The sequence below is a fragment of the Herbiconiux flava genome, assembly GCF_013409865.1.
Classification (GTDB): domain Bacteria; phylum Actinomycetota; class Actinomycetes; order Actinomycetales; family Microbacteriaceae; genus Herbiconiux; species Herbiconiux flava.
Genome location: NZ_JACCBM010000001.1, coordinates 787,298 through 899,551 on the forward strand (window position 1 = coordinate 787,298; position 112,254 = coordinate 899,551).

A 112,254-nucleotide genomic window follows, 5' to 3' on the forward strand; every position below is an offset into this window, starting at 1 on the left:
GTATGTGGGACACGACGTTGACAGGCCCCGGCTGCCACGCCGCCTCAAACAGCGTTTGCTGATCGAGACTTTTCATTTCTCTCGACGCGGTTTTGAGCACTTTTCACACGAAGGCGTGATGTCACCCAGCAGACTATTCGGTCGCGTCGCCTACGCAACCGTCATTGAACCAAAACTTGCCGGGCTTTTGAACGAGCGAATTAGCGCCGGGCACAAGGTTCGCCCGCCATCGGAGAGTCCCTAAGGCACGCTCAGTATGCGGCTGATCGGGAAACGAACAGCAGCAATTCGGCGGTACGAGTTGCTGGCGCGGATCCTCGCTAGTCCGATGACAGCCTTCACCTTGAGCCCGTGATGCGAAGGTTCAAACCCGATGCACAATTCTTGCTCCGGCACACTCAGGCCGGGGGCATGTCCGCGAAGCGGGAGAAGTGGCCGTGGAAGCCGACCGTGATGGTGGCGGTGGGGCCGTTGCGGTGCTTGGCGACGATGAAGTCGGCCTCGCCGGCGCGGGGGTTGTCCTTCTCGTAGGCGCCCTCGCGGTGCAGCAGGATGACCATGTCGGCGTCCTGCTCCAGTGAGCCCGACTCGCGGAGGTCGGAGATGGCCGGCTTCTTGTCGGCGCGCTGCTCGGGGCCACGGTTGAGCTGGGAGAGCGCGATGACCGGCACCTGCAGCTCCTTGGCCATCAGCTTCAGGGCCCGGGAGAACTCCGAGACCTCCTGCTGGCGGCTCTCGACCTTCTTGCCGCTCGTCATGAGCTGCAGGTAGTCGATGACGACCAGCTTGAGGCCGACCTTCTGTTTCAGCCGGCGGCACTTCGCGCGGATCTCGACGAGGGTCATGTTCGGGCTGTCGTCGATGTAGAACGGCGCGTCGTTGATGCGGCCGCGGGTCGAGGCCAGTGTCGTCCAGTCCCGGCCCTCGATGCGGCCCTTGCGCATGCTCTGCAGGGGAACGGAGGCCTCGGCCGAGAGCAGGCGCATGGCGATCTCGGAGCGGCCCATCTCGAGCGAGAAGAAGATCGACGGCATGTCGTTCTTGATCGAGGCGGCGCGGCAGAAGTCGAGCGCGAGCGTCGACTTGCCGAGCGCGGGGCGGGCGGCAACGATGATCATCTGGCCCGGGTGGAAGCCGTTCGTGAGGTTGTCGAGGTCGGCGAAGCCGGTGGGCACACCGGTCATCGAGCCGTCTTTGCCCGCGGCCGCCTCGATCTCGTCGATGGCCGCCGTGACCGCGACGGTGAGCGGCACGTAGTCTTCCGCCTCGACGCCGCCGTTGACCGCGTAGACCTCGGCCTGGGCGTTGTTGACGAGGTCGGTGACCTCGCCCTCGCTGGCGTAGCCCATCTGAACGATGCGGGTGCCGGCCTCGACGAGGCGGCGCAGCACGGCCTTCTCGGAGACGATCTGGGCGTAGTAGCCGGCGTTGGCGGCCGTGGGCACCAGGCCGGTGAGCGTGTGCAGGTAGTCGGCTCCGCCGGCCCGGCTCAGCTCGCCGCTCTTGGTGAGCTCGTCGGTGACCGCGATGACGTCGGTGGGCTCGCCGTGGGAGTAGAGGTTGAGGATCGCATCGAAGATGACCTCGTGCTTGGGGATGTAGAAGTCGACGGCCCGCATGACCTCGACCACGTCGGCCACGGCGTCCTTCGACAGCAGCATGCCGCCGAGCGCGCTCTGCTCGGCGAGCAGGTCGTGCGGCGGGGTGCGGTCGCCGGCGCGGGGTGCGCCCTGGCGCTCTTCACCCGCGAGACCGAGATGGGCGATCGACAAGGTCTGCTCCGCTTCTGCCGCCGGGGCGGCTCTGTTCACTTCTAGCGCCCACCACCGACATCGGCGGTGGTGAGGGGCGCCGGCCCAGACTACGAACGGGCCCTTTGCACAATCAAACCGGCCTGTGGATAAGTCTGTGGAGGATCTGCGCGAAACGCCGACGCCTGTGTGCACAAGGTGTGCACTTCCCTGTGGAGAGTCCGAGCATCCTGAGGGGCAAATGTGGCTTGACCGGGAGTTTCGACATTCCACAGAGTGTGGGTTCGCAGATCCTTCGACCGACACTTGAACCTTCCCCGACACGCCGGTTCCTGTGTACAGATCTGGGGAGAATCCGGGCATGGAAAAGGGGTGTCAGAGCCCGGAAGCTCGTGACACCCCTTCTCGGGTACGGCTACTTGGCCGCGACCACCTGGAGCGAGATCGTCGCCGAGAGGTCATCGCGCAGACGCACGGTCGCCTCGTGGTTGCCCGTCGCCTTGATGGCGTTCGGGATCTCGATCTTGCGCTTGTCGAGCGAGCCGATGCCGGCCTCCTGCACCGCGTCGGCGATGTCGGAGGTCTTCACCGAGCCGAACAGACGTCCGCCCTGGCCCGCCTTGACGGTGAGCTTGACGACGGCGTTCTCGAGCGACTGCTTGAGGTGCTGCGCCTCTTCGATGGTGGCGAGCTCGCGAGCGGAGCGGGCAGCCTTGATCTGCTCGACCTGCTTCTCGCCGCCACGGCTCCACGACACCGCGAAGCCCTTGGGGATGAGGTAGTTACGGGCGAAGCCGTTCTTGACCTCGACGACGTCGCCGGCAGAACCGAGACCGGTCACCTCGTGGGTGAGAATGAGTTTCGACATGCTGCTGCTCCTTAACGGCCTGAGCCGGCGTAGGGCAGAAGTGCCATCTCGCGGGCGTTCTTGACGGCACGGGCGATGAGGCGCTGCTCCTGGACGGAGACTCCCGTGATACGGCGGGCGCGGATCTTTCCACGCTCCGAGATGAACTTGCGAAGGGTCGCGACGTCTTTGTAGTCGATGACTCCGACGCGGATGGACTTCGCCGGGGCCGCGTTCTTCGCGCCCTTGGCGCCGCGGAGCGGCTTGCGGCGGTCGCCGCTTGACTTTCCAGCCATGGTTGATTCCTGTTCTGAAAGAAGAGAAGTTTAGAAGGGGGTGTCGTCGGCGTAGCTGCCGGGCGTGTTCCAGACGTCGTTCCCGCCGCCTCCGTTGGAGGAGGAGGTCGAGGGGGCGCTGGCCGCCCAGGGCTCCTCGACGGCCGACTGGCCGCCGCGCTGACCGCCACCGTTGAAGCTCCCGCCGCCGCCACCGGCACCGCCGCTGGAGGCACGGGTCACCTGAGCGGTGGCGTAGCGGAGCGAGGGACCGATCTCGTCGACCTCGAGCTCGATCGAGGTGCGCTTCTCGCCCTCTTTCGTCTCGTAGGAGCGCTGACGCAGGCGACCGGTCGCGACGACGCGGCTGCCCTTCGTGAGCGACCCGGCGACGTGCTCGGCGAACTCACGCCAGACCGACGCCCGGAGGAACAGCGCTTCGCCGTCCTTCCAGTCGTTCGACGCGCGGTCGAAGGTGCGAGGCGTCGAGGCGATCGTGAAGTTCGCGACCGCGAGCCCGTTCTGCGTGTAGCGCAGCTCAGGATCGGCGGTGAGGTTGCCCACCACGGTGATGACGGTTTCGCCGGCCATGACGGACTACTCGCCGGCCTCGGCCTTGACGGCGGGCTTCGCGGGAGCGGCAGCCTTGCGGGCGGCCTTCTCTGCGGCCAGCTTCGACGCGGCGGCGACCTGGGCCATGCCCTCTTCGGCCCGCAGCACCTTGGTGCGCATGACGGCCTCGGACAGCTTCAGCTGACGGTCGAGCTCCTTGGTCGCGTCGGCCGACGCGGTCAGGTTGACGACGGCGTAGATGCCTTCGGACTTCTTGTTGATCTCGTAGGCCAGGCGACGGCGGCCCCAGATGTCGACCTTGTCCACGGTGCCACCATCCGTGCGGATGACGTTGAGGAACTTGTCGAGGCTCGGTGCCACGGTGCGCTCGTCGATCTCGGGATCGAGGATGACCATGAGTTCGTACTGATGCGTCACAAACCCACCTCCTTCGGACTAGAACGGCCACAGAATCTCTGTGACAGGAGGGTTATGCATCTGTCTCGCACCCGCGTGGAGAGTTCCACTGGGCGCAGGACAACTTCCACACCCTACCAGAAGCACCCATCCGAGCGCTCCTGTGTCAGGGTCGGACGGTGGAAGAAAACCGCCGCATCGCCTTGGTATCGCTGCACACCTCCCCGCTCGACGCTCCGGGCACCGGCGACGCGGGCGGCATGAACGTGGTGGTCGTCGGTCTCGCCGACGCCCTCACCGCCGCCGGCCACGACGTCGAGCTGCTCACCCGTGCCCGATCAGCGGCCGAGACCGAGGGCCGCACGGCGGGCGGCACACTCGTGCGCTTCCTCGAGGCAGGGCCCCGCGCATCCGTCGCCAAGGGCGAGCTGCCGGCGCATCTCGGCCAGTTCGGCGAGCGGATGCGCGAGCTCGAGCCCTTCGACCTCGTGCACTCCCACTACTGGCTCTCGGGCGCCGCCGCCCTGCCGGTCGCCGAGGAGTGGGGCGTGCCGCACGTGCAGAGCCTGCACACCGTCGCCGCCCTGAAGAACGCGCACCTCGCGCCCGGCGATCGACCCGAACCGGCGTCGCGCGTGGCTGCAGAGCGGATGCTCGTGCACGCCTCCGAGCTCACCCTCGCCCTGAGCGCCGCCGAGCGCGCGGCGGTGCTCGACGCCTACGCTCCGCCCGGCGAGCGGGTGCGCGTGCTCGCGCCGGGTGCGGACACCTCCCTCTTCCACCCTGGGACGGCGGCCCCCGCCGCCCGCCCCACCCTGCTCGTGCTGGCGCGCATCCAGCCGCTGAAGGGCGTCGATCTGGTGGTCGAAACACTCGCCCTGCTCCCCGCACCGCGCCCGCGCCTCGTGATCGCGGGCGGAATCAGCCCCGGCCACGACGACTACGCGGCGACGCTGCGGCGGCGGGTGCACGAGCTGGGGCTCGACGACGACGTGACCTTCCTGCCGGCGCAGACGCGGCCCGAGGCGGCCGAGCTGCTGCGCGAGGCGACCCTGCTGCTCGTCCCCTCCTTTTCGGAGACCTTCGGGCTGGTCGCGCTGGAAGCCGCGGCGAGCGGGACGCCGGTCGTCACCACGGGCGCCGGGGGACTGGCCGAATCGGTGGTCGACGGTGTCAGCGGCGTGCACGTAGGCAGCCGCCGGCCCGAGGACTGGGCCGAGGCGCTCGGCCGTCTTCTGTCAGACGAGGCGCGGCTCGGGAGGCTCGGGGCGACAGCGCTGCAGCACGGCCGGGCACGGGACTGGGCGGCCGTCGCCACCGAGCTGCTGGTCGAGGTCGAGGTCGATTCGCTCGAGCCCGACCCGACCGCCGTGTTCGGCGACCGACCGCTCTTCCTGCACGCCCACCCCGACGACGAGTCGATCTCCACCGGCGGAACCCTCGCCGCCCTCGTGGCGGCCGGCCGCCACCCCGTGCTCCTCACCGGCACCCGCGGCGAGCGCGGGGAGGTCGTACCCGGCGAGCTGCACCACCTCGAGGGCACGCCGGAGCTGGCACCGCACCGTGAGGGCGAGCTGGAGCGAGCGCTGCTGGAGCTCGGCGGAGTGCCGCAAGCCTTCCTCGGCACGTATTCCGATTCGGGCATGGAGTGGGGGGACGACGGCTTCGCCCGGGCCGCCGACGACGCTCCGGCTGCGGCGCTGAGCCTGGCCCCCCTCGAGACGGTCGTCGACGCCGTGATCACCGGCGCCGAGAGGCTGGCCGGGGGCGCGCCGACGAGCGTCGTCAGCTACGACGGGCTGGGCGGGTACGGGCATCCGGATCATGTGCGCATGCACGACGCCGCACGCGAGGTCGCGCGCCACTACGGCGTGCCGTTCTTCGCGATCGTCGAACCGCGGGTCGACGGCTCCGCGATCGCCGACATCGCCGTCCCGCTGCGCGGGGTGTCCCTTCGCCGGAAGGTGGCCGCGATGGCCGCCCACGCGACGCAGCTCACCGTCGCCGGAGATCCGCCGCGCTTCACCCTGAGCGGTGGCCAGACCCACGAGGTCGCCGACGTGGAGCGGTACCGGTTCGTCGGCTGACGGGCGGCCCGGTGCGCTGCGGGGCCCCGCGCATCCGTCACTCAGCTGATCAGGCATAGGATCGTGGAGTTTTGACACAACGGAAAAGGGCTGACGGAATGAGCATCAAGGTCGCGATCGCGGGCGTCGGTAACTGCGCGAACTCTCTGATCCAGGGGGTGACGTACTACAAGCACGCCGACGAGACCGAGTCGGTGCCCGGCCTGATGCACGTGCGCTTCGGTCAGTACCACGTGGGGGACATCGAGTTCGTGGCGGCGTTCGACGTCGACGCGGCCAAGGTGGGGGCCGACCTGGCCGACGCCATCTGGGCCAGCGAGAACAACACGCTCAAGTTCGCCGACGTCGCGCCCACCGGTGTCACCGTGCAGCGCGGACCGACCCTCGACGGGCTCGGCGAGTACTACGTCGAGATGATCGACGAGTCGGAGGCGTCGCCGGTCGACGTCGTGGCCGCCCTCCGCGAGTCGGGCGCCGACGTGCTCGTCTGCTACCTGCCCGTCGGTTCGGAGGAGGCCGCGAAGTTCTACGCGCAGGCCGCGCTCGATGCGGGCGTGGGCTTCGTGAACGCCATCCCCGTGTTCATCGCCTCCGACCCGGAGTGGGCCGCGAAGTTCGTGGCCGCCGGGCTGCCGATCGTCGGCGACGACATCAAGAGCCAGGTCGGCGCGACCATCACGCACCGCGTGCTGGCCCGCCTGCTGGAGAGCCGCGGCATCCAGCTCGACCACACGTACCAGCTGAACGTCGGCGGCAACATGGACTTCAAGAACATGCTCGAGCGCCGCCGCCTCAACTCGAAGAAGATCTCCAAGACGCAGTCGGTCACCTCGAACATCGACATCGACCTGCCCGCCGGCGACGTGCACATCGGCCCGAGCGACCACGTGCCGTGGCTCGACGACCGCAAGTTCGCCTTCGTGCGCCTCGAGGGCCACGGCTTCGGCGGCGCCCCGATGAGCCTGGAGTACAAGCTCGAGGTGTGGGACTCACCCAACTCGGCCGGCGTCATCATCGACGCCGTGCGCGCCGCGAAGGTGGCGCTGGATGCCGGCCTCGGCGGCCCGGTCGAGCCCGCTGCCGCCTACTTCATGAAGTCGCCGCCGGTGCAGATGCCCGACGACGTGGCGCGCGCCGAGCTCGAGGCGTTCATCGCGAAGAACACGCCGGCTTCTTAGCGGGAACTGACTGAGCGCAGCTCAGTCAGCACTGGCGTCGCGGGATTGCGATGCAATCCCCCTAGCTCCAGCGTGCCACCAGGTCTCGAGCCGGCGGGTGGCCTCCTCCTCGCCGAGGGGGCCCTCGTCGAGCCGCAGTTCGAGCAGGAACGCCCGCGCCTCGCCGACCTCACGCCCCGGCTTCAGGTTCAGGATGCGCATGATCTGCTCCCCGTCGAGATCCGGTCGCACCGAGTCGATCTCCTCCTGCGCGGCGAGAGTCGCGATGCGCGCCTCGAGGTCGTCGTAGGCGAAGGCCAGCTGATCGGCCTTGCGCCGGTTGCGCGTGGTCACGTCGGCGCGGGTCAGGATGTGCAGGCGCTCGAGCTGGTCGCCCGCATCGCGCACGTAGCGTCGCACGGCGGAGTCGGTCCACGCCCCGTCGGTGTAGCCGAAGAAGCGCAGGTGCAGCTCGATCAGCCGGGACACCGCGGCGATGGTGTCGTTGTCGAAGCGCAGCGCCCGCAGCCGCTTGCGCGCCAGCTTCGCCCCGACCACGTCGTGGTGGTGGAACGACACCTGCCCGCCCGGCTCGTTGCGCTTGGTCGCGGGCTTGCCGATGTCATGCAGCAGCGCGGCCAGACGCACCACGAGGTCGGGGGAGGAGAGACGTCCGCGCGACTTCTCGAGGTCGATGGCCTGCTCGAGCACGGTGAGGCTGTGCTGGTAGACGTCCTTGTGGTGATGGTGCTCGTCGCTCTCGAGCTGCAGCGCGGGCACCTCGGGCAGCACGATCTCGGCGAGGCCGCTCTCGACCAGCAGCTCGACGCCACGCCTGGGCGCATCCGTCTTCAGCAGCTTCGAGAGCTCGTCGTTCACCCGCTCCACCGAGACGATGCCGATGGAGTCCTTCATCTCGGTGATCGCGACGGCGGTGTCGACCGCGACCGTGAAGCCGAGCTGCGCGGTGAAGCGGATGGCCCGGAGCATGCGCAGCGGATCGTCGCCGAACGAGACCTCGGGGGTGCCCGGCGTGCGGAGCACACCGGCGATGAGGTCCTCCATGCCGCCCGAGGGGTCGATCAGGGTCAGCGACGGAAGGCGCAGCGCCATCGCGTTCACCGTGAAGTCGCGCCGCAGGAGGTCGCCCTCGAGGGAGTCGCCGAACTCGACGGCGGGCTTCCGGGTGGTGTGGTCGTACTCGTCGGAGCGGTAGGTCGTGATCTCGACGCTCTCGCCGTCGATCCGGGCGGCGATGGTGCCGAAGGCGCGACCGACGTCCCACTGCGCCTGCGAGATGGGGGTCACGATCGCCAGGATCTCGTCGGGATGCGCATCCGTCGTGAAGTCGAGGTCGGTGATCGGCCGGCCGAGGAACGCGTCGCGCACCGGCCCGCCGACGAGGGCGAGCTCGTGACCGGCGGCACTGAAGGCGGCGGCGAGCTTCGCCACGGGGCCCTCGCCCGCGAGCGTCGCGAGGAATTCCAGGGACTGCTGAACGGACTGCACCGAGCCATTTTAGCCGCGCGCCCCGCCCGGCCCCGGCGGTTCCCCGATCTCCCAGGCCGATCCTCCTAGAATCGGTCTACGGATGCGGGTGCCCCTGGTGCGCCCGCCACGGCCTATGACATCACCTGCGCGTCGACTGATTCGAGTTGCGCCCGCGATCGCAGCCAGCGCGCTGATCGCCGGTGCCGTGTTCGCGACCCCGTTCGGTGCGGCCGCGACGACACCGCCGCCGACCCCCTCGACGAGCGTCCCGACTCCGGCGCCGACCACGGCGACCGACGACTCCTCGACGCCAGTGGCGCTCTCCCTGGCCGCTGCCGGCACCGGTGTCGTCGCACCGGGCGCCGATCTCACGGTGACGGTGGAGGTGACCGGCCCTTCATCGGGCGGCACCATCTCGCTCGCCCTCGACGACAGCGCACTGCGCAGCTCCTCGTCGCTCATCAGCTGGCTCGACGGCGGCGAGGCGGGCTCGCTGGTCACCGTGGCCACCGCGCCCGCGCCGACCGGCGGCGGAACCGTGTCCATCACCGTGCCGGCCGCCCAGCTGCCCGGCGGGCTCGGGGGAGCGCACGGGCTGCAGGCCACTCTCGACGGTGCCGGGTCCGCTGCGGTCTCGGCGCGCGGCACCGTCGTCGTCGACGACGGCATCTCCTCCCGAGCCGACGTCACGGTGATCGCCCCGATCACCTCGGTCGCCAGCGCGACCGGCCTCATCCAGCCCGCCGCGCTCGAGGCGTTCACGAACGACACCGGCGTGCTCACCCGTGAGCTCGACTCGGTCATCGGCCGACCGGTCACGATCGCCGTCGACCCGCGCATCATCGTGTCGATCAGGGCCCTCGGCTCCACCGCCCCCGAGTCGGCCGTCGCCTGGCTGCAGCGCCTCGAGTCGGCGTCGAACCCGGTCATCCCGCTGAGCTACGGCGACTCCGACCTCTCCGGCGAGCGCCAGGCCGGCGCGACTTCGGCCCTCCAGCCCACCTCGTTCGACTACGCCCTCGACCCGGCCGACTTCACCGACGTCGACCCGCTGATCGAGCCGACCGCCACCCCCACCTCGGATTCGCCCACCCCCAGCGCCTCGCCGACGCCTGCCGCCCCTTCGGTGCCGACCCTCGAGCAGCTCACCGACTGGGACTACGCCTCGACGACCATCGCCTGGCCGCGCGCCGGCTCGGTGACCGCGGCCGACCTGCCCTTCTTCGCCGCATCCGGCTACTCGGCCAGCATCATCGACTCGCAGCAGCTCACCCCCGCCTCGGGCGACGCCGGCGAAGCCCTGCAGGCCGTGGCGACCACAGGGGAGCAGACCGTGCTGGCCGCCGACCACGCGGTCTCGCAGGCGGTTCAGGATGCGGTGGCCGCCTCGACCGACACCTCACGCGGCCAGGCGGTCGGCGAGCTCAGTGCGGCACTCGCCCTCGCCGCCGAGACCGGCGGCGGCACCCCCGAGAACCCCACCCCCGTGCTCGCGGTGCTCGACCGGGCCGCGATGAACCTGAACAGCATCGACCAGGTCGTCTCGACCGTTCAGGCGCTGCCGTGGAGCGCCCCGGGATCGCTCTCGGAGCTGCTGCAGATCACGCCCACCCAGACGGTGTCGCTCGTCGACGCCCCGCAGCCTGACGAGCGGGTCACCCGGATCGCCAACCTGCTGCTCGGTGGGCAGCAGATCGACTCCTACTCCTCGGTGCTGTCGAACCCGCAGCTGCTCTCGGGCCGGCACCGCGCCGATCTTCTCACCCTCCTGTCGAACGCCTGGGTCGCCAACGAGGGCGGCTGGAGCGTGGCGACCGATGCGTTCAACGAGGAGACCGCCACGACGCTCCGGAGCGTTCAGATCGTCGAGGGCTCGGACATCAACCTGCTGTCGAGCTCGGCGCCATTGCCCCTCACCATCAGCAACGAACTGCCGTACCCGGTGTCGGTGATCGTGCACGTCACCGCGTCGAACGGCCGGCTGCTGATCGACCAGAACGACGTCGGCGTGGTGGTGGAGGCGAACTCGCGGAAGAGCGCGCAGATCCCCGTGACGGCGGTGGCGAACGGTTCGGTGGTGCTGAGCTTCCAGCTCACGAGCGCGACCGGCGTGCTGATCGCGAACCCGTCGCCGGTGGCGGTGAACGTGAGCGCCGACTGGGAGACGTGGGGGACCGTGATCTTCGTCGTGGCGCTGGTGCTGTTGTTCGGCGGCGGGTTGGCGCGGAACATCCTGCGGCGGCGCAAGGAGCGGCGTGCTGCGCCCGACGCGGCTGTTGCGCCTCCTGCGCCTGAGACGGCTGCTGCGCCTGAGGTGACCTCGTGAGCCCGACCAGCATCGGTCGCGCCAGCGCCTTCCTCGCGTCGGGCACGATCGTCTCCCGCATCATGGGCTTCGTCCGGGCCATCATCCTGGCTCAGACCATCGGCGTCATCGGCAGTGCCAGCGGTGACGCCTTCGCCATCGCGAACCAGCTGCCGAACAACATCTATGCGATCATCGCGGGCGGCACGCTCTCGGCCGTGCTCGTGCCGCAGATCGTGCGCGCGATGCTGCACCAGGACGGCGGCCGCGGCTACATCAACAAGCTGCTGACGATCTCCATGGTGATCCTCGGCGGAACCACGCTCGTCGCGACACTGCTCGCACCCGTGCTCGTGACGATCTCGGCGCCGGGCTTCACCGGCGAGCAGCGTGCCCTCGCCATCGCCTTCGCGTACTGGTGCCTGCCTCAGATCTTCTTCTACGGCCTCTACACGGTGCTCGGCGAGGTGCTCAACGCGAAGGGCGTGTTCGGGCCGTTCACCTGGGCGCCGGTCGTGAACAACGTCGTGTCGATCCTGGGTCTGGTCGCCTTCATGGTGCTCTTCGGCGTCGACCCCGAAGGGGAGCGGCTGGTCACTGAGTGGGCCCCCGACAAGATCTCGCTGCTCGCCGGCTCGACGACGGCTGCCGTGGCGGCCCAGGCACTCGTGCTGTTCCTGTTCTGGCGGCGGGCGGGCATCCGGTACCGACCCGACTTCGCCTGGCGCGGTGTGGGCCTCGGTGCTGCCGGCAAGCTCGCGGGCTGGACCTTCGGCATGCTCCTGGTGAGTCAGGCGGCCGGGCTCGTGGAGACCGCGGTCGCGTCGACCGCCTCGGGCGGGGACAACGCATCGGTGTTCGCCCTGCAGAACGCCTGGCTGATCTTCATGCTGCCGCACTCGCTCATCACGGTCTCGCTGGTGACCGCGTACTTCACGAAGATGAGCGGCCACGCGAACCGGGGTGAGACCGCCGACCTCCGGCGCGACGTCTCCTCGGCCCTTCGGATCACCCTGCTCTTCATGGTGCTGGGCACGATCGTGCTGATCGTCGCGGCATATCCCTTTGCGAGCATATTCACCGAGACCTATGCGCAGGCCGTCGCGATGGGCGACGTGCTGATCGGATTCCTCGTCGGACTGGTGCCGTTCAGCGTGCTGTTCGTGCTGCAGCGGGTGTTCTACTCACTCAGCGACACGAAGACCCCGTTCTTCCTGCAGGTGCTGCAGGCGTCGATCTTCGTCGTGCTCGTGCTCTCGTGCCTGCTTCTCCCGGATGCCCTCGTGGCGGTCGGCATCGCGGTGTCGCTCTCGCTCGCGACGGGCGTGCAGGTCATCGCCGCCGCCGTGATCATCCGGCGCCGACTGGGAGGCACCGGGGGAGGGCGGATCGTCCGCAGCTTCGTCCGCTTCCTGGTGGCGGCGATCCCGGCGGCGGCAGTCGGCGTGCTCGTCTACCTCGGCATTGAGTCGCTCCTCGGCGTCGAGTTCCTCACCTCGGGCTACCTCACGCCGCTCCTCTCGATGGCCGTCATCGGTGTGGTCATGCTGGGGGTCTACCTGGGCGCTCTGGCCCTCGTGCGATCGCCCGAGCTGGCGGATGCGCTGGGCCCCGTCCGGGCTCGGCTGAACCGCGCGCGCTGACCTCTCCGCGCCCCTCGGATGGCGCCGGCGGCCGCTCCTGGCATCCCCGCTGGGAGCCCGCTCAGCGCCCGGTTCCCGCGGAATACCGCGTGGATAGGATGTGTTGTACCGGTCAGCGCCGCACGCCACCGGTGTGCCACGCGACCATCCTCCGAGGAGACAGACCACATGCGCGAGATCATCATCATCGGCTCCGGACCCGCCGGATTCACGGCTGCGATCTACGCCGCCCGAGCGGGCCTCAAGCCCCTCCTCCTCGCCTCGAGCGTCGAGGCCGGCGGCGAGCTGATGAACACCACCGAGGTCGAGAACTTCCCCGGCTTCCCCGAAGGCATCCAGGGCCCCGAGCTCATGCTGAAGCTGCAGGAGCAGGCCGAGAAGTTCGGCACCGAGGTCGTGCTCGACGACGTCACCGCCGTGCACCTCACCGGCGACGTGAAGTCGGTCGAGACCGGCTACAGCGGCACCTTCGAGGCGCGCTCGCTGATCTTCGCGACCGGATCCGCCTACCGCAAGCTCGGGCTGCATGACGAGGAGCGGCTGTCCGGCCGCGGCGTCTCGTGGTGCGCCACCTGCGACGGCTTCTTCTTCAAGACCAAGACCATCGCGGTCGTCGGTGGCGGCGACTCGGCGATGGAGGAGGCCACCTTCCTCACCCGGTTCGCCGAGAAGGTCTACGTGGTGCACCGCAAGGACAGCCTGCGCGCCTCGAAGATCATGCAGGAGCGCGCCTTCACCAACGACAAGATCGAGTTCGTCTGGAACTCCGAGGTCGTCGGCATCTCGGGCGAGAACGCGGTCGACGGCCTGCAGCTGCGCAACACGGTCGACGGCTCCACCTCGGAGCTGCCGGTGCAGGGGCTGTTCGTCGCGATCGGCAACGACCCGCGCGTGCACCTGGTGCACGGCCAGCTCGACCTGACCGCCGAGGGAACGATCGCCGTCAAGGGCCGCTCCTCCGAGACCAACCTGGCCGGAGTCTTCGCCGCTGGCGACGTCATCGACCCGCACTACCGCCAGGCGGTCACCGCCGCGGCGTCCGGAACGGTCGCGGCGCTCGACGCCGAGGCGTTCCTCGCCGCCCTCGACCAGGCCGAGGCCGAGGCGAGCGATCTCGTCACCGCTTCCTAGCATCCGACTCGTGCTCGCCGCCCCCGTGGCCGGCACCCCCCACTCCCGAACCTCACGAAAGAAGGAACAATGTCCAACGCCAAGGCCGTCTCCGACGCCAGCTTCGAGGCCGACGTCATCAACTCCGAGAAGACGATCCTCGTCGACTTCTGGGCCGAGTGGTGCGGCCCCTGTCGCGCCGTCGCCCCGATCCTCGACCAGATCGCCGCGGAGCACGGCGACAAGATCGAGATCGTGAAGCTGAACGTCGACGACAACCCGCAGACCGCCATGAAGTACCAGATCACCTCGATCCCGGCGCTGAAGGTCTACAAGGGCGGCGAGGTCGTGAAGACCATCATCGGTGCCAAGCCGAAGGCGGCCCTCGAGGCCGACCTGGCCGCGTTCATCTGATCGCGTCCCCCCTACTGGGGCGGCTGTAACCAGTTCGTCCCGAGTGGCCCGCCGCGAATACGCGGCGGGCCACTTTTGCATGTCATACGATTGAGATTCGGTCAACGTCGGGATGGACGTCAGTGAAAAGCCAGAACCCCTCACAGCCATCGGGTAACAACCTCGACCCGTGGTACTTCAACTACGCCGCGCGCACCGCCGGCCTCGCCGCCTCCGAGGTGCGGGCCCTGTTCGCCGTGGCGTCCCGACCCGAGGTGGTGTCACTCGCCGGAGGCATGCCGGCCGTCTCGGCCCTCCCGCAGGAGCTCATCATCGAGTCGATGAACCGCGTGATGCGCGACCAGGGCTCCGTGGCCCTGCAGTACGGCTCGGGGCAGGGCGTGCCGAAGCTGCGCGAGCAGATCTTGGACGTCATGGCCATGGAGGGCATCAAGGCGAGCGCCGACGACGTGGTCGTCACCACCGGTTCTCAGCACGCGCTCGAATTGGTGTCGAAGCTCTTCCTCGACCCCGGAGACGTGGTGCTCGCCGAAGGTCCGAGCTACGTCACCGCCGTGGTGATCTTCAAGTCGTTCCAGGCGCAGACGCACCACGTCGCCATGGACGAGCACGGCATGATCCCCGAGTCCCTCCGGGAGAACATCGCCCGGCTCCGCGCCGAGGGCAAGACGATCAAGTTCCTCTACACGATCCCGTCCTTCCAGAACCCGGCCGGTGTCACGCTGAGCTGGGAGCGGCGGCTGGAGATCCTCCAGATCGCGAAGGAGAACAGCATCCTCGTGCTGGAGGACAACCCCTACGGTCTGCTGCACTTCGACACCCCGCCCCCACCTGCGCTCCGCTCCATCGAGCAGGAGGGCGTGATCTACCTCGGCACCTTCTCGAAGACGCTGGCGCCCGGTTTCCGTGTGGGATGGGCGCTCGCACCGCACGCGATCCGCGAGAAGCTGATCCTCGCCAACGAGGCGGCCGTGCTGTCGCCGAGCTCGTTCAGCCAGCTGATCGTGTCTGAGTACCTCGACAACATCGACTGGCGCGCTCAGGTCGATCGCTTCCGCGGCGTGTACAAGGAACGAAAAGAGGCGATGATCGAGGCTTTGAACGACTATCTCCCGAGCCTTTCCTGGACCGATCCGAAGGGTGGCTTCTACGTCTGGCTGACGCTGCCGCCCTACCTCGACTCGAAGCAGATGCTTCCTCGGGCCGTGAAGGAGCTCGTCGCGTACACGCCGGGCACCGCGTTCTACGCGGACGGGAACGGCCACAGCAACATCCGCCTCTCGTTCTGCTACCCCACGCCCGAGGCGATCCGCACGGGCATCCGTCGTCTGCAGACCGTCATCAGCGGCGAGACCGACCTGGTCGAGACCTTCTCGAAGACCGGCCCGCTCGGCACCGTCCGCGACCGCAACTTCTCAGCACCGCCCCCGAACCTGAATTGAGCTCATGAGCGAAGCAACCCCCCTCACCGTCGTCGTGCTGGCCGGCGGCATCTCCCACGAGCGCGACGTGTCGCTGCGCTCGGGGCGACGCGTCGCCGACAGCCTCGCGGAGCGTGGACACACGGTCATCCTGCGCGACCCTGACGCGAGCCTGCTGCAGTTCCTCGACGAGACCCGACCCGATGTCGTGTGGCCCGCCCTGCATGGCGCCAGCGGCGAGGACGGGGCGCTGAGGGCGCTCCTCGACGCCCTCGACATCCCTTACGTCGGATCCAGCCCCGACCCCTCGCGTCTGGCCTGGAACAAGCCGACCGCGAAGGTGCTGGTGTCGCGCGCCGGACTGCAGACCCCTCGCTCCATCACTCTCCCGCGCGACACGTTTCGCGAGCTCGGCGCCACCGAAGTGCTCGCCCGGGTCTCCGCCTCGCTCGGCTCCGACCTGGTGGTCAAGCCCGCCCAGGGCGGCTCGGCCCTCGGCGTCGGCATCATCGACTCGGCCGACGACCTTCCGCGGGCTGTCGTGGACGCCTACACGTACGGCGAGGTCGCTCTGATCGAGCAGCGGGTGCGTGGCGTAGAAGTCTCCGTGGGCATCCTGGACCTGGGGGAGGGGCCGTTCGCTCTCCCAGGCGTCGAGATCGAGCCGCGCTCGGGTGTCTACAGCTTCGAGGCGCGCTACAACGCGGGGGAGACGCGCTTCTTCGTGCCGGCCCGCCTCGACGACGAGACCTCGCGCCTCGCGGGCGAGACGGCGCTGCGTATCCACGAGACGATCGGGCTGCGCCACATCTCGCGCATCGACCTGATCATCGACGAGGCCGGGGTGCCGTGGTTCCTCGAGGCGAACGTGCTGCCGGGCCTGACGGAGACGTCGATGGTGCCGCAGGGCATCCTTGCGACGGGACGGTCGCTGGGGGAGGTCTACAGCACGCTCAGCGAGGTGGCGATCGCGGAGGCGGCTGCGGGTCGCTGACGGATGTTTCACGTGAAACGCTCGTCGCCTTCGGGCGGCGGGCGTTCTTCGTGCACGCGTACGATCGCGTCCATCTCGGCCTCGACCGGCAGCGGCTGCTGCCGCCTCGCGGACTATATGCACCCCGGTGCGCACCACTTCTCTGGCGACCACACCTTCGCTGACTGAAGTGACCCCAGCTCGGTGCCTCATCTCAGCTGAGGAGTCGAGTCCGTCCTTGGGCTTGGGCTACACCTCGCGCCGGGGGTGTACCCCGCCGCGTAGGTCAGACGAAGTGCGGGCCCTGGGGCTTCACCGTGCCGAAACCCTCTTCACCCAGCTCGGAGAGGATGCGGTTCAGATCCTGGATCGTGGCGAAATCGATCACGATCTGCCCCTTCGATCGGCCGAGGCTCACGCGAACACGCGTATTCAGCCGATCGCCCAGACGCTCCCCGATCTCATCGAGATGCCCGCGCTTCTGCCCGGCGGTGGTCTTCGCCCGCGACTGCTTCGGCGCAGAGGACGCCAACGCCTCGGCGGCCCGCACCGAAAGATCTTCGTTCACGATCTTGTCGGCCAGCTTGTTCATCGCCTCGACATCACCCACGGCGAGAACCGCGCGTGCATGTCCAGCGCTCAGGACACCCGAAGCAACGCGGTTCTGCACCGCCGCCGGCAGACGCAGCAGCCGCAGCGTGTTCGTGATCTGCGGACGCGACCGACCGATGCGTTCCGCCAACTGATCCTGCGTAATACCGAAGTCCTCGATCATCTGCTGGTAGGCCGAGGCCTCCTCCAGGGGGTTGAGCTGCGAGCGATGGAGGTTCTCCAGGAGCGCATCCCGCAGCATGTCCTCGTCTGCGGTGTTCTTGACCACCGCCGGAATCGCGTCGAGACCGGCTTCCTTCGTAGCCCGCAGACGCCGCTCACCCATGACGAGCTCGTAGAGCTGCTCGCCGTCACCCTCCCGGGGCAGCTCGCGGACCACGATCGGCTGGAGCACGCCGATCTCTTTGATCGAGTGCACCAGCTCCGCGAGATCCGCCGGGTCGAAGACGCTGCGCGGCTGCTTGGGGTTCGGGACGATCGACGCCGGATCGAGCTGCGCCAGACGGGCGCCCGGAACGGCGACGAGCTGCGGAGCATCCGACGCCTCATCGCGCCGGGGAGCGTCGAAGAACACGTCCACCGGACGCGAACCCTCGACTCGAGGTTCGTCGGTGGGGATCAAGGCGCCGATGCCGCGTCCGAGGCCGGTTCTCTTCTTAGTTGCCACGGTTCGGGGCTCCTCTTTCTGCGATTTCTGCGGCTGCCTCGAGGTACGAGATGGAGCCGGGCGATCCTCGATCGAAGCCGATGACGGTCTGGCCGTAGCTCGGCGCCTCGGAGATGCGGACAGAACGGGGGATGACCGCCGCAAGCGTCTGCTCGGGGAAATGGGTACGGACGTCTTCGGCGACCTGGAAGGCGAGCCGAGTGCGTCCGTCGTACATGGTGAGGAGGATAGTCGACACCGCGAGGGTCGGGTTGAGGTGACGCTCGATGAGGCTGATGTTGTTCAGCAGCTGACTCAGGCCCTCGAGCGCGTAGTACTCACACTGGATCGGAATGAGAACCTCGCGCGCAGCGACGAATGCGTTGATCGTGAGGAGCCCTAGGGACGGTGGACAGTCGATGAGGACGTAGTGAAACATCTCGCCGGCCTCGGTCTCTTCGGCGAGGAACCGGTCGAGCGCGCCCCTCAGCCGCTGCTCGCGCGCGACCATCGGAACGAGCTCGATCTCAGCCCCCGCGAGGTGGATCGTCGCGGGAAGGCAGAAGAGATTCGGCGATTCCGGGCTCTGCTGAATGATTTCGGATATGGAGCCATCGCGAATGAGGACGTCGTACACGCTCGGCTGGTCGCCGCGGTGATCGACGCCGAGGGCGGTAGACGCGTTACCTTGCGGATCGAGATCGACCACGAGGACCCGCGCGCCTTCGCTCGCCAGCGCTGCCGCGAGATTCACCGTGGTTGTGGTCTTGCCGACGCCGCCCTTCTGGTTCGCGACTGTGAGGATGCGCGTCTGAGTCGGGAGCGGGAACGCGCGCACGGCTAGCGCCCGCTTTCGCTGCGACAGGTTCGCGAGTTCTCGAGCCAGTGGAGTCGACGCATCGAAGGCGGTGGGATCACTGGTCATGCAAACAAATCCTGTCGGTATGTTTCACGTGAAACATGGGCGAGCGAGAAGCCCGAACGGACGACTTCGATCGTACCGAACATCACTGACAGTGGAGACCAGGCTGGACCCACTGCGGCGATCGGCTACCCGTCTAATCGGGCCCGGCGGCCGTTACCAGCGAGATCCACCCACTGCGCCCACGTCACGCCCCGCGGTGAGGCGGTGAACACCCACGGTCTCCGCTGCGGGGGAGGGGTTCGATTAGGGAATCGTGTGGTGGCCGCCGAAGAACGGTCGCCTCCTCGTGCGCTGGTGGCATCGACTTCCAGAAATCGCCACTTCCGGTACGGCCCATCAACGTCGCCCGTCGAATCGGAAGTCCGTAGTTGGCGGGACGTCGGGCGCCTGAGTGAGACCACCGACCTCCACCGACCTGCGAGCGACCTGGCTTCGACCCCGTGAGAAATCGGCGTTCTCTTCCTGCCTCGGATGCGACACGGACAGACGCGCATCTGGTCGATGTTTCACGTGAAACCGATCCGATCGACGCGCAACGCGCCTTTTGACTGACCGAGCAGTATCTCCGGCCAGTGCTACGCGAGGTCTGCACCGGCCCATCAGCCGTCAGCCCGTCATGGAGACATGCGGTGACGCCGATTGCGCACCATCATGGACTTCCGACCCACCCGCCGCCTCAGCGCGATTGAGTCGCGGCAAGTGGTCGCAGAATGGGCCCGATTCGCGGCAAACTGCTGCGATTCAGCGCGACTCAGCAGATGTGCGGAGATACTTGCCTCGTGGGCGGGCGACCGCGGCGCGGTCAGCTGCCGTGTCGCAGACGAGACCCTGTGGCTGCGCCCAGAGCGCCCGCGGGGCCAGGGGCGTGGCCGTCATGCGACGCGCGGCACCCGGGTCGGGATTACACGGGCCCGCTTCCCACACGGCGGATGGCGATTGGGGTCCGATGGGTCGAGAGGGTTCAGGGCACTCGAGCGCGGATGACGCGAGTCGTCTCGACCCCGAGGTCGGCGCCGAGCTCCATGACCTGGACGTCGGTGAGCTTGTACTTGCGGATCGCCTTTTCGGCGGCGGCGATCTCGGCAGCGGCCGAGGCGCCCTTCATCAGGACGAGTTCGCCGCCCGAGCGGACCAGGGGAGCGGCCATCGGGATCAGCTTGCTGAAGGCGCTGACTGCGCGGGCCGTGAGCTGGTCGAGTTGGCCCTTGGGGTACTCCTGTGCCCGCTCGCGCACGACGGTCACGTTCGTGAGGGCGAGGTTCTGCTTCTGCTCGTTCAGCCAGGCGATGCGGCGCTCCATGGGCTCGATCAGCACGAAGTCCACGTCGGGGCGGGCGATAGCTAGGACGATACCCGGCAGGCCGGCTCCGCTTCCGATGTCGCCTACGACTCCCGGCCGGAGGAGGGGAGCGATCACACCGCAGTTGATGATGTGACGGCTCCACAGGCGGGGGAGTTCCTGCGGACCGATGAGGCCGAGTTCCTCGCCGCGCGCGACGAGATCGGCGGCGTAGGCACGAGCGAGCTCAACGCGGTCGCCGAAGACGAGCGAAGCAGCAGCCGGTTCGGCCTCCGGTTGCGCCACCGGATCAGGGGAGCCGTCGAGGTTCGGCCCTGCCGTCGAGGAGAGAGACGCCGACGGGCCCACTGGGTCAACCACGCGATCCACGTTTCACGTGAAACATCAGCCCCGCGAGACGACCGTGTGCCGGTCGCGGCCTTCGCCCTCGGACTCCGAGGTGAGACCACGCGCAGCCACGATGTCATGCACGAGCTTGCGCTCGTAGGACGACATGGGCTCGAGGTGAGCAGCGTCGGAGCCCGCGTCCAGCTGGGCGACGGCGTCGTCGACGAGCTTCTCGAGCTCGCGCTGACGCTGTTCGCGGCTGCCACCGACGTCCAAGATCAGGCGCGAGAACTCGCCGGTCTTGGTCTGGACGGCGAGGCGGGTGAGCTCCTGCAGCGCGGCGACGGTGTCGGGCCGGGACAGGATACGAAGGTTGCTGTCGCCTGAGGCGTTCACCGAGATGTAGGCGCGGCCGTCGATGACCTCGATGTCGATATCGCCGTCGAGGTCGCAGATGTCGAGGAGCTCCTCGATGTAGTCGGCTGCAACGTCGCCTTCGTCATCCAGGGACGACGCCGAAGGTGCGGGCGCGCCGGCCGAGGCAGTGACGTTGGACTGCGCGGCAGAGTCGTCACCCGTGGGAGCAGGCACGGCGGGCATCGCTGCGAAGGCGGCCGCAGCGGCGGGGGAGGGTGCCGCCGGTGCGGGCACCGTGGATGCCGCCCCAGCCTCGGCAGGCGCGTCGTGCGACGGAGACGAGGATTCCAACGTGGGGGAGTCAGCAGCCGAATCGGCTGGCTCCTCGGCGAGCGGCGCGGCCGCGGTCGTGGTCTCGGTCACATCGCTCATTTCTTGTCACCCTGCTTCTTGGCCCGGTTCTTGTTGACGGGCTGCTGTCGTTGCGTGGTCTTGGGGGCCTCGGGGATGGTCTCGATCGCCGGCGCACCCTTGGTGGGCTCCAGCTTGCCCTTCTTCGCGAGACGGGCCTCACGGGCCTTGGCGGCCTCCGAGCCGGGCGTCGGCATGTTGCGGATGACCAGGAACTGCTGACCCATGGTCCAGAAGTTCGAGGTGAGCCAGTAGAACATGACGCCGAGCGGGAAGGCGACACCCGAGAAGACGAACACCAGCGGGAGGATGTAGAGCAGGATGCGCTGCTGGCGGTACATCGGGCTGGCCTTGGCCTCGGGGGACTGGTTCTTCGCCATGATCTGCAGCTGCGTGTAGAACTGCGAGGCGGTCATCAGCACGACCATCAGGCCGGCGATGAGCATGACCTGCCACGGGCCGCCGGCGTTGAAGGAGCCGATGAAGGTGTCGTGCAGGGGAGCGACGCCGAACAGGGTGGCGTCACCGAACTGCTTGCCGAGCGCCGCGTCGAGCGGGCCGACGCCGGCCTGGCCCTTCTGGGCGTTGTTCAGCACCGAGAACAGGCTGAAGAAGATGGGCATCTGAAGCAGCAGCGGCAGACAGGATGCGAGCGGGTTGGTACCCGTCTTGCGGTAGAGCTCCATGGTCTCGCGCGACATCGCCTCCCGCGAGAACTGGTCCTTCTTGCCGCGGTACTTGTCCTGGATCTTCTTCAGCTGCGGGGCGACCTCCAGCATCTTGCGCTGACTCTTGATCTGGCGCACGAAGATGGGGATGAGGGCGGCTCGCACGACCAGCACCAGACCCACGATCGACAGCACCCAGGTCAGGCCGGCTGCGGGGTCGAGGCCGAAGAACGTCCAGACGTAGTGCCATGCGACCAGGATCAGCTCCACGACCCATTTGATGGGCCAGAGGATCGTATCGATGAACGGGATTTCCATGGGGTGGGGTCAGCCCTTTCCGTGGCTAGCTGGTATGACGAAACCGAACGGCGTGAGCCGGTATCTCTGCCGGCGCACAGGCGGCACGTCGTCGACGCCGCCCCTCGCCCACGGGTGACAGCGAGCGATGCGGTAGACGCCCATCGCCGAACCGACGACGACACCCCGCTGCTGGATGGCCTGGAGAGTGTAGGAGGAGCACGAGGGGTAGTAGCGGCAGACGTCTCCGTAGAGAGGAGAGATCACCGCGCGGTAGCCGCGGAGCAGCAGCACCGCCAGATTGCGGGGGAGCAGTACGATCGCCGTCACCACTGACATCATGCGAGTACTGATCCTTTGGTGAGAGAACGCGACAGTTCTTCGAAGAGTACGCCGTAAGGCTGTGATGCAGCTTCGGGCAGAGCGCGCACCACCACGTCGGTGCCGGGTGCCAGAGACGGGAGCAACGCGTAGCTCGCCGCCTTCAGACGGCGGCGCACGCGGTTGCGAACGACGGCCACGCCGACGGATTTCGCCACGATGAATCCGAAACGCGCATCCGACGACGAATCATCGGATGCGCGAATGTAGGTGACGGTGCTGGGACCGACGTACTTCTTGCCGCGACGCACGGTGCCGCGATAGTCGGCTCCCTGCGTGATGCGGTTGGGTTTGGCCAGCACCGCGGATCAGAGACCTACGCGGAGAGTTCGGTGCGACCCTTGCGGCGGCGAGCCGAGAGGATCGAGCGGCCGGCACGGGTGCGCATGCGCAGACGGAAGCCGTGCACCTTGGCGCGGCGACGGTTGTTCGGCTGGAAGGTTCGCTTGCTCATTTTGATCTCCGGTGGGGCAGGCCTTCAGGGTGAACGCCCGGCTTAAGTAAGAGGTGTGGCTAGAAACCACACAAGTCAACTGATTAAACCTACGGCCTGAAGCGCCCGGGGTCAAACCCGGCCGGCCAAAGGATCAATTATCCACATGCTGTGGACAAAATCTGTGCATGACACGCAGCCCGTCAATACAGCGAACTTGCCCTGCGTCATGGCAGTCATTAGCTTAGATGCCTACAGTTACTAACAGCCGTCCCGGGGGCAGGGACGACGGCGGGTCGAACGGAACGGTTCGGCGAGTATGAGCGCGTTCGACAGGAGTTCCATTGGCAGACGGTGCCGCTTCGACGGAGGAAAACTGGCGAACGGTCCTCCAGGTGCTGTCGACGGATGAACGGATCACCCCGCAGCTGAAGGGCTTCCTCGGCCTGGTGGTTCCGAAGGGCATCCTGGGCGGTTCCTTCTACCTCGAGGTGCCGAACGACTTCACCCGCGACATGCTCGAGCAGAGGGTGCGCCCCTCGCTCCTCTCGGCGCTCGGCACCCTCGACGACGCCCTCGCCGTCTCGAACTTCTCGGTGGTCGTGAATCCCGACATCGACGACTACGACAGAAGCACCGACAGCAGCGCCCCGGTCGTCGCGCCCGCAGCTCGCGACGAGCTCACGCAGCCGGCCGTCACCTCGGGCTACGCCGAGTCGATCCCGCACGCGCAGGAGACCGTCGGCCCGGCCCGCAACAACGACACCCGGCTCAACCCCAAGTACAGCTTCGACAACTTCGTCATCGGCGGCTCGAACCGCTTCGCCCATGCCGCGGCCGTGGCGGTGGCCGAGGCGCCGGCGAAGGCCTACAACCCGCTCTTCATCTATGGCGACTCGGGGCTGGGCAAGACCCATCTCCTGCACGCGATCGGCCACTACGCCATCTCCCTCTATCCCGGGGTACGGGTGCGGTACGTCAGCTCCGAGGAGTTCACGAACGACTTCATCAACTCGATCGCCAACAACCGCGGCGCCGCCTTCCACAGCCGCTACCGCGACATCGACCTGCTGCTGATCGACGACATCCAGTTCCTGCAGGGCAAGGCCGAGACGCAGGAGGCCTTCTTCCACACCTTCAACACCCTGCACGACCACAACAAGCAGGTGGTCATCACCTCCGACCTGCCGCCGAAGCACCTCACCGGCTTCGAAGACCGGATGCGCACCCGCTTCGAGTGGGGCCTGATCACCGATGTGCAGACCCCCGACCTCGAGACCCGTATCGCGATCCTCCGCAAGAAGGCGCAGAGCGAGCGCCTCCGGGTGCCCGACGACATCCTCGAGTTCATGGCGTCGAAGGTGTCCAGCAACGTGCGGGAGCTCGAAGGGACGCTCATCCGCGTCACGGCCTTCGCCAGCCTCAACCGCACGCCGGTCGACATGCAGCTCGTCCAGACCGTGCTGAAAGACCTGATCACGCTCGACGACGACAACGTCATCGCGCCGGTCGACATCATCAACCACACCGCCGAGTACTTCAAGCTCTCGGTCGATGACCTCTACGGTTCCAGCCGCTCGCAGGCCATCGCCACGGCCCGCCAGATCGCCATGTATCTCTGCCGCGAGATGACCAGCCTGTCGCTGCCCAAGATCGGCCAGCTCTTCGGCGGCCGCGATCACACCACGGTGATGTACGCCAACAACAAGATCGGCAAGCTGATGACCGAGAAGCGGTCGATCTACAACCAGGTCACCGAGATCTCGAACCGCATCAAGCACAACCAGCGCTACAAGAGCGCCTGAGAGCCGCTGACCGGGTTTTCCACAGATTGTGAAAAGGGTGTGGAGAAACGGCTCCAGGATGTTGAACACCACCCCGATCGTGTGGAATCGTTCTCCGGCCGTTCAATCGACTTCACCCGCTGTCACCTTGTCATTCACACGGCGCCAACAAGTCACACCGATGTAGTTCCGCCGGATGTCGAGGTTTAAACAGACTTATCCACATATCCACAGCGGTTAAGACTGTTAAGAATTAATCATTAATGAAAATCACATCCCACAACCTTGTGATTCGAGCCGGTCACGATGCGTCACAGCCGTCGTCGCCGCATGCGGATAACATGAATCCGACCCCAGGTCTCAAATGCCGACAGAGGTGACTGCGTGAAGTTCCAAGTAAACCGAGACGTCTTCAGCGAAGCAGTGTCCTTCGCCGTGAAGCTGCTTCCTCAGCGCACCACGCTGCCCATCCTGAGCGGGGTGCTGATCGAGGCCACCGATGACGGGCTGAAGCTGTCGTCCTTCGACTACGAGGTCTCGGCGCAGACGCAGATCGCCGCCGACATCGAGGAGCCGGGCGTCATCCTGGTGTCCGGCCGGCTGCTCTCCGACATCGCGAACCGGCTGCCGAACGCCCCCGTGCGCTTCAGCACCGAAGACTCCCGCATCGTCGTCAGCTGCGGCACCGCGCGCTTCACGCTGCTGAGCATGCCGGTCGAGGAGTACCCGACGTTGCCCCAGGTCGGCGCCGAGTCCGGTCTGCTGCCGGCCGAGCAGTTCGCCGCCGCCGTGGCCCAGGTCGCCGTCGCCGCATCACGCGACGACGTCACCCCGGTCATCACGGGCGTTCAGCTCGAGGTCAGCGAGAACAGCATCTCCCTCGTGGCGACCGACCGGTACCGCGTTGCCGTCCGCAACATCGACTGGGACTCCAACGACTCCGACACCACGACCGCCACCGCGCTAGTGCCCGCACGCACCCTGCAGGAGGTCGGCAAGACCTTCGGCAACGCCGGCACCATCTCGGTCGCGATCACGAACTCCGACGACCGCGAGCTGATCGCGTTCAAGAGCGACAAGAAGACGGTCACCACCCTCCTGATCAAGGGCAACTTCCCGCCTGTGAAGCGTCTGTTCCCCGAGAGCGTCGACAACTACGCGGTGATCAACACCGCCGATCTGATCGAGGCCACCAAGCGCGTCAGCCTCGTGCTCGAGCGCGAGGCCGCCCTCCGCTTCACCTTCACGATCGACGGTGTGACGCTCGAAGCGATCGGCTCCGAGCAGGCGCAGGCCTCCGAGTCCATCGACGCACTTCTCACGGGCCAGGACACGGTCGTCTCGCTGAAGCCGCAGTTCCTCCTCGACGGCCTGAGCGCGGTGCACTCCGAATTCGTGCGCATCTCGTTCACGAAGACCGACAACCCCAACAAGCCGGGGCCGGTGCTCATCACGAGCCAGTCGTCGAAGGACCAGCCCGGTTCGGACGACTACAAGTACCTGCTGCAGCCCAACCTGCTGCTGCGCTGAAAACCTGCGCGCAGCACCTCCGGCACACGACACCCCCGACACGACTACAGAAGGAGACGGCCATGGAGATCGGCCTCATCGGACTCGGCAAGATGGGCAACAACATGCGTGCCCGCCTCAAGAAGGCCGGCATCGGCGTGGTGGGCTACGACACCAACCCGGCAGTGAGCGACGTCGCCGACCTGGCCGCACTGGCCGCAGCCCTCCCGGCTCCGCGCATCGTCTGGGTGATGGTGCCGGCCGGCAAGATCACCGACAGCGTGATCACCGAGCTGTCGAACGTGCTCGACGAGGGCGACCTCATCATCGACGGCGGCAACTCCAAGTGGACCGAGGACTTCAAGCACTCCGAGCTGCTCAGCCCCAAGGGCATCCAGTTCATGGATGCCGGTGTCTCGGGCGGCGTCTGGGGCCTCGAGAACGGCTACGGCCTGATGGTCGGCGGCACCGCCGAGATGGTCGAGCGCGCCATGCCCGTCTTCGACGCGCTGCGCCCCGAGGGCCCCCGCGACGAGGGCTTCGTGCACGTGGGCGAGGTCGGCGCCGGCCACTACGCCAAGATGGTGCACAACGGCATCGAGTACGGCATGATGCAGGCCTACGCCGAGGGCTACGAGCTCCTCGACGCCAAGAAGGACATCATCAAGGACGTCACGGGCACCTTCAAGGCCTGGCAGCGCGGCACCGTCGTGCGGTCCTGGCTGCTCGAGCTCCTGGTGCGCGCCCTCGAGGCCGACCCCGAGTTCGACCAGATCGAGGGCTACGTCGAGGACTCGGGCGAGGGCCGCTGGACCCTGGAGGAGGCCATCGAGAACGCCGTGCCGATGCCCGCGATCAGCGCCGCGATCTTCGCCCGCTTCGTGTCGCGCCAGGACGACTCGCCCTCGATGAAGGCCGTCGCCGCGCTGCGCAACCAGTTCGGCGGCCACGCGGTCAAAGAGCTCGACTGAGCTGACGCCCCCAGGTCGTGATCGTCCGTCATCTGAGCCTCACCGACTTCCGCAACTACCGCACCGCGGAGGTGGCGCTGGAGCCGGGCGCGAACCTGTTCGTGGGGCGGAACGGTCAGGGCAAGACGAACCTCGTCGAGTCCCTGGGCTACCTCAGCACGCTCGGCTCGCACCGGGTCTCGAACGATCAGGCCCTCATCCGCGCGGGTGAGGACGCCGCGATCGTCCGGGCCCGGCTCGAGCACGAGGGGCGCGAGCTGCTCGTCGAGCTGCAGCTGAACCGCTCCGGTGCGAACCGCGCCCAGGTCAACCGGGCGGCGATCAAGCCGAGGGAGCTCCCGCGGTACATCTCCACCGTGCTGTTCGCACCGGAGGATCTGGCGCTCGTGCGCGGGGAGCCGTCCACGCGCCGCCGGTTCGTCGACGGACTGCTCGGGGCGAAGGCGCCGCGCCTGCTCGGGGTGTTCGCCGACTACGAGCGGGTGCTCAAGCAGCGCAACGCCCTGCTGAAATCAGCCCGGGCATCCGGCCTGAAAGAGGCGAAGCTCAGCACGCTCGAGCTCTGGAACGAGCGACTGGTCGAACTCGGCTCCGAGATCATGGCCGAGCGGATCGCGATCGTCGCTGCGCTGGGGCCCTTCGTGCGCGAGGCCTACCAGGCGGTGGCGGGGTCGGATCAGGAGCCGACACTCGAGGTCGTGATGAGTGTGCTGTCCGAGCATCCGGAGACCGACGACGACGCGGTGGGCGACGAGAGCACGAACAGCGCGCCGGCTCTCTCACGGGAACAGCTCGCCGATGCCTTCCGCGCCGCGCTCGAGCGGGTCGCCCGCGCCGAGCGCGACCGGGGCATCACGCTGGTGGGGCCGCACCGCGACGACGTGCTGTTCCGGCTGAACACCCTTCCGGCCAAGGGGTACGCGAGCCATGGCGAGTCGTGGTCGTTCGCCCTCGCCCTGAAGCTCGCGTGCGCCGAGCTGCTGCGGGCCGACTCCTCGACGGGCGACCCGATCGTGATCCTCGACGACGTGTTCGCCGAGCTCGACCAGCGCCGGCGCGGGCGGCTGGCGGATGCGGTGAAGGACTACGAGCAGGTGCTCATCACCGCCGCGGTGTACGACGACGTGCCCGAGGCGCTGACCGCCCACACCGTGCGCATCGAGGCCGGGGCCATCGTGGAGTCCCCGAACGCTCCCGAGGCGCAGGATGCCTGAACCCACCAGGCGCAACCCCGAATCGCAGAACGTCTACCTGCGCCTGAAGACGGCGTTCGGCGACCCCACCTCCCGCGCCGCCCGCTGGCGCGAGAAGAAGACGAGGGCGCGCGGCGACGACGAGGCGAGCGTTCCCTACGGCGTCGGGCGCGACCCGAAGGGACTGGGCGACGTGATGTCGGGGCTCTCCAGCGAGCTCGGCTGGGGTTCGTCGCTCGCGAAGAGCGACCTCCTGCTCGCCTGGACCGAGATCGCCGGGCCCGAGACCGCCGAGCACAGCCGGCCGATCGGCATCACCGACTCGGTGCTGACGGTGCAGTGCGACTCGACGGCCTGGGCGACCCAGCTGCGGCACATGCGTGTGCTGATCATGACGACGATTGCTCAGCGTTTTCCCGAGGCGGGCATCGAGTCGATCCGCTTCGAAGCCCCCCACGCCCCGTCCTGGAAACGGGGCTCCAGATCGATTCCAGGGCGGGGTCCTCGCGATACCTACGGCTGACGGGGCAAATATGGTCACGCCAGTGGAGAAATCTCCTCTACGGGGCGTCTGACCGCTTTTTCCCATCCCGGGTTTGATAGAATTAAGGGTCGCCTGCCCGGCCGTTGGGCGCGGCACTGAGGAGCCCATTTCCATATGTCTGAATCGGACAAGGTCCACCCCGACAACGAGTACGGCGCCGACCAGATCCAGGTTCTCGAAGGCCTCGAAGCGGTGCGCAAGCGCCCCGGCATGTACATCGGCTCGACAGGGCCTCGAGGTCTGCACCACCTGGTATACGAGATCGTCGACAACTCCGTCGATGAGGCGCTCGCCGGCTATGCCACCCACATCGAAGTGGTCATGCGCAAAGACGGCGGCATCACGGTCACCGACAACGGCCGGGGCATCCCGGTCGACATCCACCCCGTGCAGAAGAAGTCGACCGTCGAGGTCGTCCTCACCATCCTGCACGCCGGTGGCAAGTTCGGCGGTGGCGGCTACGCGGTCTCGGGTGGTCTGCACGGCGTGGGCTCATCCGTCGTGAACGCTCTGTCGAGCGAACTCGACGTCGAGGTGCGCCGCCAGGGCGCCGTGTACCGGCAGAGCTACAAGATCGGTGTGCCCCAGGCTCCCCTCGAGCAGGGCGAGTCCACGACCGAGACCGGGACGCGCATCACGTTCTGGCCGAACGCCGACATCTTCGAGACCGTCGAGTTCGACTACGAGACCCTGCGTGCCCGCTTCCAGCAGATGGCCTTCCTGAACAAGGGCCTCGCCATCAAGCTGACGGATGAGCGGGGTGGCGAGTCCGGGGAGGACGAGGAGACCTCGGTCACCTACCTCTACGAGAACGGCCTGAAGGACTACGTCGAGTACCTCAACCGCTCCAAGAAGGCCGACCTCGTCAACGAGGAGATCATCTCCTTCGAGCAGGAGGACACCGAGCGCAAGATCGCGCTCGAGGTGGCGATGCAGTGGACGACGGGCTACACCGAGAGCGTCCACACCTACGCCAACACGATCAACACGCACGAGGGCGGCACCCACGAGGAGGGCTTCCGCGCCGCGCTCACCTCGCTGGTGAACCGCTACGCGCGCGAGAAGAACATCATCAAGGAGAAGGACGACAACCTCTCCGGCGACGACGTGCGCGAGGGCCTCACGGCCGTCATCTCGATCAAGCTCGCCGAGCCGCAGTTCGAGGGTCAGACGAAGACCAAGCTCGGCAACACCGAGGCGAAGGCCTTCGTGCAGAAGGTCGTCGGCACCGAGCTCACCGACTGGTTCGACCGCAACCCCGTTCAGGCGCGCGACATCATCCGCAAGGCCATCCAGGCCTCGCAGGCCCGTCTCGCCGCCCGCAAGGCGCGCGAGCAGACCCGCCGCAAGGGGCTGCTCGAGGGCGGCGGCATGCCCGGCAAGCTGAAGGACTGCTCGAGCCGCGACCCCGCCAAGAGCGAGATCTTCATCGTCGAGGGCGACTCGGCCGGCGGCTCCGCCATTCAGGGCCGCAACCCCGAGACCCAGGCCATCCTGCCTCTCCGCGGCAAGATCCTGAACGTCGAGAAGGCCCGGCTCGACCGCGCGCTCGGCAACAACGAGGTGCAGGCCATGATCACGGCGTTCGGCGCCGGCATCGGCGAGGACTTCAACCCCGACAAGGCCCGGTACCACAAGATCGTGCTGATGGCCGATGCCGACGTCGACGGCCAGCACATCACGACGCTGCTGCTCACGCTGGTGTTCCGCTACATGCGGCCGTTGATCGAGCTGGGCTACGTCTACCTCGCCATGCCGCCGCTCTACCGACTGAAGTGGTCGAACTCGCCGCACGAGTACGTCTACTCCGACGCCGAGCGCGACGCGCTGCTGGTCGACGGGCAGGCCGCGGGCAAGCGGATGCCCAAGGAGAACGGCATCCAGCGCTACAAGGGCCTCGGCGAGATGGACTACCGCGAGCTCTGGGACACCACGATGGACCCCGACACCCGCACCCTCCGCCAGATCACCCTCGACGACGCGGCCGCGGCCGACGAGATCTTCTCCACCCTGATGGGCGAAGACGTCGAATCGCGCCGCAACTTCATCCAGAAGAACGCCAAAGACGTCCGCTTCCTGGACATCTGACCGCGCCTGACCGCGCTCCGCTTCTGACCCTTCGATCGAGACTGACACATGACTGACGAAATCACTCCGCCCGCCGGCGATCGCATCGAGCAGGTCGATCTCCAGCTGGAGATGCAGCGCTCCTACCTCGACTACGCGATGAGCGTCATCGTCGGGCGCGCCCTGCCCGACGTGCGCGACGGGCTGAAGCCCGTGCACCGCCGCGTGATCTACGCGATGTACGACGGCGGCTACCGCCCCGACCGCGCGTTCTCGAAGTCGGCCCGCGTGGTCGGCGAGGTGATGGGTCAGTTCCACCCTCACGGCGACACGTCGATCTACGACACCCTCGTGCGCCTCATCCAGCCCTGGAGCCTCCGCTACCCGCTGGCGCTCGGCCAGGGCAACTTCGGCTCGCCCGGCAACGACGGTGCCGCCGCCCCCCGGTACACCGAGACGAAGATGGCCCCGCTCGCGCTCGAGATGGTGCGCGACATCCAGGAAGAGACGGTCGACTTCCAGGACAACTACGACGGCCGCACCCTCGAGCCGGTCGTCCTGCCGAGCCGCTTCCCGAACCTGCTGGTCAACGGATCGGTCGGCATCGCGGTCGGCATGGCCACGAACATCCCGCCGCACAACCTGCGCGAGGTCGCCGCCGGCGCCATCTGGTACCTCGAGAACCCCGAGGCCTCCCGCGAGGAGCTGCTCGAGGCCCTGATGCAGCGCATCAAGGGCCCCGACTTCCCCACCGGCGCGCAGATCCTCGGCGTCAAGGGCATCCACGACGCCTACCGAACCGGTCGCGGTTCCATCACCATGCGCGCCGTGGTGAGCGTCGAGGAGCTGCAGGGCCGTACCTGCCTCGTCGTCACCGAGCTGCCCTACCAAGTCAACCCCGACAACCTGGCCATCAAGATCGCCGACCTCGTGAAGGACGGCCGGCTCTCGGGCATCGCCGACATCCGTGACGAGACCTCGGGCCGCACCGGTCAGCGCCTCGTGATCGTGCTGAAGCGCGACGCGGTGGCCAAGGTCGTGCTGAACAACCTCTACAAGCACACCTCGCTGCAGGAGAACTTCGGCGCCAACATGCTGGCGATCGTCGACGGCATCCCGCGCACCCTCCCGCTCGACGGCTTCATCACCGAGTGGGTCGCGCACCAGATCGACGTCATCGTGCGCCGCACCCGCTTCCGCCTGCGCGAGGCCGAGGCGCGGATGCACATCCTGCGCGGTTACCTCAAGGCGCTCGACGCGCTCGACGAGGTCATCGCACTCATCCGCCGTTCGCCCACGGTCGAGGAGGCCCGCGACGGCCTGATGGAGCTGCTCGACATCGACGAGCTGCAGTCCCGCGCCATCCTCGAGCTGCAGCTGCGCCGCCTGGCCGCCCTCGAGCGCCAGAAGATCCAGGAGGAGGCCGAGGCCCTCCAGCTGAAGATCGACGAGTACAACGTCATCCTCGGCAGCCCGCAGCGCCAGCGCGAGATCATCACCGAGGAGCTCGGCGAGATCGTCGAGAAGTTCGGCGACGACCGGCGCACCGAGATCATGTTCGGCTTCGACGGCGACATGAACATCGAAGACCTCATCCCCGAGGAGGAGATGGTCGTCACCGTCACCCGCGGCGGGTACGTCAAGCGCACGCGCAGCGACAACTACCGCAGCCAGCACCGGGGCGGCAAGGGCGTCAAGGGCGCCCAGTTGCGAGCGGATGACGTGGTCGAGCACTTCTTCGTCACGACGACGCACCACTGGCTGCTGTTCTTCACCAACCGGGGCCGCGTCTACCGCGCCAAGGCGTACGAGCTGCAGGAGGCCGGACGCGACGCCAAGGGGCAGCACGTCGCGAACCTGCTGGCGCTCGCGCCTGACGAGCAGATCACGCAGATCCTCGACATCCGCGACTACCAGACCGCGCAGTACCTGGTGCTCGCCACCAAGGGCGGCCTGCTGAAGAAGACGTCGCTGACCGAGTACGACACGAACCGCTCGGGCGGCATCATCGCGATCAACCTGCGCGACGACGACGAGCTCGTCTCGGCGCTGCTGGTCGACGAGGACAGCGATCTGCTGCTGGTGTCCAAGAAGGGCATGTCGATCCGCTTCACCGCGAGCGACGACGCGCTGCGCCCGATGGGCCGCGCGACCTCCGGGGTCATCGGCATGAAGTTCCGTGGGGAGGACTCGCTGCAGGGCGCCTCCGTGGTCTCCGACGAGGGCTTCGTGTTCATCGTCACCGAGGGCGGCTACGCGAAGCGCACCTCGGTCGACGAGTACCGGGTGCAGGGCCGTGGCGGACTGGGCATCAAGGTGGCCAAGCTGCAGGATGCCCGGGGCGATCTGATCGGCTCCCTGATCGTCGGGGAGGACGACGAGGTCCTTGTGGTTCTTGCCAGTGGCAAGGTGGTACGCTCTGCCGTGGCCGAAGTTCCGGCCAAGGGACGCGACACGATGGGCGTGGTCTTCGCCCGCTTCGCGGACGATGATCGCATCATCGCGGTGGCCAAGAACACCGAACGCAACCTGGAGTCCGAGCTCGAGGCGGGTGCAGAACCCGTGCTGGGCGAGGCACTCGGGGAGAGCGCAGACGCCGGGTCTGCGCCTGGAGAGGACGTAACGACGGATGAGTAATCTTGGCGACAAATTCGCGAAGAAAACGGCAAGAGTCGCCAACACCAAGCAGGTCCGGCTGAAGCTGGTCTACATCGACTTCTGGTCGGTGCTGAAGATCTCGTTCCTGCTCGCCATCATCCTCGGAATCGTGACCGTGGTCGCCAGCTTCCTGGTGTGGTCGGTGCTGAATCAGACGGGCGTGTTCGATTCGATCAACACCCTGCTGCAGGACATCGCGGGCGCCGGCAACTTCGACCTGTTCGACTTCGCCTCGCTGCCGCAGGTGATGGGCTTCTCGATCGTCGTGGCCATCCTGAACGTCATCGTCATCACCGCGCTCGGAGCGATCTGGGCCGCGCTGTACAACTTGGCCGTGCGGATCACCGGCGGCATCATGCTGGGCTTCACCAACAAGTGACGCTCGACCGGCCCGATTGTGTGATCGGGCACTGCGTAGGGTAATCTCTACTCTGGTCAAAAAAACGGGGCTATAGCTCAGGCGGTTAGAGCGCTTCGCTGATAACGAAGAGGTCCAAGGTTCAAGTCCTTGTAGCCCCACCCATAGATTCACTCCCCGAACGGGGCCTTAGCTCAGTTGGTAGAGCGCCTGCTTTGCAAGCAGGATGTCGGGAGTTCGATTCTCCCAGGCTCCACCGAAAGAAGCCCCCCACCGTGAGGTGAGGGGCTTCTGTCGTCGAGGGGCTGAGGTCAGCTCTCGGGGTTGGTCTCGGGCTCCGGGTCCTCGTCGGCGATCCAGAGCTCGTCGTCGGCGCGGAAGGTCTGCCAGAGGGCGTAGCCGACACCGACGAGAGTGACGACGCCGAGGCTGACGACGAACGCGGTACCGACCTTCGAGCCGCCCGACTTCGGGGCGGACTTCTTGACGGCCTTGCTGGCCTCCTTGACCTTCTTGCCGGCGTCCTTGAGGAACTCGGGGTTCTTCGAGGACTGCAGCACCGCTGCAGCCGAGCCGAGCGTCGAGGCGAGGGCGGGGATGACCTCGGACGAGAACTGCTTCTTCACGGTCGAGCCGGCGACCTTGACCTCGGCGACCTTGCGGCTCACCGTGGGGGCGACGGAGTCGACGGCGCTCTTCACGCGGGGCTTGACCTGCTCCTCGGTGAGGAAGCTGGCCTGCTTGCCGGCCTCACGGATGATCGTGTTGGCGCGGTCGAGCACGTCCTGCTGGTCGAGCCACAGTTCTTCTGCCGAACCCTTCAGGCGCTTGAGCGCCTTGCGACGCTTGCGGGAAAGACTCATGGGAAACCTCCATCGGCGAAAGCACGGACAACTTCATCTTGGCACGCTCTGCACCGCCGCAGTAGTTCGCGGCCCTGATCATCCGCTCCTCATCGTCTGGGCCTTCACTGGATGCGGCGTGCCGGTATGACAGAATCGAGCCATGCCCGCACACACCCATGTCGCCACCATCACCACCAACCACGGCCCCATCGTCGTGAATCTGTACGGTCACCACGCCCCCAAGACCGTCAAGAACTTCATCGGCCTCGCCACCGGCGGGCTCGAGTGGACCGACCCGAAGACGGGCAAGCCGTCGACGGCGCCCCTCTACGAGAACATCGTCTTCCACCGCATCATCCCCGGCTTCATGATCCAGGGCGGCGACCCGCTCGGCAACGGCACCGGCGGCCCCGGCTTCCGCTTCGACGACGAGATCAACCCCGAGCTCGACTTCACCGAGCCTTACATCCTCGCCATGGCCAACGCCGGGCTGCAGGGCGGCAAGGGCACCAACGGCTCGCAGTTCTTCATCACCGTCGGCCCCACCACCTGGCTGCAGGGCAAGCACACCATCTTCGGTGAGGTCGCCGACGACGCCTCGCGCCGCATCGTCGACAAGCTGGCCGGTGTCGCCACCGACGCCTACGACCGTCCGCTCGACGAGGTCGTGCTCGAGAACGTCACCGTCACCGAGGTCTGACCCCTCCCCGACGCGACACCCCCGATGACGAGCGCCCCGGTCTCGGCCGACAACTACTGCTACCGCCACCCCGGCCGGCAGAGCTTCGTGCTCTGCCAGCGCTGCGGCCGCACCATCTGCCCCGAGTGCCAGGTGCAGGCGGCGGTGGGGGTGCACTGCGTCGAGTGCGCGCGCCGAGACCGGGCGAGCATCCCGCGCCCGAAGCGCAGCCGAGCGGTCGCCCGCCGGCTGACCGGGGCCGACGCGCCCGTCGTCACCTACTCGCTGATCGCGCTCTGCATCGTCGTCTTCGGCCTGCAGCTCATCCCCGGGCTCGGCGTCACGAACGCGCTGCTGTTCGCCCCGGCGTACGTGCAGCCCGACACCGGGGCGCCCCTCGAGCCGTGGCGCATGATCACCGCGATCTTCACGCACTCGACCGCTTCGCTCCTGCCGCTGCACATCCTGCTGAACATGTACTCGCTGTTCATCTTCGGCGGGGTGCTCGAACGGATGCTCGGGCGAGGCCGCTTCCTCGCCCTCTACCTCATCGCGGGCTTCGGCGGCTCCGTGGCCGTCGACCTCCTGGGCGACCCGATGCAGGGCACCGTCGGAGCGTCCGGCGCGATCTTCGGCCTGATGGGCGCCTTCTTCATCATCAACCGGCACCTCGGCGGGAACAGCATCCAATTCGTGGTGCTGGTGGTGCTGAACCTCGCCTGGGGCTTCTTCGTGCCGGGCATCTCGTGGCAGGCGCACGTGGGCGGCATCGTCGCCGGCGGGCTCGTCGCGCTGGTGCTCGTGCGCACGCGCAACCGGCGCCAGCGAACCGCTCAGATCGTCGGTGTGACGGGGATCGCGGTGGCCCTCGTGGCCCTCACCGTGATTCGCGCACTCGTCTGATTGCTAGAACGACTAACAGAGTTATCCACACTGTGGAATTCTCCACAGGAGTTTCCACATTGGGGATAATCACACCGGTGTAGTTCAGCGCCACCTGGTGGTCATGATGAACCCGATGAAGGCGATGCCGAAGCCGACCAGGATGTTCCAGCTGCCCAGGTCGGGGACGGGGAACAGGCCCTGGCTCACGTAGAACACGATGATCCACAGCAGACCGACGATCATGAACCCGAACATGACCGGTTTGAACCAGACCGGGTTGGGGTTCTGGGCCGAATCGTCGGAGCTGGTGCGCTGGACGTCGCGGTTGCGACGGGCGAGGTCCTTCGTGGATGCTTTGTCTCGGGCCATGCCGATGATTCTAACGGGGATTCATCCCCCGTTCTCCACCGGTTCTCCACAGGCTGTCGCCTTCGTGGCCGGTGCTCAGCCACAACTCCTAGGATTGTGGGCATGACCGACAGCGTGCAGGGCGAGCTCCGGCGCCCGCGACGGCGCAAGCGCGGCCTGGTCTCCCGCGTCGTCGGGGTGTTCGGCGAACTGCTGATCACGGCCGGCGTGCTGGTGCTGCTCTTCCTCGGCTGGCAGTTCACGCTGAACGGGGTGATGCTGAGCAACCAGCAGGCCTCCGACGCCGACCAGCTGATCGACGGCTGGCAGTCGGGTGACGACGGCGCCTCGCCGGCGCCCGTCGCGCCCGCCACCGACGGCACCACGGCGACCCCTGCCTTCGCCTACGGCGAGCCGCCCGCCGCCGACGCGGCTCCCGGCGACGCCGAGGAGTTCGCGGTCGTCTACGTGCCGCGCTTCGGCTCCGACTTCAAGAAGACCATCGCCGAGGGGGTCGATCCGCGTTCGGTGCTGAACAAGGGCGGCGCCGGTCACTACGCCTCCACCCAGATGCCCGGCGAGATCGGCAACTTCGCCATCGCCGCGCACCGCGACGGCTGGGGCAGCCCGTTCCTGAAGATCAATGAGCTGCAGCTGGGCGACAAGGTCTACGTCGAGACCCAGGCGGGCTGGTACACGTACACCTTCCGCGGGCTGGAATACGTCACGCCCTACGGCGTCGGTGTCATCGACCCCGTGCCGCAGGTGCCGAACGCCGCGCCCACCGACCGCATCCTCACCATGACGAGCTGCAATCCGCTCTACGTGGCGAGCGAGCGCATCATCGCCTACTCGGTGCTGACCGACTGGACGCCGCGCTCCGTCGGGGCTCCGGCCGAGATCTCGGGATTGGTGGGGGCCTGATGTACGCGACGCTCTGGCGACTCATCCCCGGGCCGGTCTGGCTGCGCATCCTGATCGTGCTCGTGCTGGTCGCGGCGGTGCTCTACCTGCTCGCGTTCTTCGTGTTCCCCTGGGTCGATCAGATGACGGCCCCCGCTCAGGATGTGACGGTGGATCGATGACCCGTGTTCTCGTGATCGACAACTACGACAGCTTCGTCTACACGCTCAACGGCTATCTGCAGCAGCTCGGTGCCGAGACCGAGGTCGTGCGCAACGACTCCTTCGACGCGGCCGACGCCGCCGAGACGATCGCCGGCTACGACGCCGTGCTGGTCTCACCCGGTCCCGGCAAGCCGTCCGAGGCCGGCGTCTCGATCCCGGTCGTGCTGGCGGCCCTCGACTCCGGCACCCCGCTGCTCGGCGTGTGCCTCGGCCACCAGGCGATCGCCGAGGCCCTCGGGGCGACGGTCACCAACGCCGAAGAGCTGATGCACGGCAAGACCTCGGTCATCCGGCACGACGACGACCCCTTCTACGACGGGGTGCCCGACGGCTTCACGGCCACCCGCTACCACTCGCTCGCCGTGGTCGACGGCACGGTGCCCGACTCGCTCGTCGTGACCTCGCGCACCGACGGCGGCGTCATCATGGGCGTGCGTCACGTCACCGCACCGGTGTACGGGGTTCAGTTCCACCCCGAGTCGGTGCTGACCGAGGGCGGCTACCGGATGCTCGGCAACTGGCTCGCGACCGCGGGCCTCGCCGAGGCTCCCGAGCGTGCCGCCACGCTCAACCCGCTGCTGCGCGCGGTCTGACCCCGGCGCAAGTAGTAAGGATGATCAGGCGCCGCTGCAGTAGAAGATCGTGATCGCCGACTTCTGAGCGGCGTCGCCCTCGCGGATCGACTGGCTCGAGACCGGTTGGCTGACGCCCGGGCTCTGCGGCGTCGCCGCGCATCCGGGGTCGGGCTGCACCGTGACCTCGAGCTGCAGGCCCGCGAGGGTGGTCTGCGCGTCGGTGTAGGGCTCGCCCGTGACGTCGGGCACGGAGACGAGGCCGGTGGAGACGACCAGTTCGATGGTGTCGCCGGCGAAGGCGCCTGTGCCGCCGTCGGGGTCGGTGCGGATGACGATGTCCGACGGCACGTCGGGCGAGTTCTCCTTGACCGTCTGGCCGACCGAGAAGCCCGCCGTCGTGAGGGCCGTGCTCGCATCCGTCGCCGCCTGGCCGCTGACCGTCGGCACCGTGACCGACTGGCGCCCCTGCGAGACCCGCACGTCGATGACCGTGCCGGGGCCGACGATGGTGCCGGCCGGCGGATCGGTGTCGACGACCTGGCCCGCGGGCACCGTGTCGCTGTAGACGTCGTAGCGCGCGGTCACCAGGTCGAGCTGCTGCAGGGTGGCGTCGGCCGCCTCGTAGCTCTGCCCCGTCATGGTGGGGATCTCGCGCGAGGTGGAGGGCAACGTGTCGGTGGGGGTGAGGGTCAGCACCCAGAACACGATCGCCACGAGGATGACGGCGACCGAGACGACGCCCGCCCAGATCCAGACCACAGGCGGCCGCGACTGCGTGCGCACCGAGTACTCGTCGTCTCCGGCGAGCTGGGTGAGCGCCGAATCTGTTCCCTGGGTGAGGCTCGGCGGAGCTCCGAAGAGGGAGGACTGGAAGTCGTCGGCGGGCACGCGCTTCGACGGGATCTTGCCCGCACCGGCGATCTGCAGGTCGGTGCGGAACTCGACCGCGTTCTGGAAGCGGGCGAAGCGGTCCTTCGCCAGGGCATGCAGGGTGACCTGGTCGATCGCCGGCGACACCTGCGGGTTGATCGTCGACGGGGCGACCGGCATCTCGCTGACGTGCTGGTAGGCGACGGCGACCGGGGTCTCGCCCTTGAACGGCGGCTGGCCGGTGAGCATCTCGAACAGCACGACGCCGGTGGAGTAGAGGTCGGTGCGGGCGTCGACGGACTCGCCCCGGGCCTGCTCGGGCGAGAAGTACTGAGCCGTGCCGAGGATCGCCGTGGTCTGCGCGACCGTGGCCGAGGAGTCGGAGATGGCCCGGGCGATGCCGAAGTCCATCACCTTCACCTGGCCGCCGTGCGTGATCATCACGTTGCCCGGCTTGATGTCGCGGTGCACGACGCCGGCGCGGTGCGAGTACTCCAGGGCGGTGAGGATGCCCTCGGTGATGCGGATGGCCTCGGCCGAGTCGACCGGCCCCTCCTTGATCACGTCCTTGAGCAGCTTGCCCTCGACGAACTCCATCACGATGAACGGCACGATGCCCTCGAAGCCGCCGGCCTCGGCCACCCGCTCCTCGCCGGCGTCGAAGACGCGCACGATCGTGGGATGCGCCATGCGCGACGCGGCCTGCGCCTCCTGGCGGAACCGGGTGCGGAACACCGGGTCGCCCGCGAGCGACGACTTCAGCAGCTTGATGGCGACCTGCCGGCCGAGCCGCTCGTCGCGGCCCGAGTAGACGTTCGACATGCCGCCGCGCCCGATGAGCTCGCCGATGCGATACCTCCCGGCGAGGAGGCGGGTGTCGTCGGTCACAGGTGCTGCTCCACGGAAATCGTCAAACGGACAGGTGTCGAGGTCAGGCTACCGGTCGGGCTCAATCTTCGGGCGTCTCGGAGGGCTTGGGCGTCGGGCCGCCACCGGAGATCGACAGTGTCAGCGCTGGCGAGAAGCCCGAGGCCGAGCCGGAGCAGGTCACCTGGTACTTGATCTCGATGGTCGAGGTCTCGGCACCCGTCGCCGTGAACTCGGCGCTCGTCGCCGTTCCCGGCTCGGCCTGCAGGGTCGCGTTCGTCGCCTGCAGCGTGTAGCCGTCGAGCGTGGTTCCCGAGGGGCAGCTGTACGACGACCAGGAGACCGTGAAGTTCTCACCGGGCTCCACGCTGCCGGAGTCGGTGGTCGGAGCCGTCGCCGGGGCGTCGGGAACGATCACGTCGCCGTAGACCGTGAGCTGGATGGTGGTACCCGGGTCGACGTTGCCGACGGGGGTGGCCTGGTAGACGACGTCGACCTGATCGGCCGAGGGGGCGGCGTTGCCGACCACGCGGCTGGCCGACAGGCCCATGCCCTCGAGGATGCCCGAGGCGTCGGCGAACGACTGGCCCTTGAGCTCCGCCTCGGAGACGGGGATGCGCGTGTTGGACGGCGTGGGCGACGGAGCCGTGGTGGTCGGAGGCGCGGAGGTGGGCGGTGCGCTCGTGGAGGTGGTCGCGGGCACCGCGTTGCCGCCGTTGTTGTTCTGGAAGAGAACGGTGACGAGGGTTCCGACGCCGATGACCAGCAGGATGATGATCAGCACGATGAGCGGCCAGGTCCACGGGCTGCGCTTCTTCGGCGCCTCCTCGACCGCGTCGGTCTCGGGGTCGGTGGGGAACAGCAGCGGGTTGGCCGCGGCTCCACCGGCGGCACCGGCTCCCGCCGCGGCGAGCACGGTGGTCGCCTGGGTGGCGTCGTTGCTCGTCGGCATGACGGTGGTGGCCGAGGTCGGGGGCAGCGGCTCGTCGCCGAGCACAGCGGGCACGGCCGCCGCCGCCGAGGCGATGTCGCCGCGACGCAGCGCCATGGCGGCCCGCGCGAGGGCACCGGTGGAGGTCGGCCGGTCTTCGGGCTTCTTGGCGATGCAGGAGAGCACGAGGTTGCGCACCGGGGTGGCGATCGTGGTCGGCAGGTCGGGCGGCGTCTCGTTGATCTGCGCCATCGCGATCGCGACCTGCGACTCGCCCGTGAACGGGCGCTTGCCCGCCAGGCACTCGTAGGCGACGATGCCGAGCGAGTAGATGTCGGTGGTGGGGGAGGCCGGCTGACCGCTGGCCTGCTCGGGCGAGAGGTACTGCACGGTGCCCATGACCTGGCCGGTCGCGGTGAGCGGCACCTGGTCGGCGATGCGAGCGATGCCGAAGTCGGTGATCTTCACACGGCCGTCGGGCGTGATCAGCAGGTTGCCTGGCTTGATGTCGCGGTGCACGAGGCCCGCGGCGTGCGCGGCCTGCAGGGCGAGCGCGGTCTGGGCGACGATGTCGAGCACCCGGTCGGTGGAGAGCACGTGCTCGCGCTCGAGGATGGTGGAGAGCGCCTCGCCGGGCACCAGCTCCATCACGAGGTAGGCGCTGCCCTCCTCCTCGCCGTAGTCGAAGACGTTCGCGATGCCCTCGTGGTTGACGAGCGCGGCGTGCCGGGCCTCGGCGCGGAAGCGCTCGAGGAAGCCCGGGTCGCCCAGGTACTCGTCCTTCAGGATCTTGATCGCGACGGTGCGGCCGATCACGAGGTCGGTCGCCTGCCAGACCTCGCCCATGCCGCCGATCGCGATGCGATTCGACAGCTCGTACCGGCCCCCGAAGGTCACCCCTGCTGTGGGTCTCATTTACTCAGCACCGCCTCTAGTACTCGTTTCGCGATCGGCGCGGCCAATTCGTTGCCTGTGCCCGATTGGCCCAGCCCACCGCCGTCTTCCACGACCACAGCGACGGCGACCCGAGGGTTGTCAGCCGGGGCGAAACCGGTGAACCACAGGGTGTAGGGATCGTCTTCCCCGTTCTCTGCGGTGCCGGTCTTACCAGCCACACTGACGCCGTCTATTCTTGCATTAGTAGCCGCGCCGTTATCGACCGCCTGCGCCATCAGCGTCGAAAGTTCCGAAGCTGTTACATCGGTCAGCGGGGTCGAGAATTCCTTCGCCTCGAAGCTCTGCAGCACGCTCAGATCGGGGGCCCGGATCTCGTCGATGAGATCGGGCGTCATGATCGTGCCGCCGTTCGCGACGGCCGCCGAGAGCATCGCGATCTGCAGCGGCGTCGCCACGTCGCTGCCCTGACCGAAGGCCGAGAGGGCGAGCTGCGCGTCGTCGAGGCCGCGCGGGTACTCGCTCGTCGAGACGTCCATCGGGATGGACAGCTCGCTGCCGAAGCCGAACGCGCTGGCCATGTCGCCGAGCGAGGACTCGCCCATCTCCATGCCGAGCTCGGCCATCGGGATGTTGCAGGAGAGGATGAAGGCGGTCGCGATGGAGACCGTGTCACCGCCTCCGCAGGTGCCGCCGCCGGCGTTCGCCACGGTCGCGTCGCTGCCGGGGAGCGGCAGGCGCGCGAGGTTCGGCTCGGTGTGGTCGACCGGCAGCCCGGAGTTCTGCAGCGCCGCCGAGGTGGTGACGATCTTGAACGTCGAGCCCGGGGGGTTCAGGTCGTTGATCGTCTTGTTGATGAGCGGGTCGCCGGGGGCCGCCAGCAGCTGGTCATAGGCGTCGAGCACCTGCTGGGTGTCGTGCGCGGCCAGGGCGTTGGGGTCGTAGTCGGGCTTGGAGACCATGGCCAGGATGCGCCCGGTCGACGGCTCGATCGCCACGACGGCGCCCTGGTAGCTGCCGAGCGCGTCGTACGCGGCCTGCTGCACCACCGGGTCGATGGTGAGCTCGACCGAGGCGCCCTGCGGGTTCTTGCCGGTGACCAGGCGGTCGAGGTACTCCAGGAACTGCGAGTCGCTCGTGCCGCTGAGGTAGTCGTTCATCGACTGCTCGATCTGGCTGGAGCCCTGGCCGAGTGTGTAGTAGCCCGTGACCGCGCTGTAGAGCGGGCCCTGCGGGTAGCTCCGCTGGTACTTGAACTCGTCGCCCGTGGGCACCGAGACCGCGATCGGCTGCCCGTCGACCAGGATCGGCCCGCGCTCGACGTCGTAGCTGGCGTAGATGGTGCGGGCGTTCCGGGCGTCGCCCGCGAGGTTGTCGGCCTGGAAGAACTGGATCAGCGTCGTCGAGACGAGCAGGGCCAGGAACATCGCGAACACGACGATGCTCACGCGCTTGAGTTCTCGGGTCACGGGTCTAGATCACCAGCCTCGGCTGATTGCGCACTGTGTCCGACAGGCGGAGCAGCAGCGCGACGATGATCCAGTTGGCCACCAGCGACGATCCGCCGGCCGCGAGGAACGGGGTCGTCAGACCGGTCAGCGGGATCACCCGGGTGACGCCGCCGATCACGATGAAGCACTGCAGCGCCAGCGTGAACGAGAGGCCGACGCCGAGCAGCCGGCCGAAGTCGTCCTGCCCCGCGAAGCTGATGCGGAGGCCGCGCGAGATGAACAGCAGGTAGAGGCCGAAGATGGCGAACAGGCCGGCCAGCCCCAGCTCCTCGCCGAGCGAGGCGATGATGTAGTCGCTCTGCGCCAGCGGGGTGATGTCGGGCCGGCCCTCGCCGAGACCCGTGCCGATCAGCCCGCCGTTGGCGAGGCCGAACAGCCCCTGCACCAGCTGGTAGCTGCCGCCCTGGGCGTCGTAGACGGCGGGGTTGAAGGCGTCGAGCCAGTTCGTGAAGCGGTCGTTGACGTAGACGAGCACCTGCCCGGCGATCACACCGCCGGCGAGGAACAGGCCGACCCCGAGCACGACCCAGCTCGCCCGCCCCGTGGCGACGTAGATCATCACCACGAACAGTCCGAAGTAGAGCAGCGCCGTGCCGAGGTCGCGCTGGAAGATGATGATCGCCATCGAGAGGGCCCAGAGCACCAGGATGGGGCCGAGGTCGCGGCCGCGCGGGAAGCGGAGGCCGAGCATCCGTCGACCCACCATCGAGAGGCTGTCGCGGCGCGAGACCAGGTAGCCCGCGAAGAAGACGGCCAGGGCGATCTTCGCCACCTCGCCGGGCTGGAACGAGAACGAGCCGACGTGGATCCAGACCCGGGCGCCGTTGATCTCCTGGCCGAGCACCGGCAGCATCGGCAGGAGGAGGAGCACACCGGCGACGAGCCCGGCGACGTAGGTGTAGCGCTGCAGCACGCGGTGGTTGCGGATGACGACGATCACGGCGATCGCGAGGGCCACCGCCACGGCCGTCCAGACCACCTGCCGAAGCGCGGTCGACTCCCAGCCGGTGAGCTTCTCGGCGATGTCGATTCGGTAGATCATCGCGATGCCGATGCCGTTCAGGAGCGAGGCGATCGGCAGGATGAAGGGGTCGGCGTTCGTGGCCACCAGCCGCAGCGCGATGTGCATGGCGAACACGAGCACGGCGAGCCCGGCGCCCAGGGTCACGACGGTGAGATCGGCCGAGCCCAGCGCGCCGAACTGCACGATCACGACCGCGAAGGCGTTGACCGCGCAGACGAACAGCAGCAGGAACAGCTCGAGGTTGCGCAGCTTCTGCGGCACGCGGATGCGTCGGATGCCCTTGCCCGGTGTGGCGGCCGGAGTGGGGGAGACGGGAGCGGTGGGGGCGGCGGACATCAGGGGGCCGGGGTTCCGGTCGGGGTGGGCGGGGGCGTGCCGTCCGGCGCGGGAGTCGGGGTGGGTGTCGAGGTGGAGGGTGCGCCGCCCTCGTCGGTGGGGGTCGCGGAGTTCAGGCGCTCGACGATCTCCCGGGCATCCTGCACCGAATCGGCGGTGATGGTCTTCTCGACCTGGTTCTGGGCGTAGGGAGTGAGCGCGTCGGACTCGATCTCGGTCTGCTGGTAGACGTGCGAGAGCGAGATGGGCCCGACACCCTGCTGGATGCCCTGGTAGATCGAGACGTAGCCGTCGGACTCGCCGACGTAGTAGCGCGTCTGCGTCCAGCGGTAGCCGGCCCAGAGACCCGCCGCGACCAGAGCGATCACGAGGATGGCGCCGACCAGCCAGGTGATCTTGCGTCGGCGGCCGCGGCGGCGGTCTTCTTCGATCAGCTCGTCGAGGTAGTCCTCGGAGCCGGGCTCGAAGTGGCTCGGCTCGGTGCTCGCGGGGCCGCGCGGGTGCAGGCGGAGGCCCGGGATGCCGGCCAGGTTGGTGGAACGGGTGGTGCGGCGGCCGGTGCGCTGCTCGAAGGCGATGGGCGAGGCCGCCGAGCCGACGATGACCGGCTCGACCTCGGGGGTCTCGAGCGACTGGTGCACGTCGACCACGACGACGGTGACGTTGTCGGGGGCGCCGTGGTCGAGGCTCTCCTTGACCAGGGCGTTCGCGGCGTCGCTCGGCGAGACCTGGTTCTTCAGGACCTTCTCGATGTCGTCGTGCTCGACCACACCCGAGAGGCCGTCGGAGCAGAGCATCCACCGGTCGCCGGGCCGGGTGTCCATGACCTGGAGGTCGACCTCGGGGGCCGCGTCGACGTCGCCGAGCACCCGCATCAGCACCGAGCGGCGCGGGTGGGTCTTGGCCTCCTCGGGGGTGATGCGGCCCGAGTCGACGAGGCGCTGAACGAAGGTGTGGTCGACCGTGATCTGGGTCAGCACGTCGTCGCGCAGGCGGTACACCCGCGAGTCGCCGATGTGGGCGAGTGCGACACTGTGGCCCACCCGCACGAGGGCGCTGAGGGTGGTGCCCATACCGGTGAGCTCCGGATGCTCGTACACCGTCTCGGTGAGCACGGCGTTCGCGGCGACGATCGCCTCCTGCAGCGCGAACTCGGCGTCGACCGCCGACCCGTACTCGCCGTCGATCTCGGCCAGACGCTGGAGTGCCAGGGCGCTCGCGACGTCGCCGCCCGCGTGCCCGCCCATGCCGTCGGCCACCGCGAAGAGCGTCTCGCCCGCGAACCCGGAGTCCTGGTTGTTGGAGCGGATCTTGCCCACGTGGGACACGGCCGCGCTCACGGTCACGATCGCCACCGGCTACCGCCGCAGTTCGAAGCTCGTGGCGCCGATGCGGATCGGCGTGTTCAGGGGAACGTGGACGGGGGAGGTGACGCGCTGGCCGTCGAGGAAGGTGCCGTTGGTGGAGTCGAGGTCCTGGATGACCCACTCCTCACCCCACACCATCAGGCGCGCGTGATGGGTGGAGGTGTAGTCGTCGCGGATGACCACGCTCGAGTCGCTCGAGCGGCCGATCGTGAGCGGCTCGGTGCCGAGCGGGATCTCGCTGCCGTTCTTCGGGCCCGAGGTGATGACGAGGCGGCGCGCGTTCGCCGTGCTGGCGCGGGGCGGGCCGGAGAGCTCGGTGCCAGGGGCCGGCACGAAGGTGGGCACCTTCGGGGCGGGCGGAGCCGGGGTCGCGGGGGTCTGCGGTGCCGGGGCCTGCGCGGCGTTCGAAGACCTGGCCCCGGCTGCGCCGCCGCCGGCGGCTGCGGCGGCGGGTGCTGCGTCGCTTCGCAGCTTGCGCACACGCTGCCCGAACAGGTCGGAGCGCATCGCGTAGACGACGATGAAGATGAACACCCAGAGCAGGGCCAGGAAGGCCAGCTGCAGGATGAGGAGTGTGAGTTCGCTCATGGCCCGCCTACCGCCAGAATCCGCCGGCGTCGGGGGAGCCGCTTCCCGGAGTGCCGCCCGGGGCGCTGCGCGGGGCGCTTCCCGGTGTGCTCCGGGGGGCGGCGGCGCCCGCCGGCCCGGTCTGCGGGACGATGCGGAAGACGATGGTCGTGCGGCCGATCTGGATGACCGAGTCGGGATCGAGGTTGGCACGCTGGAACGGCCGGCCGTTCAGCTGCGAGCCGTTGGTCGAGCCGAGGTCGCGGGCCTGGGCGTGCTGCCCGTCCCACAGGATCTCGACGTGCTTGCGGGAGGTGCCGGTGTCGTCGATCGTGATGTCGGCGTCGCTGCCGCGCCCCACCACGGTGCGCGCCTTGGTGATCGGGTGGCGGCGGCCCGCGACGTCGAGCACGGGCATCCACCTGACCTCGCTCTGCACGTTGGCCGAGTCGATCTGGATGACGCCCGTCGTGAGCTTGGGGTCGTCGACCAGCTCGATGGAGACGCCGCCCGCGAACTGGAAGCCCTGCTGGGAGGCGTGCTGCTGGACGATCTGGTTCAGGTCGTCGAGGAGGGTCGGGCCGATGCCCGTCATGCGCTCGTAGTCGCCGGTGGCGAGGAGCACGCGGAAGCTGTTGGGCGCGAGGATGCGGTCGCGCGAGACGACGGCCGCCTTGGTGTCGAGCTCGCGCTTCAGCGCGGAGGAGATCTCGACCGGCTGGAGCCCCGAGCGGAAGGTCTTCGCGAAGGCGCCGTTGACGGCGCGCTCGAGACCCTTCTCGAAGTTGTCCAGTATTCCCACGTCTCTCCGTTTCCTGTTCTCCCGGCATCGCTCGGCCTCGGGAGGGAGGCGTCGGGGTGTCGTTCGATGCTCCGCGCAGGCGGCGCGGGCTCTTTAAGGCGTGAATGCTACGTCGATGTTACTTGTCTTGGGTGTTAATGCACTCTCAGCCCTTCGCGGACCCGCGGCACGGCCCTTCCCGCCCGGTTTCGCACCTGCCTCGCGCGCGTGCTAATCTCTCCTAGTTCGCGCGAGTGGCGGAATTGGCAGACGCGCTGGCTTCAGGTGCCAGTGCCCGCAAGGGCGTGGGGGTTCAAGTCCCCCCTCGCGCACGGACGAATGGGATGCCGGTCGGCTGGAGGAGTACCTCCGGGGGCCGGCATTCGTCGTTCCTGCGTTCGGTTCGGTGCCGCTCAGGGGGCGGCGAGGAAGTCGTCGAGAGCGGTGGTGAGCCGGGCGCGCATCCGCTCGTCGTCGATCGAGGCCGTGCCGTCGCCCGGCTGGGGGCCGTAGTCGCCGAAGGAGGCGTGGTTCGCGCCCTCGATCACGACGAAGCGGGCGTCGGCGGGGAGGTCGGCGCGGGAGGCGTCGATCTTCGCGGGGGTGCTGAGGCCGTCGTCGCTTCCCGAGACGGAGAGGACGGGTGTGTCGCTGTCGCTCAGGTCGCCCGCGCAGTAGGAGCCGAGGAGCACGAGGCCCCGAACGTCGGCGTCGGCGTCGGTGGCGTACTGGCAGGCCTTGACGCCGCCGAGGGAGTGGCCGCCGACGTACCAGTCGTCGACGCCCGGGGCGAGCTCGGTGAAGGTGCTGAAGGGGCGGAACTCGAGGATCGCGAAGTTGAGGATCGGGCGCACGATCACCACGGTCGTGCCCGAGTCGACGATGCCGCTGAGCTTGTCCGCGTAGGCGAGCGGGTCGACCTTCGCGCCGGCGAGGAAGACGAGGCCGGTGCCGTTCGGGGGGCCGGTGGGGGTCATCACGACGTCGCCGTGGGTCCAGGCGATGTCGACGGCGGGATCGGCGGCGACCGCCTGGACGGGTTCGAGTTCGGCGGCGTAGGTGGTGTGGGCGTCGACGAGGAAGCCGACGACGACGGCGACGAGGAGAGTGGCGATCGCGAGGGCCAGGGGTTTCAGGATGCGGCCGGTCGGGCGTCGGCGTCGGGTCGCCATCAGCGTGCGCCCATCGGGGTGGGCCGGTCGGTGGGCGGGTTCATCGGCGGGCGTGCATCGTGTCGTAGCGGGCGAGGGCGTCTGCGTCGGTCGCGAGGGTGGCGGCGCGCCGGGCTCCGTCGAGGGCGGCGACGGGGTCGGCCTCGAGGCGGGCGAGCTGCAGCTCGCGCTCGGCGGCCGCGAGGCGGGTGCGGGCATCCGTGCCGACGCCGCCCCGGCGGGAGGAGATGAGCTCGCTCGCCGTGCGGATGTGGCTCTCGGCGATGGCGAGGGCTCCGACGAGGGCCTCGCGCGCCGAGTCCAGGCGCTGCTGGGCGGTGCGCGCCGTCGCGAGGGCGTGGTCGAGCTCGGCGGCCGCGGCGTCGAGGGCGTCGATGTCGGCGGCCGGATGCGCGGGGCGGCGGGTCTCGGCCAGGGCGACGGTGTCGCGCATCCGCTTCTCGGCGTCGAGGATGCGCTGGGCGGCGTCGGGGTCGGCGACCTTCTGTCGCAGCTCGTCGGCGTCGCGCAGCCGGGACGCCGCGGCGTCGAGGGCGGAGGCGCGGTCGAGGCGGGCCTGGCGGAGGGCGTCGCGGGTGCGGTCGACGGAGTCGAGGAGGGCGACGGCCTCGCGGAGGAGCGCCTCGGCGCGCCGCACCTCTTTGTCCACGGGCGCGACGGCGGCGGTCCGGAGGCTGTCGTGGGCCTGCGCCCGGGCGGCATCGGCTGCGTCGAGGGCCTGCCGCGCGCGGTCGTCGGCGCCCTCGATCGCCTCGAGAGCCGCCGGGTCGTAGGCGTCGTGGAGTTCGGCGAGGGTGGCGGTGGCCAGCGGTACGCGGGTGCGGGCCTCGGCCGTTCGGTCGCTCAGGCGGGCCAGGGTGTCGGGGGCGGCGGTCTCGGCGCGGCGGCGATCGGTGATCGCGCGGGTCTGCGCGGTGACGAGGGCGAGGGCCGCGTCGCTGAGGGAGAGGATGCGTTTGCTCCAGTCGCGCTGCTCCTGCTCGGTGTCGGGGACGGAGTCGTCGAGGCGCTGCTTGAGGGCGAAGGCCTCGGAGGCGCGCTTCTTCGCGGTGCCGAGTGCCTCGGCGAAGTCGTGCACGGCGGCGTCGCCGAACTCGGCGCGGGCGAACTCGAGCTCGTCGTCGGCGTCGCGGATGGCGTCGTCCATCTGCACGAGCTGGATGTTGGCGCTCTTGATCAGCTCGTCGACGGGGAGGCGGGTGGGGGCGACGGTGCGGCGCTGGGCCTCGGCCGTGCGCTGCCTCGTGCCGCGGCGGCGCAGCACCGTGGAGGCGGCGGCCAGGGTGACGAGGACGGCGCCGAGGGTGATCGCGCTCGGGAGCAGGTCGAATCCGTCCATGGGTCCAGCCTACGGAGGCTTCGTGGATGCGGCCCGGCTTCGCATTGAGTAGTGATTGCTCATAACGCTCGTCGGCGCTTCTGCGCGAGGTTGGGGCCATGTTCTCTCTGCATCGTTCCCGTACCGCCGCCGTCCTCGCGGGGGTGCTGCTGGCCGCGGGGATGTTCGGCGGCGTCGTCGCGCCCGCCTCCGCTGCCCCCGGCGACCAGATCTCGGTCTCGCTTCCGGTTCTCACTCCTGACTTCGGGTACGTCAAGCAGGGGAGCGTCATCCCGCGCACGATCGAGCTACTGAACGACGGCATCGACTCGATCACGATCGATCCGGCACCGCTCTCGGCGCTCACCTCGCCGTTCGCCCTCTCCTCGACCACGATCGTGGGCGGGAACGTGATCGCTCCCGGCCAAAGGCGCACGATCTCGGTCACCCTCACGGCGCCGCCGGCCCCGACGGTCGCGAATCAGGCGGTGACGCTGATGCTCGTGTCGAACGACCGGGTCGGATCGATGCCGCTCACCCTGAACTTCCACTCGGAGTCGCTGACGACCGCACGGGCGCACTTCGACATCGCGACTCCGGACGGGTCGGCGACGCTCGGGTTCGGGTCGGTGAAGCTCGGCACGGCTGTGACCCGGCGGCTGACCCTGACGGTCGGTGGCATCGATCCGCTGTCGTTCGGCGAGGGCGACGTCAAGGTCACCGACAGCAGCGGGGCCACCGTGGGTGCCGTGCGGGTGACGGGGTCGTCGTTCGGCGCCGGCACGACCTACCGGCCGATGGAGAGTGCGACCGTCGACCTGACCTTCACCCCGACGGCGGCGGGCACCTTCTCGGGCGCCGTCACCATCACCGGGCGCACGATGAACGGCAACCCCGAGGCGCCGAGCGTCGTCGTGGCTCTGCCGTTCACGGCGGCGGCGACCGCGGTGCCGACTCCGACGCCCACGCCGACAGCCACCGCCACTCCCACCCCGACGTCGACCGCCACTCCTCAGCCGACCTCGACGTCCACCGCCACGCCGTCGGCATCGGGCGCGCCTGGTGCCGGCGGCTCGGGGTCGGCCGGCAGCGGATCCGGCAGCAGTCGGGGCGGCAGCACGGGCCCGGGCGCATCGCTCGCGAGCACCGGGGCGGCCCCGATGGTGGCGTCGGGCTTCGGCCTCGTGATGCTCGTCGGTGGTGCCGCGGCGGTGGTGCTGGGCATCCGTCGCCGTCGTCTGCACGGCTGACGACAGTCGGCGTGCGGACGGGCTAGAGGAGGGCCGTGCGGAGCTGGTCGACCGAGTGCACGACGCCGATCGCGCCGACCGACTCGGCCGGGGAGCCGTAGCCCCACTCGACCATGATGACCGGAACGCCGTGGGCCGCGGCGCCGATGATGTCGTGCTCGCGGTCGCCCACCATCACGATGTTCGTCAGGTCGATCGACTGCTCGCGCAGGCGACGGAGCGCCTCCTCCACGACATCGGCCTTCGCGCTGCGGGTCTCGTCCTCCGACGAGCCGCAGATCACCTCGAAGCAGTCGGCCACGTCGAGGTGCTCGAGGATGCGCAGCGCCTGCGTCTCCGACTTCGAGGTCGCGATCGCGAGCGGGATGCCCGCGGCGTGCAGGGCGCGCACGAGCCCGATCATCCCCGGGTACACGCGGGCGTCGTCCTGCGGGCCCTCCGAGGCGGCGAGCCCGCGATACACGACGAGCGCCTCGCGCGCCTCGGCCTCCGTCATCGACGCCACGTCACGGAACCCGTCGAGGATCGGCGGCCCCACGAACGCCACCAGCTCCGCAGGCAGCGGCACCGGCCGCCCCATCGCCTGCAGGGTGCGCGAGAGCCGGCCGATGATCCCCGGGGCGGAGTCGGTGATGGTTCCGTCGAGGTCGAAGAGGATGCACGACCACGGCTTGGACGGGTTCTGCTGAGTCACCCGCCCAATCCTAGAGTCGCCCCGCGGCCCACCGGAGCGGCCGTGCAGCTCCGCCACCCTAGACTCGCCCTGAAATGGTCGCTTCCCTCGCCCGCCGCGCCCCCGTGGTCATCACGCTGCTCCTGCTCGCCGGGGCGGTCGTCGTGGTCGCCACCGGCGTGCTGCCGTGGCCCGACTTCACCGCTCTGGTCGAGCGCGTGGCCCCGGTGCTCGCCTTCGTCATCGCCATCACGATCGTCGCGGAGCTGGCCAGCGACGCCGGGGTGTTCACCGCGCTCGCCGAACGCATCGCCGGCTGGGGCCGGGGCCGCATCTGGGCGCTCTGGCTGCTCGTGATCGCGCTCGCCGTGGTCAGCACCGCCTTCCTCTCACTCGACACGACGGCCGTGCTGGTGACCCCCGTGGTCGTGGTGCTGGCGCTGCACGTGGGGGTCTCGCCGATCCCGTTCGCGCTCGCGACCGTGTGGCTGGCGAACACGGCCTCCCTCTTCCTCCCGGTCTCGAACCTGACGAACCTGCTGGCCGCGCGCTTCTTCGAGGGCGGGCCGGTGCAGTTCCTCGGCGTGGTCTGGGCTCCGGCCCTGGTCGGTGTGGTCGTGAGCGTGGTCATCCTCTCCGTGGTCTACCGCTCGCGGCTCGTCGGGCGGTACCTCACCCCCGAGCGCACGCCCATCCGGGATCGCGGCCTGCTCGTCTACTCGGCGGTCGTCGTCGTGCTGCTGCTGCCGATGCTCGTCTCGGGCCTCGAGGTCGCCTGGGTCGCCGGGGTCGCGGCCGTGCTGCTGCTCGGCGCGTTCCTGGTGCGCCGGCGCGAGGCGATCGCGGTGTCGCTCGTGCCCTGGCAGGCGCTCGGCATCGCCTTCGGGTTGTTCGTGCTGGTCGAGGCGGCGCACGCGCACGGTCTCGAGGACCTGCTCGCCTCCGTCAGCGGCTCGGGCGACGACCCGCTGAGCCTGCTGCACCTCGCGGCGGTGGCCGCGGTCAGCGCGAACGGCATCAACAACCTGCCCGCCTACCTCGTGCTCGAGCCGCAGGCCGGCAGCCAGCTGCGCCTGGTCGCCCTGCTGATCGGCGTCAACCTCGGGCCGCTCGTCACACCGTGGGCGTCGCTCGCGACCCTGCTCTGGCACCAGCGCCTCACGGCCCTCGGCGTCACCATCTCGTGGCCCCGCTTCATGGGTCTCGGCCTGATCGCGGTCGTGATCATCGTGCCGCTGGCCACCCTGGCGCTGGCCTTCACGGCCTGAGAAGTCTCTCGTCAGTCGGTTGCAGTGAGCGGATGCCCGAGCCCGACCTTCACGCCTCGACGAACTCGCGCTTGACGACCTGGCCCAGTGTTCCGGCGTCGAACTGCACGGCGACGAAGTCGGCGGTCGAGACGAGGGCCAGCGCATCCGGAGCCGGCAGGATCATCGCCTGGGCGGCGGCCCGCTGCTCCTCGGGGACGGCGAGCCGCAGCTCGGCGATGGAGGTGAACAGCGGCAGCACCAGCTCACCCGTCGTGGACAGGACCGTGCGCAGCTGAGGGTCGGCCGCATCCGTCGTGCCGGTGATGTCGACCACGAGGCCGCCCGTGCGCATCGCCGTCAGGAGGGCGTCGAGCGTCGTGCGGTTCGGCAGTGCCGCGAAGGTCTCGAGCGCCTTGCGCAGCGGCCGGTTCGAGTACGACTTGGGGAAGGCGGGTCTGCGGGAAGCCACCCCTCAACCCTATCCAGCCGGTGACTCAGAAGAGGCGGGAGTCGGCGTCGTCGAGGCCGCGCATCGCGTCGTAGTCGAGCGTGACGCAGCGGATGCCGCGGTCGAGTGCCAGCGTGCGCGCCTGCGGCTTGATCTCCTGCGCGGCGAAGACGCCCTGCACGGGGGCGAGGTGCGGGTCGCGGTTCATCAGCTCGAGGTAGCGGGTGAGCTGCTCGACGCCGTCGATGTCGCCGCGGCGCTTGATCTCCACGGCGACGGATGCCCCGGCCGAGTCGCGCGCCAGGATGTCGACGGGGCCGATCGCGGTCATGTACTCGCGTCGCACCAGCGTGTGGCCGTCGCCGAGGAGGTCGATCTGCTCGGCGAGGAGCTTCTGCAGGTGCGCCTCGACGCCGTCCTTGACGAGACCCGGGTCGATGCCGAGCTCGTGCGCCGAGTCGTGCTCGATGTCGTAGAGGGAGACGACGAGCACGTCGTCGGTCTTCTTCTGCGTCACCTTCCAGAGCTCGGTGATACCCGCCTCGGCCTGGTCGGCGTCGGGCTCCTGCACGGTGATGCTGCAGGGCGGGCTCATCCAGTTCAGCGGCTTGTAGCTGCCGCCGTCGGAGTGCACCAGGATGCTGCCGTCGCTCTTCAGCATCAGCAGCCGCTTCGCGAGCGGGAGGTGGGCGCTGAGGCGGCCGGCGTAGTCGACGGAACAGGTGGCAATGACGAGACGCACCTGTAGAGCGTAACCGCCCGCCCGGCACCTGCCTCCCGCGGGTCAGGGGCTGGGCGCGGCCTCGAGGGGAGCGCGCTCCCGCGCGGCCGGGGAGGCGAGGCCCGCGAGCACGACGAGCACCAGCACGAGCAGCAGCCCGTTCAGGATGCCGAACTCGTGACCGAGCAGGCCGATCACCGGCGGGCCCACGAGGAACGCGGTGTAGCCGATGATCGCGACCGCGCTGACGCGGGCGGCCGAACGCTGCGGGTCGGGGGTGTCGGCGGCGGCCGACATGCCGACCGGGAAGCCGAGCGACGACCCGAGCGCCCAGAACGCCGCGCCGACGAAGGCGAGCCAGGGTGCGGGGGCGAAGATGAACAGCAGCAGGCCGAGCACGGCCAGGGCTGCACTCACCCTCAGCACCGGCACCCGCCCGAAGCGGTCGAGCACCGGCCCACCCGCGACACGACCGACGGTCATCGAGACCGTGAACACGCCGAACGCGATCGCGCCCGTGGTGTTGGACTGGTCGTAGCCGTCGACCATGGCGATGGCGAGCCAGTCGTTCGCCGAGCCTTCGGCGAAAGCCATGCCGAGCATGATCAGGCCGATGGCGAGCAGCCGAAGATCGCGCCAGACGCCGAGCGACTCGACGAGGCGCTCGCGCAGCGGCTTCTTCGGCGTGTCGTCGAGCTCGGCGGCCTCGACCCCCTTCGGCACGAAGCGGATGGCCACGACCACCGCCACGAGCACCACGACGGCCATCACGGCGAGGTGGGCGATCACGGGCACCGAGAGAGCGGAGGCGAGGGCCCCGATGCCGGCGCCGGCCACGGTTCCGAAGCTGAAGAAGGCGTGCATGAGGGGCATCAGCGTCTTGCCGATCGCGCGCTCGGCGGCGGCGCCCTCGACGTTCATCATCACGTCGACCGCTCCGTTGCCGAAGCCGAAGAATGCGAGGCCGATCGCGACGACGGCGGGGCTGACGAGGGTGTCGGTGCCGAGGCCGATGCCGACGAGGCCCACCGAGACGAGGCCCAGCACGATCACCATGCCGGCCCGGGCTCCGATGCGCGCCATGATCGGCGGCGCCGCGATGAGCCCGATCACCGAGCCGGCCGACATGGCGAAGATGAGCAGGCCCACCTGCGCGGTGTCGATGCCGAGCTGGTCGCGCACGGCCGGCAGGCGGGCGACCCAGCTCGCGATGGAGACGCCGCTCAGGGCGAAGATGACGAAGATCGCATTGCGCCAGGCGTGCAGCTGACGGAGCGTGAGCGTCGTGGTCGTCATGGGAATCCTCGGTGACTCGAAGTGGGCCGGGCGATCGTCGTGAAATCGAATCGTTTCGATCGAATCGATTCGACTACAGTAGCGAGCATGACCGGCCACTCGCAAGGCGCGCGCCGGGCGACCCTGTCGCACGTGGCGGAGCGCGCCGGCGTGTCCCGGTCGACGGCCTCGCTCGCCTTCAGCGGTGCCGGCCCGGTCTCTCCGGCGACGAAGGACCGGGTGCTCGCCGCGGCGGCCGAGCTCGGCTACGGCGGGCCCGATCCGCGGGCCCGGTCTCTCCGGCAGGGGCGGTCGGGGGTGGTGGGCATCGTGTTCGACGAGAAGCTGCTGCACGCGTTCCGCGACCCGGTCAACGTGCAGACGCTCGACGGCATCGCCGACGGCCTCGGCGTGGACAGCAACGGCCTGCTGCTGCTCACCGAGACGGGCGCGGTGGGGGAGGGCATCCGCTCGGCCGCGGTCGACGCCGCCGTTCTGATGGGCTGCAGCACCGTGCTCGACGACGTCATCGCCGCGCTGGGGCGGCGGGGCATCCCACTCGTCTCGATCGAGGGAGGGGAGCGGGAGGGCGTGGTCGACATCGGGCTCGACAACGTGAACGCCTCCGAGGAGCTCGCCCGGCACCTGCACGCGCTCGGGCACCGACGGGTGGGCAGCGTGCTGCTCGGGGTCGACCCCGACCGGGTCTCGCGGAGGGTGACCCTCGACGAGCTGCCGGTCATCACGGCGCCGGTGACGGCCGACCGGCTGCGCGGAGCGGCCCGGGTCTTCCCTGGGCTGACGGCTTTCACCGCGGGCTTCAACCTGGTCGAGAACGGCGCCGCGGCGGCCGGATCACTGCTAGATGTGCCCGCCGGCGAGCGGCCCACCGCGATCATGGCGCAGAGCGACCTGCTCGCCGTCGGCGTGCTGCGGGCGGCCGAGGAGCGCGGGCTCCGGGTGCCCGACGACCTCTCGGTCACCGGCTTCGACGGGGTGCGGATCGACGGCCTGACCGGCCACGAGCTCACCACGATGCGCCAGCCGGCGGCGGACAAGGGCCGGGCGGCAGGCGAGGCGGTGGCGGCGCTGATCGCCGGCGAGGAGGCCCACTCCCTCCAGTTCGCGTGCGAGCTGCGTCTCGGCGACACGACCGGCCCCGTCCCCGCCTGACCGGGGCTCTGGCACGGCGGGGCGGCGGGGCGCTACTGTCGTGCCAGGTGCCGCCGGGCATCCGCGGGGAGGGGTGGCGCATGGGGGCAGCTGCGGCACGAGACACGGCGAGCCGAGCCACGGCCGGCACCGCGCCCGCGCGCGGCGGGCTCGTGCTGCTCGCGCTCATCCTCGCCTCGGGCGTCGCCAACCTCAACCTCTCGGTCGCCAACGTCGCCCTGCCCTCGATCGGGCAGGCCTTCGACGCCTCGCAGACCGCGCTGAACCTCGTGGCGGTGGGCTTCTCGCTCGGCCTCGCGGGCTCCGTGCTCTACCTCGGCGCCCTCGGCGACCGCTACGGGCGCAAGCGGATGCTCGTGCTCGGCCTCGCGCTGAGCATCCCCGCGGCGCTGCTCGCCGCCTACGCGCCCGGCATCGAGGTGCTCTTCCTGGCCCGGGTGTTCGGCGGGGTCGCGGCCGGCATGGCCTACCCGACCACCCTCGCGCTGATCGCCGCGCTCTGGACAGGGCCGAAGCGCATCGCCGCGATCGCCCTCTGGTCGGGCCTCGGCGGCGCCATCTCGGCGCTCGGCCCGCTGGCCTCGGGCTACCTGATCGGCGTCTTCGACTGGAGCGCGGTCTTCCTGATGACCATCCCGCTCGCGGCGGTGACGCTCGTGATCGTGCTGCTCGTGGTGCCCGCGAAGGTGAACGAGGGCACCGATCCCGTGGACAATCCGGGTGGCGTGCTGTCGATCGTGCTGGTCGCCGCGCTGGTGCTGGCGATCAACTTCGCCGCGGTGCCCGGGGCGCAGCTGTTCGCCCTCGGGCTCGGTGCCGTCGCGGTGGTGGCGGGCATCGGCTTCGTGCTGCGGCAGCGGCGGGCCGCGCATCCGCTCTACGACCTGCGCATCGCCGCCCGCCGCACCTTCTGGGTGGCGGCCGTCGGGGGCATCATCGTGTTCGGGTCGTTGATGGGCGCGATGTACGTGGGGCAGCTGTTCCTGCAGAACGTGCTGCAGTACTCGGCGCTCGAGGCGGGGGCGAGCATCCTGCCCGCGGCGCTGCTGATGGTGCTCGCGGCGCCGCTGTCGAGCCGGCTCGTGCTGCGGTTCGGGGCGCGGGTCGTGTTCCTGCTGGGCTTCGCGTTCTGCCTGCTCGGCTTCCTCACGATGCTGCTCTTCTGGGACGTCGGGATCAGCTACCTGCCCGTCGGCGTCGGCTACGCCCTGATCGGCATCGGCGTGGGGCTCGCCGGGCCGCCGTCGTCGCGCTCGCTCACCGACTCGGTGCCGGTCGAGCGCGCGGGCATGGCGTCGGGCACCTCCGACCTGCAGCGCGACCTCGGCGGGTCGATCATGCAGTCGGTGCTGGGGGCGATCCTCACGGCGGGGTACGCGGCGGCCATCGCGAAGTCGATAGCGGATGCTCCCGCCGACGTGCAGGGCGAGGTGAACTCGAGCGTGGCCGCCCAGTTGCAGAAGTCGTTCGACGGGGCGGTGTCGATCGCGAAGCAGTACCCCGAGTACGCCGACGGGATCGTGGCGGCCGCGCGGCAGTCGTTCCTCGACGGGGCCGATTGGGCCTACGCGACCGGGATGCTCACCATGCTGGTCGGGGCGGTGCTGGTGTTCCTCTTCTATCCGCGGCGCGAGCGCGAGCACGAGCTGTTCCGCGAGTACGCCGGCGGTGCAGCGGCCGAACGGGGCGCGGAGCCGGCCGCCGAGCCGGCCGGCGAGCCGCCCGTCGGCGGGAACCCGGAGCCGCGCACGGGAGGATAGGGGCATGCTCCTCACCGTGCTCGGCACCGCGACCCCCTACCCGCGACCCGACGACCCCTGCTCGGGGTACCTGCTGCAGGGCGAGCCCTCGGCGCACGGCGGGCGCACGACCGTCTGGATCGACGCCGGCACCGGCACCTTCGCCGGACTGCAGCGGCACGTCGACCTCGACCGGCTCGACGGGATCGTGATCTCGCACCGGCACGCCGACCACTCGGCCGACCTGCTGGTCGCGTACTACGCCCTGCGCTTCTCCGAGCACCGGCCGAGCGGACCGATCCCGCTGATCGCCCCGGAGGGCATGCTCGAGCGCCTCGCCGCCTACCTCGGCCCGAACTCGGTCGACGAGCTGCCGCGGGTGTTCGAGCACCGGCCGATGAGCGGCTTCGGGGACGCGAGGATCGGCAGCCTCTCGCTCTCGTGGGGGCCGGTGCAGCACGGGGTCCCGGCGTTCGGGCTCACGGTTGAGGAGGGCGGCCGTCGCTTCGCCTACTCGGGCGACTCGGCACCCTGCCTGTCGCTCGAGGAGATCGGCGAGCGGGCCGACCTCTTCCTGGTGGAGGCCGGCTACGACCGGGAGCCCGACGGCGTGCCGGCGCACCACACCCCCGAGGACGCCGGTCGCACCGCCACGGCGGCGGGGGCCGCGCGGCTCGTGCTGACGCATCGCGCCGAGACGGTGACGGGCGAGCAGGCGCGGGCACGCGCATCCGCTCACTTCGACGGGCCCATCGACGTGGCGGTGCCGGGGCTCGCGCTGCAGGTCTAGGCCGGCGGGGCCGCACGAGGCCGGCGGGCCGCATGAGGCCGGCGCCGTGCGTGGCGCAGCTGTCGCGCGTCTAGGCCGGCGCCCCCGTCACGATCCACCGCGATCCGCGCGCCCGGAGCCCGAGCGTCAGCGCCCGCGCCCCGATGTAGCCGAAGCCGAACGCGACCCACAGCCAGACCAGCCCCGCGACGCCCGGCGGACGCACGACGTCGACCACGATCAGCAGCGGCAGGTAGGCCACGAGGGTGACGAGCCCGGCCAGGGCGAGGTAGCGCGCATCCCCCGCCCCGATCAGCACCCCGTCGAGCACGAACACGAAGCCGGCCAGCGGGATGCCGACCGCCATCGTCAGGAGCGTCGCCGTGACGGCCTGCTGCACCTCGGGCGACGAGCTGAACACCGGCCCGGCGAACGGCGCCACCGCCGCGACGAGCACGCCGAGCACCACGCCCGAGCCGATGCCCCACCGGATCAGGCGCCCTGTGACCGCGTGCACCCGGTCGACCTCGTCGGCTCCGAGCGAGTGCCCGACCAGCGCCTGCCCGGCGATCGCCAGCGCGTCGAGGATGAACGCCAGCGTCGAGAACACCGTCAGCGCGATCTGGAACGCCGCGAGCTCGGTCACCCCGAGCGACGTGGCCACGACCACCGACGCCACGAGGGCCGTGCGCAGGCTGGCCGTGCGCAGCAGCAGCCAGCCCCCGGCGAGAGCGGCGCCCGACACCCCGTCGAGGCCCGGTCGAAGCGACAGACCGGATGCCCGGGCCGCCCGCACCGCCATCACGACGTAGACGGCGGCCATCCCCCACTGCGCCAACACGGTGCCGGCGGCCGACCCCGCGATGCCCCAGCCGGCGCCGTAGATCAGCAGCGCGTTCAGCGCGGCGTTGACGGCGAAGCCCGAGACCGCGACGACGAGCGGGGTGCGGGTGTCCTGCAGGCCGCGCAGCAGGCCGGTGGCGGCGATCACGACGAGCATGCCGGGCAGGCCGATCAGCGAGACCGTCAGATAGGTGGTCGCCTCGGCCGAGACCGCGGCGGTCGAGCCGAACAGCCCCACCAGCGGGGCGGCGAGCGGCCAGGCCACGAGCGCCAGCAGCACGCCGATGCCGAGAGCGAGCCACATGCCGTCGATGCCGGCCTTCACGGCGCCCGGCCGGTCGCCCGCGCCGAGCCGCCGGGCGACCGCGGGGGTGGTGGCGTAGGCGAGGAAGATCAGCAGGCCCACCGCGGTCTGCAGCAGGGTGCTCGCGACGCCGAGGCCGGCGAGCTCGGTCTCGCCGAGATGCCCCACGAGGGCCGTGTCGGTGAGCAGGAACAGGGGCTCGGCCACGAGCGCGCCGAGCGCGGGCACCGCGAGGCGCAGGATGTCGCGGTCGAGGCTCGGCATCTGCTCAGCCTAGATCGGGCCACCGACGCCGGACGGGCTCGGGCCTGCGTCGCGCACCGACCCTGGATGGGTGTCAGGGGTGGGTGCGTAGAGTTGCCTCGTGACTGCTTCCGGAATCGACCTCACCGAACTCGACCCCACCGTGCGCGCGCAGGACGACCTGTTCCGCCACGTCAACGGCAGGTGGATCGCCCGCACCGCGATCCCCGACGACAAGGCCCGCTACGGCTCGTTCTACGTGCTCGCCGAAGAGGCCGAGAAGGCCGTTCGCACGATCATCGAGGAGTCCACCGGCGCTCCGGAGGGCACCGAGGCGCGAAAGTTCGGCGACCTCTACACGAGCTTCATGGACGTCGAGCGCATCGAGGCCCTCGGCGCCGCACCGCTCGAGCCGCAGCTCGCGCTGGTCGACGCCATCGACGACCGCGCCTCGCTCGCGCGCACACTGGGGCGTCTCGAGCGGCAGGGCGTGCCGGGCATCCTGAGGCTCTTCGTCGACAACGACCCGGGGAACCCCGAACGCTACCTCGTGTTCGCCGAGCAGGGCGGCATCTCGCTGCCCGACGAGAGCTACTTCCGCGACGAGAAGTTCGCCTCGGTGCGCGAGGCCTACGTCGGCCACGTCGAGCGGATGCTCGGGCTCGCCGGTCTCGACGAGGCCCCCCGCCGCGCCCAGCGCGTGTTCGAGCTGGAGTCGCTGCTCGCCGCCTCGCACTGGGACAACGTGCGCACCCGCGACGCGCAGGCCACCTACAACCTGCTCACCTGGAGCGAGCTGCTGTCGCTGCCGGCTGCCCCGTCGTCCGCGTCCGAGACCTCGGGCGCGGAGCTGATCGGGCTCTGGCGCGACGCGCTCGAGGCCCCGGAGGGCGTGTTCGATGAGCTCGTCGTGCGCGAGCCGAGCTTCGTGACCGGGCTCGGGGCCGCCCTCGTCGAGGCGCCGCTGGAGAGCTGGAAGGACTGGCTCGCCTGGAACGTCGTGCACGGCTGGGCGCCCTACCTCTCGGGCGACTTCGTGGAGGAGAACTTCGACTTCTACGCGCGCACGCTCACCGGCACCCCGAGCATCCGGGATCGCTGGAAGCGCGGGGTCTCGCTGGTCGAGGGCTCGATGGGCGAGGCCGTGGGCCGCATCTACGTCGAGGAGCACTTCCCGCCGACGGCGAAGGCGGCGATGGACGTGCTGGTCGCCAACCTGATCGAGGCGTACCGCCAGTCGATCTCGACCCTCGAGTGGATGAGCCCGGCCACCCGCGAGCGCGCCCTCGAGAAGCTGGTCAAGTTCACGCCCAAGATCGGCTTCCCGGCGCGCTGGCGCGACTACTCGGCGCTCTCGATCGACCCCACCGACCTGATCGCCAACGTGCGCGCCACCAGCGAGTTCGAGTTCCAGCGCGAGCTCGGCAAGATCGGCAAGCCGCTCGACCGCGACGAGTGGTTCATGACGCCGCAGACGATCAACGCCTACTACAACCCGGGCTTCAATGAGATCGTGTTCCCGGCGGCCATCCTGCAGCACCCGTTCTTCGACGAGAACCGGGACGCGGCGGCCAACTACGGCGCCATCGGCGCGGTGATCGGGCACGAGATCGGGCACGGCTTCGACGACCAGGGCTCGCGCTTCGACGGCGACGGGCGGCTCACCGACTGGTGGACCGAGGCCGACCGGGAGGCGTTCGAGAAGCTGACCTCGTCGCTCATCGCGCAGTACGACGCCCTCGCCCCGGCCCAGGTGCCCGACCACCACGTGAACGGTGCGCTGACGATCGGCGAGAACATCGGCGACCTCGGCGGGCTCGGCATCGCGTGGAAGGCCTACCTCATCTCGCTCGACGGTGCCGAGCCGCCGGTGATCGACGGGCTGACCGGGGCGCAGCGCTTCTTCCTCTCCTGGGCGCAGGCCTGGCAGCAGAAGTCGCGCGACGAGGAGGTCATCCGGCTGCTGTCGATCGACCCGCACTCGCCGAACGAGTTCCGCTGCAACCAGATCGTGCGCAACATCGACGAGTTCTACGCCGCCTTCGACGTGGCGTCCTCCGACGGACTCTGGTTGGACCCAGCCGACCGTGTCACCATCTGGTGAACGACGAGGTGAGGAGCAGCTGAGCATGCCGGAGTCGATCCGCCGTCGGGCGCGGGAGGACCGCGACGAGGCCGCGCCCCGCGGGCGCCGCTCGGACGCGATCGAGAACGACGGCGGCATCTTCCGCAAGGGCTTCGCGTCGTTGACCGAGCTCGCGCTCTCGGGAGTGCAGGTGACTGCGTGCGCGGTCGACCTGGGGTCGGGCAAGGTGCTGTTCTCGGTCGACGACCACCTCTCGGTGCCGACCGCGTCGATCGGCAAGGTGCTGCTGCTGATCGAGGTGGCGGCACGCATCTCGGCGAGGGACGGGGCGGGCACGGGGTCGTCGGGCTCCTCCTCGTTCGACGCCGCGCGGCCGGCGTCGCGCCCGCGACCGGTGCGGCCGGGGCCCGGGGCGGAGGCGCTGAGCATCCTGAACCGCACGGCCAACGACGAGATCGGCGACTCGGGCCTCTGGCAGCACCTGCAGGTGCCGGCGCTGCCCGTGAGCGACCTCGCGGCGCTGATCGGCGCGACGAGCGACAATCTCGCCACCAACGTGCTGCTGCGGCGGATCGGGCTCGACACCGTGCGGGCGCGGGCCGAGTCGCTCGGCCTCCGCCGCACCCTGCTGCTCGACATCGTGCGCGAGGAGCGGGGGCCCGACGACGCCCCGCAGCTCTCGGTCGGGTCGGCGCGGGAGCTCGCCATCCTGTTCGGGCGGCTGCACGCGGGCACGGTCGTCGACGAGACGACCTCGCAGCTCGTCCGCGGCTGGCTCAGTCTCGGCACCGACCTGTCGATGGTCGGCGGTGCCTTCGGGCTCGACCCGCTGGCGCACGTCGGGGCCGACCACGGGCTGCGACTGTTCAACAAGACGGGCACGGATGCGGGCATCCGCTCGGAGGCCGGCGTGATCACCGGGCCGCGCGGCGGGGTCTCGTACGCGGTGACGATGCGCTTCAACGATGCCGAGCTGTCGGGGCGGCTCGCGGTGCTCGAGGCGATGCGGGTGCTGGGCACCGACTTCCTGGAGTACGTGTACTAGACGGTACGCCGGGTGAGCGTCGTCAGCAGGCGCAGGGTCTCGGCGACGGCCGGGATGTGGTCGGCGCCCGGGCGGGTGACGGCGACGAGCATCCGGTGGTCACCGGCGAGGGTGCGGTGGGCCTCGACGCCCGACGGCAGCGCCGAGGCCGAGATGGCGAGCTCGGGCAGCAGCGCGACGCCGAGGCCGGCCGCGACCATGCTCATCACGGCGACGAAGTTGTCGGTCTCGAACGAGATGCTGGGGGCGAAACCCGCCCGGGCGCAGGAGTCGAGCAGGTGCCCCCGGCATCGCGGGCACCCCGCGATCCAGTTCTCGCCCCGCAGCGCCCCCAGGTCGACGGCCGCGCCCCCGGCGAGCCCGGGGTGGCCCGTCGGGGCGAGCAGCAGCACGTCGTCCCGGGCGAGCTCGTGCACCACGAGGCCCTCCGCGCTCGCGTCGAAGGGGTCGTGCCGGTCGGCCGGGTGCCGGAACGCGATCGCCAGGTCGCTCACCCCGTCGCGCACCCCCGCGACCGCCTCGGGCGGCTCGGCCTCGAGGTAGGTGACCTGCACTCCGGCGTGGTCCGCCGCCATCGCTCCGATCAGCCGCGGCACGATCGTCGACGACGCCGAGGGGAACGCCGCCAGCCGCACCCGCCCCGACCGCAGCCCCGACAGATCGGACAGTTCGCCAGCCGCGGCGTCGAGGGCGGCCAGCACGGCGTCGGCGTGACGGGCGAGCACCTCACCCGCATCCGTCAGCCGGATGCCGCGCCCCGACCGCGTCACGAGCGGCATCCCGATGCGCGCCTCGACCCGCTTCAGCTGCTGGCTCACGGCCGGCTGGCTGTAGCCGAGCACCGCGGCGGCCCGCGTGATCGAGCCGTACTCGGCCACGGCCGCCACCGCCCGCAGCGTCTGCGAGTCGAGGTCGAAGCTGCCGGGCAGGGGTGCGAGCGTCATGGTCGGGAGCGTAGCGCATTCATAAGCTGGCGTGATGACTACCATGAGCGACTGACCGTAGACCAATGGATGCGCTGCCGCGATGCTGGAGGCATGACCCTCCTCGACGCCGCCTCCGCCCTCTCGGTCACCGAGCTGCAGCAGCACTTCGACGCCCGCCCGGGCTATCTGTCGGCGTGCATGGTGGGTGTACCTCCGCGGGAGACGGTGGCCGCCCTCCGCGCCGACCTCGAGGCCTGGGCCGAGGGGCATCGCGCGCCCGGCGCTTACGGTCTCGCCGTCGAGCGGGCGCGCGCCGCCTACGCGCAGCTCGTGGGTGTGCCCGTCGAGTGGGTGGCCATCGGCTCGCAGGTGTCGGCCACGGCCGGGGTGCTGGCCGCGTCGCTTCCCGAGGGATCCGAGGTGCTGCTGGTGGAGGGCGACTTCAGCTCGATGGTGTTCCCCTTCCTCGTGCAGCAGCAGCTCGGGCGCATCACGGTGAGGTGCGTGCCGGTCGAGGGGCTGGCCGAGGGCATCCGCTCGTCGACGACGCTGGTCGCGTTCTCGCTGGTGCAGTCGGCGACCGGGGCGGTGGCCGACGCCGAGGCGATCGTCGAGGCGGCCGAGCGGCACGGGGCCGCCACCTTCTGCGACACGACCCAGGCCTGCGGATGGATGCCCGTGGACGCCTCGCACTTCGACGTGACCGTCTGCCACAGCTACAAGTGGCTCTGCGCACCCCGCGGGGCGTCGTTCACCACCGTGCGGCCCTCCTACCTCGGTCGGGTGCAGCCGCTGCTCGCCGGCTGGTACTCGGGCGACGACGTGTGGGGCTCGTGCTACGGCCCGGCGATGCAGCTGGCTCCGGATGCGCGGCGACTCGACCTCTCACCCGCCTGGCCCGTGTGGGTCGGCGCGGCCGCGTCGCTCGAGCTCTTCGCCTCGGCCGACCTCTCCGCGGTGCGCGAGCACTGCGTCGGCCTCGCGGAGGCGCTGCGGGAGCGACTACGGGCGGCGGGCGTCGCGTCGGTGGGCAGCGCCGACTCGGCCATCGTGACGTGGCCCGACGCCGACGGCCGCGCCATCGCCGCTCTCACCGCGGCCGACGTGGCGGCCTCGGCGCGTTCCGGCCGCTGCCGCGTGGCGTTCCACGTGTGGAACACGGCCGACGACGTGGAGCGGGTCGCGGCGGCGCTCGGCGCCTGAGCACGGCTCGGCTGGGCCGGCGGCGGGCGCCCGCCGATCGGCCGGGGCCGGCCGGTCAGTCGATCAGGCCGAGGGCGGCCAGACGCGCGAGGGTCTCGGCGCCGGCCGGGGGGCAGCGGCCGGAGTCGGCGGTGGTGACCCAGTGCACCGCGTCGACCTCGGCGGAGGGGCGGGGGTCGTCGGGCGTCGATCCCGCGAAGAGCTGCATCTCGACGAGCCGGCCGACGGGCTCGCCGTGGGCCTGCACCGTGACGGTGAAGAGCGGCTCGAGGGCGTCCGGGTCGACCGTGACGTCGACCTCCTCGTGGGCCTCGCGTGCGGCGGCCTCGGCGGCGCTCTCGCCCGGGTCGATCTTGCCGCCCGGCAGGTAGAGCACGTCGCGCGCCCGCGCGGTCACCATGAGCAGCCGGCGCTCGCGGATCAGTGCGAGCGCCGCCACCCGGATCGTCGGCAGCGTCACGCTCTCGGACGCCATCGGGGCCGGGTCAGCCGTCGGCGCGGCGGTAGGACTCGAGCGAGACGGGGGCCGTGTCGAGCGCGGGCGCCGCGGCGGCCGCGCGGGTCGCGGCAGCGGCTCCGAGGCCGAACAGCGTCTCGACGGCCGCGAAGACCTCGGCGGAGCGGCCCTCCCGCGCGAGCTCCCGGGCACGCACCGACGGCGAGTGCAGGATGACGCCGACGAGGTGCCGCAGCGCCTTCTGCGTCTCCTCCGAGTCGCCGCGATCGCGCGAGCGGCCGAGCTCGTCGTCGAGCAGGTCGAACAGGTGCGAGCGCAGGGCGACGACGGCCGGGGTGACCTCGGCCTCGGCCTTGCCGGCCCGGTACTCGGCGGCGGCGCGGTCGACGAGGGCCCGTGCATCCGACTCGGCGTTCAGTTCGTCGAGGGGGGCGTGCAGGCTGATGGTCTCGAGGTCGAGCAGCTCGGCCCCGCCGACGCCCGACACGAGCGGGTCGACGTTGCGGGGCAGGCCGAGGTCGATGACCAGACGGCGGGTGAACGCCCCGGGCACCGAGGACGCGGCCTGGAGGTGCGTGGCGTCGAGCACGTAGGTCTCGGCGGTGGAGCAGGTGATCACGACGTCGGCGGTCGCGATGGCGCCGAGGTAGTCGCCGGCGGCCACGGGCGCGATCTGCTGCTTGGCCGCGAACGCGACGGCCCGCCCGGAGGGCGAGTAGACGCGGATGTCGGTGACCCCGCGCTCGCGCAGGTTCGCCAGGGTGACCCGGGCGTACTGACCGGTGCCGACGAGCAGCACGCGGGTCTGGGCCCAGTCGGTGACGCGGCTCTCGGCGAGGTCGAGCGCGAGCCGCACGAGCGAGCGCCCGGCGCCGCCGAGGCCCGTCTTCGTCTTGACGTCGCGCGAGGTGTGCGAGGCGCGCTGGAACAGACGCTCCAGGTCGCTCGAGGTCGTGCCCGACAGCCGCGCCGTGGTGAGCGCGCGCTTGACCTGGCCGGCGATCTCGTCCTCGCCCACGACGACCGACTCGAGGCCGGACGACACGGCGAAGAGGTGGTCGGCGACGCTGTCGCCGGAGAGCACGGTGAGGCTGTCCCGCAGTTCGGCGACGTCGGTTCCGGATGCGCTGCCGAACGTCTCGGCCGCCTCCTCGACCGCGAGCGAGATGCCGGCGGTGAGCGGCTCGTCGATGTCGAGGTAGGCCTCGAAGCGGTTGCAGGTCGCGAGCACGACGGCGCCCTGCACGAAATCACTGTGCTCGACGAGGCCCTTGGCGACGTCGGAGGTGCCGAGCGAGAGCTTCTCGAGGAGGTCGAAGCTCGCGTTGCGATGGTTCGCGGTCAGGCAGATGAGCACCAGATGATTGTACTCCTGCAACGACCGCCCCTTGCCGGGAGCGAGCGGATGCGCATCCGCTCACCCCCGGCCGGTGGCGCCTCGGGGTCAGTCCCAGAGCACCGTGGGGCTCTCGGACGCCATGTCGATCGACGGGCTGCCGAGCGACGGCCCGAAGAGCACGTCGCAGGTGCCGGTCGCGCCGTTCTGCGTGCACTGGCCCGAGGTGGACACGGAGCCGATGTACTCGCCCTGCGCCAGGGTCGGGTTGTCGTAGCTCAGCGTCGGCACCATGCTCTGGATGGTGACGGTGGCGTCGGCCGAGATGCTCCGGGTGATGGTGCCCTCGGTGAGCTGGGTGCCGTCGTCGAGGGTGGCCGGCAGGTCGAGGCCGCATCCGGCGGCCAGGGTGGTCGAGGCGATGCAGGCGTCGACCGCGGACTGCACGAGCGAGCGGAACTGGCCGAGTGCGGCCTCGCTCAGCCCCGGCTCGATGTCGCTGACGTCGACCGTGCCGAAGGGCTCGGTGGCGGCGACGGTCGTGGTGCCCGAGAGGGTGAAGTTCGGCAGGCTCGTGGCGAGCTCGTAGGTTCCGGGGAAGAGCTGCAGCTCGCCTCCGGTCACCTCCTGGCCGTTCACGGTGAGGCCGAGACCGTCGAAGCGGTCGACGTTGAGGTAGCTCAGGCCGCCGGTGATCTTCCAGCCGTCCTCGTCGTAGTCGTCGACGCTGTACTCGGCGGTGACCGGGGTGCCGCCGAGCGAGTAGCTGACGGTGACGTCGCCGTAGCCGTTCTCGGTGGTGTCGTCGACGATCTCGACGTCGGTGATGGGGGCGAGCTCGTTCGAGGCGGCCAGCACCTCGTCGGTGAGCAGGGTGTCGTCGTCGGGCGCCTGGCTGATCAGGCCGAGGGCCGTCTCGGCGTCGCCGTCGGAGAGCGCGGTGAAGAACGTCTCGACGGCCTCGGTGGCGGTGCCGCCCTCGCCGCCCCCGCCGCCGGAGGAGGTGTCCCCGCCTCCGCCGCCGCCGACCAGCAGGCGCGACACCACGACCGCGATCACGATGATCACGATGATGACGAGCAGCAGGCCGCCGCCCACGATGCCGAGGATGGCGCCCGTCCCGAGGCCCTTCTTGGGCGGCTGGCCCGGCTGACCGGGCTGGCCCGGCTGGTTCGGGTAACCCGGGTGGGGCTGCTGGCCCTGGAAGCTGGGGTCTTGCCACTGCTGCGGAGGAAGCGGCGGCAGGCCGCTGTCGCTCGGTCCGGACGGGGGCGTAGGCGGGGTCTGACTCACGACACCTGTCTACCATCGCGCCCGCGATCGGCCCATGGGGAGTTCTCCCCGCTCGGTCCCCAAGCGAGTCCGTATCATCGGGGGGTGACCCTGCCCGCGACGCATCCCCTCCTCGACGGCCGCACCGCCGCATCCGCTCTCGTGACGACCTACCGGGGCGTGCGCGGTGACCGCACCCCCGTCTGGTTCATGCGCCAGGCCGGCCGCTCGCTGCCCGAGTACCGAGAGCTGCGGGTGGGCACACGGATGCTCGACGCCTGCCTCGACCCGGCCATGGCCAGCGAGATCACGCTGCAGCCGGTGCGGCGGCACGGTGTCGACGCCGGCATCTTCTTCAGCGACATCGTCATCCCGCTGAAGCTCGCGGGTGTCGACGTCGAGATCGAGCCCGGCCGCGGCCCCGTTCTCGCGAAGCCCGTGCGCACGCTCGCCGACGTCTCGGCCCTCCCCGATCCGGACGGCGCCGACTTCACGGCCATCGAGCAGGGCGTCGCGCTCACGGTCGCCGCGCTCGGCAGCACCCCGCTGATCGGCTTCGCCGGTGCTCCGTTCACCCTGGCGGCCTACCTCGTGGAGGGCGGGCCGTCGAAGGACCACATCCGCGCCCGCACGCTGATGCACGCCGACCCCGAGGCGTGGGAGGGCCTGCTCTCCTGGGCCGCCGCGGTGACGGGGCGCTTCCTCCGGGCCCAGCTGCTCGCCGGCGCGAGCGCCGCTCAGCTGTTCGACTCCTGGGTCGGCTCGCTCTCGAAGGCCGACTACGTCGAGCGGGTCGCCCCGTTCTCGAAGAAGGCCCTCGAGCCGATCCGCGACCTCGACGTTCCGGTCGTGCACTTCGGCGTCGGCAGCGGCGAGGTGCTCGCTCCGATGCACGAGGTCGGCGCCGACGTGGTGGGCGTCGACTGGCGGCTGCCGCTCGACGAGGCCTCGAGGCGGCTCGGCGGCGGCGTGACCCTGCAGGGCAACGTCGACCCCGCCCTCCTCGCCGCGCCCTGGCCGGTGCTCGAGGCGCATGTGCTCGACGTGCTGCGCCGCGGCCGGAGCGCCCCTGCCCACGTTCTGAACCTCGGGCACGGCGTGCCGCCGGAGACCGACCCCGACGTGCTGACGCGGATCGTCGAGCTCGTGCACGAGCGCGGCGGGGCGGCGGCCGAGGAGTCGCGATGACCGGCGTCGGAGGCGGCACGGAAGCCTCGGCCGCCTCGGCAGCCGCAGCCGACGCCGACGTCGACGTCCTCGTCATCGGAGGCGGGGCCGCCGGGCTCGTCACCGCTCTCCAGCTCGCGAAGCTCGGGCACACGGTGCACGTCGTCGAGGCGCGGGAGCGGCCGGGCGGCTTCGTCTCCGAGCACGAGCTGGCGGGCATCCGCCTCGACTCGGGGGCCGAGAGCTTCGCGACCCGAAAGGGCACGGTGGCCGCGCTGGCCGCCGAGGTGGGGCTCGGCGAGGACGTCGTGGCGCCGAACCGCGCCGGCGCGTGGGTGCGCTGGAACGGGGGCACCGCACCGCTGCCGGCAGCGGGCATCCTGGGCATCCCGGGGGTGCCGCTGGCCGTCGACGTGCGCCGGGTGATCGGCTGGGCCGGCAGCCTGCGCGCCTACCTCGACCGGCTGATGCCGCTCCTGCGCGTGCGTCCCGAGCACGATCTCGGCGACATCGTGCGCCGCCGGATGGGCCGCCGCGTGCTCGACCGGCTCGTCACCCCGGTGGTCGCGGGGGTGCACTCCGCCGACCCCTCCGACGTCGACGTGCGCACGGTCGCGCCCGGCCTGACCCAGGCGATGACGACTCAGGGCTCGCTCTCGGGCGCCGTGATGGCGCTGCGCGAGCAGGCCCCGGCCGGCAGCCAGGTACAGGGCATCGTCGGCGGCATGCACCGGCTGGTCTCGGCGCTCCAGGAGCAGCTCGCCTTCTACGACGGCACGCTCGAGACGGGCACGCGGGTGGTCTCGCTGCAGCGGTCGGGCGAGGCCGAGCTCGACGAGGGGCCGGATGCGCGGCCGCTCTGGAGCGTCGAGCTCGCCCCCGCGACGGCACCCTCCGCACCGACCTCGACCGCACCGACCTCGACCGCACCCCCCGCCACACCGGCGTCGCCCGAACCTCGCCGCGTCACGGCCCGGGCGCTCGTCGTGGCTGCGGGCTTCCGTCCCGCGCTCACCCTGCTGGCCGACGCCGGAGTCGCCGCACTCCCCGCCGCGACGGCCTGGCCCGAGCCCGCCTCGGTCGCGATCGCGACCCTCGTGGTCGACGACGCCCGGCTCGACACCCACCCCCGCGGCACCGGCGTGCTCGTGGCGCCGGGCACCACCGGCGTCACCGCCAAGGCCCTCACCCACGCCACGGCCAAGTGGGCCTGGCTCGCCGCGCAGCTTCCGCCGCACCGCCACGTGCTGCGCCTGAGCTACGGCCGCGGCGGCGAGACCCTGGTGGAGCCGGAGCTCGCCACCGTGGTCGCCGACGCGTCGACGCTGCTCGGCCTGCCGCTCTCCGTGGCCGACGTCGTCGATTCCGACCTCGTGCGCTGGGACGACTCGCTCGCCTTCGCGACCGTCGGCCACAAGGCGCGGGTCGCGCAGCTGTCGGAGGCCGTGGCGGCCGTGCCGGGCCTGGACGTCGTGGGCGCCTGGGTGTCGGGCACGGGGCTCGCGGCGACCGTCGAGCAGGCGAAGGCCACCGCATCCGGGATCGCCGCCGAGCTGCGCGGCGACCCCCGCCTGCCCCGCTAGAGGCGCCGGAGCCGCCGCCGACCGTGCCCATGCGGGTGCGGGACGGGGGGACTACGCTTTGGAGCACCCTGTCCCCGACCCATCGGAGTTCACACATGCGCGGAAAGATCATCTTCGTCGTCGGGCTGGGCACGGGCTACGTGCTCGGCACCAAGGCCGGTCGCGAGCGCTACGAGCAGATCAAGGCGGGAGCCGACAAGGTCTGGAGCATGCCCGCCGTGCAGTCGGGCGTGGCGAAGGTGCAGGAGTTCGCCGGCGCCCGCGTCGACACCGTCAAGGTCGAGCTGTCGAAGAAGGCGCGCAAGGCGCTCGCCGCATTCATCGGGCGCGAGCCGCTGGACCGCCCCTCGCAGAGCCCCGCCGCCGCCAAGGCCGGATCGACCGCGCCCCGCCCGCCGGCCGCGAAGCCGGTCGAGTCGCCCTCCGCCGAGGCCAGCACGGCCGCCGCGAAGCCGGCCAGCGCCGCCACCGCCAAGCCCGCCGCGAAGAAGCCGGCCACGAAGCCCAGCACCTCCACCACCCAGCCCTCCGACGACTAGACGACCAGAAGGACGCCGATCGTGACCGAAGAACGCGACAAGAAGGCCCGACGCTCGCTCGTCTCGCTGCTGGCCGAGCTGCCCACTCTCATCATCCAGCTGCTGAAGGACGAGCTCGAGAACTTCAAGCGCGAGATCACCGCCAAGCTCGCGAAGCTCGGCATCGGAGTCGGCCTGTTCGTCGCAGCAGCCCTGCTGGCGTTCTTCGCCTTCGCCACCCTCATCGCGGCCGCCGTGCTCGGCATCGCCACCGCCCTTCCGGCATGGCTCTCGGCGCTGATCGTCGGCGTCGCCCTGCTGCTGATCGCGGGCATCCTGGTGCTCGTCGGCATGCGGTCGCTGAAGAAGGGCCTGCCGCCCGTGCCGGAGCAGACCATCGAGAGTCTGAAGAAAGACGTCAACACGGTGAAGGGGCTCGGCCAGTGAGCGACGCGGCCGTGTCGAAGCCGTCGGCGAAGGCCCCCGCCGAGCGCAGCACGCCGGCGCTGCACGCCGACATCCAGAAGACCCGGGACGACCTCCGTTCGACGCTCGACGCGATCGAGTTCAAGCTGAACGTCCCCAAGCAGGCGCGTCACGCGGCGCACCGGCTGAAGAGCCGCTTCAACCGGCTCCGCGCCGAGAATCCCGTCGCGGTCTACGCGGGCATCGGCGGCGCCGTCGTGGTGCTGGCCGGTGTGGCCGTTCTCGGCTTCCGCTCCGCTTCGAAGGGGTAGCGTTGTAGTCGAGGCCCGGGCATCCGCTCGCCCCGGCCCGTCTGAACCGGTGCCGAACCGGTCGTACGGGCGCGCCACAGCCTCGCGTACCGCCCGCGAAACGAAGAGGGATCATGACTGACCCGACAGTCCGAACCGACGAGACCACCCGCGACGTCGAGGACTCGGAGGAGGTGCCCGCGCTCGGCTACACGCTCTGGGCGGTGCTCCGCCGCAACCCCGACCGGGCGCTGGTGCTCGACGGCAGCGAGGTGCCGGATGCGGTGGCCGAGCTCGATGCGGCCGTCGCGACGATCGAGGCCGAGGACGTCATGCTCCGCGGCTTCTACGACGTCTCCGGCCTCCGCTCCGACGCCGACGTCATGGTCTGGCTGCACGGCAGCGTTCCCGAGACCCTGCAGTGGGCGCTCCGTCAGCTGCGACGCACGCAGCTGTTCACCCCGCTGCTTCCGACCTGGAACGCGATGGGCGTGCACCGCGACGCCGAGTTCTCGTCGAACCACCTGCCCGCGTTCATGCGCGGGAAGGAGCCCCGCGGGTGGGTGACGGTCTACCCGTTCGTGCGCTCGTACGACTGGTACATCCTGCCCGAGGAGGAGCGGCGTGCGATGCTCGCCGACCACGGCCGCAAGGGCGGTGCGTTCCGCTCGGTGCTCGCCAACACGGTGGCCTCCTTCGCCCTGGGCGACTACGAGTGGATCCTGGCGCTCGAGGACGACGAGCTCACGAACCTGGTCGACATGATGCGAGCTCTCCGCCAGACCGAGGCGCGGCGGCACGTGCGCGAAGAGGTGCCGTTCTACACGGGCCGGCGCATCGACGCCGCCGAGATCGTCGAGGTGCTCCAGTGACCCTGTCCTCCGAAGCCGCACCGGTGGTGCGCAACGCGAGCCCCGCCGCGGCCGCCGGGCCCGAGCACGTCTCGGAGCCCACGGCGTACGACGCCATCCTGCTCGCCTCCTTCGGCGGGCCGGAGGGGCAGGACGACGTCATCCCCTTCCTCCGCAACGTCACGCGCGGCCGGGGCATCCCCGACGAGCGCCTCGAGGAGGTCGCGCACCACTACCGCGCCTTCGGCGGCGTCAGCCCGATCAACGCGCAGAACCGGTCGCTCAAGGCGGCGCTCGAGGCCGAGCTCGCCACCCGCGGCATCGACCTGCCCGTGCTCTGGGGCAACCGCAACTGGGACCCCTACCTCCCCTCGGTGCTGAAAGAGGCGGATGCGCGGGGGCTGCGCACCCTGATCGCCGTCGCCACCAGTGCCTACAGCTCGTACAGCTCGTGCCGCCAGTACCGCGAGGACTTCGCCATGGCGCTCGACGAGACCGGCCTCGCGTCGACCATGACGATCGACAAGGTGCGCCAGTTCTTCGACCACCCCGGATTCGTGCAGCCGTTCATCGACGGCCTGTCGGCGGCCCTCACCGGCATCCGGGAGAAGTTCGACGACATCGACCTGGCGACCGAGGTGGAGGTGCTGTTCAGCACGCACTCCATCCCGAGCGCCGACGCCGAGCGCTCCGGGCCCTCGTTCCGCGAGCTCGGGCCCGAGGGCGCCTATGCAGCCCAGCACAAGGCGGTGGCCGAGGTCGTGCTGATGGCGGCGACGTCCGGGCTCGAGGGCCAGCCCGACGTGCCGTGGCAGCTGGTCTACCAGTCGCGCTCCGGCCCGCCCACGCAGCCGTGGCTGGAGCCCGACATCAACGACGCGATCGCCGAGCTGCCGGCCCGCGGCATCCGGGCCGTGGTGATCGTGCCACTCGGCTTCGTCAGCGACCACATGGAGGTCATGTGGGACCTCGACAACGAGGCGCTGGAGAGCTGCGCCGAGCACGGCCTGTACGGCGTGCGCACCCCCACGCCCGGCGTCGACCCGGCCTACGTGGCCGGTCTCGTCGACCTGGTGATCGAGCGCATCGAGGGCACGCCGGCCGCATCGCGGCCCCATGTCACCGAGCTCGGCCCGTGGTACGACGTGTGCCGTCCGGGCTGCTGCGAGAACGTGCGGCTCGGCTTCAAGCCGGCCGTCTCGGGGCTCGCTCCCTGAGCCGGGCCGCAGTCGCATCAACAGAGGTATGTAAGGAACAGCAGTCATCGTGAGTAGCAAGCTTCGGGTCGCGACGCGAGGGAGCGCCCTCGCGCGCGCCCAGACGGGCCACGTCGTCGCGGCGCTCGTCGAGGCCACCGGCATCGAGGTCGAGACGGTCATCATCACCTCGGAGGGCGACCGCTCGAAGGAGTCGCTGGCGTCGCTCGGCGGCACCGGCGTCTTCGCCAGCGCCCTGCGCGAGGCGCTCGTCGCCGGCGACTGCGACATGATCGTGCACTCGCTGAAAGACCTGCCGACGGCCCGCTACGACGGGCTCGTGATCGGCGCGGTGCCGCTCCGCGAGGATCCGCGCGACGTGCTCTGCGCCCGCGACGGACTCACCCTCGACGAACTGCCCGAGGGCGCCCGCGTCGGTACGGGGTCGCCCCGCCGGGTGGCCCAGCTGCTGGCGCTCCGGCCCGACCTCACGGTGGTCGACATCCGCGGCAACGTCGACACGCGGCTCGGCCGCGTGCGCGACGGCGATCTCGACGCCGTGGTGCTGGCGTCAGCGGGGCTCACCAGGCTCGATAGGCTAGACGCAGCATCCGAGATCTTCGCCCTCGACCTCTGGCCGACGGCGCCAGGGCAGGGTGCCCTCGCGATCGAGACCCGAGAGGGAGACAGCATTCCCGAGTTGCTCAGCATCGAACACCCGCCGACGCGCACGGCCGTGCTCGCCGAGCGCTCGGTGCTGGCCGCCCTCGAGGCCGGCTGCGCCGCGCCGATCGGCGCCACGGCGACCGTCTCGGGCGACGAGCTGACGCTCGCGGCCACGGTCTACCAGGCCGACGGGGCCGTCGAGCTCGGCTGCGAGCGGTCGGCGCGACTGCTCGGAGACGACATCCACGTGGCGTCGCTGCTCGGCGAGGCCGTGGCGCGACAGCTGCTCGACGACGGCGCGGCCGAGCTCGCACCCGTGGGCCCTTCGGCCGACGGCGGAGCCGACCCCACCACCGCCGCACGCTGGCCGGGCGGCACCGAATGACGGCCTGGGCGCAGCGGCCGCTCGGCGGCTGGCGCATCCTCGTTCCGCGCGGGGGCCCCTGGGGCCACGGCGTCGCGGCCGATCTGCGAGCCGTCGGAGCCAAGCCGATCGTCGCCCCCATGATCAACTTCGCGCCCACCGAGGACGACGAGACCCTGCAGCGGGCGCTGCAGGCGCTCGCGGCCGGGCGCTTCGACTGGCTCACCATGACCAGTGCCACCACGGTCGACGTGCTCACCGCGCACCAGGCCGTCGTGCCGCCGGAGACGCACATCGCGGCGGTCGGCGAGACCACCGCGGCCGCGCTGTCGGCGGCCGGCTACAAGGTCGACCTGGTTCCGCCGGAGGACAACTCGGCGGCCGGTCTGCTGCGCGAGCTCAAGCGCTTCGAGCAGTTCGGGCCCGAGCTCAAGGTGCTGACGCTGCGCAGCGACATCGCCAAGCCGGTGCTCACCGAGGGGCTGATCGCCCGCGGTCACACCGTGGAGTCGGTCGTGGCGTACCGCACGGTCGGCGTCGCCGTCGATCCGCAGATCCGCACCGACGTGGCCGAGGGATCGATCGACGCGATCTTCGTGACCTCGGGGTCGGTGGCCGAGCAGGTGCAGCTGCAGCTCGGGCCGATCCCGTCGTCGACGCTCGTGGCGGCCATCGGTCCGCGCACGGCCGAGGACGCCCGCGCCTACGGGCTGCGGGTCGACGTGATCGCGAAGGGCCGTTCGGCCGAGTCGCTGATCAACGCGGTGATCGAGGTCGCCAAGTCGCGCCGAGCGGCCGACGACGACGACTGATCAGGCGTCACCCGCTCGGTGATCGACCGTGAGGCGCTCGTCCGGCCCGTCCGCCCTCTCAGCGCGGCCAGTCCGGCCGGAACTGCACGCTGATGCGCGGCCCCACCGCCTGCTTCGTCTTGAGGATGGCGTGCTCGTGGGTGCGCTGGCAGCTGCCGCCCATGACGATGAGGTCGCCGTGGCCCACGGGGAACCGCAGCGTCTCACCCACCGCCCGGCCGTTCACGGGCTTCGGCCGCACCGACAGCGTGCGCGCCGCCCCCACCGACACGATCGCCACCATGGTGTCGCGGTCGATGGTGCGCCCCACGCGGTCGCCGTGCCAGGCCACGCTGTCGCCGCCCGTGCGGTAGAAGCACAGCCCGGCCGTCTCGAACACCTGGCCCGGAGGGCGCCCGTAGTGGTCGTTCAGAGCATCCTGCGCGCGCGTCAGCACCAGGTCGGGGTAGAGCGACCCCACCCCGAAGCGCGAGACGAGCCGCGGCACGTCGACCACCCGGTCGTACATCTCGCGCTTGTCGGCCTGCCACGGTACGTCGACCGCGAGCCGCTCGAACAGCGCGTCGGAGTTCGTGACCCAGCCCGGCCGCAGATCGACCCAGGCCCCGTCGCCGAGCATCGTGCGCTCGACCGTGCCTCCCAGCGGCTCGAGCCCGGGGTCGGCGTCGAGGTCGTCGAAGAGCGAGGTCTGGAAGTCGATATTCATGCTGCAACCCTATCCAGATTCGAACATGTGTTCTAGTCGTCCGGCATCGATCCAGCCTGGCCGATCTAAGCTGGAGGTCATGAACTCCGGCTCCTTCCCCGAGATCCGACCGCGCCGGCTGCGCGGCACCCCGGCGCTCCGGCGCCTGGTCGCCGAGACCCGCATCGACCCCGCTCAGCTGGTGCTCCCGCTCTTCGTGCGCGACGACGTCGACGCCCCCGTTCCGCTGAACTCCATGCCCGGTGTGCTGCAGCACACCTTCGACAGCCTGCGCGGCGCGGTCGCCGAGGCGGCCGAGGTCGGGCTCGGCGGCGTGATGCTCTTCGGCGTGCCCGCCGACGCCGACAAGGACGCGGTGGGCACCGCCGCCACCGATCCCGACGGCGTGCTGAACGCCGCCACCCGCATCGCGGTCGAGGAGGCCGGCGACGCCCTCGTCGTGCAGACCGACCTCTGCCTCGACGAGTTCACCGACCACGGCCACTGCGGCGTGCTGGATGCGCGGGGAGCCGTCGACAACGACGCCACCCTCGTGCGCTACCGCGACATGGCCCTCGAGCAGGCCCGCGCCGGCAGCCACCTGCTCGGCCTCTCGGGGATGATGGACGGCCAGGTCGCGGCGGTGCGCGACGCGCTCGACGGCGAGGGCTTCCAGGACGTGGCGATCCTCGCCTACGCCGCCAAGTACGCCTCGGCGTTCTACGGACCGTTCCGCGAGGCCGTCGGCTCGACCCTCCGCGGCGACCGCAAGACGTACCAGCTCGACCCGGCGAACCGCCGCGAGGGTCTGCGCGAGGCCGTGCTCGACGTCGAGGAGGGCGCCGACATCGTCATGGTGAAGCCGGCCCTCAGCTACCTCGACCTCGTGGCCGACGTGTCCGCGACGGTGCCCGTACCCGTCTGGGCGTACCAGGTGTCGGGGGAGTACGCCATGATCGAGGCGGCGGCCGCCAACGGCTGGATCGACCGGGAGCGAGCGATCCTCGAGTCCCTCACGAGCATCCGTCGCGCGGGCGCCGAGGCCGTGCTCACCTACTGGGCGGTCGAGGTCGCCCGAACCCTGAAGGGCCTGTGATGACGAGCGAGATCGACCTGCGCGGCACCGACACGAGCGGGACTGACACGAGCGGCACTGACACGAGCGGCACCACGACCGCGGGCGGCAGCCCGGCAGTCCCCGAGCAGGGCGCCAACGCCCGCGAGTTCGCCCGCGCTCAGCGCTCCATTCCCGGCGGCGTCAACTCCCCGGTGCGGGCCTTCCGCTCGGTCGGCGGCACCCCGCGGTTCATGGTCTCGGCTCAGGGCCCCTACATCACCGACTCCGAGGGCCGGGAGTACGTCGACCTGGTCTGCTCCTGGGGCCCGGCGGTGCTCGGGCACGCGCATCCCGAGGTCGTCAAGGCGGTTCAGGATGCCGCGGCCCGCGGTCTCTCGTTCGGGGCCACCACCCCGCCCGAGACCGACCTCGCGGAGCTCGTGCGCGCCCGCGTCACGGCCGGCGGTGTCGCCCCGATCGAGAAGCTGCGGCTCGTCTCGACCGGCACGGAGGCCACGATGACGGCCATCCGCCTGGCCCGCGGCTTCACCGGCCGCGACGTGCTGATCAAGTTCGCCGGCCACTACCACGGCCACTCCGACCCCCTGCTGGCCGAGGCCGGTTCGGGCCTGGCCACCCTCGCGCTCCCCGCCTCCGCGGGCGTGCCCGCCGCCACTGCCGCGCTCACCATCGTGCTGCCCTACAACGACCTCGACGCCGTGCGCACCGCGTTCGAGGAGTTCGGCCAGCAGATCGCCGCGATCATCGTCGAGGCCGCCCCGGCGAACATGGGCGTCGTGCCTCCGGCGCCCGGGTTCAACGCGGCGCTCGCCGCCACCGCCCACGAGCACGGCGCCCTGCTGATCGTCGACGAGGTGCTCACCGGCTTCCGGGTCGGCTCCGCCGGCTGGTGGGGGCTGGAGAACGCTCCCGCCCCCGACGGCGTGGTCGTGCATCCGTACACCCCCGACCTCGTCACCTTCGGCAAGGTCGTCGGCGGCGGCATGCCGCTCGCCGCGCTCGGCGGCCGGGCCGACGTGATGGACCACCTGGCCCCGCTCGGCCCCGTCTACCAGGCCGGCACGCTCTCGGGCAACCCGATCGCGGTCGCCGCGGGCCTCAGCACCCTCCGCCTCGCCGACGCGGCCGTCTACGAGAAGCTCGACGCGGCGTCGCTGATCATCTCCGACGCCGTCTCGTCGGCTTTCGCCGAGGCCGGCGTCGCGCACAGCCTGCAGCGGGCGGGCAGTCTGTTCAGCTTCACCTTCGGCTCCGACGTCGCTCCGCGCGACTACGCCGACGTGCAGCGCCAGGAGGCGTTCCGCTATGCGCCCTTCTTCCACAGCATGCTCGACGCGGGCGTCTCGCTGCCGCCGTCGGTCTACGAGGCGTGGTTCGTCTCGGCCGCGCATGACGACACCGCGATCGGCCGCATCGTGGATGCCCTGCCCGCCGCAGCCCAGGCGGCCGCCGCCGCGACGCCCGCCTGATGCCCATGACGCTCGCTTCGCCGACACCGATCACGTCCTCATTGCCGACGTTCTCTCGAATCGTTACCGCTTACTCGGGCGAGAGCCTCCCGCTCGCCGGGTCGCCCACGGCAGGATAGAGGCATGGCCGTTCTCTTCGTCCACACCGATCGTCTCGAGATCCGTCTCACGCGAGCCGAGAAGGTGCTGTCGTTCCGCCGCACCGACATCGTGGTGCCGCTCGACAGCATCCGCTCGGCCGCGCTCACCGACGACCCGTGGGTGTGGGTGCGCGGCATCCGGGCGCCCGGAGCCGCCGTGCCGCTGACGCTCGCGGTCGGCACCTGGAAGTTCCACGACGGCAAGGACTTCCTGCTCGTCAAGGGCACCCGCACCTCGGTGGTCATCGACCTCGAGGGCCAGGAGTTCTCGCGCATCATCGTCACGACGTCGCACTCGATCCAGCTGCTGCGCGCGCTGCGGCTGCCGCCGCTCGAGGGCACCGAGGTCATCCAGTAGCAGCGGGCCGCAGCACGGGCCGGTAGCGCGGGCGGGCGCCGGGTTCAGCTCCCGACGGTCACCACCGTGCGGCCGCGCACCTCGCCCGCGAGGATGCGCTCGGCCACGGCCGGCACGTCCTCGAACGCGACCGTGGTCGTGAGCGAGTCGAGCAGCTCCAGGTCGAGCTCCTCGGCGAGGGCCGCCCAGGCGCGCTCGCGCAGTGCCCGCGGGGCCTCGACCGAGTTGGCGCCGGTGAGCGTGACCGAGCGCAGGATGAACGGCAGCACCGTCGTCGGGAGATCCGACCCCTGCGCCAGCCCGCAGGCCACCACCGTGCCGCCGTACCGGGTCTGCGCGAGCACGTTCGCGAGGGTGTGGCTGCCGACACTGTCGACGGCCGCCGCCCACGTCGCCTTCTGCAACGGCCCGCCCTCCTCGGAGAGCGCGGAGCGGTCGATCACGCGGGCCGCCCCGAGCCGGCGGAGGTAGTCGCCCTCCGCCTCCGCGCGCCCGCTGGACGCGACCACCGTGTACTCGCGGCCCGCGAGGAGCGCGATCGCGATCGATCCGACCCCGCCGGCGGCGCCCGTCACGAGCACCTCCCCGTCACCCGGTTCGACCCCCGCGTCGGCCAGGGCCAGCACGGCGAGCATGCTCGTGAAACCGGCGGTGCCGACGGCGGCGGCCTGCTCGGGGGTGAGGCCTGCGGGCAGGGGCAGCAGAGCATCCGCCCGCACCCGTGCGTGCTCGGCCAGCCCGCCGTGCCGCGTCTCGCCGAGACCGTCGCCGTTCAGCAGCACCACGTCTCCCACCGAGAAGGCGGATGCGCGCGACGCCGTGACCCGCCCGACCACGTCGATCCCCGGCACGAGGGGGTAGCGGCGCACGATGCCGGGCTTGCCCATCAGCGCCATGCCGTCCTTGTAGTTGATGCTCGTGGCGAGGACGTCGAGGTCGACGCTGCCCGCCTCGCCCGCGCTCTCCTCGTCGCCGAAGATCTCGCTCAGGTCGCGGTCGACCAGCTCGGCCGCCGCACCCTTCTCGGTCACCAGGTAGGCGCGGGACATGATTCCTCCTCGAATCGAGACGGTCTGATTGGGGCGGACACGGTCAGGAGACGTCGCGCCGCCAGCTCGTGGCGAAGCCGATCAGCGTGGTCACCGCTGCGATGGCGGCGAGCACGAGCCCGCCCTGCCACCACTCCAGTGCGACCCCCGCCGTGCCCGACATCGCGGTGTAGATGCTCGAGCCCACGAGCGCGTCGCTCGCCGACCCCGGCAGGAACTGCCCGATCTGCGCCGACCAGTCGGTGATCGTCGACCCCAGCCGCAGCAGCGGCTCGACGAACTGCGTGAACGCCAGCACGATGACGATCGCCGCGACCTGGCTGGGCACCAGGGTGCCGAGCCCGACGCCGATCGCGGCCCAGAGCGCCATGGCGAGCAGCGAGCGGCCGACGAACGCCCAGGTGCCGGGGTCGCCGAGCAGCGGGTCGATGCCGAAGCCCGCGAGCACGGCCGCCCCGGCACCCATCGAGGCGAGCAGCGCGAGCACCCCGAAGCCGGCGCCGGCGAGGAAGAGCGTGATCAGCTTGCCCGTGAGCACCACCCCCCGGCGCGGGATCGCGAGGAAGGTGGGCGTCAGCGACTGGAAGCGGAACTCGCTCGTGACGGCCAGCGCCCCGAACAGCACCGGGAAGACGTAGCCGACCGAGGTGGCGAAGCTGTAGATCAGCAGCGGGATCTGCGCGTCGGGCAGCACCGGCCCGTTCGTATTGGTGCCGAGCCCGCCGAAGATCGCGCCGAGGCCGCCCGCGCACAGGCCGACGTAGCCGACCATGATGAGCGCGAGCACCCACCACAGTCGGGTGCTGGTGATCTTGGTGGTCTCGGAGCGGACCGCGCGGACGAGACTCACAGCGCCCCCTCCTCTCCGACGAGCGTGAGGAAGCTCTCTTCGAGCCCCGTTCGCTTCTGCGACAGGCCGGTCAGCGGGATGCCCGCGTCGAACGCCAGCCGCCCGATCTCGCCGGCCTCGGCGTTGTCGACGAGCACCCCCGAGCGCAGGTTGGACACGGTGTACCCGGCCCCTCGGATGATCTCGGCCAGTCGGTCGCGGTCAGCGGCGTTCACCTGCACCTGCTTCGTGTCGGAGGTGTCGAGGGTCGACAGCTCGCCGCGGTGCACCAGGGTGCCGTGCGAGATGATGACCACCTCGTCGACGGTCTGAGCCACCTCGCTGAGCAGGTGCGAGCTGATCAGCACGGTGCGGCCTTCGGCGGCCATCGCCCGCAGGAGCAGCCGGATCCACTTGATGCCCTCGGGGTCGAGGCCGTTGATCGGCTCGTCGAGAACGAGCACGCCCGGGTCGCCCAGCAGGGCGAAGGCGAGGCCGAGACGCTGGCGCATGCCGAGGGAGTAGCCGCCCACCCGGCGGTTCGCGTAGCCGGCGAGCCCCACCTTCTCGAGCGCCGCGTCCGGAGCCGTCTTCGGCAGCCCCGCGGCCTGCGCGTACACGGCCAGGTGGTTGCGGGCCGAGCGGCCGGGGTGGAAGCTCGCGGCCTCGAGCGAGGCGCCCACGGTCGACAGCGGCGAGTCGAGCGCGGCGTAGGCGGTGCCGCCGAAGCTCGCGCTACCGGAGCTCGGCTGAACGAGTCCGAGCAGCATGCGCAGGGAGGTGGTCTTGCCGGCGCCGTTCGGGCCGAGGAAGCCCGTGACCTGCCCGGGCTCGACGGTGAAGGTGAGGTCGGAGACCGCTGCCACCTGCCCGAACTTCTTCGTGAGGCCTGAGAATTCGATGGGTACGCCGGTGGGCATGGATGCCTGTCCTGTCGGTGTCCGGATGGGGAACGCGCGGCCGCCACCGCTCATCCAGCCTAGGGTGGCGGCTGCGGCTTGTCACAGGAATCCCGGGAATCTGAGAGAATCCCAGAGACGAAAGGATGCTGTGGATGGCTCCACGGGACGCCGACGCGGCTGAGCGCGAGCTCGAGGACTCCTCCCTCGCCGAGCACATCCGTCGCCGTACCCTCCGCGCCTCCGTCGGTCTCGTCGTCGACAGCGTGTTCTTCTTTTTCGGCACCGTGTCGATCGGCTGGCTCGCCTTCCTGGTGGTGACCGAGTCGTTCGCCCGCGGCTGGCAGCAGCTGTGGTTCCTGCTGGTGTTCTGGGTGGTCGTGGCGTACCTATTGCTCCCGCGGGTGCACAGCATCCTGACCCTGTTCTACGTGCCCGACTACTTCATCGGGCGGGCCCGCACCCGCGAGGGGCTGCTCGGCGACCCGGTGAACGTGGCGCTGCGGGGCAGCGAGGAGCAGATCCACGAGGCGATGATCCGGGCGGGCTGGCACCGCGCTGACGACATGGGGCTCACCTCGGCGCTCCGCACGGTGCGCGGCACGCTGCTGAACCGCAGCTACCCGGGTGCCCCCGTCTCCCGGCTCTACCTCTTCGGCACCGTGCAGGCCTTCACCTATCAGCAGGAGGTCGAGGGCACCCCCTCCAAGCGCCACCACGTGCGGTTCTGGCGCTGCCCCGCGGGCTGGCTGCTGCCCGGCGGGCACGAGGCCGACTGGCTCGCCGCCGGCACCTACGACCGCAGCATCGGCATCTCCTTCTTCACCCTGCAGGTCACGCACCGCATCGACAAGGAGACCGACAAGGAGCGCGACCACATCGTCTCGACGCTGGTCGAGGGCAACCCGGCGGCGTCGATCGAGCTCATCCGCAACTTCTCCACCGGCTACCACCACGTCAACGGCGGGGGCGACGCGATCGTCACCGACGGCGACCTGCCCGTGGTCGACCTGACGGCGGTGCCGCTGCCCACGTCGGAGCAGGCCGAGACCGACGGGCTCCCGCACGCCGAGAAGCCGGTGGCGCCGAGCCCCGCCGCGGTGTTCTCGGAGTCGCCGATCGCCGGCACCGGGCGGCCGGCCTCGATCTACCTCGGGGTGCTGCTGATGGCGGCGCGGGTGGTCGCGGCGCTGATCGCTGTGATCGTCGTGGCGTTCTCGATCGGCGACGGGCAGCTCGACTTCCGCACGCTCACCGGAGCGCTGACGCCGGCCGACTCGGCCTACCTGTCCTCGCTCGTGGCGGCCGTCTTCGTGGCGCTGGCGCTCGTGATCAGCGCGCTGTACTCGGTGCTCGCGTTCCTGATCTACCACGGGCACAACTGGGCGCGCTTCACGGCGATGGGGCTGGGCTCGGCGGCCATCCTGATCACCGCCGTCGACTTCTTCGGCGGCGGGCCGCAGATCACGCTGCAGACGAACCTGGTGGGGCTGTCGTTCGACGTGCTGGTGCTGCTGGCGCTGTCGGGCACGGATGCGCGGCGGTTCTCGCACCGTCGGGCGCTCGACCGGCGCGAGGCCCGCGCGGCGCGGCGCGGTCGCTAGCGGGCTGCTCGGCGGCGGCAGTGGCGGCGGCGGCCGCGGCGCGCCGGCTCAGGTGAGCAGCTGGGTGCCCGGCGGCAGCGAGCCGCCCGCGTAGAGCTCGAGGGCCGACTGCTGGAGGGCCGTCAGCGCCACCCGCTGCGGCCAGGGCCCGTACGAGATGCGGGCGATGCCGAGCTCCTCGTAGCGCTTCGGGGAGAGCGACCCGGGAACGCCGATCACGCTCACCCGGCGCTCGCCGATGCCCTCGACGAGCCGCCCGGCGAGGTCCTCGTCGATCAGGCCCGGCACGAACACGCAAGCGGCCCCCGCGTCGAGGTACGCCCGCCCGCGCTCGATGGCGTCGGCCACCGCGTCGTCGAGCGGCCGGTCGCCGCGCATCAGCAGGGCATCCGTTCTCGCATTGAGCACGAAGCGCACGCCCTCGGCCTCGGCGGCCTTGACCACTTCTGCGACGTTCTCGACCGACTCGATGTGCGGGCGCATGGCGTCCTCGAGGTTCGCACCCACCACGCCGACTCCGATCGCGCGGCGCACCGTCTCGCCCGGGTCGCCGTAGCCGCTCTCGAGGTCGGCGCTGACCGGCAGCGAGGTCGACAGCGCGATGCGGCCGACGGCCTCGATCATCAGGTCGACGGGGATGCGCTCGCCGTCCTCGTAGCCGTAGGAGGCGGCGATGGCGTGGCTGGCCGTGGCGAGCGCCTTCGTCTGGGGGAGGTCGGCGAGCACGAGGGCGCTCGCGACGTCCCAGACGTTGACGACCGTGAGGATCTCGGGGGCGTGGTGCAGTGCGAGCAGCGCGTCGGCGCGGTCGTGCACGAGCTCGTGGCTGGGGTGGGCGACGGTGGGATCGTAGGCGTCGGCGCTGCCGGCGGCGGAGGTGCGCTGCGGGTCGGTCATGGAGCGAGCATACGGCTCGGGCCGGCCCTGGGCACTGACCCCCGCTTTGCGTTCGGCCTAGGTAATCGGGCCCGGAGGGAGCAGAGTGGGGAGTGCGGCACCGGCTGCCGCTCGGAAGGGATCGCGATGCCGAACACCGATGAGACTGCCGGACGGGCGGTTCTCGACGCTCTGGTGCGGCTGCGAGTCGCCGAGGACGAGAAGCGCAAGGTCGTCAAGGTGCAGACCGGCCTCAGCGAGAACGACCAGGAGGCGCTCCGTGTGGTCGTCGACGGCGGGGCGAGCGGCGAGCCCGTCGGGCCCGCGCACCTGGCCAAGGCCCTGGAGATCACGGGCGCCTCGATCACCGTCATGCTGGACCGGCTGGAGAAGCGCGGACTGTTGCGCCGCGCCGCCAGCACGACCGACCGGCGCGCCCTGCTGCTCCGGCCCACAGAGGCGGGGATCGCCCTCTCGGCGGCCGCCAACGCGACCAGCACGGCGAGCGACCGGCTGTTCGACACCCTCCCCGCGGAGAACGCGGCGATCATCACGCAGTTCCTCGAGCGACTGAGCGAGACCGTCGCCCAGCCCCTCGCGCCGGCCGTCTAGGCCCAGTGCCGCGGGAGGTGGAGCGCCTCCGGCACCCGGGTCGCGCGGTCACCGTCGGCCGCCTCGAGCTGCGCCTGGGTGAGGAACAGTGATCCGGACAGGTCGGCGCCCGCCAGTCGCGCGTCTCGGAGATCGGCACCGAGCAGATCGACACCGGCCAGATCGCTGCCGCGCAGGTCGGCAGCGATGAGCGCGGCGCCGCGCAGGTCGGCTCCGCAGAGCGGGGTGTCCCGCAGATCACGGCCGGCCAGGTCGGCAGACGGATGCAGACCGTTTCGTTCGCGCGCTTCCTCCTCGGCGCCGTAGCCGCCCCGCACCTCCTGGCTCACCTCGATCAGCACCCGCCGGACCTCGTCCCGCAGCCGATCGACGTCGGCTGTGAGGATCTCCGCCGGCTCGCCGTCGAGGATCGTCAGGATCGCGTCCCGGATCCCGGCCACTGCTTCGTCCGGGTGCATCGCGCGGTCGGCCGTCTCCGCGAGGTACCAGAGCATCTCGTGCAACTGCCGCACGACGCCGAAGACGCGGAACATCTCGGCCGCGGTGCCGGGGCGCTGCCGCCAGCTGATGCCGGCGTACAGCCGCTTCGACACGGCCTGCCCCGCTCCGAAGCAGTCGAACACGGTGCAACCCCGGAACCCACGGGGCCGGAGGGAGTCGTGGACGGTGCAGGAGAAGTCGTCGGCCAGGTTCAGGCACGGCGTACCGGCGGGCTTGTCGATCGGGAAGTCGGCGGAGCGCTGGAACCCGAAGGCCGTGCAGCAGAGCGCGAAGCAGTCGGAGCAGTCGGCCCGGAGCGCGGCGCGGTCGTCGGTGGAGGGATCAGTCGTGGTCATGGGTGGTCGTTCTTTCGCAGCTGAGGTCGAGTGCGGGCCTGGGTTCAGGGGAGCTCCGCCGGGAGCCCCCCATCCGGGCACACCGAATAACCACTCCTCGTCCGAGAAGCGAACGGATGTCGCTGAAGGGCCTCTGGGTCGCAGAGAGAAAGAACGTGTCACTGCCCCCAAGGATACCGGCGGACCCGCTCAGACGTTCGGGCTCCGGGGCGGGCGGCGGCTGCGCGACGTCGCCAGCGTGAAGCCCGCCCAGAACGCCAGGGCGGCCAGTCCGAGGGCGACGGCCACCGCTCCCGCGATCGAGCCCCAGCCGACGATGATCGCGCCGGTCGGGCTGAACACCGTCGCCGACAGGGGCGCGTACGCGAACCAGCCGAACGACGCGGACTGCGGCGTCGAGACAAGGATCCCTACGAGCCCCGCCGCCATCACCGCGACGGCGAGCAGCGGAACGAGGACCGTGGAGACGAGACGCCGCATGCCACCACGCTAGCCTGCGCGGCGTGCCCTCCGATCAGACGGGAGAGAGCGCGGAGTCGGGGGCGTGCGCCGCGCAGTGCAGCGGGGGGTGCTCGGCGCAGGCGACGAGCTGCTCGCGGCACGACGGGTCGGCGCAGTTGCGCAGGGTCGACGTGGGAGCCTCGCAGACGATGCAGCGGGCGATCGGGGCCGGGTCGCGGCCGAAGCTGAGCGAGCCGCGCCCGTCGAAGACGTAGAGCGCTCCCTTCCAGAAGCCGCGATCGCCGAAGGCCTCGGCGTAGCGCACGATGCCGCCGTCGAGCTGGTAGACCTCGCCGAAGCCGCGCGCGGTCATCAGCGCCGACAGCACCTCGCAGCGGATGCCCCCGGTGCAGTACGTCACGACCGGCTTGTCCTTCAGGTGGTCGTACTTGCCGCTGTCGAGCTCGGCCACGAAGTCACGCGTGGTCGCCACCTCGGGAACCACCGCACCTTCGAATCGGCCGATCGCGGCCTCGAACGCGTTGCGCCCGTCGAAGAACACGACCTCCTCGCCCGCCGCCCGCTTGGCCTCGACCAGCTCGTGCAGGGCCTCGGGCGCGAGGTGCGTGCCGCCGCCGACCACACCGCCGGCGTCGACCGTCAGCTCGCCGGGGGCGCCGAAGCTCACGATCTCGTCGCGCACCTTCACGCTCAGCCGCGGGAAGTCGGTGCTCGCCCGATACACGGTGTGCTTGGATGCGCGGCCCTCCTCGAGCCCCGTGCCCTCGCTCCACTTCACGTCCAGTGCCGCGAACGGCGCGAACTCCCGCGTCTTCCGCACGTAGCGCTTCACGGCGTCGAGCTCGCCGCCGAGCGTTCCGTTGATGCCGTCTTTCGAGATCAGGATGCGCCCCCGCAGCCCGAGCGACTCGGCCAGATCGCGCTGCCACAGCCGCACAGCGTCAGGATCGGGCACCGGCGCGAAGACGTAGTAGAGGATGATCTTCGGCACGGGCATCCGCTGATTTTAGTCGTCGGGGCTGGATGGCGGGCCTCTCGGCGCCCCTGGTGCTTGTAGGACTCCACAGCGGTGGCGCCGAACGGGCGCACGATGTCTACGATCGCTGGGTGCACTTCTTCTTCCGGACGCTCCTCGGCATGTTCAGCGCGCGCTTCCGTTCCCCGCTCGGCATCTGGGACGTCGGGAGCCGGCCGTTCCGGGTGCTGCCGACCGACCTCGACGTGCTGCGGCACATGAACAACGGCGTCTACTTCTCGCTGCTCGACATCGCCCGCCTCGACCTGCTCACGCGCAGCGGCCTCTGGCCCGAGCTGCAGCGGCGCGGGTGGTACCCGGTCGTGGTGGCCGAGACGATGAGCTTCCGGCGCTCGCTCGAGCTGGGGCAGCGGTTCGAGATCGAGACGCGGATGCTCGGGTTCGACGAGCGCTCGCTCTACGTGGAGCAGCGGTTCGTGGTGAAGGGCGAGGTGTACGCGCGGGCGTTCATCCGGGCGCGGCTGCTGAAGCGGTCCGGCGGCATCGTGACGGTGCCCGAGGTGATGGAGCTGCCCGGGGTCGGCGCGGCGCCCTCGGACGGGCGGATGCCCTCGTGGATCGCAGGCTGGGCGGCCGGCACCCAGCTGCCCTCGACGAAGGTGCCCACCCGCAGCGACTGGCGCTGAGTCAGGCGGTGGCTTTCCAGTAGCCGTTCAGGGCGACACGGGTGGCGGGGAGGCCGAGGTCTTTGCGGAGGTGCTGGCGGAGGGGGACGAGGGCGGCGGCCTCGCCCGCGCCGAAGACGAAGGCGCCCTCGTCGAGGGGGCCGAGGCCGCGGAGTGCCGCGAGGAGCTGGCCGTCGCCGTGCTCGCGGAGGAGCCAGAGGATGTCGGCGCGCATCCGGAGCTCGTCGGGGAAGTAGCTGCGGGCGCGGGCGTCGGTGACCTCGAGGAGCACGGAGATCGGGGTTTTGGCGGGCAGCTGCTCGAGCCAGCGGGCGATGGCGGGGAGGGCCGATTCGTCGCCGAGGAGGAGCACCGTGGTCGCGTCGGCGGGGAGGGCCTTGGAGACGCGGGGGCCACCGACCACGAGTGGGTCGCCCGGGCGGGCGGTGGCGGCCCAGGTGGAGGCGACGCCGGCACCGTGCAGGAGGATGTCGACGTCGAGCTCGGCGGAACGGGCCTCCGTTGCGGGGTGGTCGAAGGTGGCCGGGCGGGTCCGGGTGGCGGGGCGGAAGGCGCGCGGGGTGTAGTCGCGGGCGAGCACCTCTGCGCGCGGGGTCTCGAGATCGGCGCCGGGGACGTGGGGGCTCGGCACCGTGATCTCGCCGGTCGCCGGGTCGGGGAAGAAGACCTTCACGTGGTCGTCGGGGCCGGTGGCGGGGAAGCCGTCCAGGTCGTCGCCGGTGAGGGTGACGCGGGCGAAGACGGGGGTGATGCGGGCCACGCCGGCGACCGTGAGGTGGCGGAGGGCGGGGAGGTGATGGGTGGTGGGGCGGTCGAAGGGGGCGGGCATCCGGAATCTGCTTCGTCTCGGTCTTCGCGGGAGGTGCCGGTCGTCGCCAGGAGGGCGGGGGTCGGCGGAGGGTGGGGTCGCTAGAGGGTGTCGTCGAGCACGGCCATCGCCGCGCTGTGGCCGCCGAGGCCCGAGACGCCGCCGCCGCGACGCGTGCCGGCGCCGCAGAGCAGGATGCGCGCGTGACCGGTCGCGACTCCCCAGCGTTCGGCGGCGGTGCTGCGCGGCGCGTCGTCGGGGAGGAACGGCCAGCTCAACGGCCCGTGGAAGATGTGTCCGCCGGGGAGTCCGAGCGCGTGCTCGAGGTCGGCGGTGGTCTTGGTCTCGATGCAGGGGCGTCCGGCGGCGTCGGTGAGCAGCAGGGGTTCGATGGGCTCGGCGAGCACGCTGTTCAGGGAGGCGAGCACGGCGTCCTGCAGCTCGTCGCGGGAGGCGCCGAGGCGGCGCGGGGTGTGCAGGGCGAAGACGGTGAGGGTCTGCGCGCCCTGATCCTGCAGCTCGGGCGACAGGATGCTCGGATCGGTGAGCGAGTGGCAGTAGATCTCGGCGGGAACCGGGGTCGGGATGCGGCCGGTCCCGGCGTCCCGCACGGCCTGCTCGAGCTGGGACTCGAGCTCGTTGATGTGGAAGGTGCCGCCGAAGGCCGCCTCGGGGGAGACCGCCGTGTCGCGGAGGCGGGGCAGGCGGCGGAGGAGGAGGTTGACTTTGGTCTGGGCGCCTTCGGGCTCAGGGGTCGGGGTGGACTCGTCGCCAGGGAGGAGGCGGGCCAGGAGCGACGGGGCGACGTTGACCAGGACGTGGTCGCCGTGCACGTCCGTCGCGCTGGTGTCGGTGTCGCCAGCGCTGCGGTCGCGGCCGGTGGTGCGGTAGCGGACGGTGCCGTCGGGCGAGATCGCCGTCACCTCGGCGCCCGTGCGGAACTCGACGCCGGCCTCGCGGGCCACCCGTTCGAGCTCGCCCGTCACCGCGCCCATGCCGCCGACGGGCACGTCCCAGTCGCCGGTTCCGCCGCCGATCACGTGGTAGAGGAAGCAGATGTTCTGCTGCAGCGAGGGGTCGTCGAGCGAGGCGAAGGTGCCGATCAGGCCGTCGGTCGCCACGACGCCCCGCGCCAGGTCGTTCTCGAAGCGGGCGCGCAGGGTGCGGCCGAGCGGATGCGCGAACAGCTCGTTCCACAGGACGTCGTCCCCGAGCATCCGGCCCACCTCGGACTCGGTGGGCAGCGGGCCGGTCATCGTCGGCCAGACGGCCGCGGCCACGCGGGCGAGGTCGGCGGTCAGGGTGTCGAAGGCGTCGGCGTCGTGTTCGGCGCCGAGGGCGGCGAAGGACGCCCGGGTGGCGGCCGGGTCGTGGTTGTCGATGAGGAGGCCGCGGTCGGACCCGGGTTCGGGTGTGTAGGAGGAGTAGCGGCGGCGGATCAGCGCGAGGTCGAGCCCCAGATCGTCGATGATCGAGCGGGGGAGCAGGCTGACGAGGTAGGAGTACCGGCTCAGGCGGGCATCCATGCCCTCGAAGGCATACGCCGAGACGGCGGCGCCACCGAGCACGTCGTTCTTCTCGAGCACGCACACGCTTCGGCCAGCTCGGGCCAGGTACGCGGCCGCGACGAGGCCGTTGTGTCCTCCACCGACGACCACGACGTCGAAGTTCTGCACAGCTGGCATGCCCTGAGCCTAACGGCGGCACCCGCGATCTATCCTCGGAGCATGACCGAGCTGCACTCCCACCCGTCCCAGCCCGCTCCGGGCGAGCCTTCGGACGACGGGACGGGCTCGGGTGCGTGTGCTGCCTCCGTGGGTGCTGCAGACGTGGCGGGCGCTGGGGGTGCGGTGGCGGGCGACTCTGCGGGGGTCGACGCGTCGGTGCCGCTGGCCGAGGCCGCGGTGGCGTTGGCCCGGCGGTGGGTCGACGAGAGCGTTGGGGCGCCGGTCGATCCGGCGGCGGCTCGGCTCGCGGGAGTGCTGAAAGATCCCGACGGGCTGGGGTTCACCGTGGGGTTCGTCGACGGGGTGGCCCGGCCAGAAGACCTGACGGTGGCCGCGAAGAACCTGAAGCGGCTGGCCGATCGCGTGCCGCACTTCCTGCCGCCGGCACTGCGGGCGGCCGTCGTCACCGGCGGCGCGGTCGGCGAGGTGCTGCCCCAGGCGGTGGTGCCGGTCGCGCGGCGGGTGCTGCGCGCGATGGTCGGGCACCTGATCGTCGACTCCCGTCCCTCGAAGTTCGGGCCCGCGGTGAAGAAGCTGCGCGAGGCCGGCGACGGGGCCGTGCGGCTGAACATCAATCTCCTCGGCGAGGCCGTGCTCGGAGACCGCGAGGCGGAGAACCGGCTGAACGGCACCAAGAGGCTGCTGCAGCGGCCCGACGTCGACTACGTCTCGGTGAAGGTCTCGTCGGTCGCGGCCCAGCTGTCGATGTGGGCGTTCGACGAGACGGTCGAGCGCGTCGCCCAGACCCTCATCCCGCTCTACCGCATCGCCGCCAAGAAGAGCCCGCTCGGGCTCGAGGCGCCGGGCGGGCATCCGGATCGCACCTTCATCAACCTCGACATGGAGGAGTACCGCGACCTCGATCTGACGATCGCGGTCTTCCAGCGCATCCTCGACGAGCCCGACTTCCTCGACCTCGAGGCCGGCATCGTGCTGCAGGCCTACCTGCCGGATGCGCTGCCCGCCCTCCAGCGCCTGCACGAGTGGGCCGCCGAACGCCGCAGCCGCGGTGGGGCGCCGATCAAGGTGAGGGTCGTCAAGGGTGCGAACCTGGCGATGGAGCACGTCGACGCGGTGCTGCACGGCTGGCCCCAGGCCACCTACGACTCGAAGCAGCAGACCGACACCAACTACAAGCGGGTGCTCGACTGGGCTCTCCGCCCCGAGCACGTCGACGCCGTGCGCATCGGCGTGGCCGGCCACAACCTGTTCGACCTGGCCTGGGCCTGGCTGCTCGCCGAGCGGCGCGGGGTGACCGATGCGGTGGACGTCGAGATGCTGCTCGGCATGGCGACCGGCCAGGCCGAGGCCGTGCACAAGACCGTCGGCTCGCTGCTGCTCTACACGCCCGTCGTCGCGCCGAAGGAGTTCGACGTGGCCATCGGCTACCTCGTGCGGCGCCTCGAGGAGAACGCGTCCGACGAGAACTTCATGTCGTCGCTGTTCGAGCTCGCGTCCACCCCCTCGGCCTTCGACAAGGAGCGCGACCGCTTCCTCGCCTCGCTCGAGGCCCTCGAGGCCGAGCTGGAGTCGAACGGTGCGCCGGCCCAGGACGGCGATGCGCCACAGCGAGCGGTGGCCGATTCCGATGTGGAGGAGGCGGACAGCGAGTTGCAGCCGTTGGACGCCAGCGCGGATGAGGGCGCTTCGGGCGGCGAGCCGGAACTGCCGGAGCTGTCGGAGCTGGAGCGGGAGGCCAAGGAGGCTCTTCGCGTTGCGCTGGCGGAGCTGGAGGCCGAGCAGGCACGCCAGGTGTCGCTCGCCGAGCTGCGGGCGGAGACGGCCGCGATCGATCTCGATGCCGAGAGCGGCGAGGACGCGTCGGAGTCGGCCTCGGAGATCTCGCCGAGTGATGGCGGCCCGAGTCCGTCCGGCACGGTCGCAGCAGACGGCCCGGTGGGCGAACGTTCACCGGCTGGTGGGCCGGGGTCCGGGTCGATCGGTGCGGTGGGTGGGGCGGAGTCCGGATCGTACGGCTCGGCTGGTGCCGGGGGATCGGGAGCTGTCGGTGCGGCGGGCGCGGACGTGGGGCCGCGGCGCACGCAGAACCGGCTGACGGGCGATCTGGAGCCGGCGGCGGCGGAGTTCCGGAACACCCCGGACACCGACACGTCGCTCGCCGCGAACCGGGCCTGGGGGGCGCGGATCCTCGCGCGGGTGGCGGGGTCGACGCTCGGGGTCGACACGATCGAGTCCGCGCGGGTCGACGACGAGGTGCAGCTCGACGGGATCGTCGCCGCCGCGGTCGCCGCCGGGGAACGGTGGGGAGCCCGGAGTGCCGCCGAGCGCGCCCGGTACATCCGCCGGGCCGGCTACGCCCTCGAGGCGAACCGCGACCGTCTGATCGAGGTGATGGCGGCCGAGACGGGCAAGACCATCGACCAGGCCGACCCCGAGGTGAGCGAGGCGATCGACTTCGCCGGGTACTACGCGCACACGGCCCTCGAGCTCGACACCGTCGACGGCGCGGTCTTCGTGCCGTCGCGGCTGACGGTGGTGGTGCCGCCGTGGAACTTCCCCGTCGCCATCCCGGCCGGGGGAGTGCTGGCGGCGCTCGCCGCCGGAAGCGCCGTGATCGTCAAGCCGGCCCCGCAGGCGCGGCGGTCGGCGGCGGTCATGGTCGAGGCGCTCTGGGAGTCGGGCATCCCGCGCGAGCTCCTCACCCTGGTCGACGTCGACGAGGGCGACCTCGGGCGGCAGCTGATGTCCGACGAGCGGGTCGACCGGCTCATCCTGACCGGCTCCTACGACACCGCGGCCCTGTTCCGGTCGTGGCGCCCCACCCTCCCGCTGCTCGCCGAGACGAGCGGCAAGAACGCCATCGTCGTGACCCCGAGCGCCGACCTCGACCTCGCCGTCTCCGACCTGGTGTCGAGCGCCTTCGGGCACGCCGGGCAGAAGTGCTCGGCTGCGAGCGTCGTCATCCTGGTCGGCTCGGTGGCGCGCTCGGAGCGCTTCCGCCGGCAGCTGATCGATGCGGTGACCTCGCTCAAGGTCGGCTACCCGTCCGACCCCGAGAGCCGCATGGGGCCGCTGATCGAGCCGGCGAGCGGCAAGCTCGCCGAGGCGCTGACGACACTCGGATCGGGCGAGCGCTGGCTCGTCGAGCCGAAGCAGCTCGACGGCAGCGGGCGACTCTGGTCGCCGGGAGTACGCGAGGGCGTCATGCCGGGCACGGCCTTCCATCTCACCGAGTACTTCGGACCGGTGGTGGGGATCATGCACGCCACGAGCCTCGAGCAGGCGATCGAGCTGCAGAACGCTGTTCCCTACGGCCTGACCGCGGGGCTGCACTCGCTCGACTCCGACGAGGTGCGGCAGTGGCTCGCGAAGGTCGAGGCGGGCAACCTCTACGTCAACCGCGGCACCACGGGCGCGATCGTGCGTCGGCAGCCGTTCGGCGGCTGGAAGAAGTCGTCGGTCGGAGCGGGCGCCAAGGCCGGCGGCCCGAACTACCTCGTGCACCTCGGCACGTGGCGCACCCAGCCGGGCGAGCAGGGCGAGGGGCCGAACCTCGCCGGGCTCTCGCCGGCGGTGGTGCAGCTGCTCGAGTCGGCGACCGGCGGGCTCGACTGGGAGGACTTCGACGCCGCCCGCCGCGGAGCCAAGAGCGACCAGGCCGCCTTCGGCTCCTTCTTCCGGCCGAGCGATCCCTCCGCGCTCGTGGTCGAGCGGAACGTGCTGCGGTACCTGCCGGTGCCCGTCGCGATCCGGCTGTCGGAGGGCCGGCCGCTGCACGAGCTCGTGCGGGTGCTCGCCGCCGCGACGCTCGCCGGGTCGACGGTGTCGGTCAGTTCGGCGAGCAAGCTGCCGAGGCCGCTCCGGGTGCTGATGAAGGAGCGGGGCGTGAAGGTCGTCATCGAGAAGGACGCCGCCTGGCTGAAGCGGGCGCCGCAGTTCGTGGGGGAGGTGCCGCGCATCCGTCTCATCGGCGGTGACGCCGGGGCGCTCGCCGTGGCCCTCGACGGCTCGCCCGAGCTGGCGGTGCACGCGGGCGAGGTCACCCGCGCCGGCCGCCTCGAGCTGCTCCCGTTCCTGCGTGAGCAGGCGGTCTCGGCGACGGCGCACCGCTTCGGCAACCCCACCCCGCTGCTCGACGGAATCCTCTAGCCCCGGCCGTAGGTCAGGGGCGGAGGTCAGGGGCGGAGGCCGAGGGCGGCTGCCACGAGCGCCGCCGCCTCGGACGGCGCGACGCCGAGGGCGGCGGCGCGGTTGGCGTAGGCCCGCGCCGCCGCCTGCATCTCCCGGTGCACCGGCGACCCGGTGGCCGCCACGAACGAGCCGAGGCGCCCCCGGGTCTCGATCAGCGCATCCGTCTCGAGCTCGCGGTAGGCCCGGGCCACGGTGTTCACCGCGACTCCCGTCGAGGCGGCGAGGGTTCGCACGGTCGGCAGCCGCCCCCCCGCGGCGAGGGACCCCGAGACGATGGCGTCCCGGATGCCCGTCCGCAGCTGCTCGAACGGAGGAGTCGCCGCACGGTGGTCGATGGTCAGCGAGAAGTCGGACGGCGTCGCAGCGGGCATCCGCTCACCGCCTGATCAGGTTCGACAGCACGATGGCGCTGCGCGTGTGATCGACGTTCGGCGCGATGCGCACGCGCTCGAGGGCGTCCTCGAGGCTGGGGATGTCGCGCGAGCGGATGTGCACGATCGCGTCGGCGCTGCCCGTGACGGTGCCGGCGTCGACCACCTCCGGCACGCCCGAGAGGATGCGCTTGAGCTCCGCGGGCGCCACCGTGCCCCGGCAGAACAGCTCGACGTAGGCCTCGGTGACCGTGCCGTCGAGCGCGGGGTTGAGCTGGATGGTGAAGCCCGTGATGACGTTGTCGGCGACGAGCCGGTCGATGCGCCGCTTCACCGCCGAGGCCGAGAGGCCGACGACCTGCCCGATGTCGCCGTAGCCGCTGCGGGAGTTGATCTTGAGGAGGTCGATGATGCGGTGGTCCAGGGCGTCCATGATCGACGAGCCTACGGCAGAATCGTGCGTCAAGCCGCATCACACGCATGAAACGCGAGCCGGATGCGCGGCATCCGTCGGATCGTGCGTGCGACACTGGGAGCGGCGTGCCCCGGTCGGGGCCTCAGGACAGCACGCTGGTCCGCCATCCGCCTCTCGCACTTCACCCTGTAGGAGAACGTATGTCGACGCCCACGCTCGAAGAGACCCCCCAGAACGACACGCACGCGGCCGCCGAGGCCCGCACCGCGAGCCCCCGCCACTACCTGATGTGCCGCCCCGACCACTTCACGGTCGCCTACCGCATCAACCCGTGGATGGACCCGGCCGTCCCCACCGACACCTCCCTCGCCGTGCGCCAGTGGCAGACGCTCTACGACACCTACGTCGGCCTCGGCCACACCGTCGAACTGATCGACCAGATCGAGGGCCTGCCCGACATGGTCTACACCGCGAACGGCGGCTTCGTCATCGACGGCATCGCCTACGGCGCGAGCTTCACCCACGAGCAGCGCCAGCCCGAGGGCCCCGCGTTCATGCGCTGGTTCGAGCAGCGCGGCTACCGCGTCGTCGACCCGCAGAACGTCAACGAGGGCGAGGGCGACTTCCTGCTCGTGGGCTCGCGCATCCTCGCGGGCACCGGCTTCCGCAGCGCCACCCGCAGCCACGAGGAGGTCGCGGAGCTCTTCGGCCGCGAGGTCGTCAGCCTCACGCTCGTGAACCCGAACTTCTACCACCTCGACACCGCCATCTCGGTGCTCGACCCGCTCACCGACGACGTCACGGCGAACATCGCCTACCTGCCGAGCGCCTTCGACGACGCCAGCCGCGCGAAGCTCGAGCAGCTCTACCCGGATGCGATCCTGGTCTCCGAGGAGGACGGGTCGGTGCTCGGCCTGAACTCCATCTCCGACGGCCTCAACGTCGTCATCGCCCGTCGCGCCACCGGCTTCGAGAAGCAGCTGCGGGAGCGCGGCTACAACCCGATCGGCGTCGACCTGTCCGAGCTGCTGCTCGGCGGCGGCGGCGTGAAGTGCTGCACCCTGGAGCTGCGCGCATGACCGCCGGCCAGGCCCTCGCCGCCGAGGCCATCCGTCAGGTCGACGAGCACGCCGCCCACAACTACCACCCCCTCCCCATCGTCGTCGCCACCGGCGACGGAGCGTGGGTCACCGACGTCACGGGCCGCCGCTACCTCGACTGCCTCGCGGCGTACTCGGCCGTGAACTTCGGGCACGGGCATCCGCTGCTCGTCGCCGCCGCCAAGGAGCAGCTCGACCGCGTCACCCTCACCAGCCGCGCGTTCCACTCCGACCGCCTCGGCCCCTTCGTCGAGGAGCTGGCGGCGCTCGGCGGCAAGGACATGGTGCTGCCCATGAACACCGGCGCCGAGGCCGTCGAGTCGGGCATCAAGGTCGCCCGCGCCTGGGGCTACCGCGTGAAGGGCGTGGCCGAGGGCCGCGCGACGATCATCGTGGCCGACGGCAACTTCCACGGCCGCACCACCACGATCATCAGCTTCAGCGACGACGCCACCGCCCGCGACGGCTTCGGCCCGTTCACCCCCGGCTTCGTGCGCGTGCCCTACGGCGACGCGGATGCCCTGGCCGCCGCTCTGGCCGCGAATCCCGACACCGTGGCGGTGCTGCTCGAGCCCATCCAGGGCGAGGCCGGCATCATCGTGCCGCCCGCCGCGTACCTGCCGCGCGTGCGCGAGCTCTGCACCGAGCACGAGGTGCTCTTCATCGCCGACGAGATCCAGTCGGGCCTCGGCCGCACCGGGGCCACCTTCGCCTGCGACCTCGTGGGCGTCGTGCCCGACGTGTACCTGCTCGGCAAGGCGCTCGGCGGCGGCATCGTGCCGGTGTCGGCGGTCGTCGCGAACCGCGACGTGCTGGGCGTGCTGCACCCGGGCGAGCACGGCTCGACCTTCGGCGGCAACCCGCTGGCGGCCGCCGTCGGCCTCGCCGTGGTGCGGATGCTCGCGACCGGCGAGTACCAGGAGCGCGCCGCCCGCCTCGGCGAGCACCTGCGCCTCCGTCTCGAGGAGCTCGTCGGCCGGGGCGTCGTCACCGTGCGCGGGGCCGGCCTCTGGGCGGGCATCGACATCGACACCGAGCTGGCCTCGGGCCGCGCGGTCTGCGAGCTGCTGATGGAGCGGGGCGTGCTGGCGAAGGACACGCACGGCTCCACCATCCGCCTCGCGCCGCCCATCGTCGTCGAGCAGAGCGAGCTCGACTGGGCCGTCGATCAGCTGGCCGAGGTGCTCGCGTCGCTGCGGGAGCCCGCGCGGGTCTGACCCCGCGGCCGGGGCCTGAGTTCTGCTGTGAGCAGAAGGGCGGGGCGGGCGGATGCGCGTCCCGCCCCTCACGGCCTAGCCTGACCTCATGCTGCTGCGCCACGCGATCGGGCACGTGCTGAGACGACTGCGTCTGGAGCGCGGGCTGACGCTGCGGCGCCTGGCCGAGCGGTCGCGCATCTCGCTGCCCTACCTCTCCGAGATCGAGCGCGGTCGCAAGGAGGCATCGTCGGAGATCCTCGCGACGCTCTGCCGCGTGCTCGACGTCTCGGCGGGCGAGCTGCTCACGTCCTCGGCGGCGGTGCTCGCCGAGGATGACTCCCGCAGCACCCGCCCCGTGGCGCCGGTGCTCGCCGAGGACGACGCCCGCAGCACCCGCCCCGTGGCGCCGGTTCTGCGCCTCGACCTCGGGCCCGGCCACGCCCTCGCCGGCCCGGCCGTCGAGAGCCCGGGCGCATCCGCTCTGCTGCTCGCGGCCTGAGCCTGGACCCGGCGTCGGCGCGCTGCTGCTGCCGCCGCCGCCGCAGCTCAGCGCGTCACCGGCGGCAGACCCAGGAATTCGCGCCCCTGCGACTCGAGCCGGCTCGCGGGGAAACCGCGCTCGGCCGCGTGCCGCACCGGATCGGGGTCGGCCATGTCGAACGGGTGGTCGCTGCCGAGCAGCACCCTGCCGTACCCGGCCTTGGCCTCCAGCAGGGCGAGGGCGTCGGCGTCGTGCGTGACGGTGTCGAAGTAGAGATTCTGGAAGCCGTCCTCGGGCGGGCGGTGCGACGAGGCGCGCACGTCGGGTCTGGCGTGCCACGCGTGAGTCCAGCGGCCGAGCAGGTCGGGCGCGCATCCGCCCCCGTGCACGAAGCAGATGCGCAGCTCCGGGATCCGCTCGATCACGCCGCCGAGCAGCACCGAGGCGACCGCGGTCGCGGTCTCGACGGGGTTGCCGATGAGGTTCGCGAGGTAGTGCTTCGAGAGCGACGGCGAGGGGAGCTGCATCGGGTGCACGAGCACCGCGAGCCCGTACTCGGTGGCGAGATGCAGCACCCGCTCGAGCGGTTCGGAGTCGAGCGACGTGCCGTGCATCAGCGGCGGGATGGCGACGCCGAGGAGCCCCGGGGTGTCGGCGATCGTCCGCAGCTGGCGGAACACGGCGTCGGAGTCGGCCGGGCTGACGCAGCCGAAGCCGGCGAACCAGCCATCGCCGTCGCGCACCACCCGCGCGAGGCCGTCGTTGAAGGCGTCGACGTACTCGGCGGTGCCCGCCTCGGCGCCGAGGGCGAAGGCGAACGGGGGAGCCGAGAGCACCCGCGCGCCCACCCCGGTGCGCTCCATGTCGTCCCGGATGGTCGAGACATCGCTCATCAGGCGGGTCTCGATCGACAGCGGCACCTCGCCGAGGAACAGGCGGCCGTCGCGGTCGGTGATGCCGCCGAAGGGGGCTCCAGGCGGCAGGCCGAACAGCTCCTCGGAGAGCCAGTGGGCGTGGACGTCCACGGGGCCGCGGCGCAGGGAGAAGCTCATCGGGAGGCTCCGCGGTCGATCGAGATGGGCAGCGGAAGGGGCGGGTTGTCGGAGTCGAGGTGCTCCACCGTCGTGAACACCAGGGGGCCGTCGCCGACGTTCTCGATGTCGTGCAGCAGGTACTCCCCGGCGCCGAAGCGGAAATGCCGCGTCTCGCCGGCGCCGTAGGAGACGTCGCGGGTGGTGCCGTCGAAGGTGTGCTGACGACTGGTGCCGGCGTTCACGGCCGTCCAGAAGTAGTCGAGCACGTGCCGGTGGGCGTGCCAGCGCTCGCCGGGTTCGAGGCGGATCTCCCAGACCCGCACCCGGTCGTTCTCGCTGAGCAGTCGGGAGCCGACGGCGCCGTCGAAGGCGTGGTCGGCGAACTCGGCGCGGAGCTCGTCGCTCCAGCCCTCGAAGTCCGTGGCGATGAGGGTTCCCGCGAGGGGGAGGTCGGCGAGGAAGCTCGACATGGTGGGTTCTCCGTTCGGTCGGTGGGGCGGGTGGTGACTGGTGCGGGCGGCGGGCGGCGGGTCGGCGGGCGCCGGGTCGGCCGGCTCAGGCCGCGGGCTGCGGCTGGCGGCTCTCGGGGTGGAGCACGCCGGGGCCGTAGAGCCCGAAACGCAGGCTGGGGTCGCCGGGGATCCAGGTGTTGTGGAACTGCGAGCGGTCGCCCATCTCGGTGACCCGGTCGAGTAGGGCCCGGCTGAGCTCGAGCTGCGCCGGCTCCCACCTCGCGAGCGCCTCCTCGATGTCGCCGTCGGTGGTGAGGAGCGCGTCGCGCAGAGCCCAGGCGTCGGCGGCGGCCTTGGCCGTTCCGGCCGCGGCGTGCGGGCGGGCGCTGCAGGCGGCGTCGCCGAGGAGGGCGGTGCGGCCGCGGGCCATCCGATCGGAGCGCACGTCGAGCACCACCTGGAGGTAGGGCTGAGCCGTGGCCAGCACGACCTCGGCTGCGGCCGGTGCGAGCAGGGCCGCCGCGCTCGCGCGGAGCTCCGTCAGGAAACGCTCCTGCACCTGGCCCGGAGGCAGCGACACGGCGCCGACGTGGCCGTCGACACCCGTGAGCAGCTCGGTGAGCTCGGGACCGGCGGGCACGTTGCGATACCAGACGTAGTTCATCAGCTGGTCCTCCGCATCCACACCCTCCTCCCCGGGGATGGGGTAGAGCGTGATGTGCGAGTCGGGCACCACCGAGTACGTGATCGCGTCGCCCATCAGGGCGCGCGTGACCGGGCTCAGGGCCGTGAGCGGCACGGTGCCCCGCCAGCCGACGTAGCCCGAGTAACCCGGCTCGGCATCCGCATCGAAGCGGGCTCGCGCCCGGGAGTTGATGCCGTCGGCGAAGACCACGAGCTCGGCCGTCTCGGAGCGGCCGTCGGCGAAGTGCACAGTCACCGAGCCCCCGTCGTCGTCGTCGAAGCCGGTCGCCGAGGCACCCAGGTGGTAGTGTTCGGTGCCGAAGTCACCGAGCAGCGCCTGGTAGAAGGTGCCCCAGGAGGTGTACTCCCAGCGGCGATCCTCCTCGGCGATGACGGTGTTCGCCCGGTCGAGGTACTGCACGCGGCTGGTCGAGGTCTTGAGGGCGGAGGTGTCCACCGTGCTCCGCTCCTCGAACCAGCGCAGCGTGTCGGGCTGCAGCACGATGCCGCTGCCCCGGCCGTGCAGGGGCGTCGCGGTGCGCTCGTAGACGTCGACCTCGAAGCCGATGTCGCGCAGCAGCAGGGCGGTCGTGAGTCCGCCGATGGAGCCGCCGATCACAAGGGCGCGCGATCCGCGGTACGGCTGGGGGCTGTCGCTGATCATGATCAGGCCTTCCGGGTGACGGCGATTGGAGCGGATGAGGTGGCGGAGCCCGAGAGCTCGTCGTCGGTCGGCAGCGGCTTCCCCCGGGTCTCCCGGGCGAACAGCACGCCGACCAGGCCGATGATGCCGACCGAGGCGATCACAGCCGTGGCGATGCCGAGGTCGCCGCCGAACCACGAGCCGGCGATGACACCGGCGACGAGCGGTCCGGCAGCCGTGAAGAAGCGGCCGACGCTGTTGCAGAAGGCGATCGCCGACGCTCGGACGCTGGTGGGGAACACCTCAGGGCTGTAGATGAAGGCCCCCGAGAGCGAGCCGAACAGCGCGAACCCGAGCACCGGCATCACGACGAGGTAGGTCGTGATGTCGCGCTGGAACGGGAACAGGAAGGCGATGGCGATCGCCCCCAGGCCGAAGGTCAGCAGGAAGGTGGGGCGCCGGCCGATCCTCTCGGCGATGAAGCCCCAGGCCGCGTAGCCGACGATGCCTCCGGCGTTGAAGAGCATCGAGGCGAGCGCCACCTGCGAGGCGATCAGCTCGGGCGACCAGGCCTCGGCGGCGCCCATCTGGCGGATGATCTGCGGGTACCAGGTGCTGACGCTCCAGAACGCGATCAGCGCTCCGGTCGCGATGGCGGTGCAGGTGAGGGTCGGGCGCAGCAGCGGCTTCCGGAACAGTCGGCGCAGGGCGAAGTCGTCTCGGGCCAGCGATCTGCCCGCCTGCTTGCGCTCCCGGCGCTCCCGGATGGCATCGGCCGACTCCGGGGGCTCCTTGACGAACCGCCGGATGAACCAGACCAGGATGGCGGGGATCACGGCGAGGGCCATCATGAAACGCCAGCCGAGACCTCCGGCCAGCGCGAAGACGATTGCGGCGATGAAGAAGCCCGCGGCGTAGCCGGACATCATCACGCCGCCCGCCCGGGCCCGGTACCGGTTCTTCCAGCTCTCGGCGATCAGCGCGGCGCCCACGGGGGCCTCGACCCCCGAGCCGAGCCCCGCGATGAAGCGCAGGATGCCCAGCTGCCACCAGGTGTCGGCGAAGGCCGCCGCCGCGGTGAACACCGCGTAGGTCAGGATGCCGATGGTCAGGATGCGCGTGCGCCCGAAGTAGTCGGCCAGCACGCCGAAGACGATCCCGCCGAGGGCCCAGCCCGCGAGGAAGAGGGCGATGGTCAGCCCGCCGTACAGGCCGATGGCCGCGGGGCTCACCTCGATCCCGCTGTGCGGCAGCAGCTCCGCCATCGCCGGGCCGAGCACGAGTGTGTAGAGGCTGCCGGCGAAGCCGTCGAGCCCCCAGCCGAGCATGGTGCCGGTGAGCACGAGCCACTGGGCCTTCGTGATCTCCTGGCGCCAGCCCGAGCGCAGTTCGTTCCGTGTGTTGCGAGTTCCAGTCACCATCGACGTACTCTCCTTCTGTGCGGGGCGGGGTGTGGTCAGTTCAGACGCTCGGTGCCCGCTCCGCCGTACCAGTCGACGGAGTCGGGGGCGATGCGGGTCACGACGGTCTTCAGCCAGGAGAACTCGTCGAATGACTCGATCCCGGCGTCCTTCCCGATTCCCGACTCCTTGATGCCGCCCCAGGGGAGCGACGGCTCGAGCCGGTGATGGTCGTTGATCCAGACCATCCCGGCCTCGATGCGGTCGGCCACGCGGTGGGCGCGGTCGAGTCGGTGGGTCCAGATGCCGGCGCCGAGGCCGTAGGGGTTGTCGTTCGCCATGGCCACGGCGTCGTCCTCGTCGTCGAACGGGATGACGACGGCGACCGGCCCGAAGATCTCCTCGCGGGCCACTCGCATCGCCATCGTCGCGTCGGCGATCACCGTCGGGGCGTAGAAGAAGCCGCCCGCCAGTTCGCCGTCGAGGGCGGGAACGCCGCCGCCGGTGCTGATCGTCGCGCCCTCCTCACGGCTCGAGTCGACGAGCTCGGCGACCTTGCCGCGCTGCCGGGCGCTGATCAGCGGGCCCATCTGCGTCTGCGGGTCGTCGGGGTCGCCCACCCGGATGGCGGCGGCGCGGGCGGTGAGGTGCTCCACGAAGGCGTCGTAGACGTCGCGCTGCACTAGGAACCGCGAACCGGCCACACAGGACTGGCCGGCCGCCACGAACGCCGAGAAGGCCGCGCCCTCGGCGGCCTCCCGTGGGTCGACATCGTCGAACACGATGACGGGGGTCTTGCCGCCGAGCTCGGCGGTCATCCGCGCGAAGCGCCGGGCCGTGGCGACCGCGGCCGACCGGCCCGTCTCGGTGCCGCCGGTCAGGGTGATCTTCGCGATGTCCGGATGCTCGGTGAGCCGCCGCCCGGCCTCCGCCGCTCCCGTGACCACCTGCACCACCCCCGCGGGCACCCCGGCCCGCTCGAGGATGGGCAGCAGCGCGAGGGTGGTCAGCGGGGTGAGCTCGGAGGGCTTCACGACGACCGTGTTGCCGTTGGCCAGCGCGGCCGACAGACTCCGCGCCAGGATCAGCATCGGGTGGTTGAAGGGGGTGATGATGCCGCAGACCCCGAGCGGCGCGCGGCGCTGGTAGGTCAGGTACGGCCCGTCGCTCGGCAGCACGGCCGTGCGCTGCGCCGCGAGCAGACCGGCGTTGTAGCGGAACCACTCGGGCACCCGGGAGAGCTGCGCGCGGGTCTCGGTGACCGGCCTGCCGTTGTTCTGCGCCTCGAGGCGGTAGAGCTCCTCGGTCGAGCGCTCGATCTCGTCCGCGATCCGCAGCAGGACGCGCGACCGCTCGCTCGGCCGCATGGTCGCCCACGGTCCGTTCTCGAGCGCGTCCCGGGCCACCGCGACGACGCGGTCGACATCGGCCGCTCCATGCTCCGGGACGGTCTGGATCACCTGACCGGTCGAGGGGTTGAGGATGTCGCGGGTGGCGCTCGCCGTCGCGGTCTCCGCGGCGCGGTTCTCGATGATCGTCATGGTTCTCTCCTCGTGGCTGAGTCGTGAGCTGAGGGAGCCGCGAGTCCTGACAGGCCTCGATGCCCCACCCAGTGCTGACCAGTGTGACGAGCCGTCGAGACCGTCACAATGTCGTCAGCGACACACTTGTGGGAATGGGATGTTCGTGATGACATGAGCCCATGCGGAGCGAACTCGTCACCTGGCTCGACCGGCTGCGCGAGCTGAGCTCGATCGTCGACGCCGGGCTGCCGCTCGGGGAGTCGCTCGGTCTCGTGGCCTCGACCGCGCGGGAGCTCCTCGGCTTCGACTTCTGCGGGGTGCTGACCCCCGACACCGGGGCGAGGGCCCTCGTGATCACCGGCTGGAGCGGCCTCTCGCGCCGCTACGTCGACAGCGTCAACAGCTCCAGCCCCGTGGTGCTCGGCGGCACCGCTCCCTCGAGCCGGGCCTACTTCAGCGGTGAACCGGTGTCGGTCTCCGACATCGCCACCGAGAGCGGCTTCGCACCGTGGGGCGGTGTGGCGGTTCAGCAGGGCTACCACTCGATGATCAGCGTGCCGCTCCGGGCGGCGGGCCGGGTGCTCGGCACGCTCAACGGCTACCACGCCGAGACCCACCACTACTCGGTCGGCGAGGTCGAGCGGCTGACCCTGCTGGCCGGCTATGCCGCCGCGGCCCTGCACTCCGCGTCGCTCGTCGACGAGCTGCGCGAAGCGAACGACTCCCTGCGCCGGCAGCGCGATCTGCTCACGCGCTCCGAGGCCATCCACGACCGCCTCCTCCGCGTCTCGCTGGAGTCCGGGGGGATCGACGGGGTCGTGACCACGCTGTCCGAGCTGATCGGCCGGCCGGTCAGCATGCACGACCCGGCCGGGGAGGTGCTGGCCGCCGCGGCCGCCGCGGCGGACGGTGCATCGTCCGACGACGATGTGGTGCGCCCCGTGCTGCTCGGCGCCGAGACAGCCGGAAGCATCGTGGTCGGCGGCGCGGCCCTCGATCCGGTCGATTCCCGCGCCGTCGACCACGCCGCCGTCGTCATCGCGCTCGAGCTGCTCCGGCTGCGCACCGCGCTCGAGACGGAGTACCGCATCCAGGGCGAGCTCCTGAGCGACGTGCTGCTGTTCGGGCCGGGCGAGCGGGCCGAACGCCGCGCCCGCACGCTCGGGCACGAGCTCTCCGCGCTGCGGTTCGCGGTCGTCGCGGAGGTTCCCGGCGCCGCGTCGGGCGACCGTCGGCGCCGCGTCCTGACGGCACTCTCCGCCGTCTCGGCGGTGCGGCTGCGCGGCACGGACGACGACGAGCGACGGCCCCTGGTCGCCGAGCATCAGGGCCTGATCGTCGCGCTCTGGCCCCTCGGCCAGACGGATCCGGGAGCCGGCCACGACGTCGCGGAACGGGTGCGCGAGGGGCTGCGCGCCGCGTTCCCGGCGGATCCGGTGCTGGTCGCTTCGTCGGGTGCGCGACGGTCGGGTCTCGCCGACGCGCACCGGGTGGCCGTCGGCGCGATCGGTCTGGCCCGGGCATCCGGTCTCGACGACGGCGTCGTCACGCCCGATTCGCTCGGCATCCTCGGGGTGCTGCTGCAGGTCGACCAGCCGGATGCCCTGCTCGAGTTCGCCCGCCGGCAGCTCGGTGCCGTGATCGACTACGACGCACGCCGGGGCACCGAGCTGCTGGCGACGCTCCGCGCGTTCCTCGACAGCGGTGCCGACCGGTCGGCGACCGCGACGCGGCTGCGCGTGCATCCGAACACGGTGCAGCAGCGCTTGCGGAGGATCGAGGCCCTCACCGGAACCGAGCTGCGCACCCCCGCCGACCTGCTCTCGATCTCGTCGGCGCTGGCGGTGTGGCAGCTCGTGCCGCACTGAGCCGGCGACGGGCCGCGGCACCGCGATCAGCGGCCGGCGGTGCGCAGGCCGAGCAGGGGCTTCGGCACGCGGAAGGTCTCGGGGGCGAACAGCGCGACCGCCGAGGAGACCAGCGAGGCGCCGCCGCAGAGCACGATGGCCGGCAGCCAGTTCGTGCCGCCCGCTCCCATGCCCTGCGCGACGGCGGGGGCGAAGCCCGCCAGCAGGATGCCGAGCATCAGCCCCACGGCCATGCCGGTGTAGCGGCACGCGGCCGGGAACTGCTCGGGGTACCAGGTCGCGCCCACGGTGATGGGGATGCAGTAGAACACGCCGATCCCGAGGATGCCGTAGAGGTAGACGAGCGGGATGTCGCCGGCGTCGATGGCCACGAACAGCAGAGCGATGAAGACGCTCGCGCCGAGTGATCCGATGATGAACAGCGGGCGCCGCCCGAAGCGGTCGGAGAGCCGGCCGGCGACGGGCGACATCACCATGGCCACGAGGTTGCCTAGTGAGACGACGGCGAGCATCACAGCGCTCGGCACGCCGTTCTGGGCGCCGTAGGCGAGGGCGAACACGTTGAAGATCGTGCCGACGATGTTGATCGTGCTGAGGAAGAGCACGCGCACCGTCGTGCGCCAGTGGTCCTTCAGCAGCACGGCGATCGGGAGCTTCGCCCGCGTGCCCTCCTCGCGCATCGCGGTGAAGGTCTCGGGCTCGTCGAGCTTGCGGCGCAGGAGGTAGGCGATGATCGTCAGCACTCCGCTGGCGAGGAACGGCAGGCGCCAGCCCCAGCTGTAGAGGGCCTCCTCGGGAAGCAGGGCGATCGGGATGAAGACCAGGCTCCCGAGGGCGATGCCGAACTGCATGCCGCTCATGGTGAAGCTGGTGTACCAGGCGCGGTGAGCATCCGGGGCGTGCTCGACCGTGAGCGACGTCGACCCGGGCGATTCGCCGCCGGCAGAGAGACCCTGCAGCAGGCGCAGCAGCACGAGCAGCGTGGGGGCGGCCCAGCCGATGGTCTCGAAGGTCGGCAGCAGGCCGATCGCGAAGGTCGCGACACCCATCAACGCGATCGTGAGCACCAGCGCGAGCCGGCGCCCGAAGCGGTCGCCGATGTGGCCCCACAGCACGGCGCCGAAGGGCCGCACGACGTAGGCGACACCGAAGGTGGCGATCGAGAGCAGCGTCGCTGTGGCGCCGGAGTCGCTGAAGAACAGACGCCCGAAGATCAGGGCCGACGCCGAACCGTAGATCAGGAAGTCGTAGTACTCCAGGGCGCTGCCGAAGAATCCGGAGATCGCGGCACGCCTCACCTTCTGCCGGCTGGCGGCAGCGGTGGCGCTCGCGTCGATCGTGGTGGTCATGGGGTCTCCAATGAGGATGTCAGAGCCGCGCTGCGGCGGGGAGGGTGATGGGGGAGAGCCGGATCTCCTGCGGTCCGGCCGTGGAGTCGAAGCCGACGGCGTAGAGCCCGTCGGCGAGACCGTTGAAGCGCAGCTCGACGCCGAGCTCGTCGGGGTCGAGCGCGCCGAGCCAGTCATCGAGGTCCTCGGCCGACCCGCCGAGCTCGAGCGAGGTCACGCCGAGGCCGACGACGTCGCCGGTGCCGGGCTGGGGCTCGAGCACACTGGAGTGGCTCGCCAGATCGGAGACGAGGTAGATGTTCGGCTTGCCGATCAGCCACGAGTTGAGGAAGTCGGGGGCGTGGGCCGCCTTGCCCCGCTTCTGCCCGGGCACCATGAGCGACTTGCCGCCCGCGATCTCCGAGGAGAGGGTGACGCCGCGGTGCCGCGCGAACGACTCGATCTCGGCGAGGTCGTCGCTGCGCAGGCACAGGCCCGCGAAGCAGTCTCCCGCCGAGGTCTGGCGCTCGAGCTCGAGCGCGACGGGGTGCCGTTCGAGGATCATCGCGTGGTCGACGATGCTCTCGATCTCGAGGTACACACCGCCGCCTAGCGAGATGATCTTCTGGCCGAGGCCGAGCCCGGGGAACCAGCCCCCGTCGGCGCTGCCGATGCCGGTCAGGCGGCTCAGCTCGATCGTGGTGCGGTACAGGTTCTCCGACCAGACGGCGATGTGGTCCAGGGCGATCATCGAGGCTCCCAACGGCTACTTCTTACAAATTCGAAGTTATTGCGCCGACGTTACCAAAGAACGCGCCGTTTGTTTCAAATTTGTAAAAGCTCACCCCGAGCCTCGTGATGACCGGTCCCGCGCCCCGGCCTCTGCCGGGCTAGTGCGTGTCCTCCGGAGGGGCCTGATCGGGCAGGATGCCGCCGGTCTCCTCGCCGCGCAGGTGCCGCTGCAGGGCGCCGAGCGCGGCGTAGGCCGCCTCGACCTGCTCGCGGTCGAGCGGCGCGACCGCGGCGTCGCGGATCATGTCGTTCTGCGCCTGGGACACCTCGCGCAGCAGCTGCCGGCCGGCCGGGGTGATGCGGGCGAGCACTCCACGGTCGTCGCCCGGCGCCACCACGCGTTCGACGAGCGCGGCCTTCTCGAGCTGGGAGACCTGATAGGTCAGGGCGCTCGGCGTGCTGACGAGCTTGTTGGCGAGCTCGGTCATCCGGATCTCGCCCCCCGCGTTGCGCAGACGGATCAGCACCTCGTACTGCGTGTATTTGATGCCCGTATGTTCGCGCGTCGCCCGGTCCGCCCGGCGCTCGAGCAGCTTGCCCACGTCGATCAGCCGCTCGAACAGCGCCAGTTCGATCGACTCCAGTTTCTCGGCCACCGCCCCACCCTATGCGTCCTGCCCGGCCTGCCGCCGCCCTGGCGATGGCGGGGGAGGATGGAGGGGCGACGGCACCCCCGTCGCCCGAGAACAGGAGATCCGCCATGACCGCACCCCGCCGCGCCCTCGTGATCATCGACGTGCAGCAGCAGTACTTCGACGGACTGCTCGAGATCCAGTACCCGCCGCACGCCTCGTCGCTGCCGCGGATCGTCGAGGCCATCGACGCGGCGGTGGCGGCCGGCATCCCGGTCGTGGCCGTGCAGCACAGCTCGGGGGCGGGCGCGGCGGTGTTCGACCCCGATTCGGCCGAGTTCGTGCTGCGGCCCGAGGTCGAGAGCCGCGCATCCGGTGACTGGAAGCTGCTCACGAAGGAGTACTCGTCGGTGTTCGCGGGCACCGACCTCACCGGGTGGCTGCGCGAGCGCGACGTCGACACCGTGACCTTCGTCGGCTACATGACGAACAACTGCGTGCTCGCCTCGGCCGTGGAGGCCGAGTACCTCGGCTTCACCATCGAGGTGCTCGCCGACGCGACGGGCGCGATCCACCTCTCCAACAGCGCGGGGTCGGCGGATGCGCGCACGGTGCACGAGACCCTGATGACCCTGCTCGGCTCGAGCTGGGCGCGCATCGCGACGACCGACGCCTGGGCGGCCGCTCTCACTTCCGGCGCCGAACTCCCGGGCAGCGACCTCGGCACCTCGGCCGCGGCCGGCGCCGCTCGCGCGGGCCAGTAGGGGCCCGCGCCGCCTCGCGGTCTCGAGTCAGGCCCGGGGGTCGAGGATGAGCTTGCCGCGGAGGGAGCCCGACGCGAGGGCGCGCTGCGCCGCGGCCGCCTCCGCGAGGGGGTAGACCGCCGCGATCTCCACCTCGAATCGGCCGGCCGCGATGAGGTCGGCCGCCACGCCGTAGGCCTCGCGGCGCCAGGCCTGCTCCTCGTCGGTGAGGGGGTGCGGGCTGCCGCCCATCCAGGCGCGGATGCCGAGGGCGTCGGCCTTGGCTCCGACCACGATGGTGCCGATGTGCGAGCGGTCGGGGACGAGGGCGAACGAGACGTCGAGCGCCTCGTCGGTGCCCGCGGCGTCGAGGACACGGTCGATGCCGTCGGGAGCAGCATCCTGAACCCGTTCGAGGAGGCCCTCGCCGTACTCGACCGCGATCGCGCCGAGCTCGCGGAGGCGGTCGAGGTTGCGGGCGCTCGCCGTGGCGACGGCCGCGGCTCCCCGGTCGCGCGCGAACTGGATGGCCGCCTGGCCGACCGCGCCCGACCCGCCGTGCACGAGGAGGGTCTGACCGGCGTCGACACCGAGGGAGCGCAGCGCCTGGTACGCGGTGCCGACCGGGATGCCGATGCCGGCGGCCTCGTTCCAGCCCACCGCGGCGGGCTTCGCCACGAGCTGCGCGGCGCTGGCCGGCACGTGCGTGCGGTACGCCCCGGCGGCGTCGCGCACGATCACCTCGTCGCCCACGGTCCACGCGCCTGCATCGGCGCCTGCATCGGCGCCGGCGCCGGTCTCGGCGACCGAGACGATCACGCCGGCCGCATCCGACCCCGGCACCCGCGGCGCGGTGATCGGCGGGCTCGGCCGCAGTCCCGATCGCAGCTTCACGTCGATCGGGTTCACGCCGATCGCGCGGGTCTCGACGACGACCCCGCCGTGCGGCGCGACAGGCGTGGGGACGGTCACGAACTCGAGCACCTCGGGGCCGCCGAGCGTGCGGTACTGGATCTGCTGGGCCATGCCGACCATTCTGGACCCGGTGCTCGCGAGCGCCCCTCTGAATGCACCGCCGCATCCGTCACCGCATGCGACGCCGCCGCACCGGGCCCGAGCCTCCGCAGCCCGGGTAGAATCGACCCGAAGGCAGGTGATGGATGGCCACGGGCACCGAGACGGGCAGTCGCGTCGACGACGCGTACGAGTGGCTGCTCGCCGAGATCACGGGGTTCCGGCTGCGGTCGGGCTCGCCGCTGTCCGAGAACCGCCTCGCCAACCAGCTCGGCATCAGCCGCACCCCGGTGCGCGAGGCCCTGCAGCGGCTCGAGAAGGAGGGCCTCGTCAAGCGCACCGACAACGCGCGCTTCACGGTCTCCCAGCTCACCGCCACCGAGGTGAACGATGCCTGCGACCTGCTCGAGGTGCTCGACACCTACATCGCCCGCAAGGCGTCCTCGACGCTCACCGACGAGGGAGCCGCTGCCCTCAAGGGCTACGTCGACGACATGTACCGTGCGGCCGCGAACGACGACC

Annotated in this window: 107 protein-coding genes and 3 tRNA genes (2 of these 110 only partly in view); 55 read left to right on the forward strand and 55 right to left on the reverse strand. The window is 70.6% G+C overall.

From position 1 onward, the window contains the following. On the forward strand, positions 1-244 hold the end of the coding sequence (locus BJ984_RS03715) for a reverse transcriptase family protein (RefSeq protein ID WP_179546888.1). It extends 479 nt beyond the left edge of the window; 244 of the gene's 723 nt are visible here — the last part of the coding sequence; its start codon lies beyond the left edge, outside the window; its stop codon occupies positions 242-244. 154 nt (positions 245-398) lie between these two features. Here BJ984_RS03715 and dnaB read toward each other — a convergent pair whose 3' ends face one another. The 5 genes from dnaB to rpsF all read right to left on the reverse strand — a co-directional run bounded on the left by dnaB (position 399) and on the right by rpsF (position 3,842). Further along, the gene (gene dnaB, locus BJ984_RS03720) at positions 399-1,772 is read right to left on the reverse strand and encodes a replicative DNA helicase (RefSeq protein ID WP_173182114.1); all 1,374 of its coding nucleotides are present in this window, start codon (positions 1,770-1,772) and stop codon (positions 399-401) included. Between the two features lie 394 nt (positions 1,773-2,166). Further along, the gene (gene rplI, locus BJ984_RS03725; protein ID WP_173182113.1) at positions 2,167-2,619 is read right to left on the reverse strand and encodes a 50S ribosomal protein L9; all 453 of its coding nucleotides are present in this window, start codon (positions 2,617-2,619) and stop codon (positions 2,167-2,169) included. An 11-nt stretch (positions 2,620-2,630) separates the two neighbouring features. After that, on the reverse strand, positions 2,631-2,894 hold the full coding sequence (gene rpsR, locus BJ984_RS03730) for a 30S ribosomal protein S18 (RefSeq protein WP_022895757.1): 264 nt from the start codon (positions 2,892-2,894) through the stop codon (positions 2,631-2,633). A gap of 30 nt (positions 2,895-2,924) precedes the next feature. Next, positions 2,925-3,464 carry a single-stranded DNA-binding protein gene (locus BJ984_RS03735; RefSeq protein WP_179546889.1) on the reverse strand — a complete coding sequence of 180 codons (540 nt, stop codon included), beginning with the start codon at positions 3,462-3,464 and terminating at the stop codon, positions 2,925-2,927. A 6-nt stretch (positions 3,465-3,470) separates the two neighbouring features. Then, on the reverse strand, positions 3,471-3,842 hold the full coding sequence (rpsF, locus tag BJ984_RS03740; RefSeq protein ID WP_216851677.1) for a 30S ribosomal protein S6: 372 nt from the start codon (positions 3,840-3,842) through the stop codon (positions 3,471-3,473). 179 nt (positions 3,843-4,021) lie between these two features. On the opposite strand from rpsF, the gene BJ984_RS03745 reads away from it, so the two are divergent. Both BJ984_RS03745 and BJ984_RS03750 read left to right on the forward strand, forming a co-directional pair. Further along, positions 4,022-5,929 (forward strand): glycosyltransferase, encoded by a 1,908-nt coding sequence (locus BJ984_RS03745; RefSeq protein WP_179546890.1) that lies wholly within the window; start codon positions 4,022-4,024, stop codon positions 5,927-5,929. 98 nt (positions 5,930-6,027) lie between these two features. Continuing rightward, complete coding sequence (locus BJ984_RS03750; RefSeq protein WP_179546891.1) at positions 6,028-7,107, forward strand: inositol-3-phosphate synthase; 1,080 nt, start codon at positions 6,028-6,030, stop codon at positions 7,105-7,107. 21 nt (positions 7,108-7,128) lie between these two features. Here BJ984_RS03750 and BJ984_RS03755 read toward each other — a convergent pair whose 3' ends face one another. Continuing rightward, complete coding sequence (locus BJ984_RS03755) at positions 7,129-8,595, reverse strand: CCA tRNA nucleotidyltransferase (protein ID WP_179546892.1); 1,467 nt, start codon at positions 8,593-8,595, stop codon at positions 7,129-7,131. Between the two features lie 115 nt (positions 8,596-8,710). On the opposite strand from BJ984_RS03755, the gene BJ984_RS03760 reads away from it, so the two are divergent. The 6 genes from BJ984_RS03760 (at position 8,711) to BJ984_RS03785 (ending at position 16,464) form a co-directional block, all read left to right on the forward strand. Further along, positions 8,711-10,903: a DUF6049 family protein gene (locus BJ984_RS03760; protein WP_246306427.1), complete on the forward strand. Its 2,193-nt coding sequence runs from the start codon at positions 8,711-8,713 to the stop codon at positions 10,901-10,903. After that, positions 10,900-12,525 carry a murein biosynthesis integral membrane protein MurJ gene (gene murJ / locus BJ984_RS03765; RefSeq protein WP_271206387.1) on the forward strand — a complete coding sequence of 542 codons (1,626 nt, stop codon included), beginning with the start codon at positions 10,900-10,902 and terminating at the stop codon, positions 12,523-12,525. The genes BJ984_RS03760 and murJ overlap by 4 nt, the downstream gene beginning before the upstream one ends. 168 nt (positions 12,526-12,693) lie before the next feature. Further along, positions 12,694-13,656: a thioredoxin-disulfide reductase gene (gene trxB, locus BJ984_RS03770; RefSeq protein ID WP_179546894.1), complete on the forward strand. Its 963-nt coding sequence runs from the start codon at positions 12,694-12,696 to the stop codon at positions 13,654-13,656. A gap of 69 nt (positions 13,657-13,725) precedes the next feature. Next, on the forward strand, positions 13,726-14,049 hold the full coding sequence (gene trxA / locus BJ984_RS03775; RefSeq protein ID WP_173182105.1) for a thioredoxin: 324 nt from the start codon (positions 13,726-13,728) through the stop codon (positions 14,047-14,049). 122 nt (positions 14,050-14,171) lie between these two features. Then, entirely contained in the window at positions 14,172-15,491 is a 1,320-nt protein-coding gene (locus tag BJ984_RS03780; protein WP_179546895.1) for an aminotransferase-like domain-containing protein, read from the forward strand. Positions 15,492-15,495: 4 nt separating this feature from the next. Continuing rightward, entirely contained in the window at positions 15,496-16,464 is a 969-nt protein-coding gene (locus BJ984_RS03785; protein ID WP_179546896.1) for a D-alanine--D-alanine ligase family protein, read from the forward strand. Positions 16,465-16,729: 265 nt separating this feature from the next. On the opposite strand, the gene BJ984_RS03790 is transcribed toward BJ984_RS03785, so the two are convergent. From BJ984_RS03790 to rpmH, 8 genes are all read right to left on the reverse strand, one after another. Then, positions 16,730-17,722 carry a ParB/RepB/Spo0J family partition protein gene (locus BJ984_RS03790; RefSeq protein WP_179546897.1) on the reverse strand — a complete coding sequence of 331 codons (993 nt, stop codon included), beginning with the start codon at positions 17,720-17,722 and terminating at the stop codon, positions 16,730-16,732. Next, entirely contained in the window at positions 17,712-18,626 is a 915-nt protein-coding gene (locus BJ984_RS03795) for a ParA family protein (protein WP_179546898.1), read from the reverse strand. Before BJ984_RS03795 ends, BJ984_RS03790 begins: the two co-directional genes overlap by 11 nt. A gap of 961 nt (positions 18,627-19,587) precedes the next feature. Beyond that, complete coding sequence (gene rsmG, locus BJ984_RS03800; protein ID WP_179549299.1) at positions 19,588-20,211, reverse strand: 16S rRNA (guanine(527)-N(7))-methyltransferase RsmG; 624 nt, start codon at positions 20,209-20,211, stop codon at positions 19,588-19,590. Between the two features lie 99 nt (positions 20,212-20,310). Further along, on the reverse strand, positions 20,311-20,853 hold the full coding sequence (locus BJ984_RS03805) for a Jag family protein (protein ID WP_179549300.1): 543 nt from the start codon (positions 20,851-20,853) through the stop codon (positions 20,311-20,313). 185 nt (positions 20,854-21,038) lie between these two features. Next, positions 21,039-22,001 (reverse strand): membrane protein insertase YidC, encoded by a 963-nt coding sequence (gene yidC / locus BJ984_RS03810; protein ID WP_179549301.1) that lies wholly within the window; start codon positions 21,999-22,001, stop codon positions 21,039-21,041. A gap of 15 nt (positions 22,002-22,016) precedes the next feature. Beyond that, positions 22,017-22,325, reverse strand: coding sequence for a membrane protein insertion efficiency factor YidD (gene yidD / locus BJ984_RS03815; RefSeq protein WP_373877409.1), 309 nt, complete (start codon positions 22,323-22,325; stop codon positions 22,017-22,019). Further along, positions 22,325-22,669, reverse strand: coding sequence for a ribonuclease P protein component (gene rnpA, locus BJ984_RS03820; RefSeq protein WP_173182098.1), 345 nt, complete (start codon positions 22,667-22,669; stop codon positions 22,325-22,327). The genes yidD and rnpA overlap by 1 nt, the downstream gene beginning before the upstream one ends. A gap of 14 nt (positions 22,670-22,683) precedes the next feature. Then, positions 22,684-22,821 carry a 50S ribosomal protein L34 gene (gene rpmH, locus BJ984_RS03825; RefSeq protein ID WP_055810406.1) on the reverse strand — a complete coding sequence of 46 codons (138 nt, stop codon included), beginning with the start codon at positions 22,819-22,821 and terminating at the stop codon, positions 22,684-22,686. Positions 22,822-23,195: 374 nt separating this feature from the next. Here rpmH and dnaA point away from each other — a divergent pair, with 374 nt between their 5' ends. The 10 genes from dnaA to BJ984_RS03875 all read left to right on the forward strand — a co-directional run bounded on the left by dnaA (position 23,196) and on the right by BJ984_RS03875 (position 34,140). Further along, a complete protein-coding gene (dnaA, locus tag BJ984_RS03830) occupies positions 23,196-24,605 on the forward strand; it encodes a chromosomal replication initiator protein DnaA (protein WP_373877387.1) in 1,410 nt (469 codons plus the stop codon). Positions 24,606-24,968: 363 nt separating this feature from the next. Further along, positions 24,969-26,114: a DNA polymerase III subunit beta gene (gene dnaN / locus BJ984_RS03835; protein WP_179546901.1), complete on the forward strand. Its 1,146-nt coding sequence runs from the start codon at positions 24,969-24,971 to the stop codon at positions 26,112-26,114. Positions 26,115-26,176: 62 nt separating this feature from the next. After that, entirely contained in the window at positions 26,177-27,064 is an 888-nt protein-coding gene (gnd, locus tag BJ984_RS03840) for a phosphogluconate dehydrogenase (NAD(+)-dependent, decarboxylating) (protein ID WP_179546902.1), read from the forward strand. A 17-nt stretch (positions 27,065-27,081) separates the two neighbouring features. Then, positions 27,082-28,278 (forward strand): DNA replication/repair protein RecF, encoded by a 1,197-nt coding sequence (gene recF / locus BJ984_RS03845; protein ID WP_179546903.1) that lies wholly within the window; start codon positions 27,082-27,084, stop codon positions 28,276-28,278. After that, positions 28,271-28,780 carry a DciA family protein gene (locus tag BJ984_RS03850; RefSeq protein WP_173182094.1) on the forward strand — a complete coding sequence of 170 codons (510 nt, stop codon included), beginning with the start codon at positions 28,271-28,273 and terminating at the stop codon, positions 28,778-28,780. Before recF ends, BJ984_RS03850 begins: the two co-directional genes overlap by 8 nt. A gap of 135 nt (positions 28,781-28,915) precedes the next feature. After that, complete coding sequence (gene gyrB / locus BJ984_RS03855) at positions 28,916-30,889, forward strand: DNA topoisomerase (ATP-hydrolyzing) subunit B (protein ID WP_179546904.1); 1,974 nt, start codon at positions 28,916-28,918, stop codon at positions 30,887-30,889. A gap of 48 nt (positions 30,890-30,937) precedes the next feature. Further along, complete coding sequence (gyrA, locus tag BJ984_RS03860; RefSeq protein ID WP_179546905.1) at positions 30,938-33,505, forward strand: DNA gyrase subunit A; 2,568 nt, start codon at positions 30,938-30,940, stop codon at positions 33,503-33,505. Further along, on the forward strand, positions 33,498-33,905 hold the full coding sequence (locus tag BJ984_RS03865) for a DUF3566 domain-containing protein (protein ID WP_173182091.1): 408 nt from the start codon (positions 33,498-33,500) through the stop codon (positions 33,903-33,905). The genes gyrA and BJ984_RS03865 overlap by 8 nt, the downstream gene beginning before the upstream one ends. A 66-nt stretch (positions 33,906-33,971) precedes the next feature. After that, a tRNA-Ile gene (locus BJ984_RS03870) sits at positions 33,972-34,045 on the forward strand. Positions 34,046-34,067: 22 nt separating this feature from the next. After that, a tRNA-Ala gene (locus tag BJ984_RS03875) sits at positions 34,068-34,140 on the forward strand. 55 nt (positions 34,141-34,195) lie between these two features. Here BJ984_RS03875 and BJ984_RS03880 read toward each other — a convergent pair. Next, positions 34,196-34,747 (reverse strand): hypothetical protein, encoded by a 552-nt coding sequence (locus BJ984_RS03880; RefSeq protein WP_173182090.1) that lies wholly within the window; start codon positions 34,745-34,747, stop codon positions 34,196-34,198. Positions 34,748-34,889: 142 nt separating this feature from the next. On the opposite strand from BJ984_RS03880, the gene BJ984_RS03885 reads away from it, so the two are divergent. Both BJ984_RS03885 and BJ984_RS03890 read left to right on the forward strand, forming a co-directional pair. Beyond that, on the forward strand, positions 34,890-35,429 hold the full coding sequence (locus BJ984_RS03885) for a peptidylprolyl isomerase (RefSeq protein ID WP_179546906.1): 540 nt from the start codon (positions 34,890-34,892) through the stop codon (positions 35,427-35,429). A 24-nt stretch (positions 35,430-35,453) separates the two neighbouring features. Further along, complete coding sequence (locus BJ984_RS03890; protein ID WP_179546907.1) at positions 35,454-36,311, forward strand: rhomboid family intramembrane serine protease; 858 nt, start codon at positions 35,454-35,456, stop codon at positions 36,309-36,311. An 84-nt stretch (positions 36,312-36,395) separates the two neighbouring features. Here BJ984_RS03890 and BJ984_RS03895 read toward each other — a convergent pair whose 3' ends face one another. Continuing rightward, positions 36,396-36,662, reverse strand: coding sequence for a cell division protein CrgA (locus BJ984_RS03895; RefSeq protein WP_173182087.1), 267 nt, complete (start codon positions 36,660-36,662; stop codon positions 36,396-36,398). 102 nt (positions 36,663-36,764) lie between these two features. On the opposite strand from BJ984_RS03895, the gene BJ984_RS03900 reads away from it, so the two are divergent. From BJ984_RS03900 to BJ984_RS03910, 3 genes are read left to right on the forward strand one after another with little or no spacing between them, the layout of a single operon-like run. Beyond that, the gene (locus tag BJ984_RS03900) at positions 36,765-37,565 is read left to right on the forward strand and encodes a class E sortase (protein ID WP_179546908.1); all 801 of its coding nucleotides are present in this window, start codon (positions 36,765-36,767) and stop codon (positions 37,563-37,565) included. Next, positions 37,565-37,726 carry a hypothetical protein gene (locus BJ984_RS03905; protein ID WP_173182085.1) on the forward strand — a complete coding sequence of 54 codons (162 nt, stop codon included), beginning with the start codon at positions 37,565-37,567 and terminating at the stop codon, positions 37,724-37,726. The genes BJ984_RS03900 and BJ984_RS03905 overlap by 1 nt, the downstream gene beginning before the upstream one ends. Continuing rightward, positions 37,723-38,361 carry an anthranilate synthase component II gene (locus tag BJ984_RS03910; RefSeq protein WP_173182084.1) on the forward strand — a complete coding sequence of 213 codons (639 nt, stop codon included), beginning with the start codon at positions 37,723-37,725 and terminating at the stop codon, positions 38,359-38,361. Before BJ984_RS03905 ends, BJ984_RS03910 begins: the two co-directional genes overlap by 4 nt. Positions 38,362-38,385: 24 nt before the next feature. On the opposite strand, the gene pknB is transcribed toward BJ984_RS03910, so the two are convergent. The 7 genes from pknB to BJ984_RS03945 form a co-directional block, all read right to left on the reverse strand. Further along, complete coding sequence (gene pknB, locus BJ984_RS03915) at positions 38,386-40,101, reverse strand: Stk1 family PASTA domain-containing Ser/Thr kinase (RefSeq protein WP_179546909.1); 1,716 nt, start codon at positions 40,099-40,101, stop codon at positions 38,386-38,388. A 61-nt stretch (positions 40,102-40,162) separates the two neighbouring features. Further along, positions 40,163-41,926 (reverse strand): serine/threonine-protein kinase, encoded by a 1,764-nt coding sequence (locus BJ984_RS03920; RefSeq protein ID WP_179546910.1) that lies wholly within the window; start codon positions 41,924-41,926, stop codon positions 40,163-40,165. After that, positions 41,923-43,374 carry a peptidoglycan D,D-transpeptidase FtsI family protein gene (locus BJ984_RS03925; RefSeq protein WP_179546911.1) on the reverse strand — a complete coding sequence of 484 codons (1,452 nt, stop codon included), beginning with the start codon at positions 43,372-43,374 and terminating at the stop codon, positions 41,923-41,925. The genes BJ984_RS03920 and BJ984_RS03925 overlap by 4 nt, the downstream gene beginning before the upstream one ends. A 4-nt stretch (positions 43,375-43,378) precedes the next feature. Beyond that, positions 43,379-44,776, reverse strand: coding sequence for an FtsW/RodA/SpoVE family cell cycle protein (locus BJ984_RS03930; RefSeq protein WP_179546912.1), 1,398 nt, complete (start codon positions 44,774-44,776; stop codon positions 43,379-43,381). Next, positions 44,776-46,131, reverse strand: a complete 1,356-nt coding sequence (locus BJ984_RS03935) for a PP2C family protein-serine/threonine phosphatase (protein ID WP_179546913.1) — start codon at positions 46,129-46,131, stop codon at positions 44,776-44,778. Before BJ984_RS03935 ends, BJ984_RS03930 begins: the two co-directional genes overlap by 1 nt. Before the next feature lie 3 nt (positions 46,132-46,134). Further along, positions 46,135-46,731, reverse strand: coding sequence for an FHA domain-containing protein FhaB/FipA (locus BJ984_RS03940; protein ID WP_179546914.1), 597 nt, complete (start codon positions 46,729-46,731; stop codon positions 46,135-46,137). A 7-nt stretch (positions 46,732-46,738) separates the two neighbouring features. Then, a complete protein-coding gene (locus BJ984_RS03945; protein WP_179546915.1) occupies positions 46,739-47,512 on the reverse strand; it encodes an FhaA domain-containing protein in 774 nt (257 codons plus the stop codon). Positions 47,513-47,739: 227 nt separating this feature from the next. Here BJ984_RS03945 and BJ984_RS03950 point away from each other — a divergent pair. Then, a tRNA-Leu gene (locus tag BJ984_RS03950) sits at positions 47,740-47,823 on the forward strand. A gap of 81 nt (positions 47,824-47,904) precedes the next feature. Here the strand turns inward: BJ984_RS03950 and BJ984_RS03955 are convergent. Together BJ984_RS03955 and BJ984_RS03960 are read right to left on the reverse strand one after the other, a co-directional pair. After that, positions 47,905-48,663, reverse strand: a complete 759-nt coding sequence (locus BJ984_RS03955) for an alpha/beta hydrolase (protein ID WP_179546916.1) — start codon at positions 48,661-48,663, stop codon at positions 47,905-47,907. A 40-nt stretch (positions 48,664-48,703) separates the two neighbouring features. Next, entirely contained in the window at positions 48,704-50,002 is a 1,299-nt protein-coding gene (locus BJ984_RS03960) for a hypothetical protein (protein ID WP_179546917.1), read from the reverse strand. A gap of 98 nt (positions 50,003-50,100) precedes the next feature. On the opposite strand from BJ984_RS03960, the gene BJ984_RS03965 reads away from it, so the two are divergent. Then, the gene (locus BJ984_RS03965) at positions 50,101-51,231 is read left to right on the forward strand and encodes a choice-of-anchor D domain-containing protein (RefSeq protein WP_179546918.1); all 1,131 of its coding nucleotides are present in this window, start codon (positions 50,101-50,103) and stop codon (positions 51,229-51,231) included. A gap of 22 nt (positions 51,232-51,253) precedes the next feature. Here the strand turns inward: BJ984_RS03965 and BJ984_RS03970 are convergent, their stop codons facing one another. Further along, positions 51,254-51,925: an HAD hydrolase-like protein gene (locus tag BJ984_RS03970; RefSeq protein ID WP_179546919.1), complete on the reverse strand. Its 672-nt coding sequence runs from the start codon at positions 51,923-51,925 to the stop codon at positions 51,254-51,256. Between the two features lie 74 nt (positions 51,926-51,999). Between BJ984_RS03970 and BJ984_RS03975 the strand changes: the two genes are divergently transcribed. Beyond that, on the forward strand, positions 52,000-53,172 hold the full coding sequence (locus BJ984_RS03975; RefSeq protein WP_179546920.1) for an SLC13 family permease: 1,173 nt from the start codon (positions 52,000-52,002) through the stop codon (positions 53,170-53,172). Between the two features lie 49 nt (positions 53,173-53,221). On the opposite strand, the gene BJ984_RS03980 is transcribed toward BJ984_RS03975, so the two are convergent. The 3 genes from BJ984_RS03980 to BJ984_RS03990 are packed head-to-tail and all read right to left on the reverse strand — an operon-like array spanning position 53,222 to position 55,619. After that, positions 53,222-53,623, reverse strand: coding sequence for an SseB family protein (locus BJ984_RS03980; RefSeq protein WP_179546921.1), 402 nt, complete (start codon positions 53,621-53,623; stop codon positions 53,222-53,224). Between the two features lie 25 nt (positions 53,624-53,648). Further along, on the reverse strand, positions 53,649-54,344 hold the full coding sequence (nucS, locus tag BJ984_RS03985) for an endonuclease NucS (RefSeq protein WP_173182071.1): 696 nt from the start codon (positions 54,342-54,344) through the stop codon (positions 53,649-53,651). Between the two features lie 42 nt (positions 54,345-54,386). After that, complete coding sequence (locus BJ984_RS03990) at positions 54,387-55,619, reverse strand: MFS transporter (RefSeq protein WP_179546922.1); 1,233 nt, start codon at positions 55,617-55,619, stop codon at positions 54,387-54,389. 87 nt (positions 55,620-55,706) lie between these two features. On the opposite strand from BJ984_RS03990, the gene BJ984_RS03995 reads away from it, so the two are divergent. From BJ984_RS03995 to BJ984_RS04005, 3 genes are all read left to right on the forward strand, one after another. Then, entirely contained in the window at positions 55,707-56,771 is a 1,065-nt protein-coding gene (locus BJ984_RS03995; protein WP_179546923.1) for a LacI family DNA-binding transcriptional regulator, read from the forward strand. Positions 56,772-56,851: 80 nt separating this feature from the next. Then, complete coding sequence (locus BJ984_RS04000; RefSeq protein WP_179546924.1) at positions 56,852-58,531, forward strand: MFS transporter; 1,680 nt, start codon at positions 56,852-56,854, stop codon at positions 58,529-58,531. A gap of 4 nt (positions 58,532-58,535) precedes the next feature. Next, positions 58,536-59,300, forward strand: a complete 765-nt coding sequence (locus BJ984_RS04005; protein WP_179546925.1) for an MBL fold metallo-hydrolase — start codon at positions 58,536-58,538, stop codon at positions 59,298-59,300. Positions 59,301-59,370: 70 nt separating this feature from the next. On the opposite strand, the gene BJ984_RS04010 is transcribed toward BJ984_RS04005, so the two are convergent. After that, a complete protein-coding gene (locus BJ984_RS04010; RefSeq protein ID WP_179546926.1) occupies positions 59,371-60,690 on the reverse strand; it encodes an MATE family efflux transporter in 1,320 nt (439 codons plus the stop codon). A 100-nt stretch (positions 60,691-60,790) separates the two neighbouring features. Here BJ984_RS04010 and BJ984_RS04015 point away from each other — a divergent pair, with 100 nt between their 5' ends. Together BJ984_RS04015 and BJ984_RS04020 are read left to right on the forward strand one after the other, a co-directional pair. Further along, on the forward strand, positions 60,791-62,773 hold the full coding sequence (locus BJ984_RS04015; protein WP_179546927.1) for a M13 family metallopeptidase: 1,983 nt from the start codon (positions 60,791-60,793) through the stop codon (positions 62,771-62,773). A gap of 25 nt (positions 62,774-62,798) precedes the next feature. Next, the gene (locus tag BJ984_RS04020) at positions 62,799-63,800 is read left to right on the forward strand and encodes a serine hydrolase (RefSeq protein WP_179546928.1); all 1,002 of its coding nucleotides are present in this window, start codon (positions 62,799-62,801) and stop codon (positions 63,798-63,800) included. Here the strand turns inward: BJ984_RS04020 and BJ984_RS04025 are convergent. Continuing rightward, positions 63,797-64,744, reverse strand: coding sequence for a LysR family transcriptional regulator (locus BJ984_RS04025; RefSeq protein WP_179546929.1), 948 nt, complete (start codon positions 64,742-64,744; stop codon positions 63,797-63,799). The genes BJ984_RS04020 and BJ984_RS04025 overlap by 4 nt on opposite strands. A 93-nt stretch (positions 64,745-64,837) precedes the next feature. Here BJ984_RS04025 and BJ984_RS04030 point away from each other — a divergent pair, with 93 nt between their 5' ends. Continuing rightward, a complete protein-coding gene (locus BJ984_RS04030; RefSeq protein ID WP_179546930.1) occupies positions 64,838-65,929 on the forward strand; it encodes an aminotransferase class V-fold PLP-dependent enzyme in 1,092 nt (363 codons plus the stop codon). A 55-nt stretch (positions 65,930-65,984) separates the two neighbouring features. Here the strand turns inward: BJ984_RS04030 and BJ984_RS04035 are convergent, their stop codons facing one another. The 3 genes from BJ984_RS04035 to BJ984_RS04045 form a co-directional block, all read right to left on the reverse strand. Then, the gene (locus tag BJ984_RS04035) at positions 65,985-66,404 is read right to left on the reverse strand and encodes an NUDIX domain-containing protein (RefSeq protein WP_179546931.1); all 420 of its coding nucleotides are present in this window, start codon (positions 66,402-66,404) and stop codon (positions 65,985-65,987) included. Positions 66,405-66,414: 10 nt separating this feature from the next. Next, the gene (locus BJ984_RS04040) at positions 66,415-67,743 is read right to left on the reverse strand and encodes a glutamyl-tRNA reductase (RefSeq protein ID WP_179546932.1); all 1,329 of its coding nucleotides are present in this window, start codon (positions 67,741-67,743) and stop codon (positions 66,415-66,417) included. Between the two features lie 87 nt (positions 67,744-67,830). Then, entirely contained in the window at positions 67,831-69,015 is a 1,185-nt protein-coding gene (locus BJ984_RS04045) for a hypothetical protein (RefSeq protein ID WP_179546933.1), read from the reverse strand. A gap of 84 nt (positions 69,016-69,099) precedes the next feature. Between BJ984_RS04045 and hemE the strand changes: the two genes are divergently transcribed. The 9 genes from hemE to BJ984_RS04090 all read left to right on the forward strand — a co-directional run bounded on the left by hemE (position 69,100) and on the right by BJ984_RS04090 (position 76,867). After that, a complete protein-coding gene (gene hemE, locus BJ984_RS04050) occupies positions 69,100-70,182 on the forward strand; it encodes a uroporphyrinogen decarboxylase (RefSeq protein WP_179546934.1) in 1,083 nt (360 codons plus the stop codon). Continuing rightward, positions 70,179-71,744 carry a protoporphyrinogen/coproporphyrinogen oxidase gene (locus BJ984_RS04055; RefSeq protein ID WP_179546935.1) on the forward strand — a complete coding sequence of 522 codons (1,566 nt, stop codon included), beginning with the start codon at positions 70,179-70,181 and terminating at the stop codon, positions 71,742-71,744. The genes hemE and BJ984_RS04055 overlap by 4 nt, the downstream gene beginning before the upstream one ends. A 95-nt stretch (positions 71,745-71,839) precedes the next feature. Further along, on the forward strand, positions 71,840-72,283 hold the full coding sequence (locus BJ984_RS04060; protein WP_179546936.1) for a YtxH domain-containing protein: 444 nt from the start codon (positions 71,840-71,842) through the stop codon (positions 72,281-72,283). 21 nt (positions 72,284-72,304) lie between these two features. Further along, positions 72,305-72,709, forward strand: coding sequence for a phage holin family protein (locus BJ984_RS04065; protein ID WP_271206389.1), 405 nt, complete (start codon positions 72,305-72,307; stop codon positions 72,707-72,709). Beyond that, entirely contained in the window at positions 72,706-72,999 is a 294-nt protein-coding gene (locus tag BJ984_RS04070) for a DUF3618 domain-containing protein (protein ID WP_179546937.1), read from the forward strand. Before BJ984_RS04065 ends, BJ984_RS04070 begins: the two co-directional genes overlap by 4 nt. A gap of 113 nt (positions 73,000-73,112) precedes the next feature. Beyond that, entirely contained in the window at positions 73,113-73,850 is a 738-nt protein-coding gene (gene hemQ, locus BJ984_RS04075; protein WP_179546938.1) for a hydrogen peroxide-dependent heme synthase, read from the forward strand. A gap of 2 nt (positions 73,851-73,852) precedes the next feature. Further along, positions 73,853-75,046: a ferrochelatase gene (locus BJ984_RS04080; RefSeq protein ID WP_218870241.1), complete on the forward strand. Its 1,194-nt coding sequence runs from the start codon at positions 73,853-73,855 to the stop codon at positions 75,044-75,046. Positions 75,047-75,095: 49 nt separating this feature from the next. After that, positions 75,096-76,076: a hydroxymethylbilane synthase gene (hemC, locus tag BJ984_RS04085; protein WP_179546939.1), complete on the forward strand. Its 981-nt coding sequence runs from the start codon at positions 75,096-75,098 to the stop codon at positions 76,074-76,076. Further along, positions 76,073-76,867: a uroporphyrinogen-III synthase gene (locus tag BJ984_RS04090; RefSeq protein ID WP_179546940.1), complete on the forward strand. Its 795-nt coding sequence runs from the start codon at positions 76,073-76,075 to the stop codon at positions 76,865-76,867. The genes hemC and BJ984_RS04090 overlap by 4 nt, the downstream gene beginning before the upstream one ends. A 58-nt stretch (positions 76,868-76,925) precedes the next feature. Here the strand turns inward: BJ984_RS04090 and BJ984_RS04095 are convergent, their stop codons facing one another. After that, the gene (locus tag BJ984_RS04095) at positions 76,926-77,573 is read right to left on the reverse strand and encodes an alpha-ketoglutarate-dependent dioxygenase AlkB (RefSeq protein ID WP_179546941.1); all 648 of its coding nucleotides are present in this window, start codon (positions 77,571-77,573) and stop codon (positions 76,926-76,928) included. A gap of 79 nt (positions 77,574-77,652) precedes the next feature. Here BJ984_RS04095 and hemB point away from each other — a divergent pair, with 79 nt between their 5' ends. The 3 genes from hemB (at position 77,653) to BJ984_RS04110 (ending at position 80,597) form a co-directional block, all read left to right on the forward strand. Further along, positions 77,653-78,648, forward strand: a complete 996-nt coding sequence (hemB, locus tag BJ984_RS04100) for a porphobilinogen synthase (RefSeq protein ID WP_179546942.1) — start codon at positions 77,653-77,655, stop codon at positions 78,646-78,648. Continuing rightward, the gene (hemL, locus tag BJ984_RS04105) at positions 78,648-80,099 is read left to right on the forward strand and encodes a glutamate-1-semialdehyde 2,1-aminomutase (RefSeq protein ID WP_179546943.1); all 1,452 of its coding nucleotides are present in this window, start codon (positions 78,648-78,650) and stop codon (positions 80,097-80,099) included. The genes hemB and hemL overlap by 1 nt, the downstream gene beginning before the upstream one ends. Before the next feature lie 123 nt (positions 80,100-80,222). Continuing rightward, positions 80,223-80,597 carry a hypothetical protein gene (locus tag BJ984_RS04110; protein ID WP_173182048.1) on the forward strand — a complete coding sequence of 125 codons (375 nt, stop codon included), beginning with the start codon at positions 80,223-80,225 and terminating at the stop codon, positions 80,595-80,597. A 44-nt stretch (positions 80,598-80,641) separates the two neighbouring features. On the opposite strand, the gene BJ984_RS04115 is transcribed toward BJ984_RS04110, so the two are convergent. Genes BJ984_RS04115 through BJ984_RS04125 form a run of 3 tightly spaced genes read right to left on the reverse strand, consistent with a single transcriptional unit; the run spans position 80,642 to position 83,395 of the window. Next, positions 80,642-81,646, reverse strand: coding sequence for an MDR family oxidoreductase (locus BJ984_RS04115; RefSeq protein ID WP_179546944.1), 1,005 nt, complete (start codon positions 81,644-81,646; stop codon positions 80,642-80,644). A gap of 43 nt (positions 81,647-81,689) precedes the next feature. Continuing rightward, complete coding sequence (locus BJ984_RS04120; protein WP_179546945.1) at positions 81,690-82,496, reverse strand: ABC transporter permease; 807 nt, start codon at positions 82,494-82,496, stop codon at positions 81,690-81,692. Beyond that, positions 82,493-83,395, reverse strand: coding sequence for an ATP-binding cassette domain-containing protein (locus BJ984_RS04125; protein ID WP_179546946.1), 903 nt, complete (start codon positions 83,393-83,395; stop codon positions 82,493-82,495). Before BJ984_RS04125 ends, BJ984_RS04120 begins: the two co-directional genes overlap by 4 nt. 134 nt (positions 83,396-83,529) lie before the next feature. Between BJ984_RS04125 and BJ984_RS04130 the strand changes: the two genes are divergently transcribed. After that, positions 83,530-84,978 carry an LssY C-terminal domain-containing protein gene (locus tag BJ984_RS04130; protein WP_179546947.1) on the forward strand — a complete coding sequence of 483 codons (1,449 nt, stop codon included), beginning with the start codon at positions 83,530-83,532 and terminating at the stop codon, positions 84,976-84,978. Positions 84,979-85,026: 48 nt separating this feature from the next. On the opposite strand, the gene BJ984_RS04135 is transcribed toward BJ984_RS04130, so the two are convergent. Beyond that, a complete protein-coding gene (locus tag BJ984_RS04135; RefSeq protein ID WP_179546948.1) occupies positions 85,027-85,875 on the reverse strand; it encodes an isocitrate lyase/PEP mutase family protein in 849 nt (282 codons plus the stop codon). A 126-nt stretch (positions 85,876-86,001) separates the two neighbouring features. On the opposite strand from BJ984_RS04135, the gene BJ984_RS04140 reads away from it, so the two are divergent. Further along, positions 86,002-86,466, forward strand: coding sequence for a MarR family winged helix-turn-helix transcriptional regulator (locus BJ984_RS04140; RefSeq protein ID WP_179546949.1), 465 nt, complete (start codon positions 86,002-86,004; stop codon positions 86,464-86,466). Here the strand turns inward: BJ984_RS04140 and BJ984_RS04145 are convergent. From BJ984_RS04145 to trhO, 3 genes are all read right to left on the reverse strand, one after another. Beyond that, entirely contained in the window at positions 86,463-87,302 is an 840-nt protein-coding gene (locus BJ984_RS04145) for a pentapeptide repeat-containing protein (RefSeq protein ID WP_179546950.1), read from the reverse strand. The two genes, BJ984_RS04140 and BJ984_RS04145, sit on opposite strands and share 4 nt — an antisense overlap. A gap of 189 nt (positions 87,303-87,491) precedes the next feature. After that, the gene (locus tag BJ984_RS04150; RefSeq protein ID WP_179546951.1) at positions 87,492-87,782 is read right to left on the reverse strand and encodes a hypothetical protein; all 291 of its coding nucleotides are present in this window, start codon (positions 87,780-87,782) and stop codon (positions 87,492-87,494) included. 34 nt (positions 87,783-87,816) lie between these two features. Beyond that, positions 87,817-88,761, reverse strand: a complete 945-nt coding sequence (gene trhO, locus BJ984_RS04155; protein WP_179546952.1) for an oxygen-dependent tRNA uridine(34) hydroxylase TrhO — start codon at positions 88,759-88,761, stop codon at positions 87,817-87,819. Between the two features lie 110 nt (positions 88,762-88,871). Between trhO and BJ984_RS04160 the strand changes: the two genes are divergently transcribed. After that, positions 88,872-89,426, forward strand: a complete 555-nt coding sequence (locus BJ984_RS04160; RefSeq protein ID WP_271206391.1) for an acyl-CoA thioesterase — start codon at positions 88,872-88,874, stop codon at positions 89,424-89,426. Position 89,427: 1 nt separating this feature from the next. On the opposite strand, the gene BJ984_RS04165 is transcribed toward BJ984_RS04160, so the two are convergent. Then, positions 89,428-90,255 (reverse strand): siderophore-interacting protein, encoded by an 828-nt coding sequence (locus BJ984_RS04165; RefSeq protein ID WP_179546954.1) that lies wholly within the window; start codon positions 90,253-90,255, stop codon positions 89,428-89,430. Between the two features lie 80 nt (positions 90,256-90,335). Next, on the reverse strand, positions 90,336-91,919 hold the full coding sequence (locus BJ984_RS04170; RefSeq protein ID WP_179546955.1) for a phytoene desaturase family protein: 1,584 nt from the start codon (positions 91,917-91,919) through the stop codon (positions 90,336-90,338). A gap of 42 nt (positions 91,920-91,961) precedes the next feature. Here BJ984_RS04170 and BJ984_RS18530 point away from each other — a divergent pair, with 42 nt between their 5' ends. Beyond that, positions 91,962-96,071, forward strand: a complete 4,110-nt coding sequence (locus BJ984_RS18530; RefSeq protein ID WP_246306428.1) for a proline dehydrogenase family protein — start codon at positions 91,962-91,964, stop codon at positions 96,069-96,071. A gap of 26 nt (positions 96,072-96,097) precedes the next feature. Here the strand turns inward: BJ984_RS18530 and BJ984_RS04180 are convergent, their stop codons facing one another. Further along, a complete protein-coding gene (locus BJ984_RS04180) occupies positions 96,098-96,484 on the reverse strand; it encodes a GntR family transcriptional regulator (protein WP_179546956.1) in 387 nt (128 codons plus the stop codon). Positions 96,485-96,488: 4 nt separating this feature from the next. Beyond that, entirely contained in the window at positions 96,489-96,917 is a 429-nt protein-coding gene (locus BJ984_RS04185) for an Lrp/AsnC family transcriptional regulator (RefSeq protein WP_173182027.1), read from the reverse strand. Positions 96,918-97,099: 182 nt separating this feature from the next. Between BJ984_RS04185 and ddaH the strand changes: the two genes are divergently transcribed. The 3 genes from ddaH (at position 97,100) to BJ984_RS18885 (ending at position 99,697) form a co-directional block, all read left to right on the forward strand. Continuing rightward, on the forward strand, positions 97,100-97,978 hold the full coding sequence (ddaH, locus tag BJ984_RS04190; RefSeq protein ID WP_179546957.1) for a dimethylargininase: 879 nt from the start codon (positions 97,100-97,102) through the stop codon (positions 97,976-97,978). Continuing rightward, positions 97,975-99,216, forward strand: coding sequence for an ornithine--oxo-acid transaminase (gene rocD, locus BJ984_RS04195; RefSeq protein WP_179546958.1), 1,242 nt, complete (start codon positions 97,975-97,977; stop codon positions 99,214-99,216). Before ddaH ends, rocD begins: the two co-directional genes overlap by 4 nt. 88 nt (positions 99,217-99,304) lie before the next feature. After that, a complete protein-coding gene (locus tag BJ984_RS18885; protein WP_179546959.1) occupies positions 99,305-99,697 on the forward strand; it encodes a helix-turn-helix domain-containing protein in 393 nt (130 codons plus the stop codon). A gap of 47 nt (positions 99,698-99,744) precedes the next feature. Here the strand turns inward: BJ984_RS18885 and BJ984_RS04205 are convergent, their stop codons facing one another. The 5 genes from BJ984_RS04205 to BJ984_RS04225 form a co-directional block, all read right to left on the reverse strand. After that, entirely contained in the window at positions 99,745-100,731 is a 987-nt protein-coding gene (locus BJ984_RS04205; RefSeq protein WP_179546960.1) for an amidohydrolase family protein, read from the reverse strand. Continuing rightward, complete coding sequence (locus BJ984_RS04210) at positions 100,728-101,183, reverse strand: cupin domain-containing protein (RefSeq protein ID WP_179546961.1); 456 nt, start codon at positions 101,181-101,183, stop codon at positions 100,728-100,730. The genes BJ984_RS04205 and BJ984_RS04210 overlap by 4 nt, the downstream gene beginning before the upstream one ends. A gap of 85 nt (positions 101,184-101,268) precedes the next feature. Further along, positions 101,269-102,513: an FAD binding domain-containing protein gene (locus tag BJ984_RS04215; RefSeq protein ID WP_179546962.1), complete on the reverse strand. Its 1,245-nt coding sequence runs from the start codon at positions 102,511-102,513 to the stop codon at positions 101,269-101,271. A 2-nt stretch (positions 102,514-102,515) separates the two neighbouring features. Then, the gene (locus BJ984_RS04220) at positions 102,516-103,913 is read right to left on the reverse strand and encodes an MFS transporter (protein ID WP_179546963.1); all 1,398 of its coding nucleotides are present in this window, start codon (positions 103,911-103,913) and stop codon (positions 102,516-102,518) included. Between the two features lie 35 nt (positions 103,914-103,948). Continuing rightward, the gene (locus BJ984_RS04225) at positions 103,949-105,433 is read right to left on the reverse strand and encodes an aldehyde dehydrogenase (RefSeq protein WP_179546964.1); all 1,485 of its coding nucleotides are present in this window, start codon (positions 105,431-105,433) and stop codon (positions 103,949-103,951) included. A 161-nt stretch (positions 105,434-105,594) separates the two neighbouring features. Between BJ984_RS04225 and BJ984_RS04230 the strand changes: the two genes are divergently transcribed. Beyond that, positions 105,595-107,283: a helix-turn-helix domain-containing protein gene (locus BJ984_RS04230; RefSeq protein WP_179546965.1), complete on the forward strand. Its 1,689-nt coding sequence runs from the start codon at positions 105,595-105,597 to the stop codon at positions 107,281-107,283. 26 nt (positions 107,284-107,309) lie between these two features. On the opposite strand, the gene BJ984_RS04235 is transcribed toward BJ984_RS04230, so the two are convergent. The 3 genes from BJ984_RS04235 to BJ984_RS04245 all read right to left on the reverse strand — a co-directional run bounded on the left by BJ984_RS04235 (position 107,310) and on the right by BJ984_RS04245 (position 109,999). Continuing rightward, on the reverse strand, positions 107,310-108,632 hold the full coding sequence (locus BJ984_RS04235; RefSeq protein WP_179546966.1) for an MFS transporter: 1,323 nt from the start codon (positions 108,630-108,632) through the stop codon (positions 107,310-107,312). A gap of 19 nt (positions 108,633-108,651) precedes the next feature. Continuing rightward, positions 108,652-109,362, reverse strand: coding sequence for a VOC family protein (locus tag BJ984_RS04240; RefSeq protein WP_179546967.1), 711 nt, complete (start codon positions 109,360-109,362; stop codon positions 108,652-108,654). 139 nt (positions 109,363-109,501) lie between these two features. After that, a complete protein-coding gene (locus BJ984_RS04245; RefSeq protein ID WP_179546968.1) occupies positions 109,502-109,999 on the reverse strand; it encodes a MarR family winged helix-turn-helix transcriptional regulator in 498 nt (165 codons plus the stop codon). Positions 110,000-110,103: 104 nt separating this feature from the next. Here BJ984_RS04245 and BJ984_RS04250 point away from each other — a divergent pair, with 104 nt between their 5' ends. Then, entirely contained in the window at positions 110,104-110,739 is a 636-nt protein-coding gene (locus BJ984_RS04250) for an isochorismatase family protein (RefSeq protein ID WP_179546969.1), read from the forward strand. Positions 110,740-110,766: 27 nt separating this feature from the next. Here BJ984_RS04250 and BJ984_RS04255 read toward each other — a convergent pair whose 3' ends face one another. Then, positions 110,767-111,744 carry an NADP-dependent oxidoreductase gene (locus tag BJ984_RS04255; RefSeq protein ID WP_179546970.1) on the reverse strand — a complete coding sequence of 326 codons (978 nt, stop codon included), beginning with the start codon at positions 111,742-111,744 and terminating at the stop codon, positions 110,767-110,769. 134 nt (positions 111,745-111,878) lie between these two features. Between BJ984_RS04255 and BJ984_RS04260 the strand changes: the two genes are divergently transcribed. Then, positions 111,879-112,254 carry the 5' portion of a GntR family transcriptional regulator gene (locus BJ984_RS04260; RefSeq protein WP_173182021.1) on the forward strand. 302 nt of this gene lie beyond the right edge of the window, so 376 of the gene's 678 nt are visible here — the first part of the coding sequence; its start codon is at positions 111,879-111,881; its stop codon lies off the right edge, out of view.

Bases quoted from the DNA above. Each gene is read 5' to 3' on its own strand.
- rplI (WP_173182113.1), bottom strand. From the start codon at position 2,619: ATGTCGAAACTCATTCTCACCCACGAGGTGACCGGTCTCGGTTCTGCC.
- rpsR (WP_022895757.1), bottom strand. From the start codon at position 2,894: ATGGCTGGAAAGTCAAGCGGCGACCGCCGCAAGCCGCTCCGCGGCGCC.
- BJ984_RS03735 (WP_179546889.1), bottom strand. From the start codon at position 3,464: ATGGCCGGCGAAACCGTCATCACCGTGGTGGGCAACCTCACCGCCGAT.
- rpsF (WP_216851677.1), bottom strand. From the start codon at position 3,842: ATGGTCATCCTCGATCCCGAGATCGACGAGCGCACCGTGGCACCGAGC.
- BJ984_RS03750 (WP_179546891.1), top strand. From the start codon at position 6,028: ATGAGCATCAAGGTCGCGATCGCGGGCGTCGGTAACTGCGCGAACTCT.
- BJ984_RS03760 (WP_246306427.1), top strand. From the start codon at position 8,711: ATGACATCACCTGCGCGTCGACTGATTCGAGTTGCGCCCGCGATCGCA.
- trxB (WP_179546894.1), top strand. From the start codon at position 12,694: ATGCGCGAGATCATCATCATCGGCTCCGGACCCGCCGGATTCACGGCT.
- trxA (WP_173182105.1), top strand. From the start codon at position 13,726: ATGTCCAACGCCAAGGCCGTCTCCGACGCCAGCTTCGAGGCCGACGTC.
- BJ984_RS03785 (WP_179546896.1), top strand. From the start codon at position 15,496: ATGAGCGAAGCAACCCCCCTCACCGTCGTCGTGCTGGCCGGCGGCATC.
- BJ984_RS03795 (WP_179546898.1), bottom strand. From the start codon at position 18,626: ATGACCAGTGATCCCACCGCCTTCGATGCGTCGACTCCACTGGCTCGA.
- BJ984_RS03805 (WP_179549300.1), bottom strand. From the start codon at position 20,853: ATGCCCGCCGTGCCTGCTCCCACGGGTGACGACTCTGCCGCGCAGTCC.
- yidD (WP_373877409.1), bottom strand. From the start codon at position 22,325: ATGTCAGTGGTGACGGCGATCGTACTGCTCCCCCGCAATCTGGCGGTG.
- rpmH (WP_055810406.1), bottom strand. From the start codon at position 22,821: ATGAGCAAGCGAACCTTCCAGCCGAACAACCGTCGCCGCGCCAAGGTG.
- gnd (WP_179546902.1), top strand. From the start codon at position 26,177: ATGGAGATCGGCCTCATCGGACTCGGCAAGATGGGCAACAACATGCGT.
- BJ984_RS03850 (WP_173182094.1), top strand. From the start codon at position 28,271: ATGCCTGAACCCACCAGGCGCAACCCCGAATCGCAGAACGTCTACCTG.
- gyrB (WP_179546904.1), top strand. From the start codon at position 28,916: ATGTCTGAATCGGACAAGGTCCACCCCGACAACGAGTACGGCGCCGAC.
- gyrA (WP_179546905.1), top strand. From the start codon at position 30,938: ATGACTGACGAAATCACTCCGCCCGCCGGCGATCGCATCGAGCAGGTC.
- BJ984_RS03865 (WP_173182091.1), top strand. From the start codon at position 33,498: ATGAGTAATCTTGGCGACAAATTCGCGAAGAAAACGGCAAGAGTCGCC.
- BJ984_RS03880 (WP_173182090.1), bottom strand. From the start codon at position 34,747: ATGAGTCTTTCCCGCAAGCGTCGCAAGGCGCTCAAGCGCCTGAAGGGT.
- BJ984_RS03885 (WP_179546906.1), top strand. From the start codon at position 34,890: ATGCCCGCACACACCCATGTCGCCACCATCACCACCAACCACGGCCCC.
- BJ984_RS03890 (WP_179546907.1), top strand. From the start codon at position 35,454: ATGACGAGCGCCCCGGTCTCGGCCGACAACTACTGCTACCGCCACCCC.
- BJ984_RS03895 (WP_173182087.1), bottom strand. From the start codon at position 36,662: ATGGCCCGAGACAAAGCATCCACGAAGGACCTCGCCCGTCGCAACCGC.
- BJ984_RS03900 (WP_179546908.1), top strand. From the start codon at position 36,765: ATGACCGACAGCGTGCAGGGCGAGCTCCGGCGCCCGCGACGGCGCAAG.
- BJ984_RS03905 (WP_173182085.1), top strand. From the start codon at position 37,565: ATGTACGCGACGCTCTGGCGACTCATCCCCGGGCCGGTCTGGCTGCGC.
- BJ984_RS03910 (WP_173182084.1), top strand. From the start codon at position 37,723: ATGACCCGTGTTCTCGTGATCGACAACTACGACAGCTTCGTCTACACG.
- BJ984_RS03920 (WP_179546910.1), bottom strand. From the start codon at position 41,926: ATGAGACCCACAGCAGGGGTGACCTTCGGGGGCCGGTACGAGCTGTCG.
- BJ984_RS03930 (WP_179546912.1), bottom strand. From the start codon at position 44,776: ATGTCCGCCGCCCCCACCGCTCCCGTCTCCCCCACTCCGGCCGCCACA.
- BJ984_RS03940 (WP_179546914.1), bottom strand. From the start codon at position 46,731: ATGAGCGAACTCACACTCCTCATCCTGCAGCTGGCCTTCCTGGCCCTG.
- BJ984_RS03955 (WP_179546916.1), bottom strand. From the start codon at position 48,663: ATGGCGACCCGACGCCGACGCCCGACCGGCCGCATCCTGAAACCCCTG.
- BJ984_RS03960 (WP_179546917.1), bottom strand. From the start codon at position 50,002: ATGGACGGATTCGACCTGCTCCCGAGCGCGATCACCCTCGGCGCCGTC.
- BJ984_RS03965 (WP_179546918.1), top strand. From the start codon at position 50,101: ATGTTCTCTCTGCATCGTTCCCGTACCGCCGCCGTCCTCGCGGGGGTG.
- BJ984_RS03975 (WP_179546920.1), top strand. From the start codon at position 52,000: ATGGTCGCTTCCCTCGCCCGCCGCGCCCCCGTGGTCATCACGCTGCTC.
- BJ984_RS03990 (WP_179546922.1), bottom strand. From the start codon at position 55,619: ATGACGACCACGACGCTCACGCTCCGTCAGCTGCACGCCTGGCGCAAT.
- BJ984_RS03995 (WP_179546923.1), top strand. From the start codon at position 55,707: ATGACCGGCCACTCGCAAGGCGCGCGCCGGGCGACCCTGTCGCACGTG.
- BJ984_RS04000 (WP_179546924.1), top strand. From the start codon at position 56,852: ATGGGGGCAGCTGCGGCACGAGACACGGCGAGCCGAGCCACGGCCGGC.
- BJ984_RS04005 (WP_179546925.1), top strand. From the start codon at position 58,536: ATGCTCCTCACCGTGCTCGGCACCGCGACCCCCTACCCGCGACCCGAC.
- BJ984_RS04010 (WP_179546926.1), bottom strand. From the start codon at position 60,690: ATGCCGAGCCTCGACCGCGACATCCTGCGCCTCGCGGTGCCCGCGCTC.
- BJ984_RS04020 (WP_179546928.1), top strand. From the start codon at position 62,799: ATGCCGGAGTCGATCCGCCGTCGGGCGCGGGAGGACCGCGACGAGGCC.
- BJ984_RS04025 (WP_179546929.1), bottom strand. From the start codon at position 64,744: ATGACGCTCGCACCCCTGCCCGGCAGCTTCGACCTCGACTCGCAGACG.
- BJ984_RS04030 (WP_179546930.1), top strand. From the start codon at position 64,838: ATGACCCTCCTCGACGCCGCCTCCGCCCTCTCGGTCACCGAGCTGCAG.
- BJ984_RS04035 (WP_179546931.1), bottom strand. From the start codon at position 66,404: ATGGCGTCCGAGAGCGTGACGCTGCCGACGATCCGGGTGGCGGCGCTC.
- BJ984_RS04055 (WP_179546935.1), top strand. From the start codon at position 70,179: ATGACCGGCGTCGGAGGCGGCACGGAAGCCTCGGCCGCCTCGGCAGCC.
- BJ984_RS04060 (WP_179546936.1), top strand. From the start codon at position 71,840: ATGCGCGGAAAGATCATCTTCGTCGTCGGGCTGGGCACGGGCTACGTG.
- hemQ (WP_179546938.1), top strand. From the start codon at position 73,113: ATGACTGACCCGACAGTCCGAACCGACGAGACCACCCGCGACGTCGAG.
- BJ984_RS04090 (WP_179546940.1), top strand. From the start codon at position 76,073: ATGACGGCCTGGGCGCAGCGGCCGCTCGGCGGCTGGCGCATCCTCGTT.
- BJ984_RS04095 (WP_179546941.1), bottom strand. From the start codon at position 77,573: ATGAATATCGACTTCCAGACCTCGCTCTTCGACGACCTCGACGCCGAC.
- hemB (WP_179546942.1), top strand. From the start codon at position 77,653: ATGAACTCCGGCTCCTTCCCCGAGATCCGACCGCGCCGGCTGCGCGGC.
- hemL (WP_179546943.1), top strand. From the start codon at position 78,648: ATGACGAGCGAGATCGACCTGCGCGGCACCGACACGAGCGGGACTGAC.
- BJ984_RS04110 (WP_173182048.1), top strand. From the start codon at position 80,223: ATGGCCGTTCTCTTCGTCCACACCGATCGTCTCGAGATCCGTCTCACG.
- BJ984_RS04115 (WP_179546944.1), bottom strand. From the start codon at position 81,646: ATGTCCCGCGCCTACCTGGTGACCGAGAAGGGTGCGGCGGCCGAGCTG.
- BJ984_RS04125 (WP_179546946.1), bottom strand. From the start codon at position 83,395: ATGCCCACCGGCGTACCCATCGAATTCTCAGGCCTCACGAAGAAGTTC.
- BJ984_RS04130 (WP_179546947.1), top strand. From the start codon at position 83,530: ATGGCTCCACGGGACGCCGACGCGGCTGAGCGCGAGCTCGAGGACTCC.
- BJ984_RS04135 (WP_179546948.1), bottom strand. From the start codon at position 85,875: ATGACCGACCCGCAGCGCACCTCCGCCGCCGGCAGCGCCGACGCCTAC.
- BJ984_RS04140 (WP_179546949.1), top strand. From the start codon at position 86,002: ATGCCGAACACCGATGAGACTGCCGGACGGGCGGTTCTCGACGCTCTG.
- BJ984_RS04145 (WP_179546950.1), bottom strand. From the start codon at position 87,302: ATGACCACGACTGATCCCTCCACCGACGACCGCGCCGCGCTCCGGGCC.
- BJ984_RS04150 (WP_179546951.1), bottom strand. From the start codon at position 87,782: ATGCGGCGTCTCGTCTCCACGGTCCTCGTTCCGCTGCTCGCCGTCGCG.
- trhO (WP_179546952.1), bottom strand. From the start codon at position 88,761: ATGCCCGTGCCGAAGATCATCCTCTACTACGTCTTCGCGCCGGTGCCC.
- BJ984_RS04165 (WP_179546954.1), bottom strand. From the start codon at position 90,255: ATGCCCGCCCCCTTCGACCGCCCCACCACCCATCACCTCCCCGCCCTC.
- BJ984_RS04170 (WP_179546955.1), bottom strand. From the start codon at position 91,919: ATGCCAGCTGTGCAGAACTTCGACGTCGTGGTCGTCGGTGGAGGACAC.
- BJ984_RS18530 (WP_246306428.1), top strand. From the start codon at position 91,962: ATGACCGAGCTGCACTCCCACCCGTCCCAGCCCGCTCCGGGCGAGCCT.
- BJ984_RS04180 (WP_179546956.1), bottom strand. From the start codon at position 96,484: ATGCCCGCTGCGACGCCGTCCGACTTCTCGCTGACCATCGACCACCGT.
- BJ984_RS04185 (WP_173182027.1), bottom strand. From the start codon at position 96,917: ATGGACGCCCTGGACCACCGCATCATCGACCTCCTCAAGATCAACTCC.
- ddaH (WP_179546957.1), top strand. From the start codon at position 97,100: ATGTCGACGCCCACGCTCGAAGAGACCCCCCAGAACGACACGCACGCG.
- rocD (WP_179546958.1), top strand. From the start codon at position 97,975: ATGACCGCCGGCCAGGCCCTCGCCGCCGAGGCCATCCGTCAGGTCGAC.
- BJ984_RS18885 (WP_179546959.1), top strand. From the start codon at position 99,305: ATGCTGCTGCGCCACGCGATCGGGCACGTGCTGAGACGACTGCGTCTG.
- BJ984_RS04205 (WP_179546960.1), bottom strand. From the start codon at position 100,731: ATGAGCTTCTCCCTGCGCCGCGGCCCCGTGGACGTCCACGCCCACTGG.
- BJ984_RS04210 (WP_179546961.1), bottom strand. From the start codon at position 101,183: ATGTCGAGCTTCCTCGCCGACCTCCCCCTCGCGGGAACCCTCATCGCC.
- BJ984_RS04215 (WP_179546962.1), bottom strand. From the start codon at position 102,513: ATGATCAGCGACAGCCCCCAGCCGTACCGCGGATCGCGCGCCCTTGTG.
- BJ984_RS04220 (WP_179546963.1), bottom strand. From the start codon at position 103,913: ATGGTGACTGGAACTCGCAACACACGGAACGAACTGCGCTCGGGCTGG.
- BJ984_RS04225 (WP_179546964.1), bottom strand. From the start codon at position 105,433: ATGACGATCATCGAGAACCGCGCCGCGGAGACCGCGACGGCGAGCGCC.
- BJ984_RS04230 (WP_179546965.1), top strand. From the start codon at position 105,595: ATGCGGAGCGAACTCGTCACCTGGCTCGACCGGCTGCGCGAGCTGAGC.
- BJ984_RS04235 (WP_179546966.1), bottom strand. From the start codon at position 108,632: ATGACCACCACGATCGACGCGAGCGCCACCGCTGCCGCCAGCCGGCAG.
- BJ984_RS04240 (WP_179546967.1), bottom strand. From the start codon at position 109,362: ATGATCGCCCTGGACCACATCGCCGTCTGGTCGGAGAACCTGTACCGC.
- BJ984_RS04250 (WP_179546969.1), top strand. From the start codon at position 110,104: ATGACCGCACCCCGCCGCGCCCTCGTGATCATCGACGTGCAGCAGCAG.
- BJ984_RS04255 (WP_179546970.1), bottom strand. From the start codon at position 111,744: ATGGCCCAGCAGATCCAGTACCGCACGCTCGGCGGCCCCGAGGTGCTC.